Genomic DNA, 114,171 nt, shown 5'->3' with positions numbered 1-114,171 from the left:
CCGGACCGAGCAGCCCGCGCGCGAAGCCGTCCGCGTGCTCGGGCCGGACGCCGGGCAGCGCGAGCACCGCCCAGGGGTCGTCCCGCAGGGTCTGAGCCGCGCCCTCACCGAACTCGGCGACGGCGGCCTCGGCCAGCGCGGTCGGCGCACCGCCCGCTGCCAGCACCTCGGCGGCGGCCCGCAGTGCGTCGGCGCGCTGCTGGTCCGGCACCCGCGCGGTCCCGCTCGAAGCCCCGGCCACCGGAGCGGCCTCGGCCGGAGCCGTGGCCTCGGGCGCGGAAGCCGGGCCGCCGCCGACGGCGCCCTTCGCCGGGGCGTCGCCGTGGCCCGGTGCCACCGGCTCGCCCTGGCGGCCGATGTTGCGGATCGCCTCCGCCAGGGCCGCGACGGCCTCGGTGCGGTGCCCGGGAGCGCTGTTCTCCACGCGGCCGTTCTCCACGTCGCCGTCGCCCATCAATCGCTCCTCACAGCTCCGTCCACCCCTGGTCGGGGTAGCGGTGTACCGGCGCCGAGACATCGTCCAGCGCACCTCGAATCTCCTCCGGAAGCGTAAGCGCCTCCACTGACAGCGCCGCGCTCAGCTGTGCGGCGGTACGGGCGCCGACCAGGGCGCTCGCCACTCCGGGCCGGTCCCGGACCCACGCCAGGGAGACCGCGAGCGGGCTGCTGGCGAGGCCGCCGGCGGCAGTGGCCAGGGCGTCCACGATGCGCCGGGACCGTTCGCCGAGGTAGGGCTGGACGAAGCCGGTGAGGTGGGGGGAGGCGCCGCGCGACTCGGGCGGTACGCCGTGCCGGTACTTGCCGGTGAGCACGCCACGGCCGATCGGCGAGGAGGCGAGCACACCGATCCCGGCGTCCAGCGCGGCGGGCAGCACCTCGCGCTCGATGCCGCGCTGGAGCAGCGAGTACTCCATCTGGGTGCTCGCCAGCGGTACCCGTTCGGGGTGGGCGAGTTGCCAGGTGGCGGCCTTGGCGAGCTGCCAGCCGCTGAAGCCGGCGACCCCGGCGTAGCGGGCGCGGCCGGAACTGACGGCCAGGTCGAGGGCGTGCAGGGTCTCCTCGGTGGGGGTGGCCGGGTCGTACGCGTGGACCTGCCAGAGGTCGACGTGGTCGGTGCCCAGGCGGCGCAGTGAGGCGTCCAGGGCGGCGAGCAGCCAGCCGCGGGAGGTGTCGAAGCGGCGGTCGGGGTCCGGGGTGCTGCCCGCCTTGGTGGCGATGACCAGCTCGGAACGGGGGATCAGGTTCTCGGTCAGCCGGGAGAGCAGGTACTCGGCGCCACCGTCTGCGTAGACGTCGGCGGTGTCGATCAGGGTGCCGCCCGCGTCGACGAAGACCTTGAGCTGCTCGGCAGCCGCGATCTCGTCGGTGTCCCGGCCCCAGGTCATGGTGCCGAGGCCGAGCCTGGACACCCGCAGCCCGGTCCGGCCGAGGTGACGCTTTTCCATCGGGCAGAGCCTCCGTCAGCTGGTAAACGCGCAGGTGGGAAGGGTTCTTCCCCCGTTGGGCTGAGCGTAGCGGCCACTTCCCTGGCTACTCGGCAGACCCGCAGGAGCGGGGATGGTGCGGCGTGACGCAGCCCACATCTACCGGCTAGTAGCCTGACCTGCGAGCCCCCGGTTACGCTCGGCCGACACGGACGCGCGTCCACCGGAACACCAGCCCGGGCACGCCGCGCGCCACCGCGACCACCGGAGGGCGTGCGCGCGAAGCAGCGGACGCGGCCGTGGGAAGCACCGCCGTACCGAACGCGGCCGGGCGGAAGACCGACCGGACCGGAGCGACCTGAAGGGCTTGGCAGCATGCGACTCGGCATCAACCTCGGCTACTGGGGACTCGGCATGGACGCCGACAACATCGCGGTGGCCCAGGAGGCGGACCGCCTCGGCTACTCGGTCTGCTGGGCCGCCGAGGCGTACGGCTCGGACGCCGCCACCGTGCTCAGCTACGTCGCCGCGAAGACCGAGCGGATCGACGTCGGCTCGGCGATCTTCCAGATCCCGGCCCGCACGCCCACCATGACCGCGATGACCGCCGCCACCCTGGACACCCTCTCCGGCGGCCGCTTCCGGCTGGGCCTCGGCGTCTCGGGCCCGCAGGTCTCCGAGGGCTGGTACGGAGTCAAGTTCGACAAGCCGCTGGCCCGCACCCGGGAGTACGTGGAGATCATCCGCAAGGCGATGTCCCGGGAGCGGCTGGTGCACGAGGGCACCAACTGGACGCTGCCGCTGCCCGGCGGGCCGGGCAAGCCGATCAAGCTCACGGTGCACCCGGTGCGCGAGCACATCCCGCTGTACATCGCCGCGATCGGCCCGAAGAACCTGGAACAGACCGGCGAGATCGCCGACGGCTGGCTGGGCATCTTCTTCGCGCCCGAGCACGCCGCGCTCTCCCTCGAGCCGCTCAGGGCCGGCCGCGCCAAGGCGGGGCAGACCCTGGACGGCTTCGACCTCTGCCCGACGGTGGCCATCTCGCCCGGTGAGGACGTCAAGGCAGCCGCCGACTCGCAGCGCTCCTACACGGCGCTCTACATCGGCGGCATGGGCAGCAAGGAGAAGAACTTCTACAACCAGCTCACCCGTCGGATGGGTTACGAGCAGGCCGCCGACGAGATCCAGGAGCGCTACCTGGCCAAGGACTACGCGGGTGCCGCCGCCGCCGTCCCGTACGACCTGATCGACGCCACCTCGCTGCTGGGCCCCACGGCCCGGATCGCCGACCGGATGCAGGCGTACGCCGACGCCGGGGTCACCACGCTGACGCTGGCACCGGCCGGGTTCACCCTGGAGGAGCGGATCGCCGCGCTCCGCACCGGCGTCGAGGCCCTCGAACTGGCGGGCCTCGCCTGAGGTCCGGGGGCGCGGGGAACCGCGCCCCCGCCCCGGTCCGCCTCGACCGGGCAGGGGAGTCACAGCCAGCCGCTGCGTTTGAAGACGCGGTGGAGGACCACGCAGACGCCGGTCATCAGGGCGAGTGCGGCCGGGTAGCCCCAGGGCTGGCGCAGTTCGGGCATGTGGGTGAAGTTCATGCCGTAGATGCCGGCGATCATGGTCGGCACGGCCGCCAGCGCCGCCCAGGCCGAGATCTTCCGCATGTCGTTGTTCTGCTGCACGCTCACCTGCGCGAGGTTGGCGTTGAGGATGTCCGAGAGCAGCCGGTCCAGTCCGTCGACCATCTCGTTGACCCGGGCCAGGTGGTCGGCCACGTCACGCAGGTAGGGCCGCAACTGCTGCGGCACGCACTCGATGTCGCCGCGGGCGAGCCGGAGCACCGGATCCTGCAGCGGGGCGGTGGCCCGGCGGAAGGTCATCACCTGGCGTTTGAAGGCGTAGATCCGCTCGGCGGTGTCCGCCGACGGGCGGCCGGGGGCGAAGACCCCGGCTTCCAGTTCGTCCAGGTCGGCCTGCAGGGCGGCGGCGACGTCGAGATAGCCGTCCACCACCAGGTCGGCGATGGCGTAGAGCACGGCGACCGGGCCGGCGGCGAGCAGCGCGGGGTCCTGCCCCATGGCGGTGCGCAGGCCCGAGAGCGGACTGTCCGTGCCGTGCCGGACCGTCACCACGTACGAGTCGCCGACGAAGAGCATCAGTTCACCGACGCTGACCGCCCAGCCCTCGGGGTGGTAGCCGATCGTCTTGAGCACCATGAACAGCGAGCCCTCGTACCGCTCCAACTTCGGCCGCTGGTGCGCCCGCACGGCGTCCTCGACGGCGAGCGGGTGGAGGCCGAACTCCGCGCTGACCAGGTCCAACTCCTCAGCGGTGGGCTCGAACAGGCCGACCCAGACGAACCCGTCCCCGGCGCTCCGGGCGACCTCCAGGGCGTCCGAGAGGTCCGCGGGCCCCTGACTCCGGTGGCCGTCACGGTAGATGGCGCTATCGACGATCATCCGGCCATTGTGGCGGCTGCCCGCCCGACACCGGATGACCGCGGAGTCGGCGGCGCGGACGGCGACCGCCGGACTCCCCGGGCCGCCCGGCGGGCCGGGGAGGAGGCCCGTCACGCCGTACGGGCGGGCCACGCGCCCGGCCCGAGGCCGTAGGCTGGGCCCCATGCCCACGCTGCTGCTCGTCCGCCACGGTCGTTCCACCGCCAACGCCGCCGGGATTCTCGCCGGTTGGACGCCGGGGGTGGAACTGGACGACACCGGACGCACCCAGGCCGGGGGGCTGGCCGACCGGTTGGCGGGCATCGCGCTGGCGCAGGCGGTGAGCAGCCCGCTGGAGCGCTGCCGCCAGACCCTGGAGCCGCTGCTGGCGGCCCGGCCCGAACTCGGTTCGGCCGCACTGGACGAGCGGCTCGGCGAGTGCCACTACGGCGACTGGACCGGCCGGCCGCTGGCCGAGCTGGCCACCGAGCCGCTCTGGCGCACCGTGCAGGACCACGCGGCGGCGGCCGCCTTCCCCGGTGGTGAGTCGCTGCGCGAGCTGAGCCACCGCACCGTGACGGCCGTCCGCGAGTGGGACGAGAAGATCGCCGCCGAGCACGGACCCGACGCGGTCTGGGTGGCCTGCTCGCACGGCGACGTGATCAAGGCCGTGCTGGCGGACGCACTGGGCCTGCACCTGGACCACTTCCAGCGGATCTCGGTCGAACCCTGCTCGGTCAGCGTGATCCGGTACACCTCGCGGCGCCCGTTCGTGCTCCGGGTCGGCGACACCGGCAGCCTCGCCTCGCTCGCCCCGCGCCCCGACACGCGCACGCCCCGCGGCGACGCGGTGGTCGGCGGCGACACCGGTACCGGCTGAACCGGGCCGACTGCGGAACCGGCCGACCCGGCACGGCGAACGGGGACCGACCGGTACGAGCCCGGACACCGGGTGTGCGGTGCATTCGCCGCCCGTCAGGTGCGGCGGAACTGACATCCGGCTGACTGCTCCGCACCTGACCCACCGAGGCGGGCATGCAGGCCGTAGGGTGGCACATAAGCCCTTGACCGACCCATCGTGAACCCGGAGCGAGAGAGTGCCTCGTCAGGTCTACTTCTACGACCAGCCCGAGCGGTTCGTAGCCGGCACCGTCGGCCAGCCCGGCCAGCGGGCGTTCTACCTGCAGGCCAGCACCCGGGGGCGGATCACCAGCGTGCTGCTGGAGAAGGCCCAGGTCATGGCGCTGGCCGAGCGGGTCGACCAGGTGCTGGACGAGGCGCTGCGGCGCAGCGGCGGCTCGGCGTCGATCCCCGCCATCGCCCCGGCCGAGCTGATCGACACCGCGCCGCTGGACCTCCCGCTGGAGCAGGAGTTCCGGGTCGGGACCATGGCGCTCGCCTGGGACAGCGCGGACGAGTGCCTGGTGGTCGAGGCCCAGGCTATGGTCGAGGACGAGGGCGAGGACGAGGAGGCCGACGAGCGGCTGTTCGAGGACGAGGAGCACGGCCCCGACATGCTCCGGGTGCGGCTCTCCGGCGCGATGGCCCGGGTCTTCGCCAAGCGTGCGCTGGACCTGGTCGCGGCCGGCCGCAAGCCGTGCCCGTTCTGCAACCTCCCGCTCGACCCGGAGGGGCACCTGTGCCCGCGCGCGAACGGCTACCGGCGCTGAACGGCGACCAGGCTCCCGTCCGGGAGGCCGCGGCCGGGCAGCCGGACGAATCGGAGGGGCCACAGGACACCTCGGGCGTGCCGTTCGCGGATCCGGTGGGCAGCGCCGCCCTGGCGGCCGATGCCGGCACGGCGCTGCACCTGCTGCGTGAGGGCGGGCTCACCGTCCACGGCCGACTCACCGACGCCTCCAACGCCGTGCTGTACTGCACCGCGACCCTGGACGGGCTGACCGCGCCCTGCGTCTACAAGCCGGTCGCCGGGGAACGCCCGCTGTGGGACTTCCCCGACGGCACCCTGGCCGGGCGCGAGGTCGCCGCGTACGAGGTCTCGGCGGCCACCGGCTGGGGGCTGATACCGCCGACCGTGCTGCGGGACGGCCCCCACGGCTGCGGCATGGTCCAGCTCTGGGTGGAGCCGGATCCGGCGGCCGAGGAACTGCTGGCACTGCAGGACCCGGCCGGCCCCGAGCCGGGCTGGCTGCCGATCGTCCGGGCCGAGGTCGGTCCAGGCCGCGTCGCGCTGCTGGTGCACCGGGACGACGAGCGACTGCGCCGGCTCGCGGTGCTGGACGCGGTGCTCAACAACGCCGACCGCAAGGGCGGTCACTGGATCCCGGCGGCCGACGGGCGGCTCTACGGGATCGACCACGGGGTGACCTTCGCGGTCCCCGGCAAGCTGCGCACCCTGCTCTGGGGCTGGGCCGAGCAGCCCGTGGCCGAGGAGGCGCTCGACGTCCTGGCCCGGCTCGCGGATGATTTGGACGGTGCGCTGGGCGAACGTCTGCGTCCGCATCTCACCGACGCCGAACTGACCGCCGCCGCGGAGCGGGTGGACGTGCTGCGCCGCACCGCTCGGCACCCACTGCCGTCTCCTGACTGGCCGTCGATTCCCTGGCCGCCGGTCTGAGGACCGCTGCCGCCCCGACGGCGGGTCCGCTGTTCCACGTGTCGGGACGATCCTGGGTTGTGATCGAACCTGATCGATTAGAAGCTGATTCTGGCCGATCTTGGTAACTGGTTAGCCTTTCAAATGATCGCAAGGTTAGAGTCGGTCCCATGCATGCCTGGCCCGCCTCCGAGGTTCCCGCCCTGCCCGGTCAGGGGCTCCCGCTCCGTATCCACGACACCGCCACCGGCGGAGTCCGGAAGGTGGTGCCGCAGGACGGCACCGCTCGGATCTACGTCTGCGGCATCACCCCCTACGACGCCACCCACCTGGGACACGCCGCCACCTACACGGCGTTCGACCTGGTGCAGAGGGTGTGGAAGGACGCCGGCCACGACGTCCTCTACGTCCAGAACGTCACCGATGTCGACGACCCGCTGCTGGAGCGGGCCGTGGCCACCGGCATGGACTGGACGGTGCTCGCCGAGCGTGAGACCGCCCTGTTCCGCGAGGACATGACCGCCCTGCGGATGCTCCCCCCGGCCCACTACATCGGCGCGGTCGAGTCCATCCCGTGGATCGTCCCGCTGGTCAAGAAGCTGCTGGCGAGCGGCGCCGCGTACGACCTGGACGGCGACATCTACTTCTCCGTCGAGTCCGACCCGCACTTCGGCGATGTCTCCGGGCTCGACCGCGAGGCCATGCTCCCGGTCTTCGCCGAGCGCGGCGGCGACCCGGACCGCCCCGGCAAGAAGCACCGCCTCGACCCGCTGCTCTGGCTGGCCGCCCGCGAGGGCGAGCCCGCCTGGGACACCGAGCTCGGCCACGGCCGCCCCGGCTGGCACATCGAGTGCGTGGCGATCGCCCTGCAGTACCTCGGGATGTCCTTCGACATCCAGGGCGGCGGCAGCGACCTCTCCTTCCCGCACCACGAGATGGGCGCCTCGCACGCCCACGTCGCCACCGGCGCCCACCCCTACGCCCGCGCCTACGTGCACGCGGGGATGGTCGCCCTGGACGGTCACAAGATGTCCAAGTCCCGCGGCAACCTGGTGTTCGTCTCCGCGCTGCGCCGCGACGGCGTCGACCCGGCGGCGATCCGGCTGGCGCTTCTGGCCCACCACTACCGCAGCGACTGGGAGTGGACCAAGGACGACCTGGACGGCGCCGTGGACCGGCTGGCCCGCTGGCGCGCCGCGGTCTCCCGTCCGGACGGCCCGTCGGCCGAGGCGCTGCTCGCCGAGGTCCGCGCCGCCCTGGCCGAGGACTTGGACGCGCCCGCCGCGCTGGCGGCCGTCGACCGCTGGGTCGCGCAGCAGGCCGAGACCGGCGGCACCGACACCGGGGCGCCCGGACTGGTCTCGCGGACGGTGGACGCCCTGCTCGGCGTCGCCCTCTAGGGGTCTTCCCCGGGAACGGTCCGCCTCCGGGAACGGTCCGCCTCCGGAAACCGACAGAGCGCGGGGAGCCGTGCTGCCGACCACGCACCTTCGCGGAGGTGCCGGCAGCGCGGCTCCCCGCGCCCCGTCGTGCGTGCGGACCCGGGCGCACGGAGGCGGACAGCCGCCTGAGCGGACCCGGGTGCCGGGCTCAGTCCTCGTCGTCGTCGCTGTCCTCGTCCGAGTCCTGAGGCTCCTCCGGCTGCTTGGTCTCCTTGGCGCCGGACTCGCTCGGGCGTTCCGCCGTGGCGTGGCCGACGGCCGGCTTCTCGCCGGTCGGGCCGAGGTTCTCCCGGCGACGGAGATAGCGCTCGAACTCCCGGGCGATGGCGTCGCCGGACGCCTCCGGCAGATCGGCGGTGTCCTGCGCCTCCTCCAACTGCTGGACGTACTCGGCCACCTCGCTGTCCTCGGCGGCCAGCTGGTCCACCCCGAGCTGCCAGGCGCGGGCGTCCTCGCTCAGCTCGCCCGGCGGGATCCGCAGGTCGAGCAGGTCCTCCAGCTTGTTGATCAGCGCCAGCGTGGCCTTGGGGTTGGGCGGCTGCGCCACGTAGTGCGGCACCGCCGCCCAGAGCGTCACCGCCGGGACACCGGCGTGCGCGCAGGCCTCCTGGAGCACGCCGACGATCCCCGTCGGGCCCTCGTACCTGCTCTCCTCGAGGTCGAGCCGGCGGGCGAGCGCCGCGTCCGAGGTGACGCCGCTGACCGGCACCGGCCGGCTGTGCGGGGTGTCCCCGAGCAGTGCGCCGAGGATCACCACCAGCTCGACGCCCAACTCGTGGGCGAACCCGAGCAGTTCGTTGCAGTACGAGCGCCAGCGCATGCTCGGCTCGATACCCCGGACCAGTACCAGGTCACGGGTGGTGGGCTCGGTGACCCGGACCACCGACAGGCGGGTGGTCGGCCAGGTGATCCGGCGCACGCCGCCGTCCAGCCACACCGTGGGCCGGTTGACCTGGAAGTCGTAGTAGTCCTCGGCGTCCAGTGCGGCGAACACCTTGCCGCCCCAGGTCTCGTCCAGATGCCCGACCGCTGCCGAGGCGGCGTCGCCCGCGTCGTTCCAGCCCTCGAACGCACAGACCATCACCGGGTCGATCAACTCGGGAACATCTTCCAGCTCGATCACCCAGTGTCTCCCTCCGGTCGGTCAGCGGCCCGCCCCGCGTCGCCGGTACGGCCTGTCCGTCCACGGGAACTGACGGCTGGCTGCCGACTGCTGAACCTTCTCCACCTGGAACTGCCCGTTCCATGGTCCCTACCTGCCCAGCCTACGGGCTTTGATGCCTGTCCTGTGACGGCAGGGGCCGGTCCGCCGGACAGCGGGTGCGGGTTCAGCCGGCGAGCGCCGCCGAGACGGGCGGGAGATAGCCCCGGGCCTGGCCGGTCGCGGTCGGGTGGAAGGACTCCCAGTAGGCGGGTACCACGAGCCGCCTGATCCACTCCTGGCCGCCGTCGGCGCACACGCCGTGGCCGGCGAAGGCACCGCGTACGTCGGCGAAGTCGAATCCCTGCTTGGTGGACTGAGTGCGGATCAGATCATCTAGCCGGTCCGTCAGGGCGTTGAACCGGTCGCGCCGGGCCGGGGTGCCGACCGAGCAGGGGACGGAGCCGTGCTCCAGCAGGCGCGGATAGCCCGCGACCACCACCTTCGCCCCCGGAGTTGCCCCGGCGATCGCCCGGTAGGTCTGCGCCAGTTTGCCGGGCAGCTCGTCGCGCAGTCTGCGCTCGGACTCGGCGATCGCCGCATCGCAGACCCGCTCGGCGGTGAGGGGCAGGAGGCAGGAGGCGATCGCCTTGCCGAAGCCCAGGTCGTTGCCGCCGATGGTGACGGTCGCGAGCGTGGTGCCGGAGGCCAGCCTGGGCAGCTGGTCGCGCACCACGTCGTCGGTGGTGGCCCCGCTGCAAGCCACGAAGCCGGATCCGGTCCCCGGGTGGCCGCCGGCCCAGAGCGGGCCGTAGGCGAGTCTGCTGCGATGGCAGTCCCCGCTGGCCGGGTCGTACGAGCCGGCGCCGAGCCCGGCGGAGAACGAGTCCCCGAGTGCGACGTAGTTGGTCACCGACCTGGTGGCGGGTGTCGCGGCGGCGGGTGTCGCGCCCAGGGCGAGTGGCAGGGCGAGCGGCAGGGCGGTGGCGGCGGCGAGCAGGCGGCGGCGCATGGCGGTCCTCCGAGCATTCGACGGGCACGGAATGTGACGTGTCGAATGCGGATGGTAGTGGCCAGGTCGCGTCCTGCCGCGCAGGGCGCGAGGGGGCGCCGCCCTCAGGCCGCACACCAGCCGCTTCGGTACGCGGCCCAGTCCGCTGCGGTGGCGGAGAAGTCGGCGTACAGCGCCAGGCCGAAGGCCTGCCGGTCGTTGCGGCCCAGCGCCAGCCGGGCGCCCCGGACCGCCGCGGTCACCGTCTCGGCTGAGCCCCGGTGCCCGAAACTGTCGTCCCAGTACGCGGGCAGGCCCATCAGCAGATCGACCCCGGGCGGGGTGGCCTCGAGTGCCAGCGCGGTCTGCTGGGCGACATAGCCGCCGTAGAGCGACTCCAGCGGCATGGCGGTGTCGTACGACATCACCGCGATCTGCTCCACCCGCCTGGCGACCTGCGCGAAGTACGCCTGCGACCACCACTTGCCGTGGCCGGCGAGCGCGATGCCCGCCGAGTGCAGTCCGGGCAGCGGGTCGATCTGCGGCGCGGCCACCGAGAGCTGCGCGTGGCGCTCGGCGGTCACCGCGTGCGCCTGGTCCAGCAATGCGAGGAAGCCGGCGGAATCGGAGCGGACCGGCTCCAGGTCGAAGTGGACGCCGTCGAAGCCGAGGTCGAGCACCTGCCGGGCGGAGTCGGTGATCCGGTTCCGGGTCTCGGCCTGGTCCAGGCGCAGCCCGTTCTCCTCGGGCGCCACCACATTGCCCAGCCAGGCCTGCACCCGCAGCCCGGGCGCCGCCTGGTGGACGGCCGCCACGAGCCAGGCCGCCTTCGGGTGCTTGGCGCCATCCAGCGAGCCGTCGTCGCCCAGCGGACCGGTGTGCACGTAGAGGTCGCGGATACCGGTGCCGGCCAGCTGCCGCGTCAAGGAGACGAGGTCGGCGTCCCCCTTTCGGCCGTCCACCCACGCGTGGCCGAGCCAGACCGCGTCATGTCCTCGGGTACGCGCCTCGGCAGGCGGTTCCCCCGTGTACTGCAGGCGCAGTGCGGCGGCGGCCGAGGCCGGAGGTATCAGCAGCACGACCAGTCCGAGCAAACTCGCCACCAACGTCCTTCGCCCTCGTGACCACCCCCGCCACCTGCGTCGCCAGGCGCCTGCGCGGTTCTTCCCCGTGTCCATTGATCCACTCCCCTCCGACCGAGGGGACGCTCACGATTCGAAACAGGTTCTGTGCCCGGGCAGGTGTCCGGATACGCTGGCGGCGTGCGTCCCCAAACACCGGAGGGGACGCATAGCCGACAGCCGTCGCACCCAGGGAGTAGCCCCATGGCCACAGTCGTCCCCTCGTCCGCTCAGCAAGATCGCGCGAATGCCTTGCGCGAAGCCCTCGCGACCCGTGTGGTGGTCGCGGACGGGGCGATGGGCACGATGCTTCAGGCGCAGGATCCGACGCTGGATGACTTCCAGCAGTTGGAGGGGTGCAACGAGATCCTGAACCTGACCCGTCCGGATATCGTGCGTTCGGTGCATGACGCCTACTTCGCGGTGGGCGTGGACTGCGTGGAGACCAACACCTTCGGGGCGAACCACGCGGCGCTGGGGGAGTACGGGATCTCGGAGCGGATCTTCGAGTTGTCGCAGGCGGGCGCGCGGATCGCCCGTGAGGCGGCCGATGCCCACGACGACGGCCGTACCCGCTGGGTGCTGGGTTCGATCGGGCCCGGGACGAAGCTGCCGACGCTGGGGCACGCGCCGTATGAGGTGTTGCGGAACGGGTTCGAGCGGAATGCGGCGGGTCTGATCGCGGGTGGTGCGGATGCGCTGCTGGTGGAGACCAGCCAGGATCTGCTGCAGACCAAGGCGGCGATCCTGGGGTGCAAGCGCGCGCTGGCGGAGGCGGGTCTGGACCTGCCGGTCCTCGTCCAGGTCACCGTCGAGACCACGGGCACGATGCTGCTCGGCTCGGAGATCGGGGCGGCGCTGACGGCGTTGGAGCCGCTGGGCGTGGACTACATCGGGCTGAACTGCGCCACCGGCCCGGCCGAGATGAGTGAGCATCTGCGGTACCTGGCCAAGAACGCGCGAATCGGCCTGTCGTGCATGCCGAACGCGGGTCTGCCGGTGCTGGGCAAGGATGGTGCGCACTATCCGCTCAGTCCGGTGGAGTTGGCGGACGCGCACGACACGTTCACGCGGGAGTACGGGCTGTCGTTGGTGGGTGGGTGCTGCGGGACGACTCCGGAGCACCTGCGGGCGGTGGTGGAGCGGGTGCAGGGCCAGCCGGTGGTCTCGCGTGATCCGCGGCCGGAGCCGGCGGCGTCGTCGTTGTACCAGTCGGTGCCGTTCAGGCAGGACACCTCGTACCTGGCGATCGGTGAGCGGACGAACGCGAACGGGTCGAAGAAGTTCCGCGAGTCGATGCTGGCGGGGGATTGGCAGGCGTGTGTGGAGATCGCCCGGGAGCAGATCCGGGACGGTTCGCACATGCTCGATCTGTGCGTGGACTATGTCGGCCGTGACGGTGTGGCGGACATGCGGGAGGTCGCGGGTCGGCTGGCGACCGCTTCGACGCTGCCGATCGTGCTGGACTCGACCGAGCCGGACGTGCTGCGGGCGGGGCTCGAGGCGCTGGGTGGCCGTGCGGTGCTGAACTCCGTCAACTACGAGGACGGGGACGGGCCGGGAACGCGGTTCGGCCGGATCGCGTCGTTGGCGCGGGAGCACGGCGCGGGGCTGATCGCGTTGACGATCGACGAGGAGGGTCAGGCCCGTACGGCGGAGAAGAAGGTCGCGGTCGCGGAGCGGCTGATCGCGCAGCTGACGGGTGAGTACGGGATCGACGAGGGCGCGATCCTGGTGGACTGCCTGACGTTCACGCTGGGCACGGGCCAGGAGGAGTCGCGGCGGGACGGGATCGAGACGATCGAGGCGATCCGGGAGCTGAAGCGCCGCCACCCGGGGGTGCAGACGACGCTCGGACTGTCGAACATCTCCTTCGGGCTGTCGCCGGCGGCGCGGCAGGTGCTGAACTCGGTGTTCCTGCACGAGTGCGTCGAGGCCGGGCTGGACTCGGCGATCGTGCACGCCTCGAAGATCCTGCCGATCGCGCGGATCCCGCAGGAGCAGCGTGAGGTGGCGCTGGATCTGGTCCACGACCGGCGGCGGGAGGGGTACGACCCGCTGCAGCGGCTGCTGCAGTTGTTCGAGGGCGTGTCGTCGGCGTCGTTGAAGGCGTCCAAGGCGGAGGAACTGGCGGCACTGCCGCTGGAGGAGCGCCTGCAGCGCCGGATCATCGACGGTGAACGGGGCGGCCTGGAAGGTGACTTGGACGAGGCGATGGCCTCCCGTCCGGCGTTGGAGATCATCAACGACACGTTGCTGTCGGGGATGAAGGTGGTCGGTGAGCTGTTCGGTTCGGGGCAGATGCAGTTGCCGTTCGTGCTGCAGTCCGCCGAGGTGATGAAGGCCGCGGTCGCCCATCTGGAACCCCACATGGAGAAGTCCGATTCAGAGGGCAAGGGCACGATCGTGCTGGCCACGGTCAAGGGCGACGTCCATGACATCGGCAAGAACCTGGTCGACATCATCCTGTCCAACAACGGCTACAACGTGGTGAACCTGGGCATCAAGCAGCCCGTCGCGGCGATCGTGGACGCGGCCCGGGAACACAACGCGGACGTGATCGGCATGTCCGGCCTGCTGGTGAAGTCCACCGTGATCATGAAGGAGAACCTGGAAGAGCTCAACCAGCGCGGACTGGCCGCCGACTTCCCCGTCATCCTCGGCGGCGCCGCCCTCACCCGCGCCTACGTCGAACAGGACCTCCACGCCATCTACCAAGGCGAAGTCCGCTACGCCCGCGACGCCTTCGAGGGCCTCAAGCTGATGGACGCGCTGGTCGCGGTCAAGCGCGGAGTACCGGGTGCCGGGCTGCCCGAGCTCAGGCAGCGCCGGCACGCCCGGGTCGAGGCGGTGGAGGAGCCGGAGGAGAACCTCGGGCAGATCCGCTCCGACGTGGTGGTCGACAACCGGGTTCCGGCCCCGCCGTTCTGGGGGGACCGGATCGTCAAGGGCATCCCGTTCGCGGACTACGCGTCATGGCTGGACGAGGACGCGCTGTTCAAGGGGCAGTGGGGTCTGAAGGCCTCCCGCAGCGGTGACGGCCCCAGCTACGAGGAGCTGGTGGAGACCGAGGGCCGTCCGCGGCTGCGGATGTGGCTGGACCGGCTGCAGACCGAGGGCTGGCTGGAGCCGGCGGTGGTCTACGGCTACTTCCCGGCCGCGTCCAAGGGCGACGACCTGATCGTCTACAACGAGGACGGCTCCGAGCGCACCCGGTTCACCTTCCCGCGGCAGCGACGCGGGCGCCGGCTGTGCCTGGCGGACTTCTTCCGCCCGGAGGAGTCCGGTGAGAAGGACGTGGTGGGCCTGCAGGTGGTCACCATGGGCAACCGGATCTCCGAGGCCGCGAACGAGCTGTTCGCCGCCAACGCCTACCGGGACTACCTGGAGTTGCACGGCCTCTCGGTCCAACTGGCCGAGGCGCTGGCCGAGTTCTGGCACGCCCGGGTCCGCTACGAGCTCGGCTTCGGCGACGAGGACCCCCAGGACGTGAAGGACATGTTCGCCCTGAAGTACCGGGGCGCCCGCTTCTCCCTCGGCTACGGCGCCTGCCCCGAGCTGGAGGACCGCGCCAAGATCGCCGACCTGCTGCGGCCCGAACGGATCGGCGTGGTGCTCTCGGAGGAGTTCCAGCTGCACCCGGAGCAGTCCACCGACGCCATCGTGATCCACCACCCCGAGGCCAAGTACTTCAACGCCCGGTAACCCGGGAGCTGCATTCCGTTCGCCTCATTCCGGCGGACGGGGCGTATCCTGGATCATCCTGACGGGCCGGTCCGCTCACCAGCGGACCGGCCTGTGCCATCTCCAGGCTCCGTGACCGGAAGGACCTTCCGCCATGACCACCATCTCGACCGCCACCACGGGACTCGACCACAGCAGCGGTCAGGGCCTCCAGGCGGTGCTGCTGGACATGGACGGGACCTTGGTGGACACCGAGGACTTCTGGTGGCAGGCGGAGTTCTCGCTCTTCGCCGAGCTGGGCCATGAGCTCACCGACGCGGACCGGGCCCATGTGGTCGGCGGCCCGATGAGCCGGGTGATCGACTACTTGCTGGCCAGAACCGGCGTGGACCTGGCCCCGGCAGACCTCACGGTGCTGATCAACCAGCGCTTCGTGGACCTGCTGGCGGGCGGCGTCCCGCTGATGCCCGGTGCCGAACGGCTGCTCAACACCCTGAACGCGCACGGCATCCCGGCCGCGCTGGTCTCCGCCTCGCACCGTCACATCATCGACATCGTGCTGCAGAGCCTGGGCGCCCAGCACTTCGCCTTCTCGATCGCCGGCGACGAGGTCGCCAGGACCAAGCCGCACCCCGACCCCTACCTGGCCGCCGTCACCCGCTTCGGCGCCGAGCCGGGCCGCTGCGTGGTGGTCGAGGACGCACCGCTCGGCGTCCAGGCCGGGCAGGCCGCGGGCTGCCCGGTCATCGCGGTGCCCTCGGTCGCGCCGATCGAGCCGGGCCCCGGACGCACCGTGCTGAGCTCCCTGGAACAGGTCGATCTGGAGCTGCTGCGCTCGGTGGTCGCCGCCCGGGTCTGAGGCGGTGCTCATCCTGGGCTGACGCACCGTCGTCGCCCGGCGAAGTTACTTATCAGAAACTTACACCCGGTTGGAATGTGAGCTTGCTCTCTCGTCAAAGAGGGAGAAATGGGACATTGTCTGACAAGTTTTCGGCCGGGCGGCACTGACCGGCCGTCTGATGTCCAAAGTGTTCACTTGCAGGTGTAATTCGGACATGTTTGATATGGCACGCTACATCTCAACCAGTGTCCCCACGAACAGCTGCTCGAAAACTCCTCGTCGTGCCCTCGCCATCCACGGGTGATCCCGTCCGATGTGCCGACGGTGCGGTCGTACGGACCCCGTAGGCGCTGCCTCATCCCGGCGCGTCAGGCGGCAGCCTCCGGCATCCCAGGCCGGCCCGCAGCAGAAGGAAACGTATCCGCATGACCTCTGGTAATCGACTGGCCGTGCTCGGGTGTGCCGTGCTGGTCGCGACCACCGCAGCAGGCTGCGCCTCGGCCACCAAGGCCGTCACGGGCGGCTCCGGGAACGGCCCGATCACGATGGGTACGGTCAACACCACCACGGTGCTCGACCCGGCCGGTGCGTACGACTCGGGCTCCTGGCTGCTGTTCGACAACGTCTTCCAGTCGCTGCTGAAGTTCCCCGAGGGTGCCACCACGCCGCAGCCGGACGCGGCGAAGTCCTGCGCCTTCACCGGGTCGGACGCGCTCACCTACGAGTGCACCATGCGCGACGGGCTCAAGTTCTCCAACGGGCATCCGCTGACCAACGAGGACGCCGTGTTCTCGGTGCAGCGCATGCTGAAGATCAAGGACGCCAGCGGCCCGGCCACGCTGCTCTCCACCATCAAGTCGGTGGAGACCAAGGGCGACACGGGTGTGGTCATCCACCTGAAGACCCCGGACGCGGTGCTCCCGGCCAAGCTGGCCTCGGCCGCCGGGTCGATCGTGGACCACCAGGTCTTCCCCGCTGACCACCTGCTGTCGAACGACAAGATCGTCGGCTCGGGGCCCTACAAGATCGACTCGATCGAGGACCTGGCGGGCAACGACTCCCACGCGCTGGGCAAGGTCGCCCTCTCCGCCAACAGCCAGTACGGCGGCGACGCCAAGCTGCAGAACAACAAGTTCGTGGTCCGCTTCTACAACAGCGCGGACGACATCAAGACGGCCCTGGACAAGGGCGACATCGACCTGGTCGACAACAACAGCCTCGACCCGGCCGTCTCCGCCAAGATGGAGACCGATCAGCAGGCCGGCAAGGGCGACTACAAGGTGGCCGAGGGGGACAGCGGCGAGAGCCGCTACCTGGCCTTCAACACCAAGGACAGCACTGTCGGCAACCAGGCCGTCCGGCAGGCGGTGGCGCAGCTGATCGACCGCAAGGCGCTCGCCGGCAACGCGTACGCCGAGACCGTCCAGCCGCTCTACTCGCTCATCCCGGCCGGGATCACCGGGCACAACACCTCGTTCTTCGACAAGTACCAGGACCCGGACGTCAACAAGGCGAAGCGGTACCTCGCCGGAGCCAAGCTCCAGACCCCGGTTCCGATCAAGCTGAACATCACCTCGTCCAGCAGCCGCTCGGGCGACCGTGAGATCAACGAGATCAAGAGGGAGCTGGAGGACGGCGGCCTGTTCCAGGTGACCGTCCAGCAGGAGAAGGACTTCAAGAAGTACCAGGACGGCTGGAGCTCCGGCTCCTACCAGGCCTACCTGGTGAGCTGGACCCCCGACTACCCGGACCCGGACGACTTCGTCTCCCCGCTGCTGGTCGACGGCGGCGTCTTCCACACCGGCTGGGACGACCCGAAGATCTCGCAGCAGCTGGTGCCGGACAGCATCAAGCAGACCGACCGCACGGCCGGCGGCAACTACACCCAGGTCCAGAACATGATCGCGGACCAGGCGCCGCTGATCCCGCTGTTCCAGAGCAAGGCGTTCTACGTCTCGCGCAACAACATCACCGGTGTCGAGACCACCGTCGACACCACGGGTGTGTTCCGTCTCTGGGACATCGGCCGCACCAAGAAGTGAGCTGACAGCGCGGTGAGTTGACCGCGGACGGCGAAGGGCGGCCCCTCCTCCGGGAGGAGAGGCCGCCCTTCGCCGTCCGATGCCGGCGGGGTCAGAGCGTGCCGGGCCGGACCAGGCCGCTCTCGTACGCGTACACCGCAGCCTGCACCCGGTCACGCAGCTGGAGCTTGGTCAGCACATGACCGACGTGGGTCTTCACGGTGGTCTCGCTGACGAACAGCTCACCGGCGATCTCCGCGTTGGACAGTCCCCGGGCCACCAGCTTGAGCACTTCCATCTCGCGCTCGGTCAGCGCGGTCAGCGCCTGCGGCGGCGCCTCGTCGCCGGACGGCAGCTTGGTGGCGTACATGTCCAGCAGTCGGCGGGTGATGCTCGGGGCCAGCATCGCGGCACCGTCCGCGACCACCCGGATCGCCTGCACCAGTTCCTCGGCCGGGACGTCCTTGAGCAGGAAGCCGCTGGCCCCCGCGCGCAGTGCCTCGACCACGTACTCGTCCAGGTCGAAGGTGGTCAGCACCAGCACCTTGACCGGACCGTCCCGGCCGGGACCGGCGATCCGGCGGGTGGCCTCCACCCCGTCCATCCGGGGCATCCGGATGTCCATCAGCACCACGTCGGGCTGGAGCGCCCGTACCTGCTCCAGCGCCTGCTGACCGTCCCCCGCCTCGCCGACCACCACCAGGTCGGACTCGGCCTCCAGAATCATCCGGAAGCCGGTGCGCAGCAGCGGCTGGTCGTCCACCAGCAGGACTCGGATCGTCACCTACGACTCCTTGTTGCTTTCGTCGCTCTTGAGCTCGTTCGGTCTTGCCGGCTCGCCAGGGCCGGCCGGGTCCGCGGGGCCGCGCTCGGGGCCCGTCAGGACCGGCAGGGGGTACGGCGGGGGAGTGCCGCCGAACTCCGGGCAGCTTGCCTGATGGTCGCACCAGTCGCACAGCCGATTTCGGGTGGCCGGGAACCGGCCGGTGGCCACCGCGCTGGAGATCGCCTCCCAGAGCGCCTCCAACTTCCGCTCCACCGCCAGCAGATCGGCCTCGTCCGGGTCGTACGTGACCACGTCGCCCCCGCCGCCCAGGTACACCAGCTGGAGCCGCCTGGGGATGACGCCCTTCCAGCGCCACACCACCAGGGCGTAGAACTTCATCTGGAACATGGCCTTGCCCTCGAAGTCCCGCGAGGGCGCCCGGCCGGTCTTGTAGTCCACCAGCCGGACCTCGCCGGTCGGTGCCACATCGACCCGGTCGATGTAGCCGCGCAGCAGCAGACCGGACCCCAGCACCGTCTCCACGTACAGCTCGCGCTCCACGGGGTGCAGCCGGGTGGGGTCCTCCAGCCGGAACCACTGGGCCAGCAGCTTCTCCGCGTCGCCCAGCCAGCGGGCCACCGCGTTGCCGTCCTCGTCGTCCGGGAACAGCCCGGCGAGCTCCGGGCGCTCGGACAACAGCCGCTGCCACTGCGGGCGCAGCAGACCCAGCGCACGCTCCGGGGTCCGCTCGGCCGGGGCGTGGTCGAAGAGGCGCTCGAGCACCGCGTGCACCACCGTGCCCCGGGTCGCCGCCGCGCTCGGCGGCTCGGGCAGGCGGTCGATCACCCGCAGCCGGTAGAGCAGCGGGCAGGTCATGAAGTCGCCCGCCCGGGACGGGGACAGCCCGGTCGGCGCCACGGCCTGCCGGGGCACGCCGGGCGCGGTGAGCTGAGCGGTGTCGGTCTGGTGCATGCCCCCGACCCTATTGCCCCGCGCTCACATCTCGCTGCCAAGCCGCTGACACGGGGCTCCCGCCCGGATGCCGCTGCCGGGCCCGCCGCACCTCCTGTCCCGCACACCCGGCTGATCGGGCGCAGCCCCGCGCCGCCGCGCGGGTGCAAGCTTGCTGTGTGAGCAGGAGTGCCGACGGCGGGGTATGACCCCGGTAGCGAGGGGCGCACGGGGTTTTCCGATGGAGATCACGTAGCGTGGGCGCACAGTGGGGGGACTCGACGACCGACGAAGGGGCCACGGTGAGTGACATCAGGGGGCAGCAGACCTCCGCGCAACCGCCGACCGACGGGAAGGGGACGCCCGGCGGCCCCGGGCGGCCCGGCGGGATCCGGATGGGCCGTCCCTTCGGCGTGCCGATCTACGTCACGCCGTCCTGGTTCGTCATCGCCGCGCTGATCACCTGGATCTTCGGCAGCCAGCTGTCCACCGTCCTGCCCGAACTGGGTCGTGTCCGCTACCTGGTGTCGCTGTCCTTCGCGATCGCCTTCTACGGCTCGGTACTCGTCCACGAGTTGGCGCACACCCTGGTCGCGCTGCGGTACCGGCTCGGTGTCCGCCGGATCCAGCTCCAGTTCTTCGGCGGGGTCTCCGAGATCGAGAAGGAGGCCGAGACCCCGGCCCGCGAGTTCTGGCTGGCCTTCGTCGGACCGCTGCTCTCGCTGGCGCTCGGCGGGGTGTTCTACCTCGCCCTGCTCGCGGTCGAACCGGGCACCGTACCCAGCGTGCTGCTGGCGGGGCTGATGGTGAGCAACCTGGTGGTGGCCGCCTTCAACCTGCTGCCCGGGCTGCCGTTGGACGGCGGCCGGATGCTGCGCGCCGTGGTCTGGGGCATCACCGGCCGCCCGATGGCCGGGACGGTGGCCGCCGCCTGGGTCGGCCGGGGACTCGCCCTGCTGGTGCTCTTCGGTCTGCCGATGGTCGCCGCCTCGCGCGGGGTGGACCGCACCGCGACCGACAGCCTGATCGACGGCGCGCTCTCCGCCCTCCTCGCAGTGATCATCTGGAACGGTGCCAGCGGCGCCCTCCGCAACGCCCGGCTCAAGGAGGTGCTGCCGGGCCTGCGGGTCAGCGAACTGGCCCGCCGCGCGGTCGAGGTCGCCGCCGACACCCCGCTGGGCGAGGCGCTGCGCCGGGCCCGGGAGGCCGAGGCCGGCGCGGTCGTGGTGGTGGACGGCCGGGGCGAGCCCACCGCACTGGTCAAGGAGTCCGCGGTACAGGCCGTCCCGGAGCACCGCCGCCCCTGGGTCGCGGTCGGCCCGCTCGCCCGCACCCTGGAGCCCGGCCTGTGCCTGAGCCTGGACCTGACCGGCGAGGAACTGCTGGCCGCGCTGCGCCGCACCCCCGCCAGCGAGTACCTGGTGGTCCGCCCGGACGGCAGCCCGTACGGGGTGCTCGCCCTCGCCGACATCGAACGCCGCCTCACCGCCGCCGTCGCGGGGCGGCCGTCCTCTCCCTGAACCGACAGCCGGGAGCGCTCCCGAGGACGGTGGACGATCACGTGGTCGGCGGAGCGTTCCGATTCCCTTAGGATTGTCCGCATGTCCGAACCGACCGGTGCCACCCGCCGACGCGGGCCCTTCCAGGTCGGGGACCAGGTTCAGCTGACCGACCCCAAGGGTCGCCACTACACGTTCACGCTCCAGGCCGGGAACCAGTTCCACACCCACAAGGGTGCGTTCCCCCACGACGAGCTGATCGGCGCCCCCGAGGGCACTGTCGTGCGTACCACGGGCAACGTCCCGTACCTCGCGCTGCGCCCCCTGCTCCCCGACTACGTCCTGTCCATGCCGCGCGGCGCCGCCGTGATCTACCCCAAGGACGCGGGGCAGATCCTGGCGATGGCCGACATCTTCGCGGGCGCCCGCGTGGTCGAGGCCGGCGTCGGCTCCGGCGCACTCTCCACGTACCTGCTGCGCGCGGTCGGCGACACCGGCATGCTCGCCTCCTACGAGCGCCGCCAGGACTTCGCCGACATCGCGCGCGGCAACGTCGAGCGCTACTTCGGCGGCCCGCACCCGGCCTGGAAGCTGACCGTCGGCGACCTCCAGGACAGCCTGGTGGAGACCGACGTCGACCGGGTCATCCTCGACATGCTGGCCCCCTGGGAGTGCCTGGACGTCGCCTCCAAGGCGCTCGTGCCCGGCGGTCTGATCTGCTGCTACGTGGCCACCACCACGCAGATGTCCAAGACCGTCGAGGCACTGCGCGAGCACGGCACCTTCACCGAGCCGCAGGCCTGGGAGACCATGGTCCGCACCTGGCACCTGGAGGGCCTGGCCGTCCGCCCGGACCACCGGATGATCGGCCACACCGGCTTCCTGCTCACCGCTCGCCGGCTCGCGGACGGCGTCGAGCCGCCGCTGCGCCGCCGCCGCCCGGCCAAGGGCGCCTACGGCGAGGACTACGACAGCGGAGCCCCGGAGGCGACGCTGCAGGAACGTGCCGCCGCCCGTCGGGCCGCCCGCAATGCGGCCGAGGAGCCCGATCTCGGCTGAGAAGTGCCCCGACAGGGGCGCGGAGGAGTTTTCCGGGGGCGCGGGGAACCGCGCTAATCGGAAGAAATCGGTCCGGTGCTTTTCCACCGGAAAGCAAGGTGCACCACCCGCCGAGAGGTCGGGTGGTGCACCTTACTCGTCTGTCCCGGCTGAACCGGGTCGTCTTCCGCATCGCGCGGTTCCCCGCGCCCCTCGTGCTTCCCCGATTGCGACGGAGTGCGCCGGATGTGGGACGATGCTGCCTCACACCACCACCGTGGAGGGGACTGCCCGGTGCAGGAAGCGGACGAGACGGTGCACCAGATCCCGGCGAAGAATCAGATCGACCAGAACGCGCACGCCAGGCCCCGGCATTGGGCGTTGGTGGCCGTGGCCTGCGCCGTGGTCGTGGGCGGCACACTGGTCGCCACCCCGGCCCAGGGCCGGCCGACCCCGAGCCCGGCCGGTCAGCCGGCCGAGGCGCTGGCGGCGGCCGCGGCACCGGATCCGGCCAAGGCCCAACTGCCACTGGACTGCGGCCCGTTCCCGGTCACCATCGCGCTGAGCTTCGGCACCAGGCTGAACGGCGTGCCGAGCACGGTGGCCGCCGCCCACTGCGCGGCCCCGAACGGCACCCCGAGCGATGCCGTCTTCCTGCTCACGGCCGGCCCCGACGGCCGCCCGACCGTCCGGGCGAGCCTGCTCACCGAGGCCGACCGGCTCACCGTCACCGCCCTCAAGGTGCGCAGTGACGGCACCATAACGGGCCACGCCAAGGGCTATTCCAGCGACGAGGTCCCGCGCTTCGCCCCCGACCTGGTCCTCAGTCTCAGCTGGACCCGGCACGGCGCCGGGTGGACCCGTACCGAGACCAAGGCCCCCGCGAGCCAGGCCTGACGCCGCCCAACCGCCAACCGGTCACGGCCGGTTGGCGGCTTCCAGGTGCAACTCCCGCCGCGACCGTGCCTGCTGGACGCCACGGCGGCGCCGGCTACTCGGCCTCGGGCCCGTAGACCTCGACCCGGTCGGCGGCGCGGCGGACGTGGATGCAGTCACCGGGGCAGTCGCGGACGGAGTCGATCACGTCCTGAAGCAGCGTCAGCGGTACCGGAACACTCTCGCCCGGCTGTTGGCGGAGCTCGTCGTCCTCGCCCTTCACATAGGCGAGACCGTCGATGTCCAGCTCGAAGACCTCCGGTGCGTACTGCGCGCAGATACCGTCGCCGGTGCACAGATCCTGATCGATCCAGACCTCTAGCGCTTCGCCGGTGCCCGACATGTCCCCTGCCGTTTCTGTCGCTGGTCGCCCTTGATGGGGCATTCCTGCCATTCGTACACCGATCCGAGCTCCGCCATGGGTCACGATCGGATATTGACCTGACCGACGATACATCTGGTCCGCTTTGGGCGGTGCGCGGTGGGTATCTCCCTAGCAGAGGGGAAGCGTGCAAGGGCGGAGATCGGACACGCCCGTTCCATCTTTCTGATCTAGGGGTTTAGGGACCCCTGGGTGCAGGTAGGGTCTGGAAGCGTCCAGCTCCCCCCGGAGGAGGTGAGGACCGTGGCAGCCCACGATGACGATTACAACCGCAGCGCCGGCCGTCCCGCTCGTGGTTCCGACGAGGCCGCTCAGGTCTCGTACCTCGAGCAGGAGATTGCCGTCCTGCGTCGCAAGCTTGCCGACTCGCCGCGCAACTCGAGAATCCTCGAGGACCGCATCGTCGAGCTCCAGACCAATCTGGCCGGAGTAACCGCCCAGAACGAACGGCTCGCTTCCACGCTGCGCGAGGCCCGCGACCAGATCGTGGCCCTCAAGGAGGAAGTCGACCGGCTCGCCCAGCCGCCCGCCGGATTCGGCACCTTCCTCGGCGCCAACGAGGACGGCACCGCCGACATCTTCACCGGTGGGCGCAAGCTCCGTGTCAACGTCAGCCCGAGTGTCGAGCTCGACGAGCTGCGGCGCGGCCAGGAAGTGATGCTGAACGAGGCCCTCAACATCGTGGACGCGATGGCCTTCGAGCGCATCGGCGACATCGTCACCCTCAAGGAGGTCCTGGAGGACGGCGAGCGCGCCCTGGTCATCGGCCACACCGACGAGGAGCGGGTGGTCCGGCTCGCCGAGCCGCTGCACGAGCTCACCCTGCGGGCCGGCGACGCCCTCCTGCTGGAGCCCCGCTCCGGCTACGTCTACGAGGTCGTCCCCAAGGCAGAGGTCGAGGAGCTCGTCCTCGAAGAGGTGCCGGACATCGACTACCGGCAGATCGGCGGTCTGGCCAACCAGATCGAACAGATCCGGGACGCGGTCGAGCTGCCCTACCTGCACGCCGACCTGTTCAAGGAGTACGAGCTGCGCCCGCCCAAGGGCGTGCTGCTCTACGGCCCGCCCGGCTGCGGCAAGACGCTGATCGCCAAGGCGGTGGCCAACTCCCTGGCCAAGAAGGTGGCGGAGGCCACCGGTCGCCCGCAGGGCAAGAGCTACTTCCTCAACATCAAGGGCCCCGAGCTGCTCAACAAGTACGTCGGCGAGACCGAGCGGCAGATCCGCCTGGTCTTCCAGCGGGCCCGGGAGAAGGCGAGCGAGGGCACGCCCGTCATCGTCTTCTTCGACGAGATGGAGTCGCTCTTCCGCACCCGCGGCTCGGGCGTCAGCTCGGACGTGGAGAACACCATCGTCCCGCAGCTGCTGGCCGAGATCGACGGTGTCGAGGGCCTGGAGAACGTCATCGTGATCGGCGCCTCCAACCGGGAGGACATGATCGACCCGGCCATCCTGCGACCGGGACGACTGGACGTGAAGATCAAGATCGAGCGTCCGGACGCCGAGGCGGCCAAGGACATCTTCTCCAAGTACCTCAAGGACTCGCTGCCGTTCCACCCGGACGACCTCAGGGAGCACGACGACTCGGTCCCGGCGACGGTGGCCGCGATGATCCAGTCGGTCGTGGAGCGGATGTACTCGGAGACCGAGGAGAACCGCTTCCTGGAGGTCACCTACGCCAACGGCGACAAGGAAGTCCTCTACTTCAAGGACTTCAACTCCGGCGCGATGATCCAGAACATCGTGGACCGGGCGAAGAAGATGGCGATCAAGGACTTCCTCGAGAACGGCCAGCGGGGACTGCGCGTCTCCCACCTGCTCGCCGCCTGCGTCGACGAGTTCAAGGAGAACGAGGACCTGCCCAACACCACCAACCCGGACGACTGGGCCAGGATCTCCGGAAAGAAGGGCGAGCGGATCGTCTTCATCCGCACCCTGGTCACCGGGAAGCAGGGCGCCGAGTCCGGCCGCTCCATCGACACTGTCGCCAACACGGGGCAGTACCTGTAACGGTTCGAACCCACCGTCCGGCTGCACCGCTTCGAACGGTCGCAGCCGGACGGTTCGTCTCAGGACTAGGCTCGACCCATCATCGGCGGGAGGTCCGCCGCGGTGGTGTGTAGGCGGTACGTCAGTGCCAGGCCCGGCCGGGCAGGGCACCGGGCAAGGAGGGCCGCATGACCGTACGGCGCGTGATGGGGATCGAGACCGAGTACGGCATCTCGGTACCGGGGCACCCCAACGCCAACGCCATGCTCACCTCGTCCCAGATCGTCAACGCGTACGCGGCGGCGATGCACCGGGCGCGGCGGGCTCGCTGGGACTTCGAGGAAGAGAATCCGCTGCGCGACGCCCGGGGCTTCGACCTCGCGCGGGAGGTCGCGGACGCCAGCCAGCTCACCGACGAGGACATCGGCCTCGCCAACGTCATCCTCACCAACGGCGCGCGGTTCTACGTCGACCACGCCCACCCCGAGTACAGCTCACCCGAGGTGACCAATCCGCGCGACGCGGTGCTCTGGGACAAGGCCGGGGAACGGATCATGGCCGCGGCCGCGCAGCGTGCCCTTGAACTCCCTAACGGGCAGAAGATCCACCTGTACAAGAACAACACGGACAACAAGGGCGCCTCCTACGGCACCCACGAGAACTACCTGATGAAGCGGGCGACCCCGTTCGCCGACATCGTCCGCCACCTCACCCCGTTCTTCGTCTCCCGCCAGGTGATCACCGGCTCCGGCCGGGTGGGCCTGGGCCAGGACGGCTCGGCCGACGGCTTCCAGATCAGCCAGCGGGCGGACTACTTCGAGGTGGAGGTCGGCCTGGAGACCACGCTCAAACGTCCGATCATCAACACCAGGGACGAACCGCACGCCGACGCGGAGAAGTACCGCCGGCTGCACGTGATCATCGGGGACGCCAACCTCTCCGAGATCTCCACCTATCTCAAGCTGGGCACCACCTCGCTGGTGCTGGCGATGATCGAGGACGCCTTCATCGCCGTCGACCTGGCGATCGACCAGCCGGTCCGCACCCTGCACCGGGTCTCCCACGACCCCTCGCTGACCCACCTGATCACGCTGCGCAGCGGCCGGAAGCTCACCGCGGTCCAGCTCCAGATGGAGTACTGCGAGCTGGCCCGGAAGTACGTCGAGGACCGCTACGGCCAGGACGTCGACGACCAGACCAAGGACGTCCTGGCCCGCTGGGAGGACGTGCTGGGCCGCCTGGAGCGCGATCCGATGAGCCTGTCGCGGCAGCTCGACTGGATCGCCAAGAAGGAGCTGCTGGAGGGCTACCGCCAGCGGGACGGCCTGGACTGGGACAGCCCCCGGCTGCACCTGGTCGACCTCCAGTACAGCGACGTACGCCCCGACAAGGGCCTCTACAACCGCCTGGTGGCCCGCGGCCGGTTCGAGCGGCTGCTGACCGACGAGGAGATCGCCGAGGCCGTCGCCAAGCCGCCGGAGGACACCAGGGCGTACTTCCGCGGCCGGTGTCTGGAGCAGTACGCCGAGCACGTGGCGGCGGCCTCCTGGGACTCGGTCATCTTCGACCTGCCGGGGCGCGACTCGCTCCAGCGGGTGCCCACCCTGGAGCCGCTGCGGGGCACCCGCAACCACGTCAAGGAACTGCTCGACCGCTGCCGCACCGCCGAGGACCTGCTCCGGGTGCTGGCGGGCGGCTGAGACGTCCGGTGACCTCCGGATCACCATGGGTGAATGCTTCCCGGATGGGAATCATCCGGGGGAGCGCGGAGCGTTGAAGTAGCACTGGGCGCGGGATCCGCACCCGGTGGATAGGGTCTGACCAGCAACACCACAGACCAGCCGTGCGAGACGAATCGAGCGGGGTGAGGGAAATGGCGAGCAAGGACACCGGCGGCGGCCAGCAGCGGGCGAACCGCTCCTCCGAGGAGGTCGAGGAGCAGGCCGCCGAAGCGCAGCAGTCCGAGGACCTCAAGGAACGCCAGGAAAAGCTGAGCGATGACGTCGACGCGGTTCTGGACGAAATCGACGACGTCCTGGAGTCGAATGCCGAGGATTTCGTGCGGCAGTTTGTCCAGAAGGGTGGCCAGTGACGTCAAGGCCCGTCGTCGAATGGCGGGCCTGACGTGGTTTACCTGAGAGTCCGCATTCGCGCGTAATGGGCCACCGAGGCCCGTTGCGCGCGAATGCGCTGATAATCGGACGCACCCGGGATGTGGTTCGGCGCCACGGAACGGGTAAGGTCCGGGGCATCCGAAACGATCTACTTGGAAGGAATCGAGTGGAAGCCAACACTGGTGGCACCGGGCGTCTACCGGCCGCCTTCCTCACCCCCGGGTCCTCGTCGTTCCTCGACTTCCTGGCACAGCACCAGCCCGAACTGCTCCCCGGGCGCCGAAGCCTGCCAGAGGGCATCGTGGAAGCGCCGCACGGCACCACCATCGTCGCCGCGGTCTTCGAGGGCGGCGTGGTGATCGCCGGCGACCGCCGGGCCACCATGGGCAACGTGATCGCGCAGCGGGACATCGAGAAGGTCTTCCCGGCGGACGAGTACAGTGCGGTCGGCATCGCCGGCACCGCGGGCCTCGCGGTGGAGATGGTCCGGCTGTTCCAGCTGGAGCTGGAGCACTACGAGAAGATCGAGGGCACCGGCCTGTCCCTGGAGGGCAAGGCCAACCGCCTCACCACGATGATCCGGGGGAACCTCGGGATGGCCATGCAGGGCCTGGCCGTGGTCCCGATCTTCGCCGGCTACGACCTCGACCTCGGCCGGGGCCGGATCTTCAGCTACGACGTCACCGGCGGCCGCTCCGAGGAGCGCGGGTTCGCCGCCACGGGCTCGGGTTCGATGTTCGCCCGCGGCTCGATGAAGAAGCTCTACCGCGACGGAATGACGGCCGATCAGGCCGCCACCCTGGTGGTCCAGGCGCTGTACGACGCGGCCGACGACGACTCCGCGACCGGTGGTCCCGACTTCGCCCGCAAGATCTTCCCGATCGTCTCGCAGATCACCGAGGACGGCTTCCGCAGGCTGTCCGAGGAGGAGGTCGCCGAGATCGCGGTCTCGATCACCGACCAGCGCCTGGAGCACCCCAACGGCCCGCAGGCCCCGCTCCTCTAGTCCGCCGAACCCTCCCTCCGGTCCACCACGGACCGGAGGGGCACACACCGAGAAGGGACGACCGCCGGTGTCCACGCCGTTCTACGTCTCCCCCCAGCAGGCCATGGCGGACCGCGCGGAGTACGCCCGCAAGGGCATCGCGCGCGGCCGCAGCGTGGTCGTGCTCACCTACGCCGACGGCATCCTCTTCGTCGCCGAGAACACCTCCCGGGCCCTGCACAAGGTCTCCGAGATCTACGACCAGATCGCCTTCGCCGCGGTCGGCCGCTACAACGAGTTCGAGAACCTGCGCATCGGCGGCGTCCGCTACGCCGACCTGCGCGGTTACTCCTACGACCGGGCCGACGTCACCGCGCGCGGTCTGGCCAATGTCTACGCCCAGACGCTGGGCACCATCTTCTCCTCGGTGGGCGAGAAGCCCTACGAGGTCGAGCTGATCGTCGCGGAGGTCGGCCGCACCGCCGACGAGGACCAGATCTACCGGCTCACCCCGGACGGCTCGGTGGTCGACGAGAAGAACACCGTGGTGGTCGGCGGCAACGCCGACTCCATCGGCAACTACATCGGCCAGCGCCACCGCACCGGGATGACCCTCGCCGAGGCCCTCAAGGTGGCCGTCGAGGGCCTCGCCAGGGACCCCAACGGGGGCACCCCGCGCACCCTCACCACCGAGCAGTTGGAGGTCGCCGTGCTCGACCGCCAGCGCTTCCAGAAGCGCAAGTTCAAGCGCATCCTCGGTGGCCAGCTCAGTCGGCTGCTGAACGGCGACGAGAGCGCCGCCACGGAGGAGGACGCCGCCGGCGAAACGGCGGAGTGATGCGGCAGCGGGAGTCCCGTGCGGTCCGACGGCCGTGCGGGACTCCCGTGTGCCTGCGGCCAGTTGAAGGCTTCTCGTGGTCGGATTGCCGCCCCGGCCTCCGGCCGGGGATGCCCCTTGTCCCGCAAGGGTTTCGGATGGCTCCCGGAAGAGAAAAGATGCCTCATGGACCGCCGAATTTTCGGGCTGGAGAATGAGTACGGTGTCACGTGTACGTTCCGGGGACAACGACGACTGTCTCCGGACGAGGTGGCCAGGTACCTCTTCCGCCGCGTAGTCTCCTGGGGCCGCAGCAGCAACGTCTTCCTGCGCAACGGCGCCCGCCTCTACCTCGACGTGGGATCGCACCCCGAGTACGCCACACCCGAGTGCGACGACGTCGTCGAGCTGGTCACCCATGACAAGGCGGGCGAACGCATCCTCGAAGGTCTCCTCGTGGACGCCGAGCGGCGGCTGCACGAGGAGGGCATCGCCGGGGACGTCTACCTCTTCAAGAACAACACCGACTCGGCCGGCAACTCCTACGGCTGCCACGAGAACTACCTGGTGGCCCGGCACGGCGAGTTCTCCCGGCTGGCCGACATCCTGATCCCGTTCCTGGTCACCCGCCAGCTGGTGTGCGGCGCGGGCAAGGTACTGCAGACCCCGCGCGGCGCGGTGTTCTGCGTCAGCCAGCGGGCCGAGCACATCTGGGAGGGCGTCAGCTCGGCGACCACCAGGTCCCGTCCGATCATCAACACCCGCGACGAGCCGCACGCCGACGCCGAGCGCTACCGCCGGCTGCACGTCATCGTCGGCGACTCCAACATGTCGGAGACCACCACCCTGCTCAAGGTCGGCGCCACCGACCTGGTGCTGCGCCTGATCGAGGCCGGGGTGGTGATGCGCGATCTGACCCTGGAGAACCCGATCCGGGCGATCCGCGAGGTCAGCCACGATCTCACCGGCACCCACCAGGTCCGGCTCGCCAACGGCCGGGAGGCCAGCGCGCTGGACATCCAGGAGGAGTACTTCACCAAGGCGCTGGACTTCGCCGACCGCAAGGGCATCAACACCGGCACGGTGGCCCGGGTGCTGGACCTGTGGGGCCGGACCCTGGAGGCCGTGCGCACCGAGGACCTGGCCAGGGTCGCCACCGAGATCGACTGGATCATGAAGTACAAGCTCATCGAGCGCTACCGCGAGAAGCACCAGATGACCATGTCCCACCCGAGGGTGGCTCAGATCGATCTGGCGTACCACGACATCCACCGCCGGCGCGGCCTGTTCTACCTGCTCCAGAACAAGGGGCAGGCGCAGCGGGTCACCAACGACCTGAAGACCTTCGAGGCCAAGTCGGTGCCGCCGCAGACCACCCGGGCCCGGCTGCGCGGCGACTTCATCCGGCGGGCGCAGGAGCAGCGCCGGGACTTCACGGTGGACTGGGTGCACCTGAAGCTGAACGACCAGGCGCAGCGCACGGTCCTGTGCAAGGACCCGTTCCGGTCGGTGGACGAGCGGGTGGAGAAGCTGATCGCGGGGATGTGAGCCGCGGCCTGCTGACGACGGATCAGGGTGGCGACCGGATGGCCGGTCCGATCGCCATCCCCGAGTCCGTGCGCTGTGTCTGCGCGGTGCTGGACGGATCGGGCCATAGTCTGACCGTTATGCGTCGAATCGCCGGTTTGCTGGTAGTCCTTCCCCTTGCGCTGCTCGCCGCCTGCAGCGGTGGGACCTCCTCGTCGGGGGCCTCGCCCAGTGCCTCGCCCTCGGTGGCCCCGGTGCCGAGCCCGGTCGCCTCCGCCTCCCCGATGCCGACGGTGGCCGGGGACTTCGGGAGCAAGGCGAACATCACCATCCCGCCGGGCCAGCCGAGCGGGCAGTTCGTGGTGAACACGCTGAGCGAGGGCGAGGGTGCGACGGTCGCCAAGGGCGACTGGGTGACGATCAACTACACCGCCAAGGACTGGACCTCCGGCAAGGACGTCGGCAGCTCCTACGACGCCAACCAGAAGCCGCAGCTGTTCCAGGCCGCCAGCGGCCAGTTGGTGCCGGCCTTCGACCAGGGGGTGCTCGGGCACAAGGTGGGCAGCCGGGTCCTGGTGGTGGCCCCGCCGGCGGCGGGGTTCGGGGCCAAGGGCAACCCGACGCTCGGGGTGAACGCCGGGGACACGGTGGTCTTCGTGCTGGACGTCATGCAGGCGGTCCCGCAGGACTCCACCATCGCCGGGGCGATCACCGAGCCGCCGGCCGGCATGCCGCAGGTCAAGGACAACGGGAAGGCCGCGCCGACGATCACGGTGCCGGCCGGCCAGGCGCCGCCGACCGATCTGCAGAAGGCCGTCCTGGTCAAGGGCGACGGCAAGCAGGTCCAGGCCGGGCAGACCGTCGTGGTCCAGTACACCGGGGTGCTGTGGAGCAACGGCCAGCAGTTCGACTCCTCGTGGAGCCACGGCGGCGCCCAGGCGCTGCAGGTGGGCACCGGGAGTCTGATCAAGGGCTGGGACCAGGGGCTGGTCGGGCAGACGGTGGGCAGCCGGGTGCTGCTGGTGGTGCCCCCGGCGCTCGGCTACCAGAGCCAGTCGCAGGCCGCGGTGCCGCCGAACTCGACGCTGGTCTTCGTGATCGACATCCTGGAGGCGGTCTAGACCGCACTGCCCCGTCACCCCGATGGTCGTAGCCTCGACGGGAGTGGGCAGCAGAATCACCCGGCCTCATGGTCACCTGACATACTGCTGCCCTTCCGCATGTGGTATGAGTCGTCAGGCCCTGGTGAGGGGGCGGCGTGGGATGGACGGGGAGTCATGACTGAGAACACTTCGGGCCAGGGCGCGGGCACGGCGAGCGGCGGCGCGGCCGGCGACCCGGCCGCCTCGCGGCCCGGCGGCCCGCTGCCGGGCAACGGTGAGTCGATCGTGGTGCCGCCGTCGGTCCTGGCGCAGCAGGCGGGCTGGGGCCAGGACCCGCCACGGCAGGCCCCGAGCGGGGGGCAGGGTGAGCAGGCGCCGCAGGTGTTCGCCTCCACCGTGCGCAAGAAGGAGATCGACGAGTCCGGGTACGACGAGAACCCGGGCTCGGCCGGCAAGCTCGGGGTGATCCTCGGCACGGTGCTCGCGGTGCTGCTGGTCGGCAGTGGTGTGACGCTGTACCTGACCGACAAGTCGGGCTCGTCCAGCGGCTCCCAGGCGGCCGACTCCACGCCCACCTCCGCCGCGCCGACGACCGACCCCGTTCCGCCGGTCAAGGACAGCGCCAAGGTGCTGCCGACGGTCTCGGGCGACTTCGGCAAGAAGGCCACCATCGACCTGCCCACGGAGGCGGCCGACGGCAGCTTCGTGGCCAAGCAGCTCACCGAGGGCGACGGCCCGAAGGTCGAGAAGGGCAACTGGGTCTCGGTCGACTTCACGGCCAAGGACTGGACGACCGGCAAGGACATCCAGGGCACCTACGAGAAGGGCAAGCCGCAGCTCTACCAAGCCGGTGCGGGCCAGCTGATCCCGGCGCTGGACAGTGTGGTGGCCGGGCACAAGGTGGGCAGCCGGGTGCTGGTGGTGGCTCCGCCGGCCGCGGCGTTCGGCGCTCAGGGCAACAGCTCGATGGGTGTCGGCGCCAAGGACAACCTGGTCTTCGTACTGGACATCCGGCAGGCGAACGCCCCGGACGCCACGCTGAGCGGCGACATGGCCGAGCCGCCGGCCGGGATGCCGAAGGTGAAGGACAACGGCAGGAAGGCCGCCGACATCACCCCGGTGCCGGGCGCGCCGGACCCGACCGAGCTCAAGTCGGCGGTGCTGATCCAGGGCAAGGGCCACAAGATCGAGGCCGGCGAGAAGGTCCTGGTCCAGTACACCGGCGTGCTGTACAAGGACGGCAAGAAGTTCGACTCCTCGCTGGACCACGGCCAGGCGTTCAGCTTCGTCACCGGTGGCGGCAACGTGATCGAGGGCTGGGACAAGGGTGTGATCGGCCAGAACGTCGGCAGCCGGATCGAGCTGGTGATCCCGGCCTCGCTGGGCTACAAGGACAAGGCCATGCCCTCCATCCCGGCGAATTCGACACTGGTCTTCGTGATCGACATCCTGGATGCGGGTGTCGGCGCGGCCGACAACTAGAAGACAATGGTCCGGTGACCTGCGCGGGGCGACCCGCCGCAGGTCCTGACCTTAGTGGGCGGCGGGAGCTCGTACGGTGGGTCCGTACGGGCGACTGCCGCTCATTCACGTACAGCACCGAACGAGAAGAGTCTGTTGTGAGCAAGCTCGAAAAGCCGGAGATCGACTTCCCGGGCGGCGAGGCGCCGACCGAACTGCAGATCCGGGACATCAAGGTCGGTGACGGTGCCGAGGCCAAGGCAGGCGCCATGGTCGAGGTTCACTACGTCGGTGTCACCTTCGAGACCGGCGAGGAGTTCGACGCCTCGTGGAACCGTAACCAGACCTTCCGCTTCCCGCTGGGTGCGGGCCGCGTCATCAAGGGCTGGGACCTCGGCGTCCAGGGCATGAAGGTCGGCGGCCGCCGCGAGCTGGTCATCCCGGCTCACCTGGCCTACGGCAACCAGTCGCCGAGCCCGCTCATCCCGGCGGGTTCGACCCTGATCTTCGTCGTCGACCTGCTCGGCGTCTGATCAGCTGAATCAGGGCCGCACCCCGGTTCGCGGGGTGCGGCCCTGAGCCGTTTTCGCGACCGGCTTTTGCGGTGAGTGCCCGGACCGGTACGGTCGGGTCGGCCAGATCTTGAATGTCGCCCAGGAAGGGTCAGCGATGGCGATCGCCAAGGCAGAGCGGCTGATGAACCTAGCCCTGTGCCTGATGAACACCAGACGTCCGCTCTCCAAGAAGGAGCTGCGGGAGTCCATCGAGGCCTACCGCGAAGCCTGGCAACAGGGCAGCGAGGACGCCTTCAACCGGATGTTCGAGCGGGACAAGGACGATCTGCGCGAACTCGGCCTGGTCATCGACGTGGACGAGAGCGCCCTGGACGGCGAGATCGGCTACCTGGCCCGCCGCGACCGCAACCGGCTGCCCGAGATCGCCCTGGACGCCGAGGAGGCCGCCGCGCTGACGGTCGCCGCCCGGGTCTGGCAGCAGGCCAAGATGTCCGGCGCGGCCAGCGGTGCGCTGCAGAAGCTCCGTGCGGCCGGGGTGCCCTTCACCGAGGACACCGAGCCCGACACCCTGCAACCGCGCATCCCGGCCCGCGAGGCGGCCTTCGAACCGCTGCTGGTCGCCGCCCGCGACCGGCGGCCGGTGGTCTTCGAGTACCGCAAGGCCGGCGCGGCGGCCGCCGAGCAGCGCTCGGTCGAGCCCTGGGCGCTGGAGTGCTGGCGCGGCCACTGGTACCTGGCCGGCTGGGACCGGGACCGCGGCGCCGCCCGGGTCTTCCGGCTCAGCCGGATCACCGGCAAGGTCCGCTCCCGGGCGGGCTCCTTCACCGGTGTCGTCCCCGAGCACGTGGACGTCCGCGCCGTGGTCGCCTCCTTCGCCGGCGAGGGCGCCACCGCCACCGCCACCGTACGGCTGCGCCGCGGTGCGGGCTTCCCGCTGCGCACCAAGGCGCTGAACACCCGCCAGGTGGACGACGGCTGGGACGAGCTGGAGATCCCGTACGGCAACGGCCTGGGGGCCGACCTGGCCGAGTTCGGGCCCGACCTGGTGGTGCTCGGGCCGGAGGAGCTGCGGGCGGATGTGGTCGACCGGCTGCTGGCGGTGGCTGGTCTGAAGAACCTCGACGAGGCGGGAGCGCACGCATGAGCGGGCGAGTCGGAGTGAGGTGCGCATTGAGCGAGGCGAGCGCCGGGTACGGCGAGGTGGACGTATGAGCAACGCGATCGACCAGACCCGGCGGATGCTCTCGCTGGTCACCTACCTGCGCGAGCGTCCCGGGGCCGAGGTGGCCGAGGTCGCCCGGGCCTTCGGGATCACCGAGCGTGAGCTGATCAACGACCTCAACGTGCTGCCGATGTGCGGCACCAGCTTCCGCGGTGGCGACCTGCTCGACATCGACACCGACGGCGAGCGGATCTGGTGGCACAACGTCGACGACGTCGCCCAGCCGCTGCGGCTGGCCGCCGACGAGGCGACCGCCCTGCTGGTGGCCGCCCGCGCGGTGGCCGGGCTGCCCGGACTGCGCGAGCGCGACCGGCAGGCACTCACCAGGGCCGTGGCCAAGATCGAGGACGCCGCCGGGGAGAGCGCCGAGTCCAGCGCGCGGGTCGGCGTCACCTTCGAGGCCGAGGGCCGGGTCTTCGCCGACATCGACCGGGCGCTGAGCGAGGGTCGGCTGATCTGGCTGCGCTACTGGTCGCACGGCCGCGGCGGGATGACCGAGCGCGAGGTCGACCCGATCCGGCTCGTCACCGAGGGCCACACCTACCTGGAAGGCTGGTGCCGCACCTCCGAGGACCGGCGGGTCTTCCGGCTCGACCGGATCGCCGAGATCAGGGTTCTGGACGAGCCCGCCGACCCGCCCCGGCTGGAGCCCCGCGACCTGTCCGCCGGGCTGGTCAACCCCGCCGCCGACGACCCCGAGGTGGTGGTCGAGGTCGGTCCCGGCGGCCGCTGGGTCGCCGAGTACTACCCCCACGACGCCGCCGAGGAACTCGCGGACGGCGGGCTGCGGATCACCCTGCGCAGCGCCGACCCGGCCGGGCTGCGGCCGCTCGCCCTGCGACTGGGCCGCGAGGGCCGGATCGTCTCGCCGCCCGAGCTGGCCGAGCAGGCCAGGGGCGCGGCGCTGGCCGCGCTGAAGCTCTACCGGGAGGGGCAGGGCTGAGCGGTGGCGGACGGAGCGGTGGGAAACGCCGGAACCAGGTTCAAGGTCTACTGCTCGCACTGCCGGGAGAAGGTGGAGCTTCCCGCGGCGGATTTCCGGCTGGCGCTGGGCGCCAGCAAGGAGCGCACCTTCTACAGCTTCACCTGTCCCGAGTGCGGGACGGCGGTGCGCAAGCCCGCAGGGGAGAAGATCGTGGCCGCGCTGATGGGGGCCGGGGTGAGCACCATGCGGCTGCTCACGGTCGAGGGCTGAGGCCCGCAGGGGCACCTGGCCGGCCCTCGGCACGGCCGCCCGCTCGGTCGTACGGGACCCCGGGGCGCGGGGAGCCGCGTGGTGGCCCTTCACACAGGCGTGGGGAGGGCGGCGCGGTTCCCCCCGCGCCCCTTCCGGTGACACCGAGCGGGTAGAGTCGATCGGCGTGTCATGGACCATCGTTGCCGCCGTTCTCCTGGCCACCGCAGGCCTGCTCGTCCTCGGGGTGCTCGCCTGCCGGCTCTGGCTGGACGTACGGGCGCTCGCCCGGGAGGTGGACACCGCCTCGCGGACGCTGGCAGCGGCGGCCGGCGAGCTGGGCGGGCTGTCGCTCGGGGCGCCGGACGGGGCCGTGCAGCCCGCCGGGGAGCGGGGCTAGCCCGAGCGGCGGGTGGTCTGGACCTCGGTCGGTACCGGACGGGTGGCGGGGTTTGTCCGGGCGACATCCGCAGGAGCTACCATCGCCCGGAGTAGGGGAGTGCTGCCCCTGCGGGAGAGGTGGTCGCACACATGAGGATCTCGCCGGTCGCGTTCCTGCTGCTCGTGGTCTTCGCCTTCGCCCTGTTCGGCGGCAAGCGGTTGCCCGACCTGGCGCGTGCGCTGGGCAGGTCGATGCGGATCCTGAAGAGCGAGACCAAGGCGATGTACCGGGAGGGCCAGGAGGCGCCGGCCGCGCAGCCCGCGGTGGAAGCGCCGCGGACGATCAAGGCCGCCCCGGGCGACTCCGCCGGCTCCCGGCCGGTCACCGGGCAGGGCCCCGGCCGCCAGGACTGAGCAGACGGCACACTTACTAACCGGAGCCCGTCGCCCGGCGGGCTCCGTCGCACGAGTTGAGGACCGGGGTTGAGCAAGTCTTCGAAACCGCCCAAGGACCCCGAGGGCCGGATGGCCCTCGCCGACCACCTCCGTGAGCTGCGGAACCGGGTGGTCAAGTCGGCCCTGGCCATCGTGCTGTTCACGATCATCGCCGCGATCTACCACCGGCAGCTCGAGTCGTTCCTGATGGAGCCGCTCCCGCGGTGCAACACCCCGGAGGAGGTGGCGCACTTCCACGGCAAGTGCGCCCAGATCTCCACCATCGGTCTGACCACGCCCATCGGCCTGGTCATCAAGGTCGCGCTCACCGCCGGTGTGGTGGCCGCCGTCCCGGTCTGGCTGTACCAGCTGTGGGCGTTCGTGGCTCCCGGTCTGCACCGGCACGAGCGGCGGTACGCGATCGGCTTCATGGCCGGCGGTGCCCCGCTGTTCCTCTCGGGCGTCGTCGTCGCCTACCTGCTGCTGCCGACCACCGTGCAGGTGCTGATCTCGTTCAGCCCCAACGGCACCACCCCGATCCTGCCGCCGGAGAACTACTTCGACATCGCGCTGCGGATGGTGCTGGTCTTCGGTCTCGCCTTCGAGTTCCCGCTGCTGCTGGTGATGCTCAACTTCGGTGGTGTGGTCAGCGGCAAGCGCCTGCTCGGCTGGTGGCGCGGCATGGTGATGGCGATCACCGTCTTCGCCGCCTTCGCCACCCCCAGCGCCGACCCGGTCAGCATGCTGGTGCTGGCCGCGCCGATCTGGGGCCTGTACTTCCTCGCGGTGGGCATCGCCCTGCTCAACGACCGCCGCCGGGCCCGCCGCAACCCCGATGCCGATCTGGACGACGACGAGGCCTCGCAGCTGGACCTGACGGCCGCCCCGGTCGAGGTCGCGGAGTCGGTCGCCGCCTCGGCCGCGCCCGCTCCGCCCGCGCCCCTCCCCGCCGCCCGCGAGGAGCAGATGGACGACATCACCTGATCCCCGCGCCAACCGGGCCCGCTCAAGGCCCCGGACCGCCCAGCTCGGCGGTCCGGGGCCTTCCGCTTGCCGCGATGCCCGGCGGCCCGTTGTCTTTGCGCACCCTTGGCAGGACGTACGCCATGTGACATATTACTGCCGTGCTCACCAGACACCCCCACGACGTCGTGGTGGTCGGCGCCGGAGTGGTCGGCGCCGCCTGCGCGTACTACGCCACGCTGGCCGGACTCTCCGTCGCCGTGGTCGACCGCGGCCCGGTCGCGGGCGGCACCACCGGCGCTGGCGAGGGCAACCTGCTGGTCTCCGACAAGGAGCCCGGGCCCGAACTCGACCTCGCCCTGCTCTCCGTCCGGCTCTGGCGCGAGCTCGCCGAGTCCGAGGACGGGCCGGGCGGGCCCGCCGGGAAGGGCGGGACGTTGGGGGAGCGGATCGAGTACGAGCCCAAGGGCGGTGTCGTGGTCGCCTCGAACGAGTCCGGGATGGACGCGCTGCGGGCCTTCGCCGCCGGACAGCGGAAGGCCGGGGTGACGGCCGCCGAGATCGCGGGTGGGGAAGTTCACGAGCTGGAGCCGCATCTTGCTCCCGGGCTGGCCGGCGGCTTCCACTACCCGCAGGACGCCCAGCTCCAACCGGCCCTGGCGGCGGCCCGGCTGCTGCGGGCGGCCCGGCGGGCCGGGGCCGAGGTGCGTCTGGGGGAGACGGTGGCGGCCGTCCGGGCCGGCCGGGACGGATCGGTCCGCGGTGTCACCACCGACCGGGGCCGGATCGACGCCCCCGCCGTGGTGAACGCCGCCGGGACGTGGGGCGGCGAGGTCGCCGCGCTGGCCGGGGTGGCCCTCCCCGTCCTGCCCAGGCGCGGCTTCGTGCTGGTGACCGAGCCGCTGCCGAGGATCGTCCGGCACAAGGTGTACGCCGCCGACTACGTCGCGGACGTCTCCAGCGCGTCGGCCGCACTGCAGACCTCCGCCGTGGTCGAGGGGACACCCGCGGGCCCGGTGCTGATCGGCGCCAGCCGGGAGCGGGTGGGCTTCGACCGGACCCTCTCCGTCGAGGTGCTGCGGAGGCTGGCCGGCCAGGCCGCCGCGCTGTTCCCGGTGCTCGCCGGGGTCATGGTGCAGCGGGCCTACCGGGGCTTCCGCCCGTACCTGCCGGACCATCTGCCGGCGATCGGGGCCGACCCGAGGGTGCCCGGTCTCTACCACGCCTGCGGCCACGAGGGTGCGGGAATCGGGCTCGCACCCGCCACCGGCCTGCTGATCAGTCGCCAACTTGTCAATGAGGAGCCGGAGTTGGACATGGAGCCGTTCCGGGTCGACCGTTTCGCCGGGGAGTCCGGGGAGTCCGGGGAGTCCGGGGAGTCCGGCGGGCCTGGGGCCTCCCATGGCTGAACCGGACCACCCGCCGAGGATCGGAGACAGCATGCGCCGGACCCCTGCCCGGCAGGCCGGGGCGCGGCCCGAGGCCGCGTACGGCATCGAGTTCGACGGCCGGGAGCTGCCCGCGCTGCCCGGCCAGAGCATCGCCGCCGTGCTCTGGGCGCAGAACATCCTGGCCTGGCGCACCACCAGGTCCGGCGGCCGCCCGCGGGGCGCGTTCTGCGGGATCGGGGTCTGCTTCGACTGCCTGGCCACCGTCAACGGCCGGCCCAACCAGCGGACCTGCCTGCTGCCCGCGCAGCCCGGCGACACCGTCACCACCCAGGAGGGCCACGGCCGTGCCGACCTCGTCGTCTGAGTCCCCTCGCCCCCGGCGCCCGAAGTCCGAGGCGGCCGGCCGCGCCGGGGGCGAGGTCTACGACCTGGCCGTGATCGGGGCCGGGCCGGCCGGGCTCGCCGCCGCCGTGACCGCCGCCGAGCTGGGGTTGCGCTGCGCGTTGGTGGACGCGGGCCCCCGGCCGGGCGGCCAGTACTACCGGCACCCGGCGCCCGGGCTCGGTGCCGCGCACCCCGAGCGGATGCACCACGGCTGGCCCGCCTTCGCCCGGCTGTCCGGCCGCCTGGCGGCGCACACCCGCGCCGGGCGCCTCGACTATCTGACGCACCATCAGGTCTGGGTGCTCGAACGCGGTGAGACCTGGCGCCTGCACGCCACCCTCGGCCCCGAGCGGGTCGGGGTCGAGGGCCGGTCCGTGGTCGCGGCGCGTTCGGTGTTGCTCGCCACCGGTGCGTACGAGCGCCAACTGCCCTTCCCCGGCTGGACGTTGCCGGGTGTGGTGACGGCGGGTGGCGCGCAGGCGATGCTGAAGTCCTCCCTGGTGCTGCCCGGCCGCCGGATCGTGGTTGCGGGCAGCGGTCCGCTGCTGCTCGCCGCCGCGTCCTCGCTGGTGAGTGCGGGAGCCGAAGTCCCCGCCGTGGTCGAGGCCACCGACTACCTGCACTACGCCCGAGGCCTGCGCACCCTCGCCGCCAACCCGGCCAAGCTGGCCGAGGGAGCAGGGCACGCTGCGGCCCTGCTCCGGCACGGGGTACGGCTGCGGCGCGGCGGCGCGGTCGTCGAGGCGCACGGCACGGACCGGCTGACGGCCGTGACGGTGGCCCGGCTGGACCGCGACTGGCGGCCGATCCCCGGCACCGGCCGGCGGATCCGCTGTGACGCGCTGGCGGTCGGCCACGGCCTGGTGCCGCAGATCGAGCTCGCCACCGAACTCGGCGCCCGGACCCGGCTCGCCCCCGACGGCACCCTCGCGCTGGCCGTGGACGACGGGCTGCGCACCAGCCTGCCGGGGCTGTGGGCGGCCGGTGAGACCTGCGGTGTCGGCGGTGCCGATCTCGCCATCGCCGAGGGTGAGTCGGCGGCCCGGGTGATCGCCGGCCGGCCGGTGCCGTCCGCGCTGCGCGCGTTCCGGCGGCGCCGGCGCGCCTTCGCGGAGCTGATGGCCGCGGCACACCGGCCGGGCCCCGGCTGGCCGGAGTGGCTGAGCCCGCAGACCGAGGTGTGCCGCTGCGAGGAGGTGCCGGCAGCGCGGATCCGGGAGGCGGTCGAGGAACTCGGCGCGGCGGACGCCCGTACCGTCAAGCTGCTCACCAGGGCCGGGATGGGGTGGTGCCAGGGGCGGATGTGCGGACCCGCGGTCGCCTGCCTGGCCGGGGGCGGTCCGGCCCGGGCCGACAGTCGACCGCTGGCCTGTCCGGTGCCGCTCGCCCGGTTGGCCGAGCTCGATCCGCCCGGGTAGCGGTACGCACGTGCGGGGGCGGCGCCGCGGTGAGCGAGCGGAGCCCCCGCACACCCCCGGGGCCTGACCGTCGTTGCGTTGAAATATCTCATCTCACAAGGGAGTTGTTGCCCCGTGTCCCTCGCCACACACGAGCCCGCCCGTCCCTGGCGCGGCATCATGGTCGCCACCGCCCTGCCGCTGCGCGAAGACCTCTCGGTGGACTACGACGCGTATGCCGAGCACGTCCGCTGGCTGATCGACTCCGGATGCGACGGCGTCGTCCCCAACGGCTCGCTCGGCGAGTACCAGACCCTCACCGACGAGGAGCGCGCCCGGGTGGTCGCCACCGCGGTCGAGGCGGCGGGCGACGGCTCGCGGGTGATGCCCGGGGTCGCCGCGTACGGCAGCGCCGAGTCGCGCCGCTGGGCGGAGCAGGCCGCCGAGGCGGGGGCCGGGTCGGTGCTGCTGCTGCCGCCGAACGCCTTCCGGGCCGACGCGGACGCCGTGAGCGCCCACTACGCCGAGGTGGCGCGGGTCGGGGTGCCGGTCGTCGCGTACAACAACCCGTACGACACCAAGGTCGACCTGGTGCCCGAGCTGCTCGCCCGGCTGCACGGGGAGGGTTCGATCGTGGCGGTCAAGGAGTTCAGCGGCGACGTCCGGCGAGCCTACGAGATCGCCGAACTGGCGCCCGGCCTGGACCTGTTGATCGGCGCCGACGACGTGCTGCTGGAGCTGGCGCTGGCCGGTGCCGTCGGCTGGATCGCCGGCTACCCGAACGCGCTGCCGCAGGCGAGCGTCCGGCTGTTCAGGGCCGCCGTCGCCGGTGACCTGGAGGCGGCCCGGCCGCTCTACCGGGCGCTGCACCCGCTGCTGCGCTGGGATTCCAGAACCGAGTTCGTCCAGGCCATCAAGCTGTCGATGGAGATCGTGGGACGTCCCGGCGGCCCGACCCGTCCGCCCCGGCTGCCGCTTGCGCCGAAGGCCGAGGCGACGGTGCGGGCCGCGACCGAGAAAGCCGTCGCCGAGGGCCTGGACTGACCGGACGCCGATTCGAGCCAGAGGGGGTTGCATGCGCAGCCGTCATGTCTTCCACGCCGTCGACTCGCACACCGAGGGCATGCCGACCCGGGTGATCACCGGCGGGTTCGCCACCATCCCGGGCGCCACCATGGCCGAGCGCCGGCTGCACTTCCAGCGGCACCTGGACCACTTCCGGACCCTGCTGATGTACGAGCCGCGCGGCCACGCCGCGATGAGCGGGGCGATCCTGCAGCCGCCCACCCGTCCCGACGCCGACTTCGGGGTCCTCTACATCGAGGTCTCCGGGCTGCTGCCGATGTGCGGGCACGGCACCATCGGAGTGGCCACCGTGCTGGTGGAGACGGGCATGGTGCCGGTGGTGGAGCCGGTCACCACGGTCCGGCTCGACACCCCGGCCGGTCTGGTGGTGGCCGAGGTGCGGGTGCGGGACGGCGAGGCGACGGCGGTCACCATCCGCAACGTGCCGTCGTTCTCGGTCGCGCTGGACCGGAAGGCGGAGGTGCCCGGCCGCGGCACGGTGACGTACGACCTCGCGTACGGCGGCAACTTCTACGCGATCCTGCCGCTCGCCGAGTTCGGGCTGCCGTTCGAGCGGGCGCGCAAGCAGGAGATCCTGGAGGCCGGGCTGGCCCTGATGGCGGCCGTCAACGCGAGCGAGGACCGGCCGGTGCACCCCGAGGACCCGGGGATCCACGGCTGCCACCACGTCCAGCTGCTCGCGCCGGGCTCCACCGCCGAGCGGTCGCGGCACGCGATGGCCATCCACCCCGGCTGGTTCGACCGGTCGCCCTGTGGCACGGGGACCTCCGCGCGGATGGCCCAGCTGCACGCGCGTGGTGAACTACCGCTGGGGCGGGACTTCGTGAACGAGTCCTTCATCGGGACCGGCTTCACCGGGCGGCTGGTCGAGGAGACCGAGGTGGCGGGGCTGCCCGCCGTCGTGCCCACGGTCACCGGACGGGCCTGGATCACCGGGACGGCCCAGTACTTCCTCGACCCGAGTGATCCGTTCCCGGCGGGCTTCCTGCTCTGACCCACCGCCTGGCGCTCCGACCCACCGCCCGGCGCTCCGACCCACCGCCCGGCGAGCGCGCGAGAGGCGCGCCGGCCCTCGCGCCGCCGGGCCGGCCACTACCGAAAGGCTCTGCTGTGACTGTCAGTTCGTACAACCCCGCCGACCCGGCGGACCTGGTGGTCTCCGTCGAGATCCCCGGCGCCGCCGGGACGGCCGCCGCGGTGGACCGGGCGCGGGCCGCGCAGCGCGCGTGGTCGGCGGCCGGCGCCGCCGCGCGGTCCGCTGCCCTCACACACGCCGCCGAGGCGGTCGAGGCGCATGCCGGCGAGCTGGCCGCGCTGGCCGTACGGGAGGTGGGCAAGCCGCTGGCCGAGGCCCGCGGCGAGGTCGCCAGGACGGCCGCGATCTGGCGGTACTACGCGCAGGCTCCGTACGCGCCCTCGGGGGCCGTGCACGAACCGGCCGCCGGGGAGGGGCTGTTGCTCACCAGGCGCCGGCCGTACGGGGTCGCCGGGCTGATCACCCCGTGGAACTTCCCGCTGGCCATTCCCAGTTGGAAGGCCGCGCCGGCGCTGGCCGTCGGCAACACGGTGGTGCTCAAGCCCGCGCCGGAGGGCACGGCCTGCGCACTGCGGCTGGCCGAGCTGGCAGGCCTGCCGGAGGGCGTCCTGACGGTGGTGCCCGGCGGTGCGGCGGAGGGTGCCGCGCTGGTCGGGGCGGCCGACGTGGTCTCCTTCACCGGATCGACCGCGGTCGGGCAGGCCGTGATCGCGGCCGGCACCGCGCGCGGGGTGCCCGTTCAGGCCGAGCTGGGCGGGTTGAACGCGGCCATCGTGCTGCCCGACGCGGACTTCGGCCGAGCGGCGGCCGACCTAGCCGCCGCGATCGCCGGGTACGCGGGCCAGAAGTGCACCGCCACCAGCCGGGTGATCGCGATCGGTGACGCGTACGGGCCGCTGGTCGAGGCGCTGGTCAAGGCGCTGGCCGCCACGGTGGCCGGAGACCCGGGCGACCCGGGTACGGTCTGCGGGCCGGTGGTGAACGCCGCCGCGCTGGTCAGGCTGACCGGTGCGATCGACTCCGCGCGGGTGGCCGGGGCCGAGGTGCTCACCGGCGGCGGCCGGGTGGACCGGCCAGGATGGTTCGTCGAACCGACCCTGCTGGCCCAAGTGCCCGCGGGACACCCGCTGTTGAGCGAGGAGTTCTTCGGGCCGGTAGCCGTCGTGCTGCCCGCCGCCGACCTGGACGAGGCGGTCGCCATCGCCAACAGCACCCCGCACACCCTGGCCGCCTCGGTGCACACCGGCGACCTGGACGCCGCCCTCGCCGCCGCCGACCGACTGGACGCGGGCATGATCCGGGTCAACGCGCCGTCCACCGGGGTGGACTTCCATCTGCCGTTCGGCGGGACGAAGTCGGCCGGTCACGGGGCGCGGGAGCAGGGGCAGGCGGTGCTCGACTTCTTCACCGCGAGCCGGACGGTGACCCTCCTGCCGGCGGGGCCGGCGCGATGAGCACGCCGCACGGCCAGACGGCACCCGGGGAGCGGGAAGCAGTCGGGCGGAGCCCCGGGGGCGCGGGGCTCCGCCGGGTCGAGGCCGTCGACTACCACACGGCCGGGGAGCCGTTCCGGATCGTCGGCAGCGGGCTGCCGCCCGTGCCCGGCGACTCGGTGGCCGAGCGGCGGGCGGTGCTGATCGGGGGAGGCGGTACGACCGCGCCGCGCCCGGGCGAGCTGGAGCGGATCAGGCAGCTGCTGAGCCGGGAACCGCGCGGCCACGCCGGGATGTACGGCGGCTTCGTGGTTCCGCCCGACGACGACGGGGCCCAGCTCGGGGTGCTGTTCTGGCACAAGGACGGCTACTCGACGGCCTGCGGCCACGGGACCATCGCGCTGGGCGCCTGGGCGGTGGACTCCGGGCTGGTCCAGGCACCCGAGGACGGCACGGCCCGGGTGCGGATCGACGTCCCGTCCGGGCGGGTCGGCGCGGCAGTTCACCGCAGCGGCGGCCGGACCACCGCCGTGACCTTCCGCAACGTGCCGACCCGGATCACCGCCCGCGGTCTGCCGGTCGACACCTCACGCGGCCGGGTCGCGGTCGACCTCGCGCACTCGGGCGCCTGCTACGCCTCCGTGCGCGCCGCCGACCTCGGACTGGAGGTCGACACCGCCCGCCTGCCCGAACTCACCGCGATCGGACGGGAGATCCGGGCCGCCCTCGCCGAGGAGCCCGCCGCCCGGCACCCGGTGGACGCCAGGCTCTCGGGCGTCTACGGGGTGATCCTCCACGAGGAACTCGACGACACCCCGGCGGGCCCGAGCCAGCGCAACGTCACCGTCTTCGCCGACGGTCAGATCGACCGCTCCCCGTGCGGCTCCGGCACCTCGGCCCGGCTCGCGCTGCTCGCCGCCGAGGGACGGCTGGCACCCGGCGAGGAACTGCGCCACGAGTCCGTGATCGGCACGGTCTTCACCGGCCGCCTCGCCGGCACCCGCCCGGACGGGGTGCTCACCGAGATCACCGGTACCGCCCACCGCACCGGCGAGCACCGCTTCCTGCTGGCGCCGGACGACGAGCTCGGGACGGGATTCCTGCTGTGACCCGGCTGCTCCCCGTCGACCTGGCCCCCGCGCAGGCCGTCGCCGCCCTGGAACGCTCCCTGCTGGACGGGGTGGATCCCGAGCGCTGCCCGCCCAGGTCCCATGTCCCGGTCCCGGCAGGCGAGTTGCTGCTGATGCCCGCCGCCGATAGCAGGTACGCGGGCGTGAAGATCGCCGGTGTCGCCCCGGCCAACCCCGGGCGCGGACTGCCCCGGATCACCGGCGGCTACCTGCTGTTGGACGGATCCACGCTGCAGCCGCTGGCGTACTTCGACGGCGCCGCCCTGACCGCCCTGCGCACGCCCGCCGTCACCGCGCTGGCCATGCGGCGGCTGGCGGCACCGGACGCAGGCCACCTGGTGCTGTTCGGCGCCGGACCGCAGGCGTACGGGCACCTGGACGCGCTGCGCACCATCCGCCCGCTGACCCGACTCACCGTGGTCACCCGCAGCGCGGAGTCGGCCGGGCCGCTGGTCGGCTACGCCCGTACGCTCGGGCTGGCCGCCGAGGCGGGGACGCCCGAGGCGGTGGCCGCGGCCGATCTGGTGGTCTGCTGCACCAGTGCGCGCGGCCCGCTCTTCGCCGGAGGGCTGGTGCCCGCGCGCGCGGCCGTGGCGGCCATCGGCTCGCACCGGCCCGACGCCCGTGAGGTGGACACCGCGCTCGTCGTCCGCTCCGCACGGTACGTGGAGGCGCGGGCCGTCGCGCTGCGTGCGGCGGGGGACCTGGTGATCCCGCTCGGCGAAGGCGCCATCGCGGCCGGCGAGCCGCTTGCTAACCTGTCAGAACTGGTGCGCGGCACGGCAGTTGTGCCCCAGGGGCGGCCGAGGTTCTTCAAGAGCATCGGGATGGCCTGGCAGGACCTGGCGGTCGCGGCGGCGCAGTACGAAGCGGTGCGGGCGCGGGAGACGGTTCCGCCGTCACCGTAACGTGACATTGTACAATGGTGTCCTGTTGAACCACCGGAGGAACACCATGGCCGACCTCAAGCCCCGCACCCTCATCTCCGTCCAGGAGCGGCTGCGCGACCAGGTCGCCCATGCGCTGCGGGCCGCGCTGATCTCCGGTGAGCTGCGTCCCGGTGTGGTCTACTCGGCCCCCGCGCTGGCCGCCGACTTCGGGGTCTCGGCGACGCCGGTCCGCGAGGCGATGCTGGACCTCGCCCGCGAGGGGCTGGTCGAGGCCGTCCGCAACAAGGGCTTCCGGGTCACCGAGCTGACCGAGCGCGACCTGGACGACTTCACCGAGATCCGCGCCCTGATCGAGGTCCCCACCGTGGGCCGGGTCACCCGCACCGCCTCCGCCGAACAGCTGAAGGCCCTGCGACCCGAGGCCGAGGCCATCGTCACGGCGGCCCGGGCGCACGACCTGATCGGCTACCTGGAGGCCGACCGCCGCTTCCACCTCGGCCTGCTCGGCCTGGCGGGCAACGCCCGGCTGGTCGAGACGGTCGGCGAGCTGCGCAAGCGCTCCCGCCTCTACGGCCTCACCCGGCTCGACCAGCGCGGCGAGCTGGTCTCCTCCGCCGAGGAGCACCTGGCACTCCTCGACCTGATGATCTCCGGCGACGCCGAGGCCGCCGAGCAGTGCATGGCCCGCCACCTCGGCCACGTCCGGTCCCTGTGGGCGTCCGGCCAGGCGGAGGCGGCCGGGGAGCGCCCGGCGCTGCGGCTCGGTGCACGGTGATCCCGATCGGGTGAACCGTCGGGAATCGGGCCGGTCGTCCGGCCGCGGCCTACGATGATTCCACTCGACACAGGCAGCCAGGAGGAATCCCATGTCCGCCGCAGCAGTGGAAGAGCCGATCGAGCAGCCGAGCCTGCTCGAAGTCGCCGACAAGATCTCCGATCAGCTGGTGGGCCACCGAGTCGAGATCATCGGGAGCGAGATCACAGTGACGCCACCGGCCGACGGACCTCACGGCGACACCCTGACCGACATCATGATCCCGTTCCTGGCGGCGGGGCTTCATGGCGAGCGAACCAGAGTGATCCAGGCCATCGGCATCTGGCTTCCGGACGGTCCGTCCGACTTCGCGATTCCGGATCTGGCGGTGGTCGACTCCGACTACGGTGACCACAAGGTCGAGTTCAACTGCTACGACCCCGCGGTCTTCCGGCTGGTGCTGGAGGTCACGTCCTCGAACCTGAGCAGCGATCTCAAGAGGAAGCCCGCGGCGTATGCGCAGGCCGGCGTACCGGTGTACGTGATCGCCGATCGCAAGAACCGCAGGGTGATGGTGCTCACCGATCCGCATGACGGCGAGTACCGAGTTCACGCGGTGCACCATCCGGGTCAGTCGTTCGAACTGCCGGAGTCGGTCGGCGCCAAGGTGACGCTGTCCGTGGACAGCGTCCTCGGCCCCGAGAAGTAGTCGCCGCTCAGCGCAGCCGCCCGTCCTGCATCTCCAGCACCCGGTCCACCCGGCCCAGCAGGTCGCGGTCGTGGGTGACCATGACGGTCGCGGTGCCGTGGGTGCGGGTGACCTCGGCCAGCAGGTCGACGATCTGGGCGCCGCGCTCGTGGTCGAGCGCGGAGGTGGGCTCGTCCACCAGCAGGACGGACGGGCTGCCGAACAGAGCACGGGCGATGTTGACGCGCTGGCGTTCGCCGCCGGAGAGCTGGTGCGGGCGGCGCTGCTGCTTGGCGCCGTCCAGGCCGACCGAGGCGAGCAGCTCCTCGGCGCGCCGGCGGGCGGTTCTCACCCGGCCGCCGCGTACCGACTCCAGGACCAGCAGCTGTTCCACCGCCGTCAGCGAGGCCAGCAGATTGGACTGCTGGAAGACGATGCCCAGCCGCTCGCGGCGCAGCGCCGTACGCGCGCCGGGGCCGAGCGCACCCGCGTCCTGGCCGTCCACCAGGACCTGCCCGCTGTCCGGGCGCAGCAGGGTCGCCGCGACCGCCAGCAGGCTGGACTTGCCCGAGCCCGAGGGCCCGGCGACGGCGGTGAACTCGCCCGGGGCGACTTCGAGGTTCACCCGGTCGAGCGCGGTCAGGCGATTCTCGCCGTCTGGGTAGGTCAGGGTCACCTCGTGCAGGGCGAGGCCGGTGCGGGTCTTGACTTCGGAGAGGGTCATTTCGGTTGGACTCCAGGGAAGTTGGGGCGGCTGGGCGTGCGGTGGGTTCGGCACCGGCGGTTCAGCGACTGGCGCCGAGGGCGGCCAGCGGGTCGACGGCGGTGATCCGGCGGACGGCCAGGACCGCGCCGAGGAGGCCGAGCAGCACCATCACCGCCACCGGTACGGCCACGCTCAGCACGCTCACGTCGAACGGCACCGCCGAGGCCGCGAACACCCCGCCCACTGCTCCCGCGAGTCCGCCCAGCACCGCCCCGCCGAACAGGACGGCCGCCGCCTGCGCCAGCGCGTCCCGGACCAGGTAGGCGCTGCTCGCGCCGACCGCCTTGAGCACGGCGATGTCCGGCTTGCGCTGCACCGTCCAGACCGTGAAGAAGGCCCCCACCACCAGCGCGCTCACCACGAACAGGAAGCCCTGGATCATCTGCAGGCTGCCCTGTTCGGCGTCGAAGCCGTTGATCCCGGAGAGCGAGTCCGCGAGGGACACCGTCTTCGTCCCCTGGGCGGCGTCCAGTGCACCGGGCCCGGCGCCGGAGGCGGTGCTCAGGGCGAGCGCGGTCGGCTGGTTCTGACCGCTCAGCTGCTCCCAGGTGGACAGGGTGGTCCAGACCGTCGGCGCGTGCGAGAACGAGCGCTGCTCGGTGATGCCGGAGACGGTCAGCTTCTCCGGGCCGACCTGCACCTGCGCGCCGGGCGCCAGGTGGTACGCCGCCGCCGTGTCGCTGCCCACGGCCAGCTGGCCCTCAGCCGGGGCGCTGCCGGACTTCAGCGGCGGCAGCAGCGCGGCGTCCGTCCCCAGCACGCTCACCGAGGTGGCAGCCTCGCTCGCAGTCAGCCTGGTCAGCGACAGCCCGAGCGGCCTGGCCGAGGACACGCCGGGTGCGCTCGCGAACGCGGCGGCCTGGGCGGGGGAGACGGTGCTGTTGCTGAACGAGACCGTGGGTGCGGCGCCGGCCGGGGCACCGAACACGATCCGGTCGGCCCGCAGACCGGTGATGGTGGAGGACGCGGCGGAGGCGAGGCCGCCGGTCAGTCCGTAGAGGAAGACGACCAGGGTGGTTATCAGAGTGACTACCGCGCCCATCAGGGCGAAGCGGCCCTTGGCGAATTGGATGTCTCGCAGTGCGACGAACACGGGGACCTTCCCGGCTGGAGGTGAGTACTCCTCCACCTTGTCGGCGCGGCCAGCCCGTTCCATCAGGGAGAGGGACGGGAGTCAACCCCTGCGGGCGATGCATCCCGAAATACATCGAACGGTTGATGCCGCACCCCGGGGAGCACCGCATCCGGGCCCGTACCCTCGGGAGGCGTGACCAGAGAAGCACCACCACCGGCATCCCGGGAGAGCGGACATGCCGCCGTCACCCCCGCCCTGCGGCTGACGAACCTCGCCCTGCACGGGCTGTTCCTCACCCTGCTGGGTGTCCTGGCCGTCCGGGGCGTGCTGACCGGCGGCCTCGGCACCGCCGGCCTGGCCACCGCCGTCCTGCTCGCCGCCGTGTACCTGAGCGGCGGCGCCTTCGAGCGCGTCCGGCGGAGCCGGTGGTGGGCGGCTGCCTGGACGGCCGCCGTGCTGGCGCTCTGGGTGGCGCTGACCCTGCTGCATCCCGAGTTCTGCTACCTGGCGTTCCCGCTCTACTTCGTCTGTCTGCACCTGATGCCCGTTCGCTGGGGCCTGGCGGCCGTCGCCGGGCTCACCGGCATCGTGATCGGTGCCCAGGCCACCACGGAGGGCGGGCTGACCACCGCCAAGGTGCTCGGACCGCTCGCGGGCGCGGCCGTCGCGCTGCTCACCGCCTACGGGTACGCCGCGCTGTACCGGGAGAGCCGGGAGCGGCAGCGGCTGATCGACGACCTGGTCAGGGCCAGGGACGAACTCGCCGCCAGCCAGCGGGAGGCCGGGCGGCTCGCCGAGCGGCAGCGGCTGGCCCGGGAGATCCACGACACCCTGGCCCAGGGCCTGTCCAGCATCGTGCTGCTGGCCCGCTCGGCGGAGTCGGCGCTGCCACAGGATCCGGCGACGGCGGCGGAGCGGATCCGCGAGGTCGGGCAGACCGCCTCCGCCAACCTCGCCGAGGCCCGCCGGTTCGTCCAGGCACTCACCCCACCCGCGCTGGACGACGCCACCCTCACCGAGGCGCTGCGCCGGCTGGCCGGCGCCGCCGGTGCGGAACTGCGGCTCGACGGCGATCCGTACCCGCTGCCGGTCGAGGCCGAGGTGGCGCTGCTGCGGCTCACCCAGGAGGCGCTGGCGAACGCCGTCCGGCACGCCCGGGCGGGGCGGATCGCGGTGACCCTCAGCTATCTCGACGACGAGGTGACCTTGGACGTGTTCGACGACGGTGTCGGCTTCGACCCGTACGCCCGGCCGGACTCCGGACGGCCGACCTTCGGCCTGCACGGCATGCGCGAGCGGATCGCGGCGCTCGGCGGCCGCCTCACGGTGGAGTCGGCGCCCGGAGAGGGCACCGCCGTCGCGGTCTCGCTGCCGCTGCGGGCGATCGGGACGGCGGAGAGCGTGCTGACGGAGGTGGCGCGGTGATCCGGGTCCTGCTGGTGGACGACCACCCGGTGGTCCGGCGCGGGCTGCGCGCCATGGTGGACGACCTGCCCGAGGTGACCGCCGTGGGCGAGGCAGCGGAGGGCGCGGAGGCGCTGCGGCTGCTGGAGTCGCTGCCGGTCCGTCCCGACGTGGTGCTGATGGACCTGCAGATGGGCAGCGGGATGCACGGGGTCGAGGCGACCCGGCGGATCACCGCGCTGCCCGACCCGCCGGCCGTGCTGATCCTCACCACCTACAGCACCGACGCCGACATCCTCGCCGCCGTCGAGGCCGGGGCGACCGGTTATCTGCTCAAGGACGCCCCGCCCGAGGAGGTGGCCGCCGCCGTGCACGCCGCCGCCCGGGGCGAGACCGTGCTCGCCCCGCCGGTCGCGGCCCGGCTGCTGGGCCGGGTCAGGGCGGGCCGGCCGACCCTCTCCCCGCGCGAGGCGGAGATCCTGCAACTGCTCGCCGAGGGCCTGGCCAACCGCCAGATCTCCAGGCGGCTGTTCATCAGCGAGGCCACCGTCAAGACGCATCTGGTGCACATCTACGACAAGTTGGGCGTCGACAGCCGGACGGGCGCGATCGCGGCCGGACTGGCGAGCGGACTGATCCGGCCGGCGTGAGCGGGGGCGGGGCGCGCCGGTTCTTGGTTCGGGGGCAGCCCCGGTTCCGGTGAGCCGGGGCTGCCTCTCCGGCGGCGCCGCGGAAGGCCGTCGAGCCTGAGGGCGGGTGTCAGGCGCCGCTGGCGACCCTGCCGCGGTTGGTCCAGCCGCCCTTGCCGTCGCCGCCGTTCCAGAAGGCGGCGTCGACGCTGTTGTCGGGGTTGGTGTAAAGGCAGTCGGCGTGGCTGTCGCCGTTGAAGTCGGCGAACCAGACACCGTTGGTCGGCAGGGTGGTGAGGCCGCTGGTGCGGGTGCGTTGGAGGGTACGGCGGATGCTGGCCGTGCCGGCGTCGAGGTCGAGGTCTTCCCAGTGCAGGCCGAGGAGTTCGCCCTTGCGTGGTCCGGTGCGGAGCGCGAGCTCGAACAGGGCCTGCACTCGGTGCCCGTTGGTGGAGGTGGGGAAGGTGCGAGCCTCGTCGGCGGTGAGGGAATTCGCCCCGCTGCTCGACCAATTCACCGAGCAGGCCGAACCATGCCGAAGTCTGACGGTTCGTCAGTCAGCTTGGACGTAGGGTGAAGCGAACCGAAATCGGGCGAGGGAGGCATGGCGGTGGCGGATGTGCTGGGGCGGCTTGCGGTTCCGGTGGTGGCCGCGCCGATGGCTGGTGGGGCGTCCACGCCCGCGCTGGTGGCTTCGGTGAACGGTGCGGGCGGTCTGGGGTTCCTGGCGTCCGGCTATCTGACGGCCCGGGCGATGACCGAACAGATCGCCCGGCTGCGGGAGTTGAGCGACCAGCCGTTCGGGCTGAACCTGTTCGTGCCCGGCGAGCCGTCCGACCAGGCGGAGGTGGCCGCCTACCGGGAGCGGCTGCGTCCGGAGGCCGAGCGGCTCGGTGTGGAGCTGCCCGAGCGGATCGCGCCGGACCGGGACGACTGGGACGCCAAGGTCGAGGCGCTGCTGGCCGACCCGGTCCCGGTGGTGTCGTACACCTTCGGGCTGCCGAGTGCGGCGGAGGTGGCGGCGCTGCGGGCGGCGGGCAGTCGGCAGATCGGGACCGTGACCTCGGTCGAGGAGGCCCGCGCGGCGGCCGGGCTGGGGCTGGACGCGCTGGCGGTGCAGGGGCCGGAGGCGGGCGCCCACCGGGGTACCCACCGGGCCCAGGACACGCCGGGGGAGACGCCGCTGCTCGAACTGCTGGCGCAGGTGGGAAAGGAGACCTCGCTGCCGCTGATCGCGGCCGGCGGCCTGGGCGACGGTGCGGCGATCGCCGCCGCACTGGCGGCCGGTGCGGCGGCGGTGCAGCTGGGCACGGCGTTCCTGCGCAGTGACGAGTCGGGCGCGAATGCGGCGTACCGGGCGGCGCTGGTGGACGAGCGCTTCGCCGAGACGGTGGTGACCAGGGCGTTCACCGGCCGTCCGGCACGCGGGCTGCGCAACGCCTTCATCGACCGCTACGAGTCGTACGCGCCTGCCGCCTACCCCGAGGTCCACCACCTGACCCGTCCGCTGCGGGCCGCGGCCGCGGCGCGGGGCGATGCGGACGGGATGCACCTGTGGGCCGGTACCGCCCACGCGCTGGCCCGGAGCGGCCCGGCGGCGGAGATCACCCGGCAGCTGTGGACGGAGGCGGAGGCGGCTCGGTAGGGACCGGTGACGCGGTGCAAGGGCGACGGCCGGACGGAGACGGGACAGCGGTGACTTGGTGGCCCGTCAGGAGAGCAGGGTGCCCATCCACTCCTCGATCGCGGGGACGGTGCGGGGCAGCGCTCCCGACATCAGGCGGGCGCCGTCGGCGGTGATGACGAGGTCGTCCTCGATCCGCACGCCCATGCCGCGGAGTTCCAGGGGCAGGGTCTGGTCATCCGGCTGGAGGTAGAGACCCGGCTCGACGGTGAGGACCATGCCCTCCTCCAGTACGCCGTCGAGGTAGGTCTCCCGCCGCGCTCTGGCGCAGTCGTGAACGTCCAGGCCGAGCATGTGGCCGCTGCTGCAGAGGGTGTAGCGGCGGTAGAGGCCGGAGTCCTCGTGCAGCGCCTCCTCGGCGGACATCCGCAGTACGCCCCACTCGGCCAGCCCCTCGGCGATCACGCGCATGCCCGCCCGGTGGAAGTCGCGGAAGCTCGCGCCGGGTTTCAGGGTCGCGATCGCGGCGTCCTGGGCGGCCAGCACCAGCTGGTAGACGTCCCGTTGGACGGGCGAGAAGGTGCCGCCGAGCGGGAGGGTCCGGGTGATGTCGGCGGTGTACAGGGTGTCGGTCTCCACGCCCGCGTCCAACAGCAGGAGTTGGGTGGGGTCGAGTGGGCCGTCGTTGCGGATCCAGTGCAGTACGCAGGCGTGCGCGCCGGAGGCGACGATGGTCTCGTAGCCGGTGCCGTTGCCCTCGGCGCGGGCGCGCAGGTTGAACGTTCCCTCCAGCCAGCGTTCGCCGCGCCCGTGGCGCAGTGCGGTGGGCAGGGCGCGGACCACGTCCTCGAAGCCGGTGGTGGTGTGGTCGACGGAGAGCTGGAGCTGCTCCACCTCCCAGCGGTCCTTGACCAGTCGCAGTTCGGAGAGGGTGGCGGCGAGCGCGGCGTCCTCGGGTCCGGTGGGCCGGCCGAGTGCCCCGTCCATTCGCGGGTCGACCCCGGCGAGCAGCCGGGTCGGTGGCTGATGGCCGGTCAGCAGCTTCGCCAGGTCGTCCAGATGGGCGGTGCGGATGCCGGTGAGCTGCTCGGTCTCGGCCAGGTCGGGCCGGCGGCCGACCCAGAACTCGCCGTAGCGGCGGTCGCGGTAGAACTCGTCCGCGTACGGGCCCGGGCCGCCACGCGGTGAGCGCGGGCGGACATGGAGCACGGCCTCCCCGTCGGGTTCGATCACCAGGACGTGCCCGACCTGGTCCTCGCCGGTCAGCCCGGTGAGGTGGGCGTAGGCGCTGTGCGGGCGGAAGCGGTGGTCGCAGTCGTTGCTGCGGACCTTCAACTGCCCGGCCGGGACGATGAGTCGCTCGCCGGGGAAGGCAGCGGTGAGTCTGGCCCGGCGGGCCGGGGTGAACCGGTACGCCGCCGCCCGCTGGCCCGATGGCAGGGGAGTGGCGGCCCAGCCGGTGCCCATGAAGGCGCTCAGGGCGGGGCTGACGGGGAGGTCATGGCTGCCGGTGTTGAGCCCGGGGTCGGTGGTCACCTCGGAGGTCCCTTCTGAGCTGCGGCTGTTTACCTTGCGTGAAAGGCGAGTTGACGTCTTGTCAGGACACGGCTCGATAACGGGCCGGCCGCCCACTTGTCTGTGCAATTTCACATTACTATGTTACGGGTCACACCCCAGGGCGCCAGCCCCCCACAGGATCGGACCCTCCCGTCGCCGTACCGCCGCTGTGATCCCCTCTCCGACCGCGGCACGGCCCGGGGCGTGTTCGACGGCGCACCGACGAACAGCTGCACCGCTCCATCCCCCCCACCACCCCCACTCCCACAGGAGCACAGGTGTCAACTACGCACACCACGCGTCGGGTTCTGCTCGCGGCGGCCATCGCGGCGTCCCTGACGCTGCCGGCCGTCCAGACCGCGCAGGCCCTCACCCCGGCGCCAACCGCCTCCACCGCACACACCGCCGCCTCCGCCGCACGCACCGCGGCCACCACGCCGAGGACCGTGCCGACGCCCGACCCCACCGCTTACGACGACGTGGACCACCTCGGCACCGCCGTCGCCAGGACCGGCGCCGCCGCCCCCGCGCCCGGCGGAGGTTCGCTCGGAACCGCGCGGATCCCCGGCGCGCTCCCCGCCCAGGTCGGCCGACCGGCCCCCACCGCGGCCGATCTGACTCCCGCCCCGCACCGGGTGGTTGCCCGTACGGCGGCCGGAGTGCCCTGTACCGTGGACGGCCTGACCGGCCTCGACCCGACGCAGCTGGTGGGGTTCCTCACCGACCCGGCGGTCACCGCCGACGGCTGCCTGAACGGCATCCTGTGGACCTGGGACGCCCGCTTCGCCGGCACCATGGACCAGGCGCACGTCCAGGCCGTCGCCAACCGCATCGCGCAGAGCGCCGGTTCGGACGACGGCACCGGCTCGGTCCACCTGTACGAGCTGTGGACCTTCCTGCACGCCGTGGTCTACCACGACTTCACCCACCCCGAGCTCGGCACCACCGACCCCGCCACCCTCGCCGCCATGCAGCGCGCCATCGACGCCCACACCGCCGGCCCGCACGCCTGGGACACCGCCGACGCGGCCGGCTACACCATGCGCGAACTCGGCATCGTCGCGGGCAGCAGCGGGATGCGCCAGAACAACCTCGGGCTGGTCAAGCGGATCCTCGGCAAGTTCGGCCCCGGCAGTGCGCTAGCCGACAACGCCGCCTGGAGCGGCGCCGCGCTCTCCGCGCTGAACGTCAACTACCTCGGCATCTACAACCAGGACGCGGCCTTCACGGCCGCCGTCGCCGCCGACGCCGACTACCGCGCGGCCTTCCGCTCCTTCGCGAGCGCCGGCTACCTCAAGGGAACCGCCAACGCCTGGCTGGCCCGCGACGCCGTCGCCGAGTACGGCCGGTTCGGCCAGATAGCCTCGCTCAAGGCCGCGGTGACCGCCGACATCGGCCCGCTGCTCGACCTCACCAAGTCCGCCTTCGGGGAGTTCTCCGACCCCTGGGTCAAGGTGGTCGGCTGGGCCAACACCTACGGCGTGTGCGCCCAGTTCGGCGTCTGCACCGACCAGATCGAGGCCCGGATCTTCCCGTACACCTACAAGTACGACAACGGTGCGATCGAGGTGCACACCGCACTCGACAAGGCCACCGTCGACCAGATGTACTACGCCAGCAAGCAGGTGAAGACCCAGTTCTTCCGGGTGTTGGGCACCGACCAGCCGCTCGCCGGCGACGTCAACTCCACACTGCACATCCACCTGTACGCCTCGCGCGCCGACTACGAGGTCTACCACCCGCTGCTCACCGGGATGAGCACCAACAACGGCGGCATCTACATCGAGAACGGCGCCACTTTCTACACCTACCAGCGCCGGGTGCCGCAGGACTCCACCCTCACCCTGGAGGAGCTGTTCCGGCACGAGTACACCCACTACCTCAACGGCCGGTGGGCGGTGCCCGGTTACTTCGGCGACGACCGCTGGTACCACGACGACATGACCACCGCGATGGACGAGGGGACGGCCGAGTTCTTCGACGGCTCCACCCGGGACCAGGGCATCCTGGTGCGCAAGTCGCTGGTCGCCAAGCTCGCCCAGGACGAGGCGGCCGGCATCCCCCGGATGACGGTCAAGGAGCTCATCCACGCCAAGTACAGCGACACGCCGGCGTTCCACTTCTACAACTACGCCGGGACGTTCTTCGAGTTCCTGTGGCAGAAGCACCCCTCGCTGATCCGCGAGATGTACGGCTACCAGCGGGCCGACGACCCGGCCGGCTTCGAGGGCTGGCGGGACAAGGTCTCCGACGACGCCGCGCTGAACGCCGAGTACAGCGCCTTCCTGGACGAGCAGATCAAGAACCTCGACAACCTGTACGTCCCCAGTACCAGTTACGTCGCCGACAACTCGCTGACCTTCGCGTACGCCTCCTCGGTGCAGTCCGCCTTCGCCGCCGCGACCGGTGCCACGCCGGTCTGCAAGAACAACGGCGACTGGAACAACAAGCCGATGCGCTACATCTGCACCGGCAGGATCACCGCCAACCTGTCCGACTCCGCCGACGGCGACGCGGTGTTCAAGGACATGTCGGACACGGTCGACTACTTCCTGCTCAAGCGGACGAAGGGCAGCGTCAACAACTTCGACGACATGAACTGCTACTTCGGCAAGGTCGACATCTGGCCGAACGGCAAGGCCGGCACCGCCGACTACACCTGTGAGGGCCCGCTGCGCCGTTGACCGAGCCCCGGTCGGGCCGCGGCGGCCAGCCGCTCGGCATGCCGCGCCCGACCGGTTTGCAGCCGGCCGCGGACCGGGTACGAGCCCGGCCGGCCGGCGGCGCCGGAGCCCTGGGAGATGCTCGGCGGGTACTCGCCGGGAGCCGGACTCCGGCCGGGCGGTCCGGGGGTTCAGGCGGAGGAGTCGACATTCGCGCGCAGCCGGGTCAGTTCCTCGCGGAGCCAGCGGTGGATCTCGATCAACTCGTCGCCGAACGCACTGAGTCGCTCGTTCGGTCCGATACGGGTTCCCGGGTCCGATCACCCTACCGATCGGACACGACCGAGGTGGGCGTTGGCTCCTGCTGGCCGGTGCACCCGGATGTCGGGAGTGCCGGACTCCGGAGCCGGACACGTCGTGACCGGCTGAAGACGCCGGGATGCCCCGTCGCTCACCAGGGCCGCCGCGATGTGGACAGCGGACGGCACCTGGTGAGCACCCTTGCCACCGGGCGGGGTCGGCGACCGAGGTCGCAGCAGCAGCGGGTCCGCCGCCCGGTGAGTATGGGACCGGCCGTCCCCCGTGTCGGCCGATGCGTTGACTCTAGGACGGCTGCCCGTCCGGGCGGTACCGCACCGGTGCACGGTTGACCGGGCCGCAACCGTCACCGGTGCACGGTCCGTTCCCCTGACCTGCGGTGACTCGGTGCCGCTGTCAGAGCGGACTTGACGCCGGCCCGGTGGTGGGGCCGGCGGCCGGCTCGGTGAGGTCCAGTTCGCCCCGGACGGCGAAGGCGAGCGCCGTCTCGTACAACCCACCGCCGCCGGCCAGCAGTTGGCGCTGGAGCAGTCGTTCGGCGCTGCGCAGGTGCTCCCTTACGGTCTGCGGGTGCAGCTCCAGCAGCCGGGCGGTCCGCTCGACGCCGGTGTCGACGGTCAGCCAGGTGAGCAGGGTGCCGCGCAGGTCGCGGGTGTCCTCGGTGAGGCGGCGCAGCAGGGCCTCCGCCCAGGCCTGGGCGCCCGCGCCGGCGAGGACGTTCGCCAGGGGTACCGGCCGCTCCGGATCCGGGCGGTGCGAGGAGCCGCAGAGCTGGTCCGGGCCGGCGGCCGAGGAGGCTTGCAGGGCCAGGTGCAGCACCGCCCGTCCGCGCAGCCCTGCGAGGTCCAGGCCGAGCAGGCCGGCCGCACGGTCGAGGCGGGCGCGGACGGTGTTCCGGCTGACCCCGAGGATCTTGGCGGCGCTGGTGGCCGGGAACTCCAGGCCGAGGTGCAGCGTGCCGAGCATCTGGTCCTGGCTCGCGTACGGCAGCGTGTGCAGCGGACGCAGCAGTCCGCCCGCCCAGCGGGCCGCGACCGCGGGGTCGAGGACCTGGGTGAGTCGGCTCTCCGCCGCGTACAGCGCCGAACGGCTCGGTTGCAGCCGAGCCACCGCCAGGGCGCGGGCGGCGTCGCCGTACGAGCCGGCGGTCTGCGCGAGCGGGAGCACCGCGCTGCCGCCCAGGTAGCGCCCGGGGTGCCGGGCGACGAGCGCGCGCAGCGCCGCACCGGCCTTGTCCCACCCGTCCTCGGGCTCCGGGCCGGGGGGACTCTTCAGTGGGGCGACGATGATCAGGTGCTGGTCGTAGGCCGGGCAGCGGACCACCAGTGCCCGCCCGCCGGTCGCCGCCGCGCACTCCCGTGCCAGCCGGTCACGCTCGGCGGCGGGCCCTTCCAGGACGTACACCCGGGCGGTCTCCGCGTCCAGCAGGCCCGGGGAGAGGCCCTCGGCCGTCCGCTGGGCGAGCGTCACCTCACCGCCCATCAGCAGCTGGAACACCGCGACCCGCAGGGCCGCCGCCACCTCGTCGAGGCGCTCGACGTCCGTCCTGGCCGCGCCGAGCTGAAGGATCGGTGCCAGCAGTGCGGCGGTGTGAGCGATCAGCGCGTGGCCGCGGGCGTCGAAGGGGGACGTCCGGCCGACCGCCAGCACCGGGAACGGGCGGCCGGGGCCGATCGCGGTGACTCGTATCCGCAGCTCGCCGTCGTCGATCGCGGCTGAGCCGAGCCGCCCCTGTGCCACCTCCCCGGCCAACTGCCGGGCGGCGGCCAGCACGCTGAACGCCGTGGCGGGGGCGCCGAGCCGACCGAGGCCGGCGGGGCCGCCGGTCAGGGTGACCGCGCCGCCCACCGCCTGGGCCAGCCAGCCGACCAGCCGCTGCGCGCGCCGCTCCGGGGAGCCGTGTTTCCCCGCCAGGGCGAGGAGTTGCTCCAGTTCGGCGAGCCGCTCCCGAGCCTCGCGCAGCCGCTCGTCACCGATCACCTGCGCGATCCGTGCCCAGCACACCTCGGGGGCGACCGTCAGCAGGGCCACGCCGTGCCGTGCGGCCGCCTCGGCCAGGGCGGCCGGCACCGCCTCGGGCCGCTCGGCGGGAACGGCCACCGCCGCCACCCGGGCGGCCGCGAACCGCCCGACGACCCGGGCCGCCCGCCGACCGTCCTCGGCCCAGCCACCGGGCGCGGGATCGACCCGCACCAGCCGGCCGGCGAGCTCCGTGGAGTTCGCGAAGTCCATGACGTCCGTGACATCCGTGACGTCCGTGACCTCCGCGGAGTCCGGGGCCTCCCGCGAGGCGCTCCCGGGTGGGTGGTGGCCGTCGCCCGGCGCGAGCGCCACGCCGACCACCTCCCGCCCCGCTCCGCGCTCGGCGGCACCCGCCGCGAACTCCAGCGACAGCTCCGCCATCGTGGTCAACGAACCGACCGTGGGCACTTGTCCCTCCCTGCGCACCGCAACTGTCCGCGAGATCTGTCCGCCCGCTGCTACCCGAACGACCCGGCCCCACGGTGACCTGTGCAGATGGTACGAAGGAGTGCGGACGGTGGCGCCAGCTGACGGTCGGCTACCCACGGCTCGCCGGTCACTCACGACCGGCCGCCCACCCGCGGCTTCTTCGGCGTCAGAGTCCGCGCAGCCGGCGCAGATAGCCGCGGACCGCCTCCTCGCCGTCCGACCCGGCCGTCAGCGCGATGTGGTTGTCCGGACGGACCAGGACCAGCGCCGGGCCCTCGATCCCGTACGCGCGGCGGGCGTGCCCGTCCTTGTCGTACAGCGGGTCCTCGCCCGCGTCGACGGCGAAACCCCGCACCGGACCGTCGAGTCGCGGAGCCGGGCAGCCGAACGCGAGCAGGGTGAAGTGGCTGCCCGCGAACAGCTCGAAGAGCCGGACAATGCGGCCCTCGCCGTCCGTGAGCGGGGCGTCCGGCGCGCGGTCGCCGGCCTGGAGGACACCGTCGAGGCCGTCCGTCGCCAGGCTGCTCCAGCGGTAGCCGACGTTGAGGCCGGTGGTGTCGTCGGAGCGGACCACCTCGAGGCCGACGCCGGGTGTGCGGGAGCGCTCGGCGACGGTGGTCATCGCGGCCGTGGTGATGTCCAGGGTGCGGGCGGCGACCGGCCGGCGCTCCTCCGGGTAGCTGTCGATCAGCCCGGGACCGGCCTGGCCGGTGAGGACGTAGCCCAGCTTCCAGCCGAGGTTCCAGCCGTCCTGGATGCCGGTGTTCATGCCGAGACCGCCCGCGATCGGGTGGACATGGGCGGCGTCCCCGGCGAGCAGCACCCGGCCGACCCGGTAGCGCTCCGCCAGCCGGACGTTGACCCGCCAGGTGGAGATCCAGCTCGTGCCGACCACCCGCACGTCGGTGCGGCCGGTGTGCTGCTCGATGATGCGCTGGAAGCCCTCCGGCGAGGGCTCCACCGGCCGCCCGTCCGCGTCCCGTTCGGGGTTCGCCTGGAACTGCCAGGTCGTGGTGGACTCGAACGGGTAGAGCAGCAGGGCGCCCTTCGCGCTGAACCACTGGTGCCAGTAGCCCGGTTCGAGCCCTTCCAGCTCGACATCGCCGACCACCATCGCGGTCTCCCGGTCGCCGGACCCCTCGAAGGCGATGCCGAGCCGCTTGCGGACGGTGCTGCGCCCGCCGTCACACCCCACCAGGTAGTCGGCGGGGATCTCCTCGCCGCTCGCCAGCCGGGCGGTGACGCGCGTCTCGTCCTGGTCGAACCCGGCCAGCTCACAGCCGAGTTCGACTTCGACGCCGTACCCGGCCAGCACCTCCCGGAGCGCCTGCTCCACCCTGGTCTGCGGCAGGAACAGCCCGCGCGGGTAAGGGACGTCGGGGGTTCGGCGGATGTCCTCGTGCGGGTCGGTGTCGGTGATGAACTCGCCGTCGAAGTACTTGCGGAACACCTCGCGCTCGCGCCCGGCGCCCAGCAGTCGCTCGGTGATGCCGAAGTCGGCCAGGACCTCCAAGCTGCGCGGATTGAGCCCCTTGCCGCGCGAGCCGGTCTGGAACCCGGGCGACTTCTCGATGACCCTGACGCCCACCCCCTGCCTGGCCAGACTGCACGCCAGTGTGAGGCCGGTCGGCCCGGCCCCCACGATCAGCACGGTCGATGACATGACTGCTGCTCCCTCCCAGAAACGGTGCGGTGCAGTCATCAAATCGCAACTCGGTAAGAACTGCAACCGAGTAACAAAAGTATCCGGGTTATGATTGCCATATGAGCGAACCCGGAGGTCTGCGGACCCTCAAGAAGGAACGCACCCGCAACGCGATCGCCGACGCCGCGATCAGGCTCTTCCTGGCCAACGGGTTCGATCAGGTCTCGGTGGCCGAGATCGCGGCGGCGGCCGAGGTCTCCAAGCCGACCCTGTTCCGGTACTTCGCCAGCAAGGAGGAGCTGGTCCTGCATCAGATCGCGGACCACCAGGGCGAGTTCGGCCGAGTGGTCCGTTCCCGGGCGGCGGGCGAGACTCCGTTGGCGGCCCTGCGACGGCACTACCTGGCGCGGCTGGCCGAGCGCGATCCGATCACCGGCCTGTGCACCGACCCCGAGGTGCTGGCCTTCCGCCGCCTGGTCTACGAGACGCCCAGCCTCTCCTCGCACCTGCTGGACTACATGGCCGCCGACTCCGACGCGCTGGCCCAGGCCCTGGCCGAGGCGGTCACCGAGGCCGGAGGCGCGGCGTCCGAGCTGACCGCCCGGCTGGTGGCGGCCCAGTGCCTCGGCATGCACCAGACCCTGGCGTTCACCAACTGGTCCCGCCTCGCCGCCGGTACGCCGCTGCCCGAGGCCGCCGACCGGGCGGTCGCCGACGCCGATACGGCGTTCGCCCTGCTGGGTTCGGGTGCGGAGGCGTACGGCTACTGATCCCTGCCGAGCCGTGCCCGGTCAGCGGTACTGCTCGAGCACAACGGCGAGGTAGTCCTCCAGGCGGCCCCGCAGCACCTCGGCGGTCAGATCGGTGCGGCCGAGCTCGCGCCACGGAACGGCCACCTTCTCCGCGTCCGGCGCGAAGGCCAGCGCGTCCAGCAGCCGCCAGTACCGCTGGTGCGGGCCCAGCCGCCCACCCGCGGCCAGGTACTCCCGCTCCAGGTGCAGCGCGGTGTCGACGCCGTGCAGCAGGGCGAGTGCGGTGGAGCAGTGGGCGAGGTCCAACTCGGCCGGGCCCCAGGAGGTTTCGACCCAGTCCACCACCCCGCCGATCCGCGGCGTGCCGCCGGTGCCGCCGTCGGTGAAGAGCACGTTCCCCGGGTGGAAGTCCCGGTGCAGGAAGCACCCCCGGAACGGGGGAGCCGGCTGCCGGATCGCATCGACGGCCCGCTGCCACAGCCCGGGCCGCCCGGTCGGCTCGGGTATCCGGACCGAGCCGGGGGTGACCCAGGCCTGGTACGCGCGCGGCCGGTCCGCCCCGGCGGCCGGCGTGCGGTGGATCCGCGCCAACTGGTCGGCCAGCAACGGGATCCGCGCACCCGCCGTCCCCTGGTCCAGTCGCACCGAGCCCGGCAGCAGCGTCATCAGCAGCGAGGGATGGTCGCAGTGCTCGCCGCCGGGATCCACCGCCACCAGCCGCGCCGCCGGAACCGGCCGCCCGGCGAGGCCGTCGAGCAGCCGGAGCACCCCGGACTCCCGGCGCAGCAGCCCGTCCGCGTGCCTGAGGTAGAACGGTCGGACGAACGAGCGCAGCACCAACCGCCGTTCGCCGTCCGGTCCGTGGACGTGCAGTCGGCGCATGGTCGAGGTCCATCCGCCGGCCATCCGCTCGGCCCGCACGATCTCCTCGCCGGGGGCCAGGTGCCGCCGCACCCAGGCGCGGGTCCGCTGCCAGTCTTCGGTCATGTGCGACTCTCCGGTACGGGAGGGCTGTTGGTGCTCCGTCTCCTGGACGGTACAGGGCGGCGCCCGCGGCCCGGCCCGGTCGGGGCGGTGGCGGGATCGGCGGGGACGGTGGGATCGGCACCGCACCCGGGTATGAGTACCGGGCTCGACCCGTGGAGACCGAGTACGCGAGGAGCACACGTGAATGACACATCGCCAGGTGCCGGCACGGCCGTGACCGGGTTACCGCCGCACTCCGTTCCGGGGGTCAAGGACCTGTTCAGTCTGGACCCCGCCGTCGCGCACCTCAACCACGGTTCGTACGGGGCCGTGCCGTTGCCCGTCCAGCGGGCGCAGGCGCTGCTGCGGGCCGAACTGGAGCGGGACCCGGACGGCTTCTTCGCCGACCTGCCCGAGCGGATCGGCCGTGCCCGGGTCCGGGTCGCCGCCGCGCTGGGCGGCCACCCGGACCGGCTGGCGCTGCTCACCAACGTGACCGAGGGCATCGCCGTGGTCCTCGACTCGATCCCGTTCGCCGAGGGGGACGAGATCCTGGTCACCGACCACGGCTACGGCGCGGTGGTCCGGGCGGTGGAACGCCGTGCCGCCGAGACCGGGGCCAAGGTGTGCACGGCCGCGATCCCGCTCGACACCCCGGACGCGGACGGCGTGGCCGAACGGGTGCTGGCGGCGGTCGGCGAGCGCACCAGGGCCGCCGTACTCGACCTGGTCACCTCGCCCACCGCGCGCCAGGTCGTCACCCCGGGCCTGCTCGCCGCACTGGCCGAACGCGGCGTGGTCACCGTGGTCGACGCCGCGCACGCCCCCGGGCACCTGCCGGTGGACCTCGGCGGCGCGGCGGGCGGGGCGGACTTCTGGGTGGGCAACCTGCACAAGTGGGCCTTCGCCCCGCGCGCCACGGCGGTACTCGCGGTGGGCGGCCGGTGGCTGAGGCGAGTGCGGCCGCTGATGCTCTCCTGGGAGCACGACCGGGGCTTCCCCGGCCATGTCGAGTGGCGCGGCACCTGCGACTACACCCCCTGGCTGGCCGCACCCGCCGGGTTCGACCTGCTGGAACGGCTCGGCGTCGACCGGGTGCGCGCCCACAACGAGGCCCTCGCCGCCTACGCAGGGCGGCTGCTGGCGCAGCGGGCCGGGCTGTGCGAACTGCCCGCCATGCCGGGCCTGGCCATGCGCGCGGTACGGCTGCCCGCCGGCCGAGCCGAGACCGAGCAGGACGTCCGGGAGCTGCGCGAGGAGATCCGGCGGCGGCTGGACACCCGGGTGGCGGTGACCCGTTGGCCGGGCGGCGGCGTGCTGCGGATCAGCGCCCAGGTGTACAACTCCGCCGGGGAGTACCTGCGGCTGGCGGAGGGGATCGGTGAACTGCTGCACACCTGACGGCCGTTGCCGCCGGAGTGCCGGTGCCCGGGCTCGCACCCGCCGCGGGCGGCGCCGGCCCCGTCCGGCCGTCCAGGCCCGCCGCCCGACGGACCTCAGCGGCTGGACGGAGCCGGGGTCTCAGTCCGCCGCGCGGAGTTCGGCGAGCAGGGTGCCCTGGTCGGCGATCAGCTCGGTGAGGATCCGCCGGGCGGCCCGCAGCAGCTCGGCGACGTCCGCCCCGGCCAGGGCGTACACCACGGTGGAGCCCTCCCGGGTGGCCGTCACCAGTCCGTAGCGGCGCAGCTGGGCGAGTTGCTGGGAGAGGTTGGACGGTTCGATGTCGAGCGCTGCCAGCAGGTCGCGGACCGGGGTCGGACCGCTCTGGAGCAGTTCCAGCACCCGGATCCGGACCGGGTGGCCGAGCATCCGGAAGAACTCGGCCTTGGCTTGGTGCAGCGGTACCGGCACGCGGCGCCCCCTTCGGGTCGTGGGACCGGTCAGATCTCCAGGCCGGTCTCGATGCGCCGCAGCTGGTGCCGGGCCATCGCCAGGTTGGCCCGGCCCCGGTTGAGCGCGAGGTAGAGGAACAGGCCCTGGCTGCTCCTCGTGGTGAGCGGCCTGATCAGGTGGTACTGGCTGGAGAGGGTGATGAGGATGTCCTCGATCTCGTTGTCGAGCAGTCCGAGCAGCTCCATCGTGCGCATCTTGGCGCGGACCAGGTCGGTGTTGCCTGCGGCGGCGACGTTGATGTCGAGCTCGCTGTTGTCACCGAGCGTGCCGAGGGCCATGCCGCTGCTGTAGTCCACCAGCGCCACCCCGATCGCGCCGTCGATGCTCATCGCTTCCTTGAGCGCGGTCTCCAGATTTGACATCGCGGTTCCTCCTGTTGCGGACGAGCCCGTTCCCCATCTGCCGGGCTCGGTGGTCCGACTGTAGGTAGCAGTCCGGCGAAGCACGGCAGATGATCGAAACCGATCAAATCTGATCGAAGACCCTTGGGATCGTTATGGTGAGTTGACCGCTTGAAGACATCTGCAACTTCGAACCTGATTGATCGATGACTCTGCGAAGTGTCACGGTCGCGACAGGTAGCCCTGCGCTCCGCCGGGATCCCGCACCGGAAAACAGTGCTATCGATGTCACTTCCGACGGGTAATCTCAGGCTGAGATGCTCGACCACCACATCACCCACACCCGCTGCGCCCCACCGCCGACCCGGTCCGGCCCGGCCCCGCAGCCGCAGGCGTCGCCGTCTGCACCCCCGTCCCGCCCGTACGGGCCCCGCCGGCCCCACGGGACGACGCAGTCCCACGGGAAGAAGAGGTGACGCCGATGAACAGCGCCATGCCCCCATACCCGGAGACCCAGTCCTCCGAGACCGAGCAGCTCAGCCCCGCGGAGGCGTTCGCGGCCTCCCGCCGTCGCGCCAAGGAGCAGGCCACCGCCCTCCACGGGTTCGGGCAGCTGTACGACTTCCCGCTCGACCCCTTCCAGATCGAGGCCTGTCAGGCCCTGGAGGAAGGCACCGGCGTACTGGTCGCCGCCCCCACCGGCTCCGGCAAGACCATCGTCGGCGAGTTCGCCGTCCACCTGGCCCTGCAGGCCGGGCGCAAGTGCTTCTACACCACGCCGATCAAGGCCCTTTCGAACCAGAAGTTCACCGACCTGGTCAAGCGCTACGGCGCCGCCAAGGTCGGCCTGCTCACCGGGGACAACACCGTCAACGGCGACGCACCGATCGTGGTGATGACCACCGAGGTGCTGCGCAACATGCTCTACGCGGGCTCGCAGACCCTCGACGGTCTCGGCTACGTGGTCATGGACGAGGTGCACTACCTCGCCGACCGCTTCCGCGGCGCCGTCTGGGAAGAGGTGATCATCCACCTCCCCGAGTCCGTAACCCTGGTCTCCCTCTCGGCGACCGTCTCCAACGCCGAGGAGTTCGGCGACTGGCTGGACACCGTACGCGGCGGCACCAAGGTCATCGTCTCCGAGCACCGGCCGGTGCCGCTCTGGCAGCACGTGATGGCCGGCAACAGGATGTACGACCTGTTCGCCAGCCCCGACCGCGACGGCCGCCCCAAGGAGCACCTGCGCAACCCCGGCAAGGCCGTCAACCCCGAACTCGTCCGCCTCGCCCGCTCCGAACTGGACCGCAGCCCCCGCGACCGGTTCGGCAAAGGCCGCGGCCGCTCCATGCCGAACGGCCGCCCCGGCCGGGTCTGGACCCCGGGCCGGGTGGACGTCATCGACCGCCTGGACGCCGAGGGCCTGCTGCCCGCGATCACCTTCATCTTCAGCCGGGCCGGCTGCGAGGCAGCCGTCAGCCAGTGCCTCGCCTCCGGGCTGCGCCTCAACCGCGACAGCGAGCGGGCCCAGGTCCGCGAGATCGTCGAGGAGCGCTGCGCCGACATCCCGGACGAGGACCTGCACGTCCTCGGCTACTTCGAGTGGCTGGACGGCCTGGAGCGCGGCATCGCCGCCCACCACGCCGGCATGCTGCCGAGGTTCAAGGAGGTCGTCGAGGAGCTCTTCGTCAAGGGCCTGGTCAAGGCGGTCTTCGCCACCGAGACGCTGGCACTGGGCATCAACATGCCCGCCCGCTCGGTGGTCATGGAGAAGCTGGTCAAGTGGAACGGCGAGACCCACGCCGACATCACCCCCGGCGAGTACACCCAGCTCACCGGCCGGGCCGGCCGCCGCGGCATCGACGTCGAGGGCCACGCCGTCGTGCTCTGGCAGCGCGGCCTCGACCCGGAGGCGCTCGCGGGCCTCGCGGGCACCCGCACCTACCCGCTGAAGTCCTCCTTCCGCCCCTCCTACAACATGGCCGTCAACCTGGTCGGCCAGTTCGGGCGGCACCGCTCGCGGGAACTCCTGGAGACCTCCTTCGCCCAGTTCCAGGCGGACCGCTCGGTGGTCGGCATCGCCCGCCAGGTCCAGCGCAACGAGGAGGGCCTGGACGGCTACCGCGAGGCGATGACCTGCCACCTCGGCGACTTCGAGGAGTACATGGGGCTGCGCCGCGCCCTCAAGGACCGGGAGAACGAACTCGCCCGCGAGGGCACCACCCAGCGCCGCGCCGCCGCCATCGAGGCGATCGAGCAGCTCAGGCCGGGCGACGTCATCCACGTGCCCACCGGCAAGTTCGCCGGGCTCGCCCTGGTCCTCGACCCCGGCCTGCCCCCGGTCAGCCGCTCGGCCCGGGTCAGCCGGCACCCCGACTACCAGGACGGCCCCCGGCCGGTGGTGCTCACCGCCGAACGCCAGGTGAAGCGGCTCGCGATGATCGACTTCCCGTACCCGGTGACCCCCGTCGAGCGGATGCGGATCCCCAAGTCGTTCAACCCGCGCAGCCCGCAGTCCCGCCGCGACCTCGCCTCCGCGCTGCGCACCAAGGCCGGCCACCTGGAGCCCGAGCGCCACCGCAGGGGCCGCGCCGCGGCCGCCGACGACCCCGAGATCACCCGGCTGCGGGCGGAGCTGCGCCGGCACCCCTGCCACGGCTGCGACGAGCGCGAGGACCACGCCCGCTGGTCCGAGCGCTACCACCGGCTGCACCGCGACACCGAGGTCCTGGAGCGCAAGATGCGCTCCCGCACCCACACCATCGCCCGCACCTTCGACCGGGTCTGCGGTCTGCTCACCGACCTCGGCTATCTGCACGGCGACACCGTCACCGAGGACGGCAAGCGCCTCGGCCGGCTCTACGGCGAACTCGACCTGCTCGCTTCCGAGTGCATCCGCGAGGGCGTCTGGAAGGACCTGGGCGCCGCCGAACTCGCCGCCTGCGCCTCGGCGTTGGTCTACGAGGCCCGGCAGTCCGACGACGCCATGGCCCCCCGGGTGCCCGAGGGCAGCACCAAGGAGGCGCTCGGCCGGATGGTCCGCATCTGGGGCCACCTGGACGCGCTGGAGGAGCAGCACCGGATCGACACCGCCGAGGGCGTCGGCCAGCGCGAACCCGACCTGGGCTTCGCCTGGGTCGCCTACCGCTGGGCACTCGGGCACGGCCTGGACTCGGTGCTCCGCGACGCTGACATGCCGGCCGGCGACTTCGTCCGCTGGACGAAGCAGCTGATCGACGTGCTCAGCCAGATCCAGGACGCGGCGGGCGAGGACGTCGAGCTGCGGTCCACCGCCCGCAAGGCGGTGGACGGGCTGCGCCGCGGCATCATCGCCTACTCGTCGGTGGGGTAACGGCCGGAGCAGAAAAGCGACTTCAGGGGTGCGGGGAACCGCACCCCTGAAGTCGCCTTCACCGAGGGCGTTCTCGCTGAGGTCGCCGCGCGGTACTGACCCCCGGTCGGTTCGTCAGTTCAGCTGGAAGGTGGCCTCGACCGGGTAGTGGTCGCTCGGTGCGTTGGTGTCCAGCTGGCCGGCGCTCCAGCCGGCCTGCGGGTCGAAGTCCACCCGGACGTTCGGCAGGGCGAGCGGGGCCGGGCGGCCGGGCGCGTTCAGGTAGCCGAGGTAGTCCAGGTCGTCCCGGTAGTCCTTCGGGAAGGTCTCCACGCCCGCCATGTACTGGCACCAGGCGGAGACCGAGCAGTCCATGGTGGTCCAGGTCTGGTCGGGGTCGGTGGCCGGGGTGCCGAGGACGCCGTTCACCGCGTTCTGGGCGTTCGCGAAGTCCCCGCGCGACTGGCCGTGGTAGTACTCGACGTTGAGGTCCCCGCCGATCAGCACGGGCGCGGAGCTGCCCGCGATGCCGTCCGCCCAGGCCCGGATCTCGGCGAGCTGGCCGAGCCGGGTGGACTGCGTGGTGTCGGTGGAGACGTCCGACTCGTCCGCCTGCAGGTGGGTGCCGACCACCCAGCTCTTGGTCCCGCCCTTGTCGATCTGGACCAGCGCCGCGCCCTTGTCGGCGTGGTAGTCCCAAGTGCCGTAGGTGGAGTTGCTGAAGACGTGCGCGTACTGGGCGGTGATCGGGTACTTGGACAGGATCATCGTCCCGCCGTTGATCACGAACCAGGAGCTGGAGCAGTTCCCGCTGATCCCGTTCCAACCGCCGCCCGAACAGGTCTGGCCGACCACCGGGGTGCGGTACGGGTAGAGGTCGGCCAGCTTGCTGTTGATGTCGGCGGTCGAGGTGTTGTTGAAGTTCTCGTCCAGGATCACCACGTCGGCGTTGTGCTGGCGGATGATCGACTCGATCACCGGAGTCCGCTTGGCCGCCTGCTCGTTCTGCGTGCTGTCGACGACCGCGGTGCCGAGGTCGACGTTCCAGGCGAAGACCGACAGGGTGGTGCCGGTGGCGGCGGCCGCCGACGGGGCGGCGGTGCTGCCGAACAGCGTGGCCGCTGCCGCGACGGAGGTGAGGGCGGCAGCCGAACGACGCGAGATCATGCGTTCTCCTGAGCGTGGGAAGACCCCGGGCCCGCGGCCGCCGAAGCAGCCGGGGCATGACAGGGGGAGACCCTAGCTACCCGCCGGTACGCCTTTCAGTACCTTCGGGGGAACGCCAACGGATCATTCTGTGGCGGAAACGTGTATGACCAACTTCCGTTGTCCCGTGGCGAGGCCGGGCGTTCGCGGGAACGGGGCGGCCCGTCCTGGGCGAGCCCAACCCTCCCGCGCGCCACGGCTGCGCGGCCGGCCTACGCGCCGGCGAGCACGCCGAGCAGCCGCTCCAGCGAGCCGCCCAGCCCCCAGCGGGCCGAGAGCTCCTCCAGCGTCATCGGGTCCAGCGGCTCGCGCGGCAGTGTGGCGTCCACCGCGGGCAGCGGTACGTCGACGGCCACCCGGACCACCTTCGGTGCGACGTCGAGATAGGCCGAGCCCTCCAGCAGGTTCTTCCGCCGGGCCGGGGTGAGCCGCGAGGCCGGGTCCAGCGCCGCCGCGCGGACGGCGGCCAAGTCGCCGTACTCCCGCAGCAGTTGCGAAGCCGTCTTCTCGCCGACCCCCTTCACCCCCGGCAGCCCGTCGCTCGGGTCCCCCCGCAGCGCGGCCAGATCGGCGTACGAGGCGCCGGTGACGCCGTACTTCTCCAGCAGGACCCCGTCGTCGGTGCGCTGCGCGGAGCCGACCCCCTTCACCGGGTAGAGGACGGTGATCTCCCTTGCGTCGTCCACCAGTTGGAAGAGGTCGCGGTCGCCGGTGACGATCTCCACCGGGCCGGTGGCACGGGCGGTGAGGGAGCCGATCACGTCGTCGGCCTCGTAACCGGGGACGCCGATCCGGGCGATGCCGAGGGCGTCGAGCACCTGCTCGATCACCGGTACCTGGGGTGCGAGGGTGTCCGGGATCTCCTCCTCGCCCTCGGTGGACTCCTCCGCCACCCGGTGGGTCTTGTAGGACGGGATGAGGTCCACCCGCCACTGCGGCCGCCAGTCGGCGTCCATGCAGGCGACCAACTGGTCGGGGCGGTGGTCCTGGACCAGGCGGGCGATGAAGTCGAGTAGCCCGCGAACGGCGTTCACGGGCTGCCCGTCCGGGGACTTCACCGACTCCGGCACGCCGAAGTAGGCACGGAAGTAGAGGCTCGCCGTGTCGAGCAGCATCAGTCGCGGTGCGGTCACCCTCCAGATGATGCCGTACCGCCGCGGCTGCGACTCGCCCGCTCGCCTCCGGGCGCTCCGACCCGGCGGACCGACCGCTCAGTGCTCGTGCGGACCGCTGCGGTGGACCGGGCCGTGCGAGTCGGCGCAGTGGTCGGCCGGGTCGGCACCGGGGGCCTGGGAGATCTGCAGCAGCTCCTGCGAGGCGTCCTCGCCGACGTGGTCGACCTGCAGGGTGGCGTGGGTGATCCGGTAGTCCTCGCGCAGCCGCCGCTGGAGCTCACGGCGCACGGCGTGGCAGTCGCCGCCCGGGGTGACCAGGATGTGCGCGGAGAGGGCTGGCTGTCCGGAAGTGATCTCCCAGATGTGCAGGTCGTGGATCTCCTCGACCTGGGGGGAGGCCACCAGCTGGTCGGCGATCGCATCCGGGTCGATGCCGGCGGGCGCGGCCTCCAGGAAGATCCGGCCGGAGTCGCGGACCAGGCCCACTCCCGCCTTAAGCATCAGCGCGACCACGATCAGCGAGGCGATGGCGTCCGCCTGGTGGAAGCCGGTGGCCAGCACCACGGCACCGGAGATCGCGGTGGCGATGAACGCGTAGAGGTCGGTGAGCACGTGCTGGAAGGCGCCCTCGACGTTCAGCGAGGAGCGGTTGGCCTTCGACATGCACCAGGCCGCCGCGATGTTGACCACGATTCCGACCAGGGCGGTGACCAGCACCAGCGAGCCGGTCACCTCCGGTGGCGAGATCAGCCGCCGGATCGCCTCGTACCCGAGCCAGGCCGACAGCAGTAGCAGGGTGATGCCGTTGGCCTGGGCTGAGAGGATCTCGGCGCGCTTGAGCCCGTAGGTGAACCCGCCCCGGGCCGGGCGCGCGGCGAGCCGCATGGCGACCAGGGCCAGCACGATCGATGCCGCGTCGGTCAGCATGTGGGCGGCGTCCGAGATCAGCGCCAGCGACCTGGCGGCGAAGCCGACCACCACCTCGCCCGCCATGAAGACGACGATCAGGGTCAGCGCGCTGACCAGCCAGCGGCGGTCGGCGTCCGCGGCCACCCCGTGCGAGTGGCCGCCGTGGCCCCCGTGCGAGTGGCCGTGGCCGTCATGCGCGTGGTCGTGATCGTGGGCGTGCGCGGCCATCGATAGTCCTCTCCCGAGCGCTGAAGCACCAAGGGCCGCCGGTCGGCCCGCACACGAAGTGAACCCCAGATCGTAGGAAGATCCAAAGGCTGCACTGGTGACCGTTGTCGTTCCCGTTGGCGCCGCCGTCTGTGCAGGTCAGCGGCTTGATGAGGATCGGCGGCCGAGATCACTCCAGGACCGGCAGCAGCCCGGCGGGCCGCCCCTGGGCCCGAGCTACCACCGCGGCGCCGACCAGTGCCTGCAGCACCCGCAGGTCCTCGCCCTGCTCGGGGTGCCACTGCACCCCGAGGGTGAACCCGCCGCCCTCGACGGCCTCGACGGTGCCGTCCTCGGCGTACGCGGAGACGGTCAGCCCGGTGCCGAGCCGGTCCACCGCCTGGTGGTGGTAGGTCGGGACGGACACCTCGGTCTCCGGCAGCAGCCCGGCCAGCAGCGTCCCCGGTACCGGTCGGACGGTGTGCCGTCCGTACCCCTTGGGAGAGCCAAGGTGTGCCTCGCCGTGCTCCAGGTGCTGGATCAGCGTGCCGCCGAGGACCACGTTCAGCAGCTGCATGCCCCGGCAGATGCCCAGGAGCGGCAGTCCGGCGGCCAGGGCCGCGCGCAGCAGGGCGAGCTCCCAGGCGTCACGCTCCGGGGTGACCGCGCGGGTCCTCGGGTGCGGCTCGGCGTCGTAGTAGGCGGGGTGGAGATCCGGTCCGCCGGAGACCACCAGTGCGTCCAGGCGGGTCAGCGCCTCGGGGGCGCGCTGCGGCGAGTCGGGTGGGAGGAGGAAGGCGATTCCGCCGGTGGCCTGGACCATAGCGGGGTAGCGGGCGGAGAGCAGGACGGCGCGCTGCCGGTCCCAGCTGTCCCAGATCGCCTCGGTGAGGTGGGTGCTGATGCCGATCACGGGTCTGGTCGTCATGTCCGGATTCTCCCGTTCCGGATGCTGACCCGCAGTCAATATGCGGCTGTCCGGGCGCGCCTGGCGGTAGGGTCCGGATTAGCCGTTCGTGGCGATCCGTCGATTTCTCATCGGAATCTCATCGGAAAAGCGCGGAATGGCCGTCCTGCTGATATCGCACTTATCCGGAACCGTTTAGATTCTTGAGGGTGAGCGAGCAGATCCCCGCCGGGTGGTACCCGGACCCGCAGGACACCACCAGTGAGCCCCGCCCCGAGCGGTGGTGGGACGGGAGGGGTTGGACGGCCACCACCCGCCCGGGGCCCGCCACCCAGCCGGGGCCGCGGCCCGAGTCCACGGCGGATCAGCAGGTGCTGGTCGGCGAGGTGCTGTCCGGTGGTCCGACGGTCCGCTATCCCGAGCTGCCGGTGGCCGACGCCGGGACCGGGTACGGACCGGGCGTCCCGCACACCCGCAGGAAGCCGCCGAAGACGGTGGCGATCGCCGCCACCGTGGCCGCGCTCGCCGGTCTGGCCGTCGGCTCGGGCGTCACCTACCTGGCCATGGACCACAAGTCGAACCCGACCGCGGCGGCGCACCCCGCCCGGGCCAAGCGCGGCAACGGCTTCGGCGGCCCCGGGCTCAACGGCGGGGGTCCCGGGCTCAACGGTGGCGGCTCCTCCAACGGTGGCGGTCCCGGGCTCAACGGTGGCGGCTCCTCCAACGGTGGCGGTCCCGGGCTCAACGGTGGCGGCTCGAACGGCGGGAGCCCCGGCCTCGGCGGCGGTCCCGGTGGTGGCGGCGGCTCCAATGGCGGCGGCCTCGGCGGCGGTCCCGGTGGGGGCGGCGGCCTCGGTGGCGGTTCGACCGGCAAGGTCGCCGTGGACATCGTCAACGGAATCAGCCTCCCGGTCCCGTCCGGCTGGAAGGGCGGCACCACCGACAACGGCTTCGCCGGGCTCATCATCGGCTCGTACACCTGCGCCGACGGCCAGAACACCTGCACCCTCGGTGGGGTGACGACCGGCCGGCTGGACGGCACCGACCCCAAGGCGGCCGCCGAGCAGGACATCGCCGCCGCCGCCAAGGAGTCGTACGGCACGATCAAGGGGCACCAGGAACTGAAGTCCGAGGCCGTCACGGTGAACGGGAGCAGCGGCTACCTGGTCCGCTGGAAGGTCTCCGCGCAGCAGGGCAACGACGGCTACGTGGAGACCGTGGTCTTCCCCGGCGGCAACGGCAAGTCCCTGGCCTCGGTCCACCTCGGCTTCGACATTGCCGACAAGGCTCCGTCCGTGGACCAGATGGACTCCATCGTCAACGGCATCACCGCCTACACCGGCGGCCGCGGCAACGGCGGACCGGCCACCGGAACCAGCGCCTGATCCGGGCCGGCGGCCAAGCGGTTCCGCAAAGGCGGGGCCACCCGGCCGCCGGGGCGCGCTTCCGGATGCTGAGACCGGCCGGCCATAGGGCCCGCGGCGTCGCGTGCCGATAGCCCGCCCTCCCCTGCCCTCCATCGGCAGGGGGAACCTACAGGTCGGAGGCCGGGGGTGAGGGGCCCCCGGACGCGCATCCGCCGTCGCGCAGCGCCGCTGCGCTCTCCTCACGATGCTCTGGCGTTGCTGGCGCGCCACCTCGGCCGGGTCCTGGTCGGACAGCCCCGCCACCGCCTGCCCCTCGCCGAACTCGCCGAGGGGCAGGCGGCGTTGGCCGCTCTCCGGAACGGCGGCCGAGTGGTGCGGCGGGGGGCGCTGCTCAGAGGAAGTTCTGCCCCTCACCGCGGTAGGTCGGTACGGTGCGCACCACCCGGTCGTCCTCGACCAGGTGCAACTGGTCGAAGCGTTCGCACAGTTCGCCGGCCTTGGCGTGCCGGAACCAGACCCGGTCGCCGATCAGCAGATCGTCCGCCGCCGGACCCAGCAGCGGGGTCTGCACCTCGCCTGCGCCCTCCTGCGGGTCGTACCTGAGCCCCTCGGGCAGGTAGGGGACGGGGGAGCGGTCCGCCCCCGCCGGGCCGGAGGCCGGGTAGCCGCCGCCGAGCACCGTCACCACGCCGACCCCGGGTCGGCGGACCACCGGCTGGGCGAACAGCGCGGCCGGACGGCCTTGGAAGCAACGGTAGTTGTCGAAGAGTCGAGGAAGGTACAGCCCGGACCCGGCGGCCACCTCGGTGACCGCCCGTTCAACCGTCGTGGACTCCACGCTGCCGGTGCCGCCGCCGTTGACGAACTCCAGCTCCGCGACCCGGCGCAGCGCGCGCACCGTCGCGGCCCGACGCTCGGCCAGCTCGGTCCTGGCCTTCGCCTGCACCAGCTGAACGGCCCTGGAACGTACCGGCCGGCCCGGGATCAGGTCGCCGACGCCCGCGACATGCCCCTCGTACGCCATCAGCCCCACCACCCGGAATCCCGGGCGGCGCTGGACCAGTTCGGCGAACGCACCCAGGGCCTCCGGGGTGCGCAGCGGGGAGCGCCGGGCGCCGATCCGGATCCGGCCACCCAGCAGGTGCAGCGAGGTGTCCAACTCCAGGCAGACCCGCACCTCCTCGCTGCCCTCGCGGGCGGCGTCCACCAGATCCAGCTGCGCGGGATCGTCGACGACCACGGTCACGGCGGAGGCCAACTTGGGATCGCTGGTCAGCAGGCCGAAGTTGGCGCGGTCCGCCGACGGGTACGCGAGCAGGACGTCGGCGAAACCGGAGCGGGCCAGCCAGATCGACTCGGCCAGCGTGTAGCTCATGATCCCGGCGAAGCCCTGCACGGCCAGCACCCGTTCCAGCAGGGCCCGGCAGCGCACGGACTTGCTCGCCACCCGGATCGGCTTCCCGGCTGCGCGGCGCACCAGGTCGGCGGCGTTGGCGTCGAAGGCGGCCAGATCGACGATGGCCAGCGGTGCGTCGAGGTGCGCGGTGGCCCGGTCGTAACGGGCCCGGTCAGAGGCCGTCCCGGCGGCGGGCCCGGCGGCGAGGAGGGTGACCATGCGCGGCAGCGTCCCACACCGCCCCCGCCACTGGGTAGAGGTCGGTCGCGTTCCGGGTGGCCGTTCAAGGTCCGGGCAGCCGTTCGAGCTCCGGGCGGGCCGTGGCCGGGCGAGGCCGGTCCATAAGGTGGCATAGGCTCGGCGGGTGGACCGCAAGAACATCCCGAACCCCGGATTCGCCGCCGACGACGGCACCGCCGCCCCCCGCCTCAGTGCGGCGCTGGCCGCTTGGGCCGAGGACCGGGCCGCCGAACCCGGCCTGCTCGAAGCCCTGACGCAGAGTCGGCTGATGGTCCCGATCGTCGCGCTGCTCGGCGAGGTGGAGACCGACGCCAACGGGCTCAAGCACGAGAAGACCAGCGACATGGCGGTACCGGTGATCGAGGCCGCCGACGGCCGCCGCGCCCTGCCCGCCTTCACGTCGCTGGAGACCATGGCCCGCTGGCGCGCGGACGCCCGCCCGGCTCCGGTCGCCGCCCCGCAGGCCGCGATGGTGGCGTTCTCCGAGCGCGCCGACACCCTCTTGATCGACCCGGCGGGGCCGGTCAGCTACCCGCTCAGCGGCGCCCGGCTGCGGGCCGTCGCGGAGAACCGTCCCTACCTGCCGCCCGCGCAGGACCCGGAGGTCCAGCAGGCGGTCCGGGCACTGCTCGCCGCCGAGCCGGCCGTCCTGCGGGCCGAGCTGCGCGGCTCGGGCCCGTCCGCCGGGACCGACGCGGTGCTGGCGCTCGCCCTCGAACCGGACGCGCCGGTGCAGGAGCTGGCCCAGCGGCTGGCCGCCGCCCTGGTCGGTGACGCGCTGCTCCGGGTCAGGCTCGACCACGGGCTCGACCTGGCGCTCCTCCCGCCCACCGGCGCCCCCGCCGGGGAGTCGCTGTACGAGCGCGAGTGATCCGGCGGGCGTGAGCCGGCCGGCACCCCGTGTCCCGGGACGCCGGCCGGCCCGAGCGGGTTCCGTCAGCTGTAGACGGGCCCGGTGAACTTCTCGCCGGGGCCGGCGCCCGGGGCGTCCGGGACCAGGGAGGCCTCGCGGAAGGCCAGCTGCAGCGAGCGCAGTCCGTCGCGCAGCGGCGCGGCGTGGAAGTTGCTGATCTCGGGAGCCCCGGCGGTGACCAGGCCGGCCAGCGCGGTGATCAGCTTGCGCGCCTCGTCCAGGTCCTTGTCCTTCTCGCCACCCTCGGCGAGGCCGCACTTGACGGCGGCCGCACTCATCAGGTGCACCGCGACGGTGGTGATCACCTCGACGGCCGGGACCTCAGCGATGTCGCGGGTGAGGTCGTCGAAGCCGATGGTCTCGTCATCGTGCTCGTGGGGCTGGCTGCTCAAGGGGATTCACTCCGTGGTGGGAAAGGCCGTGCGGTGACCGGTCGGGGCACTCGGGGGTACACAGGGAGCGTACAAGGGGTCGCGGAGGCGCTGACCAGCGCAATGGACTCGGCCCTTGACCGGGCCCGGAATACCTGCCGGGCCCTGAACGCTGGTATGCTTCGAGACTGACCGGCCAGGCAGCCCTACGGATTGCCCGGCCAGCAAGTGGAGGCTCCACTTCAGGAGGCCCGAGAGGGCAACCGCGAAAGTCTCCCACCTGTCCGACTTAAGGGTCGGAGGGTCCGGTCCGCGACATCGGCCGCAAGGTTCGATGCTCGCCGCAGTGCCCGTCCAGAAGACGGACACCGCCCCCGGTTGTGTGGAGCCCCGCCTGTGTACCGAGCGGGGCTTTTTTCGTGCCGCGGTGCCTGCACCACAGAGCAGCGCAGCACGAATGAAGCCCCGCCCAGTGGTCGAGTCCACTACGTGCGACCGCCGTCCGACGGCCGCATCGGAGAAGGTGCAACCGAGGAGGCCCCATCAGCACCGAGCCCCGCATCAACGACCGGATTCGCGTCCCCGAGGTGCGACTCGTCGGTCCCAGCGGCGAGCAGGTCGGCATCGTGCCGCTTGCCAAGGCGCTGGAGCTTGCGCAGGAGTACGACCTTGACCTGGTCGAGGTCGCGGCGACCGCTCGGCCGCCGGTGTGCAAGCTCATGGACTACGGCAAGTTCAAGTACGAGTCGGCCATGAAGGCCCGTGAGGCGCGCAAGAACCAGGCGCACACGGTCATCAAGGAGATGAAGCTCCGGCCGAAGATCGACCCGCACGACTACGACACCAAGAAGGGTCACGTCGTCCGGTTCCTCAAGCAGGGCGACAAGGTCAAGATCACGATCATGTTCCGCGGTCGTGAGCAGTCCCGCCCCGAGCTGGGCTTCCGACTGCTGCAGCGGCTCGCGAACGACGTCCAGGACCTGGGATTCGTTGAGTCCTCGGCCAAGCAGGACGGTCGTAACATGATCATGGTTCTTGGCCCGCACAAGAAGAAGACCGAGGCGATGGCCGAGGCCCGTGCCGCAGCGGACGCCCGCAAGGCCGAGCGTCAGGGCCGGAACATCGGTCCCAACGACGCCGACGCGGCTGACGACGTTGACGCCGACGCGGCTGACGACGTTGTGGTCGAGGCCGAGGACGCCGCCGCCGAGGTCGAGCAGCCGGCCGAGGCCGCCAAGGACGCCTGAGCCCCCTCCAGGGCTGTACGGCGGTCCGGGCGGACCGGCCACCGGGGTACCGGGGCAGCCTGCCCTGCGTACCAGTGATCCATCCAGTTCACCGCCCGCGTTCCCCGGAGCGCGGGCGGTGGGCGGACCGACGAGGAGATACGGCGACATGCCGAAGCAAAAGACCCACAGCGGCGCCAGCAAGCGCTTCAAGATCAGCGGCTCCGGCAAGGTGCTGCGCGAGCGTGCCGGCCGTCGCCACCTGCTCGAGCACAAGCCCTCGACGCTGACCCGCAAGCTGGCCGGCACGGTCGAGATGGCCCCGGCCGACGCCAAGAAGATCAAGAAGCTTCTGGGCAAGTGATCGCCCTCCTGCCGGGCCGCGACCGCGGACCGGTGGGGCCAGCTGATCCTTCCCGACCCATTCGAATGACGGACCACGTGAAGTAGTCCGTGGTCCAACCCAAGGAGTAATGAAGTGGCACGCGTCAAGCGGGCAGTCAACGCCCACAAGAAGCGCCGGGTCATCCTGGAGCGCGCCAGCGGCTACCGCGGCCAGCGCTCGCGCCTGTACCGCAAGGCCAAGGAGCAGGTCACCCACTCGCTGGTCTACAACTTCAACGACCGTAAGAAGCGCAAGGGCGACTTCCGTCAGCTGTGGATCCAGCGCATCAACGCTGCGGCCCGTGCCAACGGCATCACCTACAACCGCTTCGTCCAGGGTCTGAAGGCCGCCGGCGTCGAGATCGACCGCAAGATGCTGGCCGAGCTGGCCGTCAACGACCAGGTCGCGTTCGTCGCGCTGGTCGAGGTCGCCAAGAAGGCGCTGCCGGAGGACGTCAACGCCCCCAAGGTCGCCGCCTGATCAAGGCCGGAGCTTCGGCACCGTAGCTGATCCGCTCAGACCCGCAGGCCCGCCGCCTGCGGGTCTGAGTGCTTCCCAGGGTTCCCCGCAGAGCCGCACCGGCCGCTGACGCCAGCCCGCGGCTGCCCACAGAGAACGAGAGCATGCAGAGCACCGACATCCCCCTGCTCACCTCCCTGCGCTCCCCGCGCGTCGTCGCCGCCCGCAAGCTGGCCCGGCGCAACCAGCGCAGCAAGGAGCGCCGCTTCCTGGCCGAGGGCCCGCAGGCGGTCCGGGAGGCCGTCGCGTACGGGCGGCTGGCGGGCTCGGACGAGCACGCCGTGGTCGAGATCTACCTCACGCCGCAGGCCCTGGAACGGCACGCCGACATCGTCGCCGCGGCCCGGGAGGCCGGTCTGCCGGTGCTCACCGCCACCGACGAGGTGATCGCGGAGATCTGCGACACGGTCACCCCGCAGGGCATCGTCGCGCTCTGCCGCTTCATCGACACCCCGTTCGAGGAGGTGCTCAGGGCCCGCCCGCAGCTGGTCGCCGTGCTGGCGCACGTGCGCGACCCCGGGAACGCGGGCACCGTGCTGCGCACCGCCGACGCCGCCGGGGCCGACGCGGTGATCCTCACCGACGCCTCGGTGGACCCGTACAACCCGAAGGCCGTCCGGGCCTCGGTGGGCAGCCTGTTCCACCTGCCGGTGGCCACCGGCGTGCCGATCGAGGAGGCCGTCGAGCGGCTGCGCGAGGCGGGCGTACGGGTGCTGGCTGCGGACGGGGCGGGGGAGCGCGACCTCGACCAGGAACTGGACGAGGGCACCCTGGGCGCACCCGGTGCCTGGGTGTTCGGCAATGAGGCCTGGGGTCTGCCGGAGGAGACCCGCGCACTCGCCGACGAGGTGGTGCGCGTGCCCATTCACGGGCACGCCGAGAGCCTCAACCTCGCCACCGCCGCCGCCGTGTGCCTCTATGCCTCCGCTCGTGCGCAGCGCTCGCCCGGAGGGTGTCGCGCACAGGGGTAGTGGCGCTAGGGTCTGGCCGTGGGGGAACGGACACGGTGGGTAGTGCCACCGACACCAGCACACGGTGGGCCGGGCAGTCGGGCAGGGGCCGGGCACGCGACGGCGGCCATCGGCGCAGGAGGCTCTGAGCGGGGAGGACACCCATGGACGGCAGCGGGTCCCAGGTGAACCCGGACGACCTGCCGGACGGACTGGTGATCGCCGACGCGGCGGGCGAGGTGGTCTGCTTCAACCGTGCCGCCGTCCGGCTCACCGGGATCCGGGCCGCCGTCGGCACCCCGTTGGAGCAAGCGCTCCCGCTGGAGGACCTGGACGGCCGCCGCTGGTGGCAGCTGACCGACCCGTACGGGGGGCTGGCCATCCGCACCGGCCAGCCCGAGCGGAACCTGCTGCTGCCCGGCGGCCGAGAGGTGCTGGTCTCCGCCCGCTATGTGCGCGAGCGGCCCCGCGGCCCGGTCCGGCGGGTGGTGGTGGCGCTGCGCGGCACCGAGGCGCGCCGCCGTACCGAGCGCAGCCACGCCGAGCTGATCGCCACCGTGGCGCACGAGCTGCGCTCCCCGCTCACCAGCGTCAAGGGCTTCACCGCCACGCTGCTGGCCAAGTGGGAGCGGTTCACCGACGGGCAGAAGCGGGTGATGCTGGAGACCGTCGACGCCGACGCGGACCGGGTCACCCGCCTGATCGCCGAACTCCTGGACATCTCCCGTATCGACGCCGGCCGGCTGGAGATCCACAAACAGGTGGTGGACCTGGCGGCGGCGGTGCGGCGGCACGTGGACGGCAAGGTGGCTGCCGGGATCCCGGCCGACCGCTTCGACATCAGGGTCACCGAGCCGCTCACCCAGCTCTGGGCCGATCCCGACAAGATCGACCAGGTGCTGGCCAACCTGCTGGAAAATGCGGTGCGGCACGGCGAGGGAACTGTCACGATCGAGGTGGCGCCCGCCAAGGAACTGGTCGAGGCGACAGGCCGGGAGCGTCCCGGCACCCCGCCCAGGGCCCCCGAGGGCCGAGTCATCGAAGGGACCGCGGTCACCGTGAGCGACGAGGGCACCGGCATTCCGGAGGAGTCCATGCCGCGCGTCTTCACCCGCTTCTGGCGCGGCTCCAAGCGCGGTGGCACCGGCCTCGGCCTCTACATCGTCAAGGGCATCGTCGAGGCCCACGGCGGCACCATCAGGATCAGCCGCGCGCCCGGCGGTGGCGCCCGGTTCCGATTTATCCTGCCCGCCGGAGTGCCGGACTTCATGCTCTGAAGTCCCGCCCGGCGGGCGGCGAAGGCAGGCGGGCGTGCCCATCGGGGCGGTGCGCGAGCGGCCGAGCACCTTCCGACCGGTCTCCCGGACGGTTCCCCGCGCCCACCGATCGGTGCCGGTGCGCGGGTGTCCGGGACCCGCGCGATGGTGCCCGGCGCCTCCCGCGCCCCTGGGGCGCTACGCGCTGCGACTACACTCGACCTTTGGCGTTGTGGGACGCCCTGCGCGGCCGCGCCGCGGACACCCTTCCTGACAGTGGCGGGAGCGGCTGCCCGTGCCCCGGCCACGCCGGGCGTAGCGCAAGGGCGAGACGGACCCCTTCACTTCACGAGCAGGAGCACGGGAAAGATAGCGATGTCGGCACCCAACAAGTCGTACGACCCGGTAGAGGTCGAGGCATTGAAGCCCGAGGTGGTGGAGCAGGCCAGGGACGGGGCGATCGCCGCGTTCGCCGCGGCCGGCGACCTGGCGCAGCTCAAGGAGGCGAAGGTCGCGCACACCGGCGACCGCTCGCCGCTCTCGCTCGCCAACCGTGAGATCGGCGCGCTGCCGCCGCACGCCAAGGCCGCGGCGGGCAAGCTGATCGGCCAGGCCCGTGGCGCCGTCAACCAGGCCCTGGCCAAGCGCCAGGCCGAGCTGGAGGCGGAGCGCGACGCCCGGGTGCTGGTCGAGGAGGCGGTGGACGTCACCCTGCCGTACGCCCGTAACCCGCGCGGCGCCCGCCACCCGCTGACCACCATGGCCGAGCGGATCGAGGACACCTTCGTGGCCATGGGCTACGAGGTCGCCTCCGGCCCCGAGGTCGAGGCCGAGTGGCTCAACTTCGACGCCCTCAACCTGCACGAGGACCACCCGGCCCGCTCGATGCAGGACACCTTCTTCGTCCAGGCCCCGGACGGCTCGGCGGACTCCGGTGTGGTCCTGCGCACCCAGACCTCCCCGGTGCAGATCCGCACCATGCTCGACCGCGAGCTCCCGCTGTACGCGATCAGCCCCGGCCGCGTCTACCGCACCGACGAGCTGGACGCCACCCACACCCCGGTCTTCCGCCAGGTCGAGGGTCTCGCGGTGGACGAGGGCATCACCTTCGCGGACCTGAAGGGCACCATCGAGCACCTGGTCGCGACGCTGATCGGCGGCGACCTCGAGCTGCGCTGGCGGCCGTCGTACTTCCCGTTCACCGAGCCGAGCGCCGAGGTGGACCTGCAGTGCTTCGTCTGCCTGGGTGCCAGCGTCGGCAACCCGGAGCGCCCCTGCCGCACCTGCTCCTCCGAGGGCTGGATCGAGCTCGGCGGCTGCGGCGTGGTCAACCCGCGCGTCCTGGTCGCCTGCGGTGTCGACCCGGACCGCTACAGCGGGTTCGCCTTCGGCCTGGGCCTGGAGCGAATCCTGATGAATCGTCACAACGTCGCCGACATGCGCGACATGGTCGAGGGTGACGTCCGCTTCACCCTCCCGTTCGGGATGGAGATCTGATGCGCGTCCCGCTTTCCTGGCTGCGCGAGTACGTCGACCTTCCGGCGGGTGAGACCGGCCGCGACGTCGCGGCCCGACTGGTCCGCGCCGGCCTCGAGGTCGAGACCGTCGAACAGCTCGGCGCCGACCTCAAGGGTCCGATCGTGGTCGGCGAGGTGCTCTCGATCGAGGAGCTGGCCGGCTTCAAGAAGCCGATCCGGCACTGCTTCGTCAACGTCGGCGACGCCAACGGCACCGGCGAGCCGCAGGAGATCGTCTGCGGTGCGACCAACTTCGCCGTCGGCGACAAGGTCGTGGTCGTGCTCCCGGGCGCGGTGCTGCCCGGCCCCTTCCCGATCGCCGCGCGGCAGACCTACGGCCACACCTCGGCCGGCATGATCTGCTCCACCCGCGAACTCGGCATGGGCGACGACCACGGCGGCATCCTGGTACTGGAGTCGCACCTCGAGCCCGGCACCGACGCCATCGAGCTGCTCCAGCTGGTCGACGAGGTGCTGGACATCGCCGTCACCCCGGACCGCGGCTACTGCCTGTCCATGCGCGGTGTGGCCCGCGAGGCCGCCGCCGCGTACGGGCTGCCGCTGGCCGACCCGGCGCTGCTGGACGTGCCCCCGGCCAACGCCGACGGCTACCCGGTCAAGGTCGCCGACCCGGCCGGCTGCGACCGCTTCGTCGCCCGCACCGTCGCCGGCGTCGACCCGAGCGCGCAGTCGCCGATCTGGCTGCAGCGCCGGCTGCAGAAGTCGGGCATCCGCCCGATCTCGCTGACCGTCGACATCACCAACTACGTGATGCTGGAGGTCGGCCAGCCGCTGCACGCCTACGACCGCGAGCGGGTGAACGGGCCGATCCTGGTCCGCCGCGCGGAAGAGGGCGAGAAGCTCACCACGCTGGACGGCGTCGAGCGCAAGCTGTCCGTCGAGGACGTGCTGATCTGCGACAACTCCGGGCCGATCGGCCTGGCCGGGGTCATGGGCGGCGCTTCCACCGAGATCCTCGACCCGGCCGCGGGCCCGGGCACCACCGAGGTGATCATCGAGGCGGCGCACTTCGACCCGATCTCGGTCGCCCGTACCGCCAAGCGGCACAAGCTGCCCTCCGAGGCGTCCAAGCGCTTCGAGCGCGGTGTCGACCCGGACGCCGCCCGCGCCGCCGCCCAGCGCGCGGTGGACCTGCTGGTCCTGATCGCCGGCGGCACCGCCGAGGCCGGTGTCACCGACATCGCCGCCCCGCACCCGCTGCGCACCATCCAGATCGCCGCCGACCTGCCGGACCGGGTCGCGGGCACCGAGTACGGCCGCGAGACCGTCACCCGGCGCCTGCAGGAGATCGGCTGCACCGTGATCGGCGCGGACGTCCTCGAGGTCACCCCGCCGACCTGGCGCCCCGACCTCACCGACCCGTACGACCTCGCGGAGGAGGTCATCCGGCTCGAGGGCTACGACAACGTGCCCGCCCGGATGCCCACCGTCCCGCCGGGCCGCGGGCTGACCGAGGTGCAGCGCTTCCACCGCCGCACCGGCGTGGCGCTGGCCGGGGCCGGCTACGTCGAGGTGATCAACTACCCGTTCATCGGCGAGAGCCTGCTGGACGCGCTCGGCCTGGACGCGGACGACGAGCGCCGCCGCACGGTCAAGCTGGTCAACCCGCTCAACGACGAGGAGCCGTCGCTGCGGACCTCGCTGGTGCCGGGCCTGCTCGGCGCGCTGCGCCGCAACGTCGGCCGGGGCAACACCGACCTGGCGCTGTTCGAGACGGGAACGGTCTTCCTGCCCAAGGCGGAGCAGAAGATCGCCCCGCGCCTGCCGGTCGACCGCCGTCCGGTCGAGGAGGAGCTGGCGGCGCTGGACGCCGCGCTGCCGAACCAGCCGCGCCGGGTCGCGGTCGCCCTCGCGGGCGAGCGGCTGCCGTCCGGCTGGTGGGGCAAGGGCGGTGCCTCCTGCTGGGCGGACGCGATCGAGGCCGCTCGCACGGTGGCCCGCGCGGCCAACGTCGAGTTGACGGTCCGTCAGTCCCAGCTCGCCCCCTGGCACCCGGGCCGCTGCGCCGAACTCGCGGTCGGCGACCGGGTGGTGGGCTACGCGGGTGAGCTGCACCCGCGGGTCATCAAGGCGCTGAACCTGCCCGAGCGCACCAGCGTGATGGAGCTCGACCTGGACCTGCTGTTCGCCGACGGCGCGCAGCGGGTGAGCGGCCCCACCGTGTCCTCGTACCCGGTGGCCACCCAGGACGTCGCCCTGATCGTGGACTCCGCCGTCCCGGCCGCCGAGGTGGAGGCCGCGCTGCGCGAGGGTGCGGGTGAACTGCTGGAGTCCATCCGGCTGTTCGACGTCTTCACCGGCGAGCAGGCGGGCGAGGGCAAGAAGTCGTTGGCGTACTCGCTGCGCTTCCGTGCCACCGACCGCACGCTGACCGCCGACGAGGCCTCGGCCGCACGCGAGTCCGCCGTGGCGGCCGCCGCGGCCCGCACCGGCGCGGTGCTGCGCGGCGCGTGACGTACTGACGGTGCCCCGAAGGGCCCCCGGAGCTCCGGCTCCGGGGGCCCTTCGGCGTTCCCGGGGCGGCTCGGGTGTACCTGGGGTGGCCAGGGCTTCTCCGGATGACTCGGCTGTCCCGGGCCGGCCCGACCGGCGACCCGGCCGAAGCGGGTGTGGCCTGCGAACTCCTCGTGCGGCGTCGGCAGTTGGGGCGGGCTTCGGGTGGCGGCAGGTCCGAATCGGATGCGCCGGGCCTCTTGTGGTGTCCATGTCGGTCTGCGTTAATCGTCTGCGTCAGGATCGTTAGGAAAGTTTCCTGACCGCCCACTCCTCGGGCATCCCTGTGCCCGGCGACAGAAGACGGAGCGTCATATGCACTCGCAGCACCGGGTCGGCCGCATCGCCCTCGCAGTCGCGCTTGCCGTGATACCCGCATCGCTCGCCACCGCCGGAGTCGGACACGCGGCCACCCCCGCGGCCACCTCCGCCGTGAAGGCCGGGGCCGGCCTGGACGACCCGCACAAGAAGGACATCGCCATGCAGCTGGTGTCCAGTGCCGAGAACTCCTCGCTGGACTGGAAGGCCCAGTACAAGTACATCGAGGACATCCACGACGGCCGCGGCTACACCGCGGGGATCATCGGCTTCTGCTCCGGGACCGGTGACATGCTCGAACTGGTCCAGCACTACACGGACCTGAAGCACGACAACGTCCTCGCCAAGTACCTGCCCGCGCTGAAGAAGGTCAACGGCTCGGAGTCGCACGCCGGCCTCGGCACCCCGTTCACCAAGGACTGGGCCACCGCCGCCAAGGACCCGGTCTTCCAGCAGGCGCAGAACGACGAGCGCGACCGGGTCTACTTCAACCCCGCGGTCAACCAGGCCAAGTCGGACGGGCTGCGCGCGCTCGGCCAGTTCGTCTACTACGACGCCATCGTGATGCACGGTCCCGGCACCGACTCGGACAGCTTCGGCGGCATCCGCGCCGCCGCCATGAAGAAGGCCAGGACGCCCGCCCAGGGTGGTGACGAGGCCACCTACCTCAACGCCTTCCTGGACGTCCGCAAGGCCGTCATGAAGAAGGAGGAGGCGCACAGCGACACCAGCCGGGTCGACACCGAGCAGCGGGTCTTCCTGAACGCCAGGAACTTCGACCTCAACCCGCCGCTGAAGTGGAAGGTCTACGGCGACCCGTACAGCATCAACAGCTGAGCGGGACCGGGTGAAGAGGCGTACAAGTCGGGTGGGCTGATGATGATTCATCGGCCCACCCGGGTTCTGTCTGAGTCGGGGCAGTGTTCAACGCATCAGCGCGCAGCCGGAGCAATGACCGTCGTTCTGCCCCTCCTCGTGTCCTCCGATCCGGAGGAGAGAGAGCGAGACCGGTCATGGATCAGCCGGTCTGCGGCCTGCCCGCCTAGTACGGCGTGCCGTTGGCGAAGTCGGTCGCGAAGGTCTTCTCGATGCCGTCGAGCACGGCCGGGGCGTTGACGATCAGGCCGAGTTCGCGGTTGCTGTTGAGCGAGTTGTCGGAGAAGTTCTCCGAACCGGCGAAGACCTCGGCGGTGTCGGTGCCGTAGTCCGCGACGATGGCCTTGGCGTGGATGTACAGACCGGTGGTGGAGGAGTACGTGACCACCGAGCCGCCGGCGGCCGTCACCTGGTCGAAGTTGCTCCCGTAGCTGCTCGGGTCCATGCCGACCACCCGTACGGTCACCCCGCGCTGCTCGGCCGCCACGATCGCGTTCACCAGGTCGGCGTCGCCGAACTCCAGCTCCTCGACGTCCAGGGAGTGCTGGGCGCCGTTGATCAGGTCGAGCAGCCGGCTCTCCGAGTCGGTGGGGGACCAGACCAGGTCGTCACCGTCGGCCGGGGTGACGGAGGTCTTGGCGTAGTCCGCGTTGAAGACCTGCTCGATCGCCGCGACATCGGCCGAGTCGCTGTCGAAGACGCCGTAGTCACGGCTGGAGGAGTAGTAGGTGGAGTCCAGATTCCCGGTCAGGATCAGGGACTTGCTGCCGTCCACCGTGACCGTCTTCTGGTGCGTGTAGACGTACGCCGAGGAGGAGTACGTCACGCCGACGCCCGCCGCCTTGAGCGCGGAGTAGGCCGAGCCGTTCACCGAGGTGTGCTTGGCGTCCAGGATCACCCGGACCTTCACCCCGGCCTTCTTCCGGTTCACCAGCGCGGTCACCGCGGTGGTGTCGCGCAGCTCGTACATGGTCACGTCGACCGAGGTGGTGGCCGAGTTGATGAAGCTGTAGACCGCGCTGTGGTCCTGGTCCGGGAAGGTGAGCAGCGAGTACGTGCCCGTCGCGGCGGGTGCCTGGCCGGCGCCCGTGAGCAGGGCTATCGCGGACAGCAGTGCGGTACCGGCGACGGCGCAGGACCGACGGGCGAGACCGAGTCTGGACATGGTGAACTCCGGCTCCGGGAAAGGGGGATGGACCCCTGGCGGTGGGGGTGGGCCTTTGATGGTGCTCAGCCAATGGTGGGGGCGCCGGAGTTTACGCGGGTAGATGCGGGAGGTTAATTTCTGACGGCACGACAGGTTCGCGCTTTTGGGGATTCCTTTAGCAAGGCGGCCGGGCGGAGTCTCGACCCATCGGTTCCCCAAAGTCGCCGACGGCCGCCCGAGTTGGCTCCGGGCGGCCGTCAGGAAGCTTGAGGTTCAGGTTACTTGCGCAGCAGAAGGACGACCGAAGCGGTGACCAGACCGAGCACCACGGCCGCGGCGCCGTACGCCAGCCGGTGCGAGCGGACCACCGGCAGGAACCGGTCGAGGGCGATCCGACCGGGGCCGGTCAGGGCTATTCCGGCAGCGGCGGCCGTCAGCAGCAGCTCGTACTCGACACCCTTCGGCGCGAAGAACCCGCCGCCCCAGATGACCGCGAGCGCGTTGACCATCGTGCCCACCAGCGCCGCGCCGGCGAGCGGGGTGAGCAGACCCGCGGCCAGGCCGAGCCCGCCGAGGGTCTCGGTGAGGCCGGCCACCACCGCCATCACCTTGCCGGCCGGGTAGCCGCTCGCCGTGAAGAAGGCGGCAGTGCCGTCGATACCGCCGCCGCCGAACCAGCCGAGCAGCTTCTGGCTGCCGTGCGCCGCCATGGTCAGGCCCAGGGCGAGCCGGATCAGCAGCAGTCCGATGTCGTGTGCGTGCGGGGAGGTGGACGACCTCCAGTCGGTCTCCCGGTCGGTGCGGGCGGCGGAAGCGGGGGCAGTCGGGTTCGGCATGCGTGTCTCCATCGCTCGGGGAGTGATTCAAATTTGAACCGAGGGGAGGTTCGACCGTATCCGATGATTCAAATTCGAACAAATCCCTTGTGGTGCGGGCTCGGAGGTGGCGGTCAGTCAGATCATCTGTCGCGCAAGATCTTTATCTGTCTCCTACGCCCGGGGTGGGGGTTGAAGTGCCGCTGCCCCGGGCCGGGATCACCGCCGCCCGGCGCCGAGAGCACTGCCGCCCGGACCGGGGGGCCGGGCCGGGCGGCAGGCGGGGTGTGCTGGAGGGAAGTGGTCGGGTGCTCGCGGTGCAGTCGTGGCGGCCGCGGTCGGACCTGCGGTCGAATGGATCCGCGTCCACCGTTCGAGACGGCGCCGGGGAGCGGCGTGCGGCGGCTCCTCGTCCTCCCGAGACGATCGCGGGGGAGGACTCGTTCCGCTGCTCAGCGTGCGGTATCGCCGCTAGAAGCTCGCTTCCGGTCGCGTGGCGGACGCGGCTGCAACGGCCGTAGCCAGCGGGTCGCGGGCCGGGCGGCCAAGAAGGCCTGCGAGGTCGGGGGCGGTGCCGTCCAGGAAGCCGTGTCGGATGCCGGTGGCAATCGAGGCGAGCATGGGCGGCTGGAACGGCAGGAGCCCCGGCGTCTCGTCGAGGAGCCTGCGCCGGTACTCGCCCAGGCCAATGGTGCGGTGCGGGACCCCGAGCCGGTCGGCCACCTGACCCACCGTGATCGGCGTGCCGACGAGGTCGTAGACGCGCCCGCAGTGCCCTGCCGGATCCGCCGCGACGATCGCCGCGGAATCGGCGAGATCCTTCCGCGCGACCGCCGCCAGGGCGCCATCTCCGAACGCGGACTCCACACCATCCTCGGCCCACATCAGCAGGCCGCCGAAGAGTTCGGCGTACAGGCCGTTGCGCAGGATCGTCCAGGGCAATCCGCTCGCCCGCACGAGGCGTTCAGTGGCACGGTGCGCGAGCGCGAAACCGAGATGGTCGCCGGCTGTGGTCAGGCCCGTGTAGACGACGTGGCGGACGCCATCGCGGACGGCGGCGTCCAGGACCGCCGCGTGCCGCCCGACGACCTGGTCGTCCTCGGCATAGCCGGCGGAGATCAGTACCAGGGTCGACACCTCGGAGAGATCGAGGCTCACGTGGTCATCGAAGTCGAGACGCCGCATCCCCTCGCGGGGCGTGCGGCTGCCGCCCGTCGCGGCGGCACCGCGGGTGCGCAGCGCCGCAAGGGTGGCAGAGCCGAGGTTCCCGCTTGCTCCGGTCACCAAGATCATGTCAATCGCAGTCTTCCGTCGTGGTTCTCATCGGTAACTACGCTTGATCCTCGATCGCACGCCCACCGGCCACAAGAAGGCAGTTCGATGTCACTCACGCACACCGGGGTAACCGCCCCCGCCGACCTCGACCCCTGCGGACGCGAGGACCACCCCGACTGCGGCATCCGCGACGTCCTGGACCGCATCGGGGACAAGTGGTCGGTGCTGGTGATCGTTGAACTCGCGAGCGGCCCACGTCGGTTCCGTGAACTGCAACGCGCCATCGACGGCATCTCACAGCGCATGCTCACCCTCACCGTGCGCAGGCTCGAACGCGACGGCCTAGTGCTGCGCACCGTGTACCCGACCGTCCCGGCCCAAGTCGACTACCGCCTGACCGAGACCGGAGCCGGCCTGACCCACCTGGTCAAGGCGCTCGCCGACTGGTCGCTCGCCCACCGCGCCGTCATCGCGGAGGCGCGGCGCGCATACGACCAGACCCACCCCGACCATGACATCCGCTGAGGAGGCACTGTCCTTTGGATCACGGCTTCAGCCAGACAACGAGACGACGTGCGGGCCGCCTCTCAACCGCTCCACCGGTCGTCAGGCTCAATGCGCTATGGACATGAGTGCGAGACACATGACGAACACAGCGACTACGACCGCAGCGACCAGTGCGAGGCCGATCAACCCAGTCACCCCAGCGATCGCGATCCAGCCGAACCGCGTCGCGCGTGCGGCACGCTGAACGGCGTCTTCGCACTCACTGTCGTCGTACCAGCCACGATCAGTCATGGCACCCCCTCTTGGGAGCCTACAGCGCAGGCACTCTGCCGTCGGACCAAGGTGCACCACTCGTCGTGGACCGCCGCAACCGTGATCGCCAGGACAGCGTCCAGCTAGGAGACATGGCGACGGATGACGTTCCGGGGCTCGTCCAGCCAGACGGACTGGGCGCCGTCCGCCGCGATGGTGACGCCGTAGCGGGTCAGCTCGGGTCCGCCCTCTTCCTGCCAGCGGAGCCGGGCAATGGTGATCTCGTCCCAGAGGCGACGGTTGCCCGCCTGCTGCACCGCGCCGTCGCCGCCCCAGTCGTGGTAGCGGACCGAGGCACACGAGCCGTGGCCGTCGGAGAGCTGCATCCGGTAGGTGCCCGCCGGGTCCGCCTCGTCCCAGGTGTGGACGTAGCGCACCAGAGGCGCTCGCAGGCCGATCGCGAACGCCGCGTGGACACGCTCGAGGGCGAGGTCCGGATCGATCCCGGAGGCGCCGTGGGAGGTGGGAGCCGCCTGCGGACCGGTCATCTCAGGCGGTCGTTGGGCCCGCATCCACATGAAGCTGACGTTCTCCACGAACCGGCCGTGCGCCGCCTGGCCGCGCTCCCCGACGTCCAGCCGCAGCAGTGCGGCATTCGCGTACGGGGTGCCCCACGGCGTCACGATGACGCCGCCCGGCTTGGTCTGCTCGACCCATACCCGGGGCACGCGCTGCACGGCGGCGGTCGAGTGGATCCGGTCGTACGGTGCGCCGAAGGGCCAACCCAACAGGGCGTCGCCGTGGTGCTGGTGGACCGGCAGGAGTCCGGCGGCGGCGAGGCTCTTCGCCGCCTGCAGGTACACGTCGCGGTCCACCTCGACCGTGGTCACGGCCTGGCTGCCGAGGCGGGCGCAGAGCAGGCCGGCTGTCCAGCCCGTTCCGGTGCCGATGTCCAGCACGGTGCAGCCGTCGCGCACGTCCAGGTGCTGGAGCATGGACGCCACCAGGGACGGCATGGACGCGGACGAGGTGGGCACCCCGGGCCCATCCTCGGCCCCGTCGTCCAACTGGGTCACCACGACGTCGTCGGCGTTCACCAACGACCACCAGCGTTCCGGGTCCTTCTCCCGTTCCGCCGGGCGGAAGCCGTTGGGGGCGCCGCCGTCGGGGGCCCACACGGCGTTCGGGGTCGACCTTGCGGACCATGCTGAGCGACACCGCCGAACGGTCCGTCAGTTCGCGCTGGGTGAGGCGGCGGGCCGAGCGAACCGTGGCAATCCGCATGCCGAGGTTGACTGCTGGTCCAGGCATACCGGTGACAGTACCCGTGCTGTCACAACTCGGCTGGCAGAACCGCCCGGTGGCGACATCGGGCGGTTCTGCATCAGGTGGCCGCTACCAGAAGCTCGGCAAGTTCTGCGATTGAACCGATGCTCCAGTCGGCTCCGGCGGAGTCCTGTTGCAGTAGGCCGATCGGCCCACGGCGGATGTGTGCGACCCGGAGGCCAACGGCTCGTGCGGGAGTGATGTCGTTGGCCGGATGATCTCCGACGTAGAGGATCTCGCGGGGCTCGCCCGGCGCCCACTCGCAGACGCGGTCGAAGAATGCGGTGTTTGGCTTGGCAACTCCCCATTCGGCCGAGGTGGCGACCGCATCGACGGGAAGCTTTAGTCCGCGCAGGAGTTCACCCGCACGTACATTCTGATTCCCGGCCACGCCGATCCAGAGTCCAGCGTCCTTGAGCTGCTGCAGGCCGTCACGAACGTCGGGGTACAGATCGGTCTCGTCCAGGTACTCGTCGCGGCCGGAAGCCTGGCGAGCAGCCCATTCGGCGGGAACGTCGCAACCGGGCCGGATCAGCCGGATCGCGTCCGCATTGTCCTTGCCCTGCGCAACGACAGCGCCGACCAGGGCGGACATCGTGTGATTCGGGACGCCGAGCCATGTCGCCCAGTCGGCCCAATAGCGGGTGTCGCTGGTCAGGGTCTCGCCGATGTCGAACACGACTGAACGAATCATGGCCGCAGCCTAGCGGGGCAAGGAAGCGCTGTCGGTGGTCTTGTGCTCAGGCGCCTGCGACTTGCGCGGCAATGGATTTGACGACGTGTCGGCAAATCGCCAGTCGCCGGTCGGCCGGTCCAACAGTCGGCCGACCGGCGAACTCCCAGGTCAGGCGCTCGCGGTGTAGTCGTAGAAGCCACGGCCGGACTTGCGGCCGAGCAGGCCGGCGTCGACCATCCGGGACAGCAGCGGGGGAGCGGCGTACAGCGGCTCCTTGTACTCGTCGTACATCGACTCGGCGATCGAGACGATGGTGTCCAGGCCGATCAGGTCGCACAGGCGCAGCGGGCCCATCGGGTGGGCGCAGCCGGCCTCCATGCCCTTGTCGATGTCGGAGGCGGTGGCCACCCCGGACTCGAACATCCGGACCGCCGACAGCAGGTACGGGACCAGCAGTGCGTTGACCACGAAACCGGCCCGGTCGCGGGCCCGGATCGGCTCCTTGCCGAGCGCCTGTACGGCGAAGGACTCGACCCGCGAGGTGGTCTCGGCGGAGGTGGTGAGGGTCGGGATGACCTCGACCAGCTTCTGCACCGGGGCCGGGTTGAAGAAGTGCAGGCCGATCACCTGCTCCGGACGGGAGGTCGCGGCGGCGAGCTTGACGATCGGGATCGAGGAGGTGTTGGAGGCCAGGATGGCGTCCTGGCGCTCGATGACCCGGTCCAGGGTCTGGAAGATCTGGATCTTGATGTCCTCGCGCTCGGCGACCGCCTCGACCACCAGGTCGCGGTCGGCGAAGTCGGTGAGGTCGATGGTGAAGGAGAGCCGGGCGAGTGCCTCGTCGCGCTGCTCCTCGGTCAGCTTGCCACGCCGGACGGCGGTCTCCAGGGAGTTGGTCAGCCGGGTGCGGCCCAGTTCCAGGGCTTCGCCGTTGGCCTCGGAGACCAGGACGTCCAGGCCCGAGCGGGCGAAGACCTCAGCGATGCCCGACCCCATGAGGCCGCAGCCGATCACTCCGACGCGCGCGATGTCACTCACTCACTTGCCCTTCAAGGTGACGCTGGGGGTGACCCAGCGAGGTGCTGTGTCTCAGCCGGCGACACACCCGGCCTGGTGGGCCGACCGCATCGCCGTGACGACGGTACTACCTGTGCTAACGCCCGTTCGCATCCGGTCGGTGCCGACGGACGCTGCCCGGTCCTGAGGGCTGCTGCGCCGATCGGGTGAGTTGCGTCACGTTCACCGGCGCGCTGCCGCCGGGCCGAGCCGCCCGGCCGTCGTCCGGCCGCCAGAATCCAGGGGTCGGACCAGCCGGGGCGAGAGCGGGGAGCAGGGATGTCGACGGGATCGCTCACAGGACAGGTCGGCCTGATCACCGGGGCGGGGCGCGGGATCGGCCAGGAGGTCGCGATCGGCCTGGCCGCCGAGGGGATGGCGGTGGGCCTGATCGGCCGCACCCACGAGACCCTGATCGACACGCTCAAGGAGTGCGTGCGCCACGGCGCGCGCGGCATCGCGGTGACCGCCGACGTGTGCCACCCGGGCGCCGTCCGCGAAGCCGTCCGGACGGTGCAGCGGGACCTCGGACCGGTCGACTTCCTGGTCAACAACGCCGGCCAGGTGGACCAGGCCGAGGTCCCGCTGTGGGAGGCGGACGGCAACCAGTGGTGGCAGGTGGTGGAGACCAACCTGCGCGGCCCGTTCAACCTGATGCGGTGCGTGCTCCCCGACATGGTCGAGCGCCGCCAAGGCCGGGTGCTCAACCTCAACTCCGGGTTCGCGCTGCGCCCGGACGGCCGCTACACCGCGTACGCCACCTCCAAGGGCGCCCTGCTCCAGCTCTCCGACAACATCGCCGACTCGCTCGCCGCCCACCAGGTCGTGATCCTCGACATCAGCCCCGGCGCGGTGGCCACCGACATGACCGCCGGGATGCCGATGTTCGCCGACACGACCGAGTGGGGCAGCATCCCGTACGTGGTCGCCATCGCGGTGGACGTCGCCCGGGGGCGCTTCGACCCGCTGCACGGCCGGTTCATCCACGCGGGGCGGGACAACCTGGAGGAACTGCTCTCCAGGGCCGAGGCGATCCGGGAGGCGGACGCCCGCACGCTGCGGCTGCGCCCGTACGGGCCGGGGGATCCGATGGCCTGAGGACGGGCTGGGCGGCGAGGAGGCGGCGCGGGCAGCTGAGCGCGCCGGACGCGGTGGACCCGGGTCGGGGGCAGCCGTGCGTGAGACCTGCCGCGGACGGGTGTGGCCTCCCGCACGGCTGCCCGCGTCGGGGAAGGTCAGCAGAGCGCGGCGAATTCCTCCGGGGTGAGGCTGCCGGCCGGACGGCCGGTACGGGCGAACTCCCCGGCGAGGCGCTGCAGGGCCTCGTTGACCGGGGTCGGCACGCCGTGCAGGCGGCCGAGGAGCACCACCTCGCCGTTCAGGTAGTCCGTCTCGATGCTGCCGGTGCCCCGGACCAGGCTCTGGGCAGAGGAGCCGCCGATCCGCTCCTCGCCCTCCAACGGCTGCAGTTCGACCCGGTCGCCGCGGTCCGCCGCCTGCTCCTCGGCGGTCGCGTAGGGGATGCCGGCGGCGTGCAGCACCGCCTCGTACTCCTGCTGCGCCCGCCGCAGCACCGCCAGGAGCGGCTCCTGGCGGATCGGACCGGCGACCGCCTCCAGCGCGTTGGCGACGTTGCCGAGGAGCTTGCCGTACTTCCAGCGCATCACCTCATCGCTGACCGGCGCGGCGAAGAGCGACTTCTCCAGGTCGGCCGAGACCTGCCGGGCCGTGTCGTCGCTGCCCGACGGGTAGCGGCCGAGGCGCAGGATCCCGCTGAGCGGGGCGCCGGAGGCGGAGACCCGGCCCGGCTCCAGGTGGGAGGTGGGCATCCATAGGCACATCCCGTACACACGGCGGAAGTGGCGCAGGGCGAGGCGTTCGTTCTCCACGCCGTTCTGGGCACAGACGATGGGGAGCACCTCACCCGCCGTGCGGGGGCCGCCCGCGGTGCCGGTGACCGGGCGGGGCGCCCACTCGGCCAGGACTCCCTCGGTGTGCTGGGACTTCACCGCCAGGACCAGGACGTCACCGGACCTCAGCTCGATCTCGGCCGGGCCCGGGACCGTGGGGATGGGCAGCGCCCGTACGCCCTCCGGGGTGGAGAACCGCAGCCCGCCCGTGCGCAGTGCGGCGCCGTGCGCGCCCCGCGCGACCAGCACCACCTCGAACCCGCCCTCGTACAGTCGTCCGCCGATCGTGCCGCCGATGGCCCCGGCGCCGATGATGATGTAGCGCATGGCCAGCAGCCAAGCACAGATGCCCAGTTGGGGACAGGAGCTACGCGCGGAGAGGTTTGCTGTTACGCGCACAGCTGACTTGCGGTGACGGCGGTCAGACCGGCTTCGGCGAGGCCGTCGAGGATCCCCGGCATGGCCTCCACGGTGCCCCGGTGGCCCATGTGCAGGGCGATCACCGAGCCGCCGATGGCGGCCTTGAGCACCCGGCGCCGCACCACCTCGGCACCCGGGTCGGTGTAGTCGCGCGGGTCCACGTCGAAGGAGAGGCAGTGCTCGTACCCCACCAGCCTGGCCTGTTCGCGGACCATCGGGGTGGCGTACTGGGCGGCGGATGGCCGGAACCAGCGACCGATCGAGCCGGTGAGCCGCAGCAGCCGGTCGGCGCACTCCTGTACTTCGGCCAGGGCCTGGGCGACCGGCATCCGGGAGATGTCCCGGTGGTTCTGGGTGTGGTTGCCGAGCTCGTGGCCGCCGTCCAGGATCCGGCGGGCCATCTGCGGCTGCTGGTCCAGCCAACTGCCGACGACCAGGACGGTGAGCCGGGCGCCGTGCTGCTCGGCGGCGGTGAGCAGTGCCAGTGCGAGGGCCGGGTCGCCCTGGCCGTGGAAGGTGAGCGCGACCTGGCGCCGGTCGCGCGGGCCGTTGACCACCTCGAGCGGGGTGTTGGGCGCGAGCGGCGGCAGCTGCGGCGGGCTGGGGCTGGTGGCGGCCGGAAGGGAGGGGCTGCTCGCGGGGGCGGCCGGTGCGGTACTCGCGGCGGGCGACGGCTTCACACTCGGCTCGGCCCGCGCCGCCGGGTCACCGCCGTCGCCACACGCGGCGGTGACCCCGGTGGCGGCGGTCAGAGCGGCCAGCCGGGCCGTGGAACGCAGCACAGTGCGGCGGTCGACAGTCATCGCGGGCCAGCCTAAGCACAGCCGAATGGCTCTGCGACTGTGACGCGCTGGGGCTGCGGGTGGATTCCCGGTGGGCGAGGTTGACCAAGACACCCTCGGCGAATGGGAGTTGGACGGATCGGTCGGCACCGCATGTCGCGCTGTGGGACGTGCGGGCCGCCGGAGCCGCGGCCGGTGGCCCGCCAGGCCGACCGTGCGGGCGAGGAGCCGGCCGTGACACCTGCGGGGCGGGGCCGCCCGGACGTCCCGCTGCGTGCCCGCGCCCGCGCCCGCGCCCGCGTCAGGACTCCGCGGCGACCACGGCCCGGGCCAGGGCGTCCGGGTTGTCGAGCATGATGTTGTGTCCGCTGTCAGGCACCGCGACGACCGAGACCCCGGCCTCGGCGAGCTCGGCGGAGCCGGGCAGCCGCCCGTCGTCGGCCGGGTACAGGAAGGTGCGCGGGATCCTCAGACCGAGCAGCTGACGGCGCATCATCGGCTCACTGCCCCGGCACAGCTGCACCGAGCTGCGGTGCAGCGCCTCGCGCCCGGCCAGCCGCATTGTCGACCACCAGTGCGGGCCGACCACCCGCTCCGTCTCCGCCCAGCCGGAAGCCAGGAACTCCTCCTCGGAGTACCAGGCGATCCGTCCGCTGCCCATCCACTGCGGGCCCGGCGCGACGGCGTCCAGGTTGGCGTCCAGCAGGACCAGACTGCGCACCAGGTGCGGGTGGCGCGTGGCCAGCACGATCGCCACCGAACCGCCCATGCTGTGCGCGACCAGCTGGGCCCGCTCGACCCCGGCCGCCTCGATCGCCGCCGCCAGGGCATCGGCGTGCGCCTCGAGCGAGTAGTCGAAGTCGGTCGGCCGGTCGCTGATCCCGAAGCCGAGCAGGTCGACCAGCAGCGAGCGGCGCCCGGCCAGCAGCGGGTGCAGCGCGGCCCCGGTGAAGTAGGGGAGCGAGCTGGCACCCAGCCCGTGGACGTACACCCGGGCCGGCTCGGCACCGGGCAGCTCGACCCAGCGGATCAGGTCTCCGCCGGGGGTGACGGGGGCACTACGCATGCTCGGCCGTCCTCTCCTTCCAGATCTGGTGGACCGCGAGGACCTGCTGCCAGAGCGCCTCGCGCTCGGCGGGGCCCAGCTCGGTCAGGGGCATACCGAAGCGGTCGGCCAGTGTGGCGTACCACTCGCCGGGGTCGGTTATCTCGTGGCGGTGCCGGCCGGCGGCGTCGACCCGGACCAGCATGCAGCCGCGCAGCGCGTCCGTGCCCTCGGCGTCCCGGCGGATGGCGCAGGCCGCCCGGGCGAACGGGGACTCGGGTGAGGTCGAGAGCCACCGGTGCCTGGCCTCGAAGTCGGCCTGCCGGGCGGGCTCGGCGAGGAAGTCCATCCCGAGCAGCGAGCCCTGCGGGTCGTGTTCGAAGCGCCAGTCGCCGACCTCGGCCTTCGAGGCCGTCAGCCGGTAGGTGAACGGGCCCTGCCGGTACTCGCCCTCGCGCAGCGGCAGCGGCTCGTACAGTCCGTCGCCGAGGCCGACGTCGACCATCCAGCGCTCGCCCTCGCAGTCCACCGTCAGCACCAGGTGGTCCCCGGTGGCCCCGGCCTCGGCCTCGGGGGAGCGGTCCTGCACGCCGCCGACATGCCACCGCGTCCGGAAGCCGAGCGCCGCCAGCAACGTGCCGAAGGCGCCGTTCAGGTGGAAGCAGTACCCGCCCCGGCCGCGGAGGATCCGGGCTATGGAATCCGCCGGGTCGATCGTGGTCGGGCGGCCCAACTGGATGTCCAGCGTTTCGTACGGCACCCGCTCCACATGGGCGCGGTGCAGTGCGAAGAGCGCCCCGACCGACGGCTCGGCGGGCTCGGGCAGGCCGAGATGGCCCAGGTACTCGTCGATCACCGCACGGTTCAGCATGCGGCCACCCTAGACCCGGCCACTGACAGCGCATTGACCGGCGGTCAGTTCGCCGCCGCCGACGCGGTATCGGCACCGGACCCGACAGTGGCGGGCAGGACGCCGGGCCGGTGGCGTACCGGCGGCCTGGGACGGCCGATCCGGTTCAGGGAGCGGGCGGCCCCGCCAGCAGGGCCGGTCCGGCGGGGCGGTGGTCGCCCTCGCGGAGGGGGCCGCCGGCGCGTTCCAGGACGGCGGCCACCGCGTCCGAGAACGGCGCGCGCGGCCCGCCGGTCAGCGCTGTCCGGCAACCCGTCAGCAGCGCCTCGGCGAGGACCGGGTCGGCCGCCCGGAGCCAGCGCGTTGGTGATCATGTTGGATCGTCCGCCTGCCCGCAGCCGGTCCCCACCGCCCGCGCCGGCGCTCAGCGGCAGAGCACGTCCTGTTCCGGCCGGCGGCCGTCGGCCAGGAAGCCGGTCACCACCGCGTCGCCGCAGGCGTTCCCGTTCGCCAGGTAGGCGTCGTGGCCGCCCGAGTCCACGGCCACCATCCGGGCCCGGGCGCCGAAGGCCTCCCGTAGCTTGCGGGCGCCGCTGTACGGGGTCTGGGGATCGCGCAGGTTCTGCACCAGGAGGACGTTCGACGGGCCGACGGGAGTCACCCGGGTCGGTGCCTCGGCGGGCCGGTAGGGCCAGAACGCGCACGGCATCACGTTGACCGGCATTCCGGCCGTGAGCGGGTGCGCGGCCCGGTCGGCGGCGACCGCGCCCCGGTAGTCGGCCGCCGGGCCGGGCCAGGCGACGTCGTTGCAGAGCGTCCCGACGGAGACCGCGATGGTGTTCTGCTGCGCCTCGTCCGGCGGGGTACTGGGCACGGGCAGCGCGGTGCCGTGCAGGGCGGCCAGCACCAGGGTCGCCAGCCGGGGGAACGCGGCATCCGAGTGGAGGCTCTCCAGCATCGTCTCCCGCAGCACGTTGCCGGTCAGCTGTTCCGGGTTGGCGTTCGGCCAGGGGATCGGCTCGCGGTCGAGGCGGTCCGCGAGGTCGAGGAAGACCTGCCGGACCTGCTCGGGGGTGTCCGCGATGCGGTACCGGCTGCCGGGTGCGGAGGCGAAACGCGCGAAGTCGGGGAAGCGGTCCTCCGCACCGACCGCGTAGTTGGCCAGCCAGCCGCGCTCGACCCGGCTCGGGTCGGGGTCGTCGTTGCTGTCCAGCACCACCCGGTCGGTGTGCTGCGGGAACATCGTCGTGTACACCGCGCCCGCGTAGGTCCCGTACGAGGTGCCCCAGGCGGACAGCTTCCGCTCGCCGAGGGCCTGCCGGATCCGGTCGATGTCGCGGGCCTCGTTGCGGGTGGTGATGCTGCGCAGCACGGGTCCGCCGTTGGCGGCGCAAGTGGTGGCGATCCGGCGGGCGGTGTCCAGGTTGCGGGCGACGCCGCCGTCCGGGTCGGCCCAGGGGCGGAGGTTGACCATCGCCAGGTCACCGTGCGCCAGTCGGCAGCTGACCGGGGTCGAGCGGCCCACCCCGCGCGGGTCGAAGCCGACGATGTCGTAGGCGTCCCTGACCGCCTGCGGCAACCGCTTCACGGCGCTCGACGGACTGTTGAGGCCCGAACCGCCGGGACCGCCCGGGACGATCAGCAGGACGCCCCGGCGCAGTTCGGGATGCTCGCTCGGAATCCGGGAGACCGCGACGGTGAGCTGCTCGCCCTGCGGGTGGTCGTAGTCCAGCGGTACCTGGACGGTGGCGCAGCGCTGGCGCGGGTCCAGGCCGTCGTCCTGGCAGTTGCCCCAGGAGAGGTGGTGGCCCCCGGCCTGCGCGGCGGGTGCGGTGAGCGACAGGAGGGCTGCGGCGGCCAGCGCGGCCGCCGTGCGGTTGATGATCGGCATACCGTGGAGTCTGCTGCGCCGGGCCGCCCCGCCCCATCCGGCCAGCAGGCCGGTGCGGAGTGGGGATATCCCTACTGCGCGACGAGCGACGCGTCCTGATTGTCAGTCAGATCAGCGTGGTGCATTGGATCGGTGTGGCGCGTCGGCTCCGCGTGGCGCTGCGGGAGGGACAACCCGAGGCAGACGCCGAGGCCGACCAGGACGGCCCCGGACAGCTCGCCCGCGTGCAGCGCCCCGGTGCCGAGCAACGCACCCGACAGGGCCGCCGTCACCGGGATCAACCCCGCGAACAGGCCGGCCCGTTCGGCCCCGAGCCGGGACAGGGCGGCGTACCAGAGCAGGAACGCGACGCAGGTCAGCAGCACCGCGAGGTACAGCAGCGCGGCCAACTCCGCCTCCGTGGGGCGGCGCAGCAGCGCGGTGCCGTCCACCAGCAGGCCGGCTAGCGCGAACATCGGCACGGCGAGCACGGTGGCGTACGCCGAGACCCGGACGGGCCCGAGGCGCGGCAGCAGCGGCACGGCGAGCAGCGAGAACGCCGCCTCGCAGCCGAGCGTCCCCAGCGCGTACAGGAACCCGACCGGGCCGCCGGTGCTGAACCCCTGGGTGATCGCGGCGCCGACGACCACCACTCCCGCCGCCGCGACCAGCCGCAGGCGCGGACGCCGCCGTTCGAGCATCGGCGCGAGCACGGCCAGTACCAGCGGTGCGCAGCCGACCACGCTGCCCACCGTCGCCGGGTCGGAGTGCCGAAGCGCCTGCACCATCAGCACGTTGAACCCGAACAGACCGGTCCCCGCCAGTGCCGTGAGCCGCCACAGCTCGCCGGTGCTCAGCCGCGGCCCCCGGTGGCCGGGGAGGGAGCCGGAACGGGACCGCGCGGCGATGGGCAGCAGGATCACGGCGGCCAGCAGATAGCGCACGGCCTGGCCGCCGAAGAGCGGATAGCGGGAAAAGGCGGCGGTGACCCCGGTCGAGCAGCCGAGCACGGCCATGGCGGTCGCGGCGCGCAGGGCGCCGCCGGGGGCGGGAGAGGCGGTCATGCCTGTCAGGCTAGGAGCGGAGGTGGTCCGGCGGCCAGGTCCGCCCAAGGGCCTGATCGCAGGACCAGTTCTGCCGGAGCCTCGGAAGCGTGGCCGAGCTGGAGAGGACGACTACGACGCCGAGTTCCGCTACGACCGCGAGCCGGTCGGCTGCCTGCAGGGGCTGGCCCCGGACCGGGTCGTACACCTCGGCTCGCCGAGCAAGTCCCTGGCCCCCGGACTGCGGCTCGGCTGGGCGGTCGTCCCGGCCGGGCTCGCGGCGGACTTCCGCACGGCCAAGCGGTACGCCGACCTGGGAACCGGAGTGTTCGACCAGCTCGCCTTCGCAGGCCTGCTCGCCACCGGGGCCTACGACCGCCACCTGCGCGCACTGCGGCCCCGCTACCGCAGCCGCCGCGACGCGCTGGCGGGCGCACTGCACCGGGTGCTCCCCGGGGCGCGGGTGCGCGGCGTCGCAGCCGGCCTCCACCTCTACCTGGACCTGCCGGACGACGTCGCGGAGGACGCGGTGGTCGCGGGCGCGGCCGCGCGCGGAGTACGGGTCGAGCCGGTCACCGGGATGCGTCTGCGACCGGGCGGGCCCGCACTGGCCCTCTTCTACGCAGGCCTCAGCGAGGGGCGGCTGACCGCCGCCGCCGAACTCCTGGCCGAGGCCGTCACCGCGCGGTAGCAGCCGTGGGGCTCGGGGAACCACGCGGTAGTGCCGGGCCCGTCCACCGCGATGACCTGCCGCGATTGCCGGGCGCGCGGGGGACTCGGATAGCCTGAGGGCACGATGAACTGCTTCACGACGCCATGGGGTGAGTTCGAGCTCACCCGCTTCCCCGAGGACCCCCGCGAGCGGCTGCGAGCCTGGGATGCCGCCGACGAGTACCTGTTGCGGCACCTCAAGGGGATCGATGGCGAACCCGTCGAGCTGGCGGGCACGGTCGTCGCGGTCGGCGACCGCTGGGGCGCGCTGGTCACCGCGCTCGCCGCGCACCGGCCGGTGCAGATCACCGACTCCTACCTCGGCCAGCGGGCGACCTCGGCCAACCTCGCCCGCAACGGGATCGAGGCGGATGCCGTACGCCTGCTGTCGACCAGGGACACCCCGCCGGACCGGATCGACGTGCTGCTGGTCCGCGTCCCCAAGAGCCTCGCTCTCCTGGAGGACCAGCTGCACCGCCTCGCCCCGGGCATCCACCCGGGCACGATCGTGGTGGGCACCGGCATGGTGACCGAGATCCACACCTCCACCCTCAAACTGTTCGAGCGGATCATCGGTCCGACCCGCACCTCGCTCGCGGTGAAGAAGGCGCGCCTCATCTTCTGCACGCCGGACCCCGCTCTCGCCCCCTCCGCCAGCCCCTGGCCGACCAGTTACGCACTGCCCGGCGACCTCGGCGCGGCCTCCGGGCTGACCGTCACCAACCACGCGGGCATCTTCTGCGCCGAGCGCCTCGACATCGGAACCAGGTTCTTCCTGCGCAACCTGCCGCGGCGCCACGGCCGGGAGCACGTCGTGGACCTCGGCTGCGGCAACGGCGTGGTCGGTACGGCGGCCGCGCTGGCCAACCCGCAGGCCGAACTCACCTTCATCGACGAGTCGTTCCAGGCCGTGGCCTCGGCCGAGGCCACCTTCGGGGCCAATGTCCACGGTGACACCAAGGCCGAGTTCCTGGCCGGCGACGCCCTCTCGGCGGTTCCGGCGGGCACGGTCGACCTGGTGCTGAACAACCCGCCCTTCCACTCCCACCAGGCGACCACGGACGCCACCGCCTGGCGGATGTTCACCGGTTCGCACCGGGCGCTCCGCCCCGGCGGCGAACTCTGGGTCATCGGCAACCGCCACCTCGGGTACCACGTCAAGCTCCGCCGGCTGTTCGGCAACTGCCGGACCGTCACCAGCGATCCGAAGTTCGTCATCCTGCGCGCGGTCAGGAACTGACCGCGGCCAGTCGCCGTCCGGGAGTCGGCCCGGACCGGTGGAACACCGGTCCAGGCCGGCCCGTTCCGGTCAGGGCACGCGGGTGAACACCAGCGAGGCGTTGTGGCCGCCGAAGCCGAAGGAGTTCGTCAGCGCGGCCGTCAGCTCGCCTTGCCGGGGCTCGCCGGTGACCACGTCCAGCTTCACCCGCGGGTCGAGGGAGTCGAGGTTCAGCGTCGCGGGGATGACGCCGTCGCGGAGCGAGAGGATCGCGGAGAGCGCCCCCATGGCTCCGGCCGCGCCGAAGAGGTGACCGGTCATCGACTTGGTGGCGGTCACGGCCGGGTGGGTGCCGATGGCCTCGGTGATCGACTCGGCCTCGGTGAGGTCGCCCTTGGGGGTGGAGGTGGCGTGGGCGTGGATGTGGTCGACCGCCAGCGGGGACAGGCCCGCCGAGGCCAGCGCCAGCCGCATGGCGCGGATCTGGCCCTCGGGATGCGCGGCGGTGATGTGGTGGGCGTCCGAGGTCACGCCGGCACCGGCGAGCGCCGCGTGGGCACGGGCGCTACGCGCGGCGGCGAAGGAGGCGCGCTCCAGGACGACCACCACGGCACCCTCGCCGATGACGAAGCCGTCGCGGTCGACGTCGAACGGACGGGACGCCTGCTGCGGCGCGTCGTTCCGGGTCGAATGGGCCTTGGCCTGGGCGAAGCCGGCCAGCGGCAGCGGGCAGATGCAGGCTTCGGTACCACCCGCCACCACCACGTCCGCCCGTCCGAGCCGGATCAGGTCCAGGCCCAGCGCGATCGCCTCCGCGCCCGACGCGCAGGCGCTGACCGGGGTGTGCGCGCCGCCGCGGGCGCCGAGCTCGATGCTGACCCAGGCCGCGGGCCCGTTCGCCATCAACATCGGGACGGTGTGCGGGGACACCCGCCGCACCCCGGAGGACTCCAGGACGTCGTCCTGGCCGAGCATGGTCAGCGCGCCCCCGGTGCCGGTACCGATCACCACGGCCAGCCGCTCAGGATCGACCCCGGGCGAACCGGCGTCCGCCCAGGCCTCGCGGGCGGCGATCAGCGCGATCTGCTCGCAGCGGTCCATCCGACGGGCCTGCACCCGGTCCAGCACCTCGCCCGGCTCGACCTTGAGCCGCCCGGCGATCCGCACCGGCAGGTCCGCCGCCCACTCCTCCTCGATCGCGCTGATCCCCGAGTGCCCGGCCAGCAGCGCGGACCAGGTCGAGGCGACGTCCCCGCCGAGCGGCGTGGTGGCCCCGAGGCCGGTGACCACCACGTCGAGGTTGTTGATATCGGTACTCACTGGTGAACCCCCTTTGTATAAGAGATACAACTCCCCGGGCGGATGGCTTTGCGGGGAGTCCGACTCGAATGCCACTCTGTCAGGGGGTTGACGGGCGATCAGGTGCAGGGATCCACGGAGTCTGGCACTCAGGATTTGTAGGGTTTGGTTGTTTGCCACCGTCCTTGGCTAGCTGCTGGCTGCCTCTGCGGTGCCGGTGCCCGCCGCGCCGTTGCGGGACTCAGGCCGGTGCGGCCTCGTCACGCAGCACGCTGTAGCGCACGACGTCCCGCCACCGCCCGTCCCGGAAGGCGTAGCCGCGCAGCACGCCCTCGCGGGTGAAGCCGGCCTTCTCCAGTGCTCGTTGCTCGGCGATGTTCTCCGTCTCGGTGCCCGCCTCGATCCTGACCGCCAGGGTGTGTGCGAACAGGTGGTGGACCAGCAACTGCTGTGCCCGGGTGCCGATTCCGCGTCCCCGGGCCTGCGGCAGCAGCTGGGCCCCGATGTTCCAGCAGTACGAGCTCCGCGTGGTCGCCACCTTCTGCCAGGCCACGAAGCCGTGCGCGGCGGTGCCGCTCGCCGTCATCAGCAGCCCGCCGTCGTCCCCCAGCAGCCCGTTCTCCCTCCACTGGCGCCGCCAGCGCCCGGGATCCGTCCAGCCGTGCCACTGGAACGGCCCGGTCGCCTCCGGGGCCAGCAGGAACTGTTCGAGTATCGGCAGGTCATCCTCGCGCACCGGACGCAGGATCACGCGGTCATCGCTCATTTGAGTCACCGTAGTTGTCAACTCTCCTGCTGGTAACTGATTTTGGCGACTCGTGCGGTCACTCGCCCGGTGTCCGCATCGATCCATCGAAGCCAGTAGACAGTGTCTACCGAAGCCTGGTAGACACTGTCTATGTCCATCGAACGTGAGAACTCCCTCCGGGAACGGCTGGTCGACGTCGGTGTCGAGCTGGTGCTGACCGAAGGCGTCGCCTCCCTCGGCCTGCGCGAGATCGCCCGTCGGGCGGGGGTGTCGCACGGCGCCCCGCGCCGCTACTTCCCCACCCATCACGCCCTGCTCTCCGCCATCGCCCACCGCGGATTCGCGGACCTCGGGGCCCGGTTCGCCGCGGCCGTCGCCGGCGCGGTCTCGCCGCGCGACCAACTGCGGGCACTCGGGCGGGCGTACGTCGGCTACGCGCTGGAGCACCGCGGCATGTTCGAGCTGATGTTCCGGCACGACCTGCTCGACAGCGAGCGGCAGGGACAAGAGCAGCAGGGGGCGGAGCGCGCGACGGAGCAGCCGCGCCTGCGGGAGTCGACGCTCCCGCTGTTCGAACGGATCGTGGACCTCGTCGCCCGGCAACGGCGCTACGGGCCGGGAGGGCAGCCGCCGGCCGTGACGGCCGCCGCCCTCTGGGCCAACCTGCACGGCATCGCCCAGCTGTGGAGCTGGGGAAGCCTGGGGCTCGCCCTCGGCGCCGCCTCGCCGGAGCAGCAGCTCGACCGGCTCGTCGATGCGGCCCTGGACGCCCACCTCGGCCCGGCGGACGCGGCCTCGTGACGACTCCCGCACACCGCCGCCTCGCCCTCGTGGTCAGCGTGGCCGGCGCGATGATCGTCGCGCTGGACGGCACGGTGCTGACCGTGGCCCAGCCCAGCCTCGGCCGCGACCTCGGCGCGAGCACCGCCCAGGTCCAGTGGACCAGTACCGCCTACCTGCTCGCGGTGGCCGCGCTGCTGGTCGTCGCCGGACGCCTCGGCGACCGGTACGGCCACCGCAGGATGCTGTTCACCGGACTGCTCGGCTTCGCCGCCGCCTCGGCCGGTATCGCGCTCGCGCCCGGCGTCGGCTGGGTGATCGCCCTGCGGGCCGTCCAGGGCGTGTTCGGCGCGCTGCTGCAGCCCGCGACGCTCGCGCTGCTGCGGCTCACCCACCCGGCGGACCGGCTCGGCACGCCCGTCGCCATCCGCACCAGCGCGATCGGCGTGGCCGCGGGGGCCGGTCCGGTCCTCGGGGGCGTCCTCGTCGCACACCTGGGCTGGCGGGCCGTGTTCATGGTCAACGTCCCGGCCGCGCTGGTGATCGCGGCACTCGCCCTCGCCGTCCGGGTGCCCGCCCCGCCGCGTACCGGAGCCGGCCGGCTCGACCTTTCGGGCGCGGCGCTGCTGGCCGGTGCGCTCGCGGTCCTGGTGCACACCCTGGCCGGGGTGCCGGCGAACGGATGGAGCTCCGCACCGACGCTGCTCGGCCTCGCCGCGGCCGCCGGCGCCGCGGCGGCACTCATCGTCCACGAACGCCGCACCGCGGACCCGATCGTGCCCTCGGCCGTGGCCCGGTCCGTACCGGTGGTGGCGTCGATGGCGCTCCTGCTGGTCACCTCCGGAGGCATGTCCGGCGCACTGTTCACGGCCACCTTCCTGCTCCAGGACGTCCTCGGGCTCGATCCGCTCGCCGCCGGTCTGCGGGTGCTGCCGCTGACGGTGCTGATGGTCCTGGGCGCACCCGTGGCCGGCGCCGCGCTGCGCCGGCACGGCCCGCGCCGCACCGCGCTCACGGGCACGCTCCTCGTCGCCCTCGGCATCGCGGGCCTCTCCCGGCTCGGCCAGGGCTCCTGGGCGGAGCTCGGTGCGGCCTTCGCCGCACTGGGCGCAGGGTTCGCCACCGTGATGGTCACCACCACCGGGACCATCGTCGGTGACGCGCCGCCCGGGTACGCCGGGGTCATCGGCGGTCTCAAGCAGACCGCCGTGAACGTCGGCCCGACCCTCGGCGTGGCCGTCGCCGCCGGTACGGCGCTGCCGACCGGTCCGGGGACGGGGGCCGGCCTGCTGGTACCGGCCTGCCTCGCGGCGACCGGTCTGCTGCCGGCCGCGCTGCTGCCGCGAGTCAGGACCGCCGCACCCGTCGAGTCCGGGACGGCCGCTCCGGCTGCCTGACGGTCGCGGCTTCGACTGCGAGTCGGACGCCCGCCTACTGGGTGTCGCCTCGGCCCCCGATCTCCCGCAGGTCCGGGAACGGCTTGCCCGGCTGCGGGACGACCCGATGGAGGAATCCGAGGTCAGGTCCGCCGCGGCGGTGCGGCCCGCGTCGGCCGCCGGTCCCCGTCGGCTCGGCGGCGACGCCCTCGGACGGTGAACGGCCGGCCGGCGCCTGGAAGGACAGCGCCCGCGCTACGACCGGCGGCGAGGCTTGCCGTGCTTGGCGCCCTTGGACGAGCCGGACCCGCGCTGCGCGCTCCGGCCGGCCGACTTGCCGGCCGCCGGCTTCCGGGGCGCACCGCGTCCGTCGGGGCGCTTCGCCTTCGGCTGCGCCGCGGCCTTCGGCTGTGAGGCGGTCTTCTGCTGTGCGGCGGCGGAGAGTCCTCGCGAGCTGTTGACGGTCCGCCCGCGGACGATCCCGATGAACTCCTCCACCAGGTCGGTGGTCTGCTCCTCGGGCCACGACAGCGCGACCCGGGACTGGGGAGCGTCGGTGACCGGCCGGTAGGTGAGGTCCCGGCGGTGGTGCAGGCGGGCGAGCGACTGCGGGACGAAGAGCACTCCCACTCCGGCCGCCACCAGCTCGATCGCGTCCGCCGTCGTGGCGGGGCGCTCGATCGCGGGCTGCCCAGGAGGGGTCTCCCAGCCGAGGGTGTCGTCCAGGGGGTGGAAGACGACGTCGTCGGCCAGGTCCCCGCAGGTCACCTCGTCGACCGCCGCCACGATGTGGTCCTTCGGGACCACGACCACCGTGGTCTCGGTGTAGAGCGGGATCGCGCTGAGTTCCGTCCGGTCGACAGGCAACCGTACGAGACCCGCGTCGACGTCGCCGCGGCGCAGCGCGTCCGGTGCCTCGCCGGCGGTCACCTGGACGAGTTCCAGCGGGATGCCGGGCAGCCGCTCCTGCCAGATCCGCACCCACTTGGTGGGTGTCACGCCCGGGACATACGCGAGCCTGAACGAACGGGGTACTTCCGAGCCTGTCACCTGGCCAGGTTACCGGGCGTGGTCAGAGTCGGCGCACACGCTCGATATCCTTGACGCCATGAAGTCGCAGCAGAACTCCCAGACCATGAAGCCCGCGACCGCGGCGAAGAAGCTGGGCGTGTACCTCGAGGCCACTCCCGCCGAGTTCCGGGAGGGCGTCGTCTCGCGCGACGAACTCAACGCGCTCCAGGCCGACCCGCCCCAGTGGCTGCAGGACCTGCGCCGCAACGGCCCGCACCCCCGGCCGGTGGTCGCGGCGAAGCTGGGCGTCTCCATCTCGGGCCTCGCGCGCGGCGGAGTGACCGAGCCGCTCACCACGGAGCAGATCGACGCGCTCAAGCAGGAGTGCCCCGACTGGCTGCGCAAGGAGCGCGCCACCCAGGCCGAGGTGCGCAAGGAAGCGGAGCGCGTCAAGGAGAAGAACCAGGAGAAGCAGGCGGCGAAGGGGGAGTAGTTCCGCCACCCGCACGCCTGACCTCCCCGCCCGATCCGCGTCGGCGGCGAGCTCAGCCGAATCGACCCGAACGCCCGGTCACAGCTGCTGTGACCGGGCGTTCTGCGCTGGCCGGCGCGGTCGGACGGAGGGCCACCGTCCGGCCCGGCTACGCAACCGCCTCGAGCGACAGTCGGCCGGCGGTTGAGGGGCCTGCCCGGCCGCACCGGATCCGGTGGACCCCGGGATCACAGGTCTCAGGTCGCGTCGGGGCGCGAGCGCCCCTCATCGGTCGCCTTCCGCCGCTCGTGTCCCGCGCCGGCGCTCTCATCGTCTCGGCCGAACAGCCCGTCCAGGTACCGGTCGACGGCGGTGAGCACCTCCCGGGGCCCGACCACGTCGAGTTCGAGGAGCGTGGTGAAGCCGGTGAGGGCGAGGAGCAGATTGGTCTCGGCCACCGGGTCGCGGTCGGGGCTGATGTAGCCGTCGGCGATCGCCTGGCGGACCAACTGCTCGACGAGGACGCGTCCTTGGAGCATTCCGCCGCGCACCTTGGCGTGGAAGTTCTCGTTGTGCAGCGCCTCCAGGACGAAGGCGGCGCTCATCCGGCTGGTCGCGCGGGCATCGGCGTGCAGCGGGAGCATCTCCGTGATCATCACGCGGAGCACGTCGCGGGGGTGCGGCCGGTCGCCGAGCTCTTCCAGACCACGGCCGACGCGCAGCGCGGCCTGCTCGGACGCGAAGTCCATGGCGAAGGAGAGCAGCGCCTCGCGTGAGGTGAAGTAGTGCTGCAGCTGCCCCAGGGAGATTCCCGCCTCCTGAGCGACCTCGCGCATGCTCAGATGCGCCACGCCGCACTGCTCCACCACCCGCCACAGCGCCCGGGCGATCGTTTCGCGGCGTTCGCGGTGGTCCACCTGTTTCGGCATCGTCGGATTCTCCGTGCTTCTCTTTCCAATACGGTTGACATAATACACATGACCTATAAACCTGGAGGCCCACGGAGGAGGAGAGTGACATGACTGGACAGCCAGTGGTGCGTACCGCGGAGGGCGTGCTGGAGGGGCGCTGGCGGCAGGGGCACGCGGTGTTCCGCGGCATCCCCTACGCGCAGCCGCCGGTGGGGGCGCTCCGCTTCGCCGCACCGGCCCCGGTCCGGCGCTGGGACGGGACGCGAGGGGCGGTGGAGTTCGGGCCCGTGGTGCCGCAGTCCGGCCCGGCGGCCCGGGGGAGTTTTGCGGCGGACGCGGACTGGCTGACGCTCAACGTCTGCACCCCGGATCCGGGCGCGGCGGGGCTGCCGGTGCTGGTGTGGATCCCCGGGGGCGGTTACATGGCGGCGGACTCGAGCGACCCGATGTACGACCCGGCGGCGTTGGCCGGGGCGGGGCTCGTCGTGGTGAGCATCAACTACCGGGTGGGCGCCGAGGGTTTCGCGCTCCTCGAAGGTGCGCCGGCCAACCGCGGGTTCCTCGACCAGATCGCGGCACTGCACTGGGTGCGACGGAACATCGCCGCCTTCGGCGGCGACCCCGGCCAGGTCACCGTGGCCGGCCAGTCCGCCGGGGCGGGGTCGATCGCCGCCATGCTGGCGATGAAGCCGGTGCGCGGCCTGTTCCGGCGGGCCGTCACCCACTCGGTGCCGGGCCTCCACTCCACCCGCGCACTGGCCAAGCAGGTCGCGGCCGTGCTCGCGGACCGGTTCGGTACGCGGCCGACCGCCGAAGGCCTCTCCGGCGTCGACCCCTGGCGGCTGGCCGAGGAGGTCACCTCGCTCAGCGCCGGCCTGAACGGCTGCCGCGAGCGGTGGGGGCGGCTCTCGCACGCGGGTGTCGCCCTGTGCCCCGTCGTCGACGGCGAGGTCCTCCCCGAAACGCCCTGGCCGGCACTGAACGGGGGCCGCGCGGCCGGAACGGAACTCCTGGTCGGCCACACCCGCGACGAGTTCCGGCTGTTCAGTGTCATGATGGGACGGCTGGGCCGGTTCACCGAAGAGGACGCCCGGACCGCCCTGGACCTCTTCGCCCCGGAGCCGGACGGAGCGGCCGCCTACCGTACCTCCCACCCGCAGGCCACCCCGGAGGAACTGGTGGAGTCGGTGTACTCCGATGCCGTCTTCCGGATGCCGTCACTGCACCTGGCACAGGCGAACGCCGCGGCCGGAGGCACCTCGTACCTGTTCGAGTTGCGACTGGCCTCTCCGGGCCTCGGCGGGATCCTGGGAGCCTGCCACAGCCTTGACGTCCCGCTGGCGTTCGGCACACTGGACAGCCCCACCGGTAAAAGCCTCCTCGGCGACCCGTCCGGCCCCGCGGCCGTCGCGGTGTCCCGGGAACTCCAGCGGGCGTGGGTCCGGTTCGCCACCACCGGTGACCCCGGATGGCCCGCCTACTGCCCCGACCGGCAGCTCACCCGCGTCCTGGATGCCGAGTCGCAGACCGTGCGCTACCCCGGACAGGCCTCCAGCCAGATCTGGGAGGGGCGCACCCCGGCTCCCTTCGACCTCGGCTAGCGCGGTCCGCTGTGACTTGGACCGACCGGCAGTAGGGCACGCGACGCCGCGGGGCCTACTGCCGGTCGGTCTTGGCGCTCCAGTTGGCGAGTTGGGTGTTGTGGTCGGCGAGCGAGCTGATCTCGCCTCCGACCCGCAAGCTCTCGCCGCCCGATCGACCGCGGCTGATCCTTCGCGGCGTTTCTACCGCGACACAAGGAAGTGGACCTCGCGGGGCCTGACCTCCAGGTCGCTCAGGCCGTCGGGCGTCGCGCCCATCTCGCGGGCGAGGTCGGCCGTCGCCCGGAAGGCATCCTCGGACTCGAACGCGCCGGTGGTGACGACGGCGTCACCGTCCGCGGTGACCCAGACCCCGACGGACAGGAAGCCCGGCTGCTGCCGCATCGCCTCGGCGACCTGGTGGCACTCGGCGACGAAGTCTTCGACGTGCTCGGGGGCCGGGTAGTGGAAGGCAACGAAACCGAATGACATGACGGTGTCCTCTCTCTGGTTATACGATGCCGTACAACGCGAGGCTAGACCTGTTGTGCGACTCCGTACAACAGGTCTGACAGAGTGAGGTGGGCCACAGATGGGCGCGTTGCGCACACCGCGGGAGAAGTGGGTCGAGGAGGGGCTGCGGGCGCTGGCCGCAGGCGGTGTGGAGGCCGTGAGGATCGAGGCGCTCGCCAAGGCGCTGGGGGTGACCAAGGGCGGCTTCTACGGGTACTTCGCCGACCGCGACGCACTGATGGCCGAGATGCTGGACACCTGGGAGCGCGAGAGCGTCGACGATGTGATCGACCAGGTCGAGCGGGAGGGCGGCGACGCGCGGGACAAGGTCCGCCTGGCCGGGCAGCTCACCTTCTCCAGCGACCGCCTGCTGCCCATCGACCTGGCCATCCGCGACTGGGCTCGCCGCGACCCCACCGTCGCCGAACGCCTGCGCCGCGTGGACAACCAGCGCATTCAGTTGGCGCGCGACGCAATCGGCACCTTCTGCGACAACCCCGACGAGGTCGAGGCTCGCGCCATGCTCGCCTTCTGTGCGGCCATTGGCAGCCACTTCCTCGCCGCCGACCACCCCGGCACCACCCGCGCCGCGGTCATCGCCCGCGCCGCCGACATCATCCTCGACCTCCCGCATGGCAACCCCGGCGGATGACCGCCTCCCCGGGAGGTGCGCCGCCGATCCTCGCTGTCCGGCCCGGTCGAGGGCTTGGACTCCGAGAAGGATCCGGGTCCGGTACTCCATCGCGTACCCGTCGCCCAGTCACTACGCCGGCGTCCTCGAAGAACTGGCCCGTCGGGCCGTCGTCGGGCAGGGTCGCGAGTTTGATGGCGATGGCCGCGCCCTGTTCGGGGGTGCGCACGCC

The 114,171-nt window shown here is 72.0% G+C and carries 102 protein-coding genes and 2 pseudogenes (1 of these 104 only partly in view); 62 read left to right on the top strand and 42 right to left on the bottom strand.

Annotated elements, in window-relative coordinates:
- Together ABD369_RS07865 and ABD369_RS07860 are read right to left on the bottom strand one after the other, a co-directional pair.
- A protein-coding gene (locus ABD369_RS07865) for an ATP-binding domain-containing protein (protein WP_344635517.1) crosses the window boundary here: on the bottom strand, positions 1-454 show its 5' end (the start). The gene continues 1,754 nt to the left of window position 1, outside the view; only the first 454 of its 2,208 coding nucleotides appear in the window; it begins with the start codon at positions 452-454; its stop codon lies off the left edge, out of view.
- 10 nt (positions 455-464) lie between these two features.
- Positions 465-1,445, bottom strand: coding sequence for an aldo/keto reductase (locus tag ABD369_RS07860; protein WP_344635516.1), 981 nt, complete (start codon positions 1,443-1,445; stop codon positions 465-467).
- A gap of 354 nt (positions 1,446-1,799) precedes the next feature.
- Here ABD369_RS07860 and ABD369_RS07855 point away from each other — a divergent pair, with 354 nt between their 5' ends.
- Positions 1,800-2,846 (top strand): LLM class F420-dependent oxidoreductase, encoded by a 1,047-nt coding sequence (locus tag ABD369_RS07855; RefSeq protein ID WP_344635515.1) that lies wholly within the window; start codon positions 1,800-1,802, stop codon positions 2,844-2,846.
- 59 nt (positions 2,847-2,905) lie between these two features.
- Here ABD369_RS07855 and ABD369_RS07850 read toward each other — a convergent pair whose 3' ends face one another.
- On the bottom strand, positions 2,906-3,886 hold the full coding sequence (locus ABD369_RS07850) for a magnesium and cobalt transport protein CorA (RefSeq protein WP_344635514.1): 981 nt from the start codon (positions 3,884-3,886) through the stop codon (positions 2,906-2,908).
- Positions 3,887-4,049: 163 nt separating this feature from the next.
- Between ABD369_RS07850 and ABD369_RS07845 the strand changes: the two genes are divergently transcribed.
- The 4 genes from ABD369_RS07845 to mshC all read left to right on the top strand — a co-directional run bounded on the left by ABD369_RS07845 (position 4,050) and on the right by mshC (position 7,822).
- Positions 4,050-4,745, top strand: coding sequence for a histidine phosphatase family protein (locus tag ABD369_RS07845; RefSeq protein ID WP_344635513.1), 696 nt, complete (start codon positions 4,050-4,052; stop codon positions 4,743-4,745).
- Between the two features lie 217 nt (positions 4,746-4,962).
- Positions 4,963-5,535: a DUF3090 domain-containing protein gene (locus ABD369_RS07840; RefSeq protein WP_344635512.1), complete on the top strand. Its 573-nt coding sequence runs from the start codon at positions 4,963-4,965 to the stop codon at positions 5,533-5,535.
- A 110-nt stretch (positions 5,536-5,645) separates the two neighbouring features.
- Complete coding sequence (locus ABD369_RS07835; RefSeq protein ID WP_344635714.1) at positions 5,646-6,443, top strand: SCO1664 family protein; 798 nt, start codon at positions 5,646-5,648, stop codon at positions 6,441-6,443.
- A 149-nt stretch (positions 6,444-6,592) separates the two neighbouring features.
- The gene (mshC, locus tag ABD369_RS07830; protein ID WP_344635511.1) at positions 6,593-7,822 is read left to right on the top strand and encodes a cysteine--1-D-myo-inosityl 2-amino-2-deoxy-alpha-D-glucopyranoside ligase; all 1,230 of its coding nucleotides are present in this window, start codon (positions 6,593-6,595) and stop codon (positions 7,820-7,822) included.
- Between the two features lie 190 nt (positions 7,823-8,012).
- On the opposite strand, the gene ABD369_RS07825 is transcribed toward mshC, so the two are convergent.
- The 3 genes from ABD369_RS07825 to ABD369_RS07815 all read right to left on the bottom strand — a co-directional run bounded on the left by ABD369_RS07825 (position 8,013) and on the right by ABD369_RS07815 (position 11,099).
- Positions 8,013-8,987, bottom strand: a complete 975-nt coding sequence (locus ABD369_RS07825; RefSeq protein WP_344635510.1) for a PAC2 family protein — start codon at positions 8,985-8,987, stop codon at positions 8,013-8,015.
- A 205-nt stretch (positions 8,988-9,192) separates the two neighbouring features.
- Entirely contained in the window at positions 9,193-10,017 is an 825-nt protein-coding gene (locus tag ABD369_RS07820; protein WP_344635509.1) for an SGNH/GDSL hydrolase family protein, read from the bottom strand.
- A gap of 104 nt (positions 10,018-10,121) precedes the next feature.
- Complete coding sequence (locus ABD369_RS07815) at positions 10,122-11,099, bottom strand: glycoside hydrolase family 18 protein (RefSeq protein WP_425557554.1); 978 nt, start codon at positions 11,097-11,099, stop codon at positions 10,122-10,124.
- Positions 11,100-11,321: 222 nt separating this feature from the next.
- Here ABD369_RS07815 and metH point away from each other — a divergent pair, with 222 nt between their 5' ends.
- The 3 genes from metH (at position 11,322) to ABD369_RS07800 (ending at position 17,684) form a co-directional block, all read left to right on the top strand.
- Entirely contained in the window at positions 11,322-14,822 is a 3,501-nt protein-coding gene (gene metH, locus ABD369_RS07810; protein ID WP_344635507.1) for a methionine synthase, read from the top strand.
- A gap of 133 nt (positions 14,823-14,955) precedes the next feature.
- Positions 14,956-15,660, top strand: coding sequence for an HAD family hydrolase (locus ABD369_RS07805; RefSeq protein ID WP_344635506.1), 705 nt, complete (start codon positions 14,956-14,958; stop codon positions 15,658-15,660).
- Positions 15,661-16,067: 407 nt separating this feature from the next.
- Positions 16,068-17,684, top strand: coding sequence for an ABC transporter substrate-binding protein (locus ABD369_RS07800; RefSeq protein WP_344635505.1), 1,617 nt, complete (start codon positions 16,068-16,070; stop codon positions 17,682-17,684).
- 91 nt (positions 17,685-17,775) lie between these two features.
- On the opposite strand, the gene ABD369_RS07795 is transcribed toward ABD369_RS07800, so the two are convergent.
- The gene (locus ABD369_RS07795) at positions 17,776-18,447 is read right to left on the bottom strand and encodes a response regulator (protein ID WP_344635504.1); all 672 of its coding nucleotides are present in this window, start codon (positions 18,445-18,447) and stop codon (positions 17,776-17,778) included.
- Positions 18,448-19,401, bottom strand: a complete 954-nt coding sequence (locus ABD369_RS07790) for a RecB family exonuclease (protein ID WP_344635503.1) — start codon at positions 19,399-19,401, stop codon at positions 18,448-18,450.
- A gap of 374 nt (positions 19,402-19,775) precedes the next feature.
- Between ABD369_RS07790 and ABD369_RS07785 the strand changes: the two genes are divergently transcribed.
- From ABD369_RS07785 to ABD369_RS07775, 3 genes are all read left to right on the top strand, one after another.
- Positions 19,776-20,900: a site-2 protease family protein gene (locus tag ABD369_RS07785; protein WP_425557561.1), complete on the top strand. Its 1,125-nt coding sequence runs from the start codon at positions 19,776-19,778 to the stop codon at positions 20,898-20,900.
- An 81-nt stretch (positions 20,901-20,981) separates the two neighbouring features.
- Positions 20,982-21,938 (top strand): tRNA (adenine-N1)-methyltransferase, encoded by a 957-nt coding sequence (locus tag ABD369_RS07780; RefSeq protein WP_344635502.1) that lies wholly within the window; start codon positions 20,982-20,984, stop codon positions 21,936-21,938.
- A 273-nt stretch (positions 21,939-22,211) separates the two neighbouring features.
- Positions 22,212-22,814, top strand: coding sequence for a hypothetical protein (locus tag ABD369_RS07775; protein ID WP_344635501.1), 603 nt, complete (start codon positions 22,212-22,214; stop codon positions 22,812-22,814).
- Positions 22,815-22,908: 94 nt separating this feature from the next.
- Here the strand turns inward: ABD369_RS07775 and ABD369_RS07770 are convergent, their stop codons facing one another.
- Positions 22,909-23,196 (bottom strand): ferredoxin, encoded by a 288-nt coding sequence (locus ABD369_RS07770; RefSeq protein ID WP_344635500.1) that lies wholly within the window; start codon positions 23,194-23,196, stop codon positions 22,909-22,911.
- 282 nt (positions 23,197-23,478) lie between these two features.
- On the opposite strand from ABD369_RS07770, the gene arc reads away from it, so the two are divergent.
- The 25 genes from arc (at position 23,479) to ABD369_RS07645 (ending at position 48,131) form a co-directional block, all read left to right on the top strand.
- Complete coding sequence (gene arc / locus ABD369_RS07765) at positions 23,479-25,245, top strand: proteasome ATPase (RefSeq protein WP_344635499.1); 1,767 nt, start codon at positions 23,479-23,481, stop codon at positions 25,243-25,245.
- A 167-nt stretch (positions 25,246-25,412) separates the two neighbouring features.
- The gene (gene dop / locus ABD369_RS07760; RefSeq protein WP_344635498.1) at positions 25,413-26,924 is read left to right on the top strand and encodes a depupylase/deamidase Dop; all 1,512 of its coding nucleotides are present in this window, start codon (positions 25,413-25,415) and stop codon (positions 26,922-26,924) included.
- A gap of 173 nt (positions 26,925-27,097) precedes the next feature.
- Entirely contained in the window at positions 27,098-27,316 is a 219-nt protein-coding gene (locus ABD369_RS07755; RefSeq protein WP_280699658.1) for a ubiquitin-like protein Pup, read from the top strand.
- 188 nt (positions 27,317-27,504) lie between these two features.
- Positions 27,505-28,344, top strand: a complete 840-nt coding sequence (prcB, locus tag ABD369_RS07750) for a proteasome subunit beta (RefSeq protein ID WP_344635497.1) — start codon at positions 27,505-27,507, stop codon at positions 28,342-28,344.
- Positions 28,345-28,411: 67 nt separating this feature from the next.
- Positions 28,412-29,161: a proteasome subunit alpha gene (prcA, locus tag ABD369_RS07745; protein ID WP_344635496.1), complete on the top strand. Its 750-nt coding sequence runs from the start codon at positions 28,412-28,414 to the stop codon at positions 29,159-29,161.
- A gap of 165 nt (positions 29,162-29,326) precedes the next feature.
- Positions 29,327-30,688 (top strand): Pup--protein ligase, encoded by a 1,362-nt coding sequence (gene pafA, locus ABD369_RS07740; protein ID WP_344635495.1) that lies wholly within the window; start codon positions 29,327-29,329, stop codon positions 30,686-30,688.
- A gap of 119 nt (positions 30,689-30,807) precedes the next feature.
- Positions 30,808-31,788, top strand: a complete 981-nt coding sequence (locus ABD369_RS07735; protein ID WP_344635494.1) for an FKBP-type peptidyl-prolyl cis-trans isomerase — start codon at positions 30,808-30,810, stop codon at positions 31,786-31,788.
- A 156-nt stretch (positions 31,789-31,944) separates the two neighbouring features.
- Positions 31,945-33,252, top strand: coding sequence for an FKBP-type peptidyl-prolyl cis-trans isomerase (locus tag ABD369_RS07730; protein WP_344635493.1), 1,308 nt, complete (start codon positions 31,945-31,947; stop codon positions 33,250-33,252).
- 137 nt (positions 33,253-33,389) lie between these two features.
- Positions 33,390-33,764: an FKBP-type peptidyl-prolyl cis-trans isomerase gene (locus tag ABD369_RS07725; protein WP_344635492.1), complete on the top strand. Its 375-nt coding sequence runs from the start codon at positions 33,390-33,392 to the stop codon at positions 33,762-33,764.
- Between the two features lie 136 nt (positions 33,765-33,900).
- The gene (locus ABD369_RS07720) at positions 33,901-34,890 is read left to right on the top strand and encodes a helix-turn-helix transcriptional regulator (protein WP_344635491.1); all 990 of its coding nucleotides are present in this window, start codon (positions 33,901-33,903) and stop codon (positions 34,888-34,890) included.
- Between the two features lie 64 nt (positions 34,891-34,954).
- Complete coding sequence (locus tag ABD369_RS07715; protein ID WP_344635490.1) at positions 34,955-35,911, top strand: helix-turn-helix transcriptional regulator; 957 nt, start codon at positions 34,955-34,957, stop codon at positions 35,909-35,911.
- Positions 35,912-35,929: 18 nt separating this feature from the next.
- On the top strand, positions 35,930-36,163 hold the full coding sequence (locus ABD369_RS07710) for a hypothetical protein (protein WP_344635489.1): 234 nt from the start codon (positions 35,930-35,932) through the stop codon (positions 36,161-36,163).
- 166 nt (positions 36,164-36,329) lie between these two features.
- Positions 36,330-36,542: a hypothetical protein gene (locus tag ABD369_RS07705; protein WP_344635488.1), complete on the top strand. Its 213-nt coding sequence runs from the start codon at positions 36,330-36,332 to the stop codon at positions 36,540-36,542.
- A 131-nt stretch (positions 36,543-36,673) separates the two neighbouring features.
- On the top strand, positions 36,674-36,937 hold the full coding sequence (locus ABD369_RS07700) for a Sec-independent protein translocase subunit TatA (RefSeq protein WP_344635487.1): 264 nt from the start codon (positions 36,674-36,676) through the stop codon (positions 36,935-36,937).
- Positions 36,938-37,006: 69 nt separating this feature from the next.
- Positions 37,007-37,942 carry a twin-arginine translocase subunit TatC gene (tatC, locus tag ABD369_RS07695; protein WP_344635486.1) on the top strand — a complete coding sequence of 312 codons (936 nt, stop codon included), beginning with the start codon at positions 37,007-37,009 and terminating at the stop codon, positions 37,940-37,942.
- A gap of 140 nt (positions 37,943-38,082) precedes the next feature.
- Positions 38,083-39,330: an NAD(P)/FAD-dependent oxidoreductase gene (locus ABD369_RS07690; protein ID WP_344635485.1), complete on the top strand. Its 1,248-nt coding sequence runs from the start codon at positions 38,083-38,085 to the stop codon at positions 39,328-39,330.
- Positions 39,331-39,361: 31 nt separating this feature from the next.
- Positions 39,362-39,676, top strand: a complete 315-nt coding sequence (locus tag ABD369_RS07685; RefSeq protein ID WP_344635484.1) for a (2Fe-2S)-binding protein — start codon at positions 39,362-39,364, stop codon at positions 39,674-39,676.
- Positions 39,657-41,114: an FAD/NAD(P)-dependent oxidoreductase gene (locus ABD369_RS07680; protein WP_425557553.1), complete on the top strand. Its 1,458-nt coding sequence runs from the start codon at positions 39,657-39,659 to the stop codon at positions 41,112-41,114. Before ABD369_RS07685 ends, ABD369_RS07680 begins: the two co-directional genes overlap by 20 nt.
- A gap of 159 nt (positions 41,115-41,273) precedes the next feature.
- Positions 41,274-42,137 (top strand): dihydrodipicolinate synthase family protein, encoded by an 864-nt coding sequence (locus ABD369_RS07675; RefSeq protein ID WP_344635711.1) that lies wholly within the window; start codon positions 41,274-41,276, stop codon positions 42,135-42,137.
- Positions 42,138-42,168: 31 nt separating this feature from the next.
- Positions 42,169-43,173 (top strand): proline racemase family protein, encoded by a 1,005-nt coding sequence (locus tag ABD369_RS07670; RefSeq protein WP_344635483.1) that lies wholly within the window; start codon positions 42,169-42,171, stop codon positions 43,171-43,173.
- A 116-nt stretch (positions 43,174-43,289) separates the two neighbouring features.
- Positions 43,290-44,669 carry an aldehyde dehydrogenase family protein gene (locus tag ABD369_RS07665; protein ID WP_344635482.1) on the top strand — a complete coding sequence of 460 codons (1,380 nt, stop codon included), beginning with the start codon at positions 43,290-43,292 and terminating at the stop codon, positions 44,667-44,669.
- Complete coding sequence (locus ABD369_RS07660; protein WP_344635481.1) at positions 44,666-45,757, top strand: proline racemase family protein; 1,092 nt, start codon at positions 44,666-44,668, stop codon at positions 45,755-45,757. The genes ABD369_RS07665 and ABD369_RS07660 overlap by 4 nt, the downstream gene beginning before the upstream one ends.
- Positions 45,754-46,686 (top strand): ornithine cyclodeaminase family protein, encoded by a 933-nt coding sequence (locus ABD369_RS07655; protein WP_344635480.1) that lies wholly within the window; start codon positions 45,754-45,756, stop codon positions 46,684-46,686. The genes ABD369_RS07660 and ABD369_RS07655 overlap by 4 nt, the downstream gene beginning before the upstream one ends.
- Before the next feature lie 46 nt (positions 46,687-46,732).
- Positions 46,733-47,443 carry a GntR family transcriptional regulator gene (locus tag ABD369_RS07650; protein ID WP_344635479.1) on the top strand — a complete coding sequence of 237 codons (711 nt, stop codon included), beginning with the start codon at positions 46,733-46,735 and terminating at the stop codon, positions 47,441-47,443.
- Positions 47,444-47,534: 91 nt separating this feature from the next.
- Complete coding sequence (locus ABD369_RS07645; RefSeq protein ID WP_344635478.1) at positions 47,535-48,131, top strand: Uma2 family endonuclease; 597 nt, start codon at positions 47,535-47,537, stop codon at positions 48,129-48,131.
- A gap of 7 nt (positions 48,132-48,138) precedes the next feature.
- Here the strand turns inward: ABD369_RS07645 and ABD369_RS07640 are convergent, their stop codons facing one another.
- Both ABD369_RS07640 and ABD369_RS07635 read right to left on the bottom strand, forming a co-directional pair.
- The gene (locus ABD369_RS07640) at positions 48,139-48,834 is read right to left on the bottom strand and encodes an ABC transporter ATP-binding protein (RefSeq protein ID WP_344635477.1); all 696 of its coding nucleotides are present in this window, start codon (positions 48,832-48,834) and stop codon (positions 48,139-48,141) included.
- Positions 48,835-48,895: 61 nt separating this feature from the next.
- On the bottom strand, positions 48,896-50,032 hold the full coding sequence (locus ABD369_RS07635; protein ID WP_425557552.1) for an ABC transporter permease: 1,137 nt from the start codon (positions 50,030-50,032) through the stop codon (positions 48,896-48,898).
- A 111-nt stretch (positions 50,033-50,143) separates the two neighbouring features.
- Here ABD369_RS07635 and ABD369_RS07630 point away from each other — a divergent pair, with 111 nt between their 5' ends.
- A complete protein-coding gene (locus ABD369_RS07630) occupies positions 50,144-51,376 on the top strand; it encodes a sensor histidine kinase (protein WP_344635476.1) in 1,233 nt (410 codons plus the stop codon).
- The gene (locus tag ABD369_RS07625; RefSeq protein ID WP_344635475.1) at positions 51,373-52,005 is read left to right on the top strand and encodes a response regulator; all 633 of its coding nucleotides are present in this window, start codon (positions 51,373-51,375) and stop codon (positions 52,003-52,005) included. The genes ABD369_RS07630 and ABD369_RS07625 overlap by 4 nt, the downstream gene beginning before the upstream one ends.
- 259 nt (positions 52,006-52,264) lie before the next feature.
- Here ABD369_RS07625 and ABD369_RS07620 read toward each other — a convergent pair.
- Positions 52,265-52,471, bottom strand: a pseudogene (locus ABD369_RS07620) (tyrosine-type recombinase/integrase); the annotation flags it as partial.
- Between the two features lie 123 nt (positions 52,472-52,594).
- Between ABD369_RS07620 and ABD369_RS07615 the strand changes: the two are divergent.
- Positions 52,595-53,629 (top strand): nitronate monooxygenase, encoded by a 1,035-nt coding sequence (locus ABD369_RS07615; protein ID WP_344635474.1) that lies wholly within the window; start codon positions 52,595-52,597, stop codon positions 53,627-53,629.
- Between the two features lie 66 nt (positions 53,630-53,695).
- On the opposite strand, the gene ABD369_RS07610 is transcribed toward ABD369_RS07615, so the two are convergent.
- The gene (locus tag ABD369_RS07610) at positions 53,696-55,144 is read right to left on the bottom strand and encodes an aminopeptidase P family protein (RefSeq protein WP_344635473.1); all 1,449 of its coding nucleotides are present in this window, start codon (positions 55,142-55,144) and stop codon (positions 53,696-53,698) included.
- Positions 55,145-55,443: 299 nt separating this feature from the next.
- On the opposite strand from ABD369_RS07610, the gene ABD369_RS07605 reads away from it, so the two are divergent.
- Entirely contained in the window at positions 55,444-57,849 is a 2,406-nt protein-coding gene (locus tag ABD369_RS07605) for a collagenase (RefSeq protein ID WP_344635472.1), read from the top strand.
- A gap of 693 nt (positions 57,850-58,542) precedes the next feature.
- On the opposite strand, the gene ABD369_RS07600 is transcribed toward ABD369_RS07605, so the two are convergent.
- Both ABD369_RS07600 and ABD369_RS07595 read right to left on the bottom strand, forming a co-directional pair.
- Positions 58,543-60,549: a helix-turn-helix domain-containing protein gene (locus ABD369_RS07600; protein ID WP_344635709.1), complete on the bottom strand. Its 2,007-nt coding sequence runs from the start codon at positions 60,547-60,549 to the stop codon at positions 58,543-58,545.
- 214 nt (positions 60,550-60,763) lie between these two features.
- Positions 60,764-62,260, bottom strand: coding sequence for an FAD-dependent monooxygenase (locus ABD369_RS07595; protein WP_344635471.1), 1,497 nt, complete (start codon positions 62,258-62,260; stop codon positions 60,764-60,766).
- Positions 62,261-62,361: 101 nt separating this feature from the next.
- Between ABD369_RS07595 and ABD369_RS07590 the strand changes: the two genes are divergently transcribed.
- Positions 62,362-63,012, top strand: coding sequence for a TetR/AcrR family transcriptional regulator (locus tag ABD369_RS07590; RefSeq protein WP_344635470.1), 651 nt, complete (start codon positions 62,362-62,364; stop codon positions 63,010-63,012).
- A 21-nt stretch (positions 63,013-63,033) separates the two neighbouring features.
- Here ABD369_RS07590 and ABD369_RS07585 read toward each other — a convergent pair whose 3' ends face one another.
- The gene (locus ABD369_RS07585; RefSeq protein ID WP_344635469.1) at positions 63,034-63,981 is read right to left on the bottom strand and encodes a phosphotransferase family protein; all 948 of its coding nucleotides are present in this window, start codon (positions 63,979-63,981) and stop codon (positions 63,034-63,036) included.
- Positions 63,982-64,161: 180 nt separating this feature from the next.
- Here ABD369_RS07585 and ABD369_RS07580 point away from each other — a divergent pair, with 180 nt between their 5' ends.
- Positions 64,162-65,361: an aminotransferase class V-fold PLP-dependent enzyme gene (locus ABD369_RS07580; protein ID WP_344635468.1), complete on the top strand. Its 1,200-nt coding sequence runs from the start codon at positions 64,162-64,164 to the stop codon at positions 65,359-65,361.
- Between the two features lie 120 nt (positions 65,362-65,481).
- Here the strand turns inward: ABD369_RS07580 and ABD369_RS07575 are convergent, their stop codons facing one another.
- Together ABD369_RS07575 and ABD369_RS07570 are read right to left on the bottom strand one after the other, a co-directional pair.
- Positions 65,482-65,811: an ArsR/SmtB family transcription factor gene (locus ABD369_RS07575; protein WP_344635467.1), complete on the bottom strand. Its 330-nt coding sequence runs from the start codon at positions 65,809-65,811 to the stop codon at positions 65,482-65,484.
- Positions 65,812-65,840: 29 nt separating this feature from the next.
- The gene (locus ABD369_RS07570; protein ID WP_344635466.1) at positions 65,841-66,215 is read right to left on the bottom strand and encodes a hypothetical protein; all 375 of its coding nucleotides are present in this window, start codon (positions 66,213-66,215) and stop codon (positions 65,841-65,843) included.
- 460 nt (positions 66,216-66,675) lie between these two features.
- On the opposite strand from ABD369_RS07570, the gene ABD369_RS07565 reads away from it, so the two are divergent.
- Positions 66,676-69,543 carry a DEAD/DEAH box helicase gene (locus ABD369_RS07565; protein ID WP_344635465.1) on the top strand — a complete coding sequence of 956 codons (2,868 nt, stop codon included), beginning with the start codon at positions 66,676-66,678 and terminating at the stop codon, positions 69,541-69,543.
- Positions 69,544-69,657: 114 nt separating this feature from the next.
- Here the strand turns inward: ABD369_RS07565 and ABD369_RS07560 are convergent, their stop codons facing one another.
- The 4 genes from ABD369_RS07560 to ABD369_RS07545 all read right to left on the bottom strand — a co-directional run bounded on the left by ABD369_RS07560 (position 69,658) and on the right by ABD369_RS07545 (position 73,887).
- A complete protein-coding gene (locus ABD369_RS07560) occupies positions 69,658-70,689 on the bottom strand; it encodes a sphingomyelin phosphodiesterase (protein ID WP_344635464.1) in 1,032 nt (343 codons plus the stop codon).
- A gap of 251 nt (positions 70,690-70,940) precedes the next feature.
- Complete coding sequence (locus ABD369_RS07555; RefSeq protein ID WP_344635708.1) at positions 70,941-71,843, bottom strand: 5'-3' exonuclease; 903 nt, start codon at positions 71,841-71,843, stop codon at positions 70,941-70,943.
- A gap of 96 nt (positions 71,844-71,939) precedes the next feature.
- Positions 71,940-72,980, bottom strand: a complete 1,041-nt coding sequence (locus ABD369_RS07550) for a cation diffusion facilitator family transporter (protein ID WP_344635463.1) — start codon at positions 72,978-72,980, stop codon at positions 71,940-71,942.
- A 169-nt stretch (positions 72,981-73,149) separates the two neighbouring features.
- Entirely contained in the window at positions 73,150-73,887 is a 738-nt protein-coding gene (locus ABD369_RS07545; RefSeq protein WP_344635462.1) for a gamma-glutamyl-gamma-aminobutyrate hydrolase family protein, read from the bottom strand.
- A 188-nt stretch (positions 73,888-74,075) separates the two neighbouring features.
- Here ABD369_RS07545 and ABD369_RS07540 point away from each other — a divergent pair, with 188 nt between their 5' ends.
- On the top strand, positions 74,076-75,251 hold the full coding sequence (locus tag ABD369_RS07540) for a DUF2510 domain-containing protein (protein WP_344635461.1): 1,176 nt from the start codon (positions 74,076-74,078) through the stop codon (positions 75,249-75,251).
- 373 nt (positions 75,252-75,624) lie between these two features.
- Here ABD369_RS07540 and ABD369_RS07535 read toward each other — a convergent pair whose 3' ends face one another.
- Positions 75,625-76,848: an amino acid deaminase/aldolase gene (locus ABD369_RS07535; protein WP_344635460.1), complete on the bottom strand. Its 1,224-nt coding sequence runs from the start codon at positions 76,846-76,848 to the stop codon at positions 75,625-75,627.
- Positions 76,849-76,993: 145 nt separating this feature from the next.
- On the opposite strand from ABD369_RS07535, the gene ABD369_RS07530 reads away from it, so the two are divergent.
- The gene (locus tag ABD369_RS07530) at positions 76,994-77,740 is read left to right on the top strand and encodes an SseB family protein (protein WP_344635459.1); all 747 of its coding nucleotides are present in this window, start codon (positions 76,994-76,996) and stop codon (positions 77,738-77,740) included.
- Between the two features lie 65 nt (positions 77,741-77,805).
- Here the strand turns inward: ABD369_RS07530 and ABD369_RS07525 are convergent, their stop codons facing one another.
- The gene (locus ABD369_RS07525) at positions 77,806-78,174 is read right to left on the bottom strand and encodes a DUF1844 domain-containing protein (RefSeq protein ID WP_344635458.1); all 369 of its coding nucleotides are present in this window, start codon (positions 78,172-78,174) and stop codon (positions 77,806-77,808) included.
- Between the two features lie 521 nt (positions 78,175-78,695).
- Here ABD369_RS07525 and infC point away from each other — a divergent pair.
- The 8 genes from infC (at position 78,696) to ABD369_RS07485 (ending at position 87,675) form a co-directional block, all read left to right on the top strand.
- On the top strand, positions 78,696-79,400 hold the full coding sequence (gene infC / locus ABD369_RS07520; RefSeq protein WP_344635707.1) for a translation initiation factor IF-3: 705 nt from the start codon (positions 78,696-78,698) through the stop codon (positions 79,398-79,400).
- A gap of 148 nt (positions 79,401-79,548) precedes the next feature.
- Positions 79,549-79,743, top strand: coding sequence for a 50S ribosomal protein L35 (gene rpmI / locus ABD369_RS07515; protein WP_030286227.1), 195 nt, complete (start codon positions 79,549-79,551; stop codon positions 79,741-79,743).
- A 114-nt stretch (positions 79,744-79,857) separates the two neighbouring features.
- Positions 79,858-80,244, top strand: coding sequence for a 50S ribosomal protein L20 (gene rplT, locus ABD369_RS07510; RefSeq protein WP_344635457.1), 387 nt, complete (start codon positions 79,858-79,860; stop codon positions 80,242-80,244).
- Positions 80,245-80,387: 143 nt separating this feature from the next.
- Positions 80,388-81,254: a TrmH family RNA methyltransferase gene (locus ABD369_RS07505; RefSeq protein WP_344635456.1), complete on the top strand. Its 867-nt coding sequence runs from the start codon at positions 80,388-80,390 to the stop codon at positions 81,252-81,254.
- Between the two features lie 143 nt (positions 81,255-81,397).
- Positions 81,398-82,510 carry a sensor histidine kinase gene (locus tag ABD369_RS07500; RefSeq protein ID WP_344635455.1) on the top strand — a complete coding sequence of 371 codons (1,113 nt, stop codon included), beginning with the start codon at positions 81,398-81,400 and terminating at the stop codon, positions 82,508-82,510.
- A 354-nt stretch (positions 82,511-82,864) separates the two neighbouring features.
- Complete coding sequence (pheS, locus tag ABD369_RS07495) at positions 82,865-83,986, top strand: phenylalanine--tRNA ligase subunit alpha (RefSeq protein WP_344635454.1); 1,122 nt, start codon at positions 82,865-82,867, stop codon at positions 83,984-83,986.
- The gene (gene pheT, locus ABD369_RS07490) at positions 83,986-86,481 is read left to right on the top strand and encodes a phenylalanine--tRNA ligase subunit beta (protein WP_344635453.1); all 2,496 of its coding nucleotides are present in this window, start codon (positions 83,986-83,988) and stop codon (positions 86,479-86,481) included. The genes pheS and pheT overlap by 1 nt, the downstream gene beginning before the upstream one ends.
- Positions 86,482-86,835: 354 nt before the next feature.
- On the top strand, positions 86,836-87,675 hold the full coding sequence (locus ABD369_RS07485) for a chitosanase (protein WP_344635452.1): 840 nt from the start codon (positions 86,836-86,838) through the stop codon (positions 87,673-87,675).
- Positions 87,676-87,880: 205 nt separating this feature from the next.
- On the opposite strand, the gene ABD369_RS07480 is transcribed toward ABD369_RS07485, so the two are convergent.
- The 3 genes from ABD369_RS07480 to ABD369_RS07470 all read right to left on the bottom strand — a co-directional run bounded on the left by ABD369_RS07480 (position 87,881) and on the right by ABD369_RS07470 (position 90,969).
- Positions 87,881-88,879, bottom strand: coding sequence for a phospholipase D-like domain-containing protein (locus ABD369_RS07480; RefSeq protein WP_344635451.1), 999 nt, complete (start codon positions 88,877-88,879; stop codon positions 87,881-87,883).
- Between the two features lie 260 nt (positions 88,880-89,139).
- Positions 89,140-89,697 (bottom strand): DoxX family protein, encoded by a 558-nt coding sequence (locus ABD369_RS07475; RefSeq protein WP_344635450.1) that lies wholly within the window; start codon positions 89,695-89,697, stop codon positions 89,140-89,142.
- Positions 89,698-90,147: 450 nt separating this feature from the next.
- Positions 90,148-90,969: a Rossmann-fold NAD(P)-binding domain-containing protein gene (locus ABD369_RS07470; RefSeq protein WP_344635449.1), complete on the bottom strand. Its 822-nt coding sequence runs from the start codon at positions 90,967-90,969 to the stop codon at positions 90,148-90,150.
- An 87-nt stretch (positions 90,970-91,056) separates the two neighbouring features.
- Between ABD369_RS07470 and ABD369_RS07465 the strand changes: the two genes are divergently transcribed.
- Positions 91,057-91,476, top strand: a complete 420-nt coding sequence (locus ABD369_RS07465) for a winged helix-turn-helix transcriptional regulator (protein WP_344635448.1) — start codon at positions 91,057-91,059, stop codon at positions 91,474-91,476.
- Positions 91,477-91,853: 377 nt separating this feature from the next.
- Here the strand turns inward: ABD369_RS07465 and ABD369_RS07460 are convergent, their stop codons facing one another.
- The 3 genes from ABD369_RS07460 to ABD369_RS07450 form a co-directional block, all read right to left on the bottom strand.
- Positions 91,854-92,888 (bottom strand): methyltransferase domain-containing protein, encoded by a 1,035-nt coding sequence (locus ABD369_RS07460; protein WP_344635447.1) that lies wholly within the window; start codon positions 92,886-92,888, stop codon positions 91,854-91,856.
- A gap of 206 nt (positions 92,889-93,094) precedes the next feature.
- On the bottom strand, positions 93,095-93,730 hold the full coding sequence (locus ABD369_RS07455; protein ID WP_344635446.1) for an HAD family hydrolase: 636 nt from the start codon (positions 93,728-93,730) through the stop codon (positions 93,095-93,097).
- Between the two features lie 150 nt (positions 93,731-93,880).
- Positions 93,881-94,750, bottom strand: a complete 870-nt coding sequence (locus tag ABD369_RS07450; RefSeq protein WP_344635445.1) for a 3-hydroxybutyryl-CoA dehydrogenase — start codon at positions 94,748-94,750, stop codon at positions 93,881-93,883.
- 297 nt (positions 94,751-95,047) lie between these two features.
- Between ABD369_RS07450 and ABD369_RS07445 the strand changes: the two genes are divergently transcribed.
- Positions 95,048-95,866, top strand: coding sequence for an SDR family NAD(P)-dependent oxidoreductase (locus ABD369_RS07445; RefSeq protein ID WP_344635444.1), 819 nt, complete (start codon positions 95,048-95,050; stop codon positions 95,864-95,866).
- Positions 95,867-96,003: 137 nt separating this feature from the next.
- Here ABD369_RS07445 and ABD369_RS07440 read toward each other — a convergent pair whose 3' ends face one another.
- The 6 genes from ABD369_RS07440 to ABD369_RS07415 form a co-directional block, all read right to left on the bottom strand.
- A complete protein-coding gene (locus ABD369_RS07440) occupies positions 96,004-97,005 on the bottom strand; it encodes a ketopantoate reductase family protein (protein ID WP_344635443.1) in 1,002 nt (333 codons plus the stop codon).
- 62 nt (positions 97,006-97,067) lie between these two features.
- Positions 97,068-97,901, bottom strand: a complete 834-nt coding sequence (locus ABD369_RS07435; protein WP_344635442.1) for a polysaccharide deacetylase family protein — start codon at positions 97,899-97,901, stop codon at positions 97,068-97,070.
- Positions 97,902-98,181: 280 nt separating this feature from the next.
- Entirely contained in the window at positions 98,182-98,946 is a 765-nt protein-coding gene (locus tag ABD369_RS07430; protein WP_344635441.1) for an alpha/beta fold hydrolase, read from the bottom strand.
- Positions 98,939-99,796, bottom strand: a complete 858-nt coding sequence (locus ABD369_RS07425; RefSeq protein WP_344635440.1) for an arylamine N-acetyltransferase family protein — start codon at positions 99,794-99,796, stop codon at positions 98,939-98,941. The genes ABD369_RS07430 and ABD369_RS07425 overlap by 8 nt, the downstream gene beginning before the upstream one ends.
- Positions 99,797-100,199: 403 nt before the next feature.
- Positions 100,200-101,666 (bottom strand): alpha/beta hydrolase, encoded by a 1,467-nt coding sequence (locus ABD369_RS07420; RefSeq protein WP_344635439.1) that lies wholly within the window; start codon positions 101,664-101,666, stop codon positions 100,200-100,202.
- A gap of 71 nt (positions 101,667-101,737) precedes the next feature.
- Positions 101,738-102,709, bottom strand: coding sequence for a DMT family transporter (locus tag ABD369_RS07415; protein ID WP_344635438.1), 972 nt, complete (start codon positions 102,707-102,709; stop codon positions 101,738-101,740).
- On the opposite strand from ABD369_RS07415, the gene ABD369_RS07410 reads away from it, so the two are divergent.
- Positions 102,708-103,379, top strand: coding sequence for an aminotransferase class I/II-fold pyridoxal phosphate-dependent enzyme (locus tag ABD369_RS07410; protein ID WP_344635437.1), 672 nt, complete (start codon positions 102,708-102,710; stop codon positions 103,377-103,379). The two genes, ABD369_RS07415 and ABD369_RS07410, sit on opposite strands and share 2 nt — an antisense overlap.
- 105 nt (positions 103,380-103,484) lie before the next feature.
- Positions 103,485-104,639 carry a methyltransferase gene (locus tag ABD369_RS07405; protein ID WP_344635436.1) on the top strand — a complete coding sequence of 385 codons (1,155 nt, stop codon included), beginning with the start codon at positions 103,485-103,487 and terminating at the stop codon, positions 104,637-104,639.
- A 69-nt stretch (positions 104,640-104,708) separates the two neighbouring features.
- On the opposite strand, the gene ABD369_RS07400 is transcribed toward ABD369_RS07405, so the two are convergent.
- Positions 104,709-105,938, bottom strand: coding sequence for a beta-ketoacyl-[acyl-carrier-protein] synthase family protein (locus tag ABD369_RS07400; RefSeq protein ID WP_344635435.1), 1,230 nt, complete (start codon positions 105,936-105,938; stop codon positions 104,709-104,711).
- A 220-nt stretch (positions 105,939-106,158) separates the two neighbouring features.
- Complete coding sequence (locus tag ABD369_RS07395) at positions 106,159-106,683, bottom strand: GNAT family N-acetyltransferase (RefSeq protein WP_344635434.1); 525 nt, start codon at positions 106,681-106,683, stop codon at positions 106,159-106,161.
- A gap of 138 nt (positions 106,684-106,821) precedes the next feature.
- Here ABD369_RS07395 and ABD369_RS07390 point away from each other — a divergent pair, with 138 nt between their 5' ends.
- Positions 106,822-107,466, top strand: a complete 645-nt coding sequence (locus ABD369_RS07390) for a TetR/AcrR family transcriptional regulator (RefSeq protein ID WP_425557560.1) — start codon at positions 106,822-106,824, stop codon at positions 107,464-107,466.
- Positions 107,463-108,842, top strand: a complete 1,380-nt coding sequence (locus ABD369_RS07385) for an MFS transporter (protein ID WP_425557551.1) — start codon at positions 107,463-107,465, stop codon at positions 108,840-108,842. Before ABD369_RS07390 ends, ABD369_RS07385 begins: the two co-directional genes overlap by 4 nt.
- Positions 108,843-109,076: 234 nt before the next feature.
- Here ABD369_RS07385 and ABD369_RS07380 read toward each other — a convergent pair whose 3' ends face one another.
- Positions 109,077-109,871, bottom strand: coding sequence for a LysR family substrate-binding domain-containing protein (locus tag ABD369_RS07380; protein ID WP_344635432.1), 795 nt, complete (start codon positions 109,869-109,871; stop codon positions 109,077-109,079).
- A gap of 58 nt (positions 109,872-109,929) precedes the next feature.
- Here ABD369_RS07380 and ABD369_RS07375 point away from each other — a divergent pair, with 58 nt between their 5' ends.
- A complete protein-coding gene (locus ABD369_RS07375; protein WP_344635431.1) occupies positions 109,930-110,325 on the top strand; it encodes a DUF5997 family protein in 396 nt (131 codons plus the stop codon).
- Between the two features lie 236 nt (positions 110,326-110,561).
- Here the strand turns inward: ABD369_RS07375 and ABD369_RS07370 are convergent, their stop codons facing one another.
- Complete coding sequence (locus ABD369_RS07370) at positions 110,562-111,233, bottom strand: TetR/AcrR family transcriptional regulator (protein ID WP_344635430.1); 672 nt, start codon at positions 111,231-111,233, stop codon at positions 110,562-110,564.
- An 89-nt stretch (positions 111,234-111,322) separates the two neighbouring features.
- On the opposite strand from ABD369_RS07370, the gene ABD369_RS07365 reads away from it, so the two are divergent.
- Complete coding sequence (locus ABD369_RS07365; protein WP_344635429.1) at positions 111,323-112,816, top strand: carboxylesterase/lipase family protein; 1,494 nt, start codon at positions 111,323-111,325, stop codon at positions 112,814-112,816.
- Positions 112,817-112,999: 183 nt separating this feature from the next.
- Here the strand turns inward: ABD369_RS07365 and ABD369_RS07360 are convergent, their stop codons facing one another.
- Positions 113,000-113,287: an antibiotic biosynthesis monooxygenase family protein gene (locus tag ABD369_RS07360; protein WP_344635428.1), complete on the bottom strand. Its 288-nt coding sequence runs from the start codon at positions 113,285-113,287 to the stop codon at positions 113,000-113,002.
- 100 nt (positions 113,288-113,387) lie between these two features.
- Between ABD369_RS07360 and ABD369_RS07355 the strand changes: the two genes are divergently transcribed.
- On the top strand, positions 113,388-113,960 hold the full coding sequence (locus ABD369_RS07355) for a TetR/AcrR family transcriptional regulator (protein WP_344635427.1): 573 nt from the start codon (positions 113,388-113,390) through the stop codon (positions 113,958-113,960).
- 109 nt (positions 113,961-114,069) lie between these two features.
- Here ABD369_RS07355 and ABD369_RS07350 read toward each other — a convergent pair.
- Positions 114,070-114,171 (bottom strand): annotated as a pseudogene (locus tag ABD369_RS07350) (dehydrogenase); the annotation flags it as partial.

Source organism: Kitasatospora cystarginea (assembly GCF_039533515.1).
Taxonomy (GTDB): Bacteria; Actinomycetota; Actinomycetes; order Streptomycetales; family Streptomycetaceae; genus Kitasatospora; species Kitasatospora cystarginea.
This window is presented reverse-complemented; position numbering and strand designations above follow the sequence as displayed.

What these genes read in the sequence shown, in the direction of transcription:
- ABD369_RS07860 (WP_344635516.1), bottom strand. Translation starts at nt 1,445, where the DNA reads ATGGAAAAGCGTCACCTCGGCCGGACCGGGCTGCGGGTGTCCAGGCTC.
- ABD369_RS07855 (WP_344635515.1), top strand. Translation starts at nt 1,800, where the DNA reads ATGCGACTCGGCATCAACCTCGGCTACTGGGGACTCGGCATGGACGCC.
- ABD369_RS07850 (WP_344635514.1), bottom strand. Translation starts at nt 3,886, where the DNA reads ATGATCGTCGATAGCGCCATCTACCGTGACGGCCACCGGAGTCAGGGG.
- ABD369_RS07845 (WP_344635513.1), top strand. Translation starts at nt 4,050, where the DNA reads ATGCCCACGCTGCTGCTCGTCCGCCACGGTCGTTCCACCGCCAACGCC.
- mshC (WP_344635511.1), top strand. Translation starts at nt 6,593, where the DNA reads ATGCATGCCTGGCCCGCCTCCGAGGTTCCCGCCCTGCCCGGTCAGGGG.
- ABD369_RS07820 (WP_344635509.1), bottom strand. Translation starts at nt 10,017, where the DNA reads ATGCGCCGCCGCCTGCTCGCCGCCGCCACCGCCCTGCCGCTCGCCCTG.
- metH (WP_344635507.1), top strand. Translation starts at nt 11,322, where the DNA reads ATGGCCACAGTCGTCCCCTCGTCCGCTCAGCAAGATCGCGCGAATGCC.
- ABD369_RS07805 (WP_344635506.1), top strand. Translation starts at nt 14,956, where the DNA reads ATGACCACCATCTCGACCGCCACCACGGGACTCGACCACAGCAGCGGT.
- ABD369_RS07800 (WP_344635505.1), top strand. Translation starts at nt 16,068, where the DNA reads ATGACCTCTGGTAATCGACTGGCCGTGCTCGGGTGTGCCGTGCTGGTC.
- ABD369_RS07790 (WP_344635503.1), bottom strand. Translation starts at nt 19,401, where the DNA reads ATGCACCAGACCGACACCGCTCAGCTCACCGCGCCCGGCGTGCCCCGG.
- ABD369_RS07785 (WP_425557561.1), top strand. Translation starts at nt 19,776, where the DNA reads ATGGGCCGTCCCTTCGGCGTGCCGATCTACGTCACGCCGTCCTGGTTC.
- ABD369_RS07780 (WP_344635502.1), top strand. Translation starts at nt 20,982, where the DNA reads ATGTCCGAACCGACCGGTGCCACCCGCCGACGCGGGCCCTTCCAGGTC.
- ABD369_RS07770 (WP_344635500.1), bottom strand. Translation starts at nt 23,196, where the DNA reads ATGTCGGGCACCGGCGAAGCGCTAGAGGTCTGGATCGATCAGGATCTG.
- dop (WP_344635498.1), top strand. Translation starts at nt 25,413, where the DNA reads ATGACCGTACGGCGCGTGATGGGGATCGAGACCGAGTACGGCATCTCG.
- ABD369_RS07755 (WP_280699658.1), top strand. Translation starts at nt 27,098, where the DNA reads ATGGCGAGCAAGGACACCGGCGGCGGCCAGCAGCGGGCGAACCGCTCC.
- pafA (WP_344635495.1), top strand. Translation starts at nt 29,327, where the DNA reads ATGGACCGCCGAATTTTCGGGCTGGAGAATGAGTACGGTGTCACGTGT.
- ABD369_RS07735 (WP_344635494.1), top strand. Translation starts at nt 30,808, where the DNA reads ATGCGTCGAATCGCCGGTTTGCTGGTAGTCCTTCCCCTTGCGCTGCTC.
- ABD369_RS07730 (WP_344635493.1), top strand. Translation starts at nt 31,945, where the DNA reads ATGACTGAGAACACTTCGGGCCAGGGCGCGGGCACGGCGAGCGGCGGC.
- ABD369_RS07720 (WP_344635491.1), top strand. Translation starts at nt 33,901, where the DNA reads ATGGCGATCGCCAAGGCAGAGCGGCTGATGAACCTAGCCCTGTGCCTG.
- ABD369_RS07715 (WP_344635490.1), top strand. Translation starts at nt 34,955, where the DNA reads ATGAGCAACGCGATCGACCAGACCCGGCGGATGCTCTCGCTGGTCACC.
- ABD369_RS07700 (WP_344635487.1), top strand. Translation starts at nt 36,674, where the DNA reads ATGAGGATCTCGCCGGTCGCGTTCCTGCTGCTCGTGGTCTTCGCCTTC.
- ABD369_RS07685 (WP_344635484.1), top strand. Translation starts at nt 39,362, where the DNA reads ATGCGCCGGACCCCTGCCCGGCAGGCCGGGGCGCGGCCCGAGGCCGCG.
- ABD369_RS07675 (WP_344635711.1), top strand. Translation starts at nt 41,274, where the DNA reads ATGGTCGCCACCGCCCTGCCGCTGCGCGAAGACCTCTCGGTGGACTAC.
- ABD369_RS07670 (WP_344635483.1), top strand. Translation starts at nt 42,169, where the DNA reads ATGCGCAGCCGTCATGTCTTCCACGCCGTCGACTCGCACACCGAGGGC.
- ABD369_RS07660 (WP_344635481.1), top strand. Translation starts at nt 44,666, where the DNA reads ATGAGCACGCCGCACGGCCAGACGGCACCCGGGGAGCGGGAAGCAGTC.
- ABD369_RS07650 (WP_344635479.1), top strand. Translation starts at nt 46,733, where the DNA reads ATGGCCGACCTCAAGCCCCGCACCCTCATCTCCGTCCAGGAGCGGCTG.
- ABD369_RS07645 (WP_344635478.1), top strand. Translation starts at nt 47,535, where the DNA reads ATGTCCGCCGCAGCAGTGGAAGAGCCGATCGAGCAGCCGAGCCTGCTC.
- ABD369_RS07640 (WP_344635477.1), bottom strand. Translation starts at nt 48,834, where the DNA reads ATGACCCTCTCCGAAGTCAAGACCCGCACCGGCCTCGCCCTGCACGAG.
- ABD369_RS07635 (WP_425557552.1), bottom strand. Translation starts at nt 50,032, where the DNA reads ATGGAACGGGCTGGCCGCGCCGACAAGGTGGAGGAGTACTCACCTCCA.
- ABD369_RS07600 (WP_344635709.1), bottom strand. Translation starts at nt 60,549, where the DNA reads ATGGCGGAGCTGTCGCTGGAGTTCGCGGCGGGTGCCGCCGAGCGCGGA.
- ABD369_RS07595 (WP_344635471.1), bottom strand. Translation starts at nt 62,260, where the DNA reads ATGTCATCGACCGTGCTGATCGTGGGGGCCGGGCCGACCGGCCTCACA.
- ABD369_RS07590 (WP_344635470.1), top strand. Translation starts at nt 62,362, where the DNA reads ATGAGCGAACCCGGAGGTCTGCGGACCCTCAAGAAGGAACGCACCCGC.
- ABD369_RS07585 (WP_344635469.1), bottom strand. Translation starts at nt 63,981, where the DNA reads ATGACCGAAGACTGGCAGCGGACCCGCGCCTGGGTGCGGCGGCACCTG.
- ABD369_RS07570 (WP_344635466.1), bottom strand. Translation starts at nt 66,215, where the DNA reads ATGTCAAATCTGGAGACCGCGCTCAAGGAAGCGATGAGCATCGACGGC.
- ABD369_RS07565 (WP_344635465.1), top strand. Translation starts at nt 66,676, where the DNA reads ATGAACAGCGCCATGCCCCCATACCCGGAGACCCAGTCCTCCGAGACC.
- ABD369_RS07560 (WP_344635464.1), bottom strand. Translation starts at nt 70,689, where the DNA reads ATGATCTCGCGTCGTTCGGCTGCCGCCCTCACCTCCGTCGCGGCAGCG.
- ABD369_RS07555 (WP_344635708.1), bottom strand. Translation starts at nt 71,843, where the DNA reads ATGCTGCTCGACACGGCGAGCCTCTACTTCCGTGCCTACTTCGGCGTG.
- ABD369_RS07550 (WP_344635463.1), bottom strand. Translation starts at nt 72,980, where the DNA reads ATGGCCGCGCACGCCCACGATCACGACCACGCGCATGACGGCCACGGC.
- ABD369_RS07545 (WP_344635462.1), bottom strand. Translation starts at nt 73,887, where the DNA reads ATGACGACCAGACCCGTGATCGGCATCAGCACCCACCTCACCGAGGCG.
- ABD369_RS07535 (WP_344635460.1), bottom strand. Translation starts at nt 76,848, where the DNA reads ATGGTCACCCTCCTCGCCGCCGGGCCCGCCGCCGGGACGGCCTCTGAC.
- rpmI (WP_030286227.1), top strand. Translation starts at nt 79,549, where the DNA reads ATGCCGAAGCAAAAGACCCACAGCGGCGCCAGCAAGCGCTTCAAGATC.
- ABD369_RS07505 (WP_344635456.1), top strand. Translation starts at nt 80,388, where the DNA reads ATGCAGAGCACCGACATCCCCCTGCTCACCTCCCTGCGCTCCCCGCGC.
- ABD369_RS07500 (WP_344635455.1), top strand. Translation starts at nt 81,398, where the DNA reads ATGGACGGCAGCGGGTCCCAGGTGAACCCGGACGACCTGCCGGACGGA.
- pheS (WP_344635454.1), top strand. Translation starts at nt 82,865, where the DNA reads ATGTCGGCACCCAACAAGTCGTACGACCCGGTAGAGGTCGAGGCATTG.
- pheT (WP_344635453.1), top strand. Translation starts at nt 83,986, where the DNA reads ATGCGCGTCCCGCTTTCCTGGCTGCGCGAGTACGTCGACCTTCCGGCG.
- ABD369_RS07485 (WP_344635452.1), top strand. Translation starts at nt 86,836, where the DNA reads ATGCACTCGCAGCACCGGGTCGGCCGCATCGCCCTCGCAGTCGCGCTT.
- ABD369_RS07480 (WP_344635451.1), bottom strand. Translation starts at nt 88,879, where the DNA reads ATGTCCAGACTCGGTCTCGCCCGTCGGTCCTGCGCCGTCGCCGGTACC.
- ABD369_RS07475 (WP_344635450.1), bottom strand. Translation starts at nt 89,697, where the DNA reads ATGCCGAACCCGACTGCCCCCGCTTCCGCCGCCCGCACCGACCGGGAG.
- ABD369_RS07470 (WP_344635449.1), bottom strand. Translation starts at nt 90,969, where the DNA reads ATGATCTTGGTGACCGGAGCAAGCGGGAACCTCGGCTCTGCCACCCTT.
- ABD369_RS07465 (WP_344635448.1), top strand. Translation starts at nt 91,057, where the DNA reads ATGTCACTCACGCACACCGGGGTAACCGCCCCCGCCGACCTCGACCCC.
- ABD369_RS07455 (WP_344635446.1), bottom strand. Translation starts at nt 93,730, where the DNA reads ATGATTCGTTCAGTCGTGTTCGACATCGGCGAGACCCTGACCAGCGAC.
- ABD369_RS07445 (WP_344635444.1), top strand. Translation starts at nt 95,048, where the DNA reads ATGTCGACGGGATCGCTCACAGGACAGGTCGGCCTGATCACCGGGGCG.
- ABD369_RS07440 (WP_344635443.1), bottom strand. Translation starts at nt 97,005, where the DNA reads ATGCGCTACATCATCATCGGCGCCGGGGCCATCGGCGGCACGATCGGC.
- ABD369_RS07435 (WP_344635442.1), bottom strand. Translation starts at nt 97,901, where the DNA reads ATGACTGTCGACCGCCGCACTGTGCTGCGTTCCACGGCCCGGCTGGCC.
- ABD369_RS07430 (WP_344635441.1), bottom strand. Translation starts at nt 98,946, where the DNA reads ATGCGTAGTGCCCCCGTCACCCCCGGCGGAGACCTGATCCGCTGGGTC.
- ABD369_RS07425 (WP_344635440.1), bottom strand. Translation starts at nt 99,796, where the DNA reads ATGCTGAACCGTGCGGTGATCGACGAGTACCTGGGCCATCTCGGCCTG.
- ABD369_RS07420 (WP_344635439.1), bottom strand. Translation starts at nt 101,666, where the DNA reads ATGCCGATCATCAACCGCACGGCGGCCGCGCTGGCCGCCGCAGCCCTC.
- ABD369_RS07410 (WP_344635437.1), top strand. Translation starts at nt 102,708, where the DNA reads ATGCCTGTCAGGCTAGGAGCGGAGGTGGTCCGGCGGCCAGGTCCGCCC.
- ABD369_RS07415 (WP_344635438.1), bottom strand. Translation starts at nt 102,709, where the DNA reads ATGACCGCCTCTCCCGCCCCCGGCGGCGCCCTGCGCGCCGCGACCGCC.
- ABD369_RS07405 (WP_344635436.1), top strand. Translation starts at nt 103,485, where the DNA reads ATGAACTGCTTCACGACGCCATGGGGTGAGTTCGAGCTCACCCGCTTC.
- ABD369_RS07395 (WP_344635434.1), bottom strand. Translation starts at nt 106,683, where the DNA reads ATGAGCGATGACCGCGTGATCCTGCGTCCGGTGCGCGAGGATGACCTG.
- ABD369_RS07375 (WP_344635431.1), top strand. Translation starts at nt 109,930, where the DNA reads ATGAAGTCGCAGCAGAACTCCCAGACCATGAAGCCCGCGACCGCGGCG.
- ABD369_RS07370 (WP_344635430.1), bottom strand. Translation starts at nt 111,233, where the DNA reads ATGCCGAAACAGGTGGACCACCGCGAACGCCGCGAAACGATCGCCCGG.
- ABD369_RS07365 (WP_344635429.1), top strand. Translation starts at nt 111,323, where the DNA reads ATGACTGGACAGCCAGTGGTGCGTACCGCGGAGGGCGTGCTGGAGGGG.
- ABD369_RS07360 (WP_344635428.1), bottom strand. Translation starts at nt 113,287, where the DNA reads ATGTCATTCGGTTTCGTTGCCTTCCACTACCCGGCCCCCGAGCACGTC.
- ABD369_RS07355 (WP_344635427.1), top strand. Translation starts at nt 113,388, where the DNA reads ATGGGCGCGTTGCGCACACCGCGGGAGAAGTGGGTCGAGGAGGGGCTG.